109 protein-coding genes, 2 pseudogenes and 1 riboswitch (1 of these 112 running past the window's edge) are annotated in these 114,047 nt (G+C 56.1%); of the genes and pseudogenes, 45 read left to right on the top strand and 66 right to left on the bottom strand.

Features of this window, described 5'->3' with window-relative positions:
- Positions 1 to 88: 88 nt before the first annotated feature.
- On the bottom strand, positions 89 to 343 hold the full coding sequence (locus RVY89_RS05715; protein ID WP_008502662.1) for a GlsB/YeaQ/YmgE family stress response membrane protein: 255 nt from the start codon (positions 341 to 343) through the stop codon (positions 89 to 91).
- A gap of 208 nt (positions 344 to 551) precedes the next feature.
- On the opposite strand from RVY89_RS05715, the gene ycgR reads away from it, so the two are divergent.
- On the top strand, positions 552 to 1,283 hold the full coding sequence (gene ycgR / locus RVY89_RS05710) for a flagellar brake protein YcgR (protein WP_371898641.1): 732 nt from the start codon (positions 552 to 554) through the stop codon (positions 1,281 to 1,283).
- A 38-nt stretch (positions 1,284 to 1,321) separates the two neighbouring features.
- Here the strand turns inward: ycgR and emtA are convergent, their stop codons facing one another.
- On the bottom strand, positions 1,322 to 1,933 hold the full coding sequence (gene emtA, locus RVY89_RS05705; RefSeq protein WP_033145813.1) for a membrane-bound lytic murein transglycosylase EmtA: 612 nt from the start codon (positions 1,931 to 1,933) through the stop codon (positions 1,322 to 1,324).
- A 106-nt stretch (positions 1,934 to 2,039) separates the two neighbouring features.
- Between emtA and ldcA the strand changes: the two genes are divergently transcribed.
- Together ldcA and RVY89_RS05695 are read left to right on the top strand one after the other, a co-directional pair.
- Positions 2,040 to 2,954: a muramoyltetrapeptide carboxypeptidase gene (ldcA, locus tag RVY89_RS05700; RefSeq protein WP_484827153.1), complete on the top strand. Its 915-nt coding sequence runs from the start codon at positions 2,040 to 2,042 to the stop codon at positions 2,952 to 2,954.
- Between the two features lie 97 nt (positions 2,955 to 3,051).
- On the top strand, positions 3,052 to 4,785 hold the full coding sequence (locus RVY89_RS05695; RefSeq protein ID WP_484827152.1) for a potassium/proton antiporter: 1,734 nt from the start codon (positions 3,052 to 3,054) through the stop codon (positions 4,783 to 4,785).
- Here the strand turns inward: RVY89_RS05695 and RVY89_RS05690 are convergent.
- The 3 genes and pseudogenes from RVY89_RS05690 to RVY89_RS05680 all read right to left on the bottom strand — a co-directional run.
- A pseudogene (locus RVY89_RS05690) lies at positions 4,723 to 4,866 on the bottom strand (hypothetical protein); the annotation flags it as partial. The gene RVY89_RS05695 and the pseudogene RVY89_RS05690 overlap by 63 nt on opposite strands.
- 14 nt (positions 4,867 to 4,880) lie before the next feature.
- Positions 4,881 to 5,951 (bottom strand): catabolic alanine racemase DadX, encoded by a 1,071-nt coding sequence (gene dadX, locus RVY89_RS05685; protein ID WP_484827151.1) that lies wholly within the window; start codon positions 5,949 to 5,951, stop codon positions 4,881 to 4,883.
- Positions 5,952 to 5,960: 9 nt separating this feature from the next.
- Positions 5,961 to 7,259, bottom strand: coding sequence for a D-amino acid dehydrogenase (locus RVY89_RS05680; RefSeq protein ID WP_023312179.1), 1,299 nt, complete (start codon positions 7,257 to 7,259; stop codon positions 5,961 to 5,963).
- Between the two features lie 321 nt (positions 7,260 to 7,580).
- Between RVY89_RS05680 and RVY89_RS05675 the strand changes: the two genes are divergently transcribed.
- Positions 7,581 to 9,113, top strand: coding sequence for a SpoVR family protein (locus RVY89_RS05675; RefSeq protein ID WP_484827150.1), 1,533 nt, complete (start codon positions 7,581 to 7,583; stop codon positions 9,111 to 9,113).
- A gap of 110 nt (positions 9,114 to 9,223) precedes the next feature.
- Here the strand turns inward: RVY89_RS05675 and fadR are convergent, their stop codons facing one another.
- Positions 9,224 to 9,943: a fatty acid metabolism transcriptional regulator FadR gene (fadR, locus tag RVY89_RS05670; RefSeq protein ID WP_023312180.1), complete on the bottom strand. Its 720-nt coding sequence runs from the start codon at positions 9,941 to 9,943 to the stop codon at positions 9,224 to 9,226.
- 201 nt (positions 9,944 to 10,144) lie between these two features.
- Here fadR and nhaB point away from each other — a divergent pair, with 201 nt between their 5' ends.
- Both nhaB and dsbB read left to right on the top strand, forming a co-directional pair.
- On the top strand, positions 10,145 to 11,683 hold the full coding sequence (gene nhaB / locus RVY89_RS05665) for a Na(+)/H(+) antiporter NhaB (protein ID WP_484827149.1): 1,539 nt from the start codon (positions 10,145 to 10,147) through the stop codon (positions 11,681 to 11,683).
- 143 nt (positions 11,684 to 11,826) lie between these two features.
- Positions 11,827 to 12,357, top strand: a complete 531-nt coding sequence (gene dsbB / locus RVY89_RS05660) for a disulfide bond formation protein DsbB (RefSeq protein ID WP_045908244.1) — start codon at positions 11,827 to 11,829, stop codon at positions 12,355 to 12,357.
- 115 nt (positions 12,358 to 12,472) lie between these two features.
- Here the strand turns inward: dsbB and RVY89_RS05655 are convergent, their stop codons facing one another.
- The 3 genes from RVY89_RS05655 to RVY89_RS05645 all read right to left on the bottom strand — a co-directional run bounded on the left by RVY89_RS05655 (position 12,473) and on the right by RVY89_RS05645 (position 13,989).
- Entirely contained in the window at positions 12,473 to 12,913 is a 441-nt protein-coding gene (locus RVY89_RS05655; protein ID WP_484827148.1) for a YcgN family cysteine cluster protein, read from the bottom strand.
- 93 nt (positions 12,914 to 13,006) lie between these two features.
- Positions 13,007 to 13,666, bottom strand: coding sequence for a fumarylacetoacetate hydrolase family protein (locus tag RVY89_RS05650; RefSeq protein WP_021240407.1), 660 nt, complete (start codon positions 13,664 to 13,666; stop codon positions 13,007 to 13,009).
- 47 nt (positions 13,667 to 13,713) lie between these two features.
- Complete coding sequence (locus RVY89_RS05645) at positions 13,714 to 13,989, bottom strand: YcgL domain-containing protein (protein WP_484827147.1); 276 nt, start codon at positions 13,987 to 13,989, stop codon at positions 13,714 to 13,716.
- A 123-nt stretch (positions 13,990 to 14,112) separates the two neighbouring features.
- Between RVY89_RS05645 and minC the strand changes: the two genes are divergently transcribed.
- Genes minC through minE form a run of 3 tightly spaced genes read left to right on the top strand, consistent with a single transcriptional unit; the run spans position 14,113 to position 15,926 of the window.
- Positions 14,113 to 14,820 carry a septum site-determining protein MinC gene (gene minC, locus RVY89_RS05640; RefSeq protein ID WP_023312186.1) on the top strand — a complete coding sequence of 236 codons (708 nt, stop codon included), beginning with the start codon at positions 14,113 to 14,115 and terminating at the stop codon, positions 14,818 to 14,820.
- Positions 14,821 to 14,843: 23 nt separating this feature from the next.
- Positions 14,844 to 15,656, top strand: coding sequence for a septum site-determining protein MinD (gene minD / locus RVY89_RS05635; protein ID WP_029742160.1), 813 nt, complete (start codon positions 14,844 to 14,846; stop codon positions 15,654 to 15,656).
- A gap of 3 nt (positions 15,657 to 15,659) precedes the next feature.
- Positions 15,660 to 15,926 (top strand): cell division topological specificity factor MinE, encoded by a 267-nt coding sequence (gene minE, locus RVY89_RS05630; protein ID WP_024909868.1) that lies wholly within the window; start codon positions 15,660 to 15,662, stop codon positions 15,924 to 15,926.
- Between the two features lie 86 nt (positions 15,927 to 16,012).
- Here the strand turns inward: minE and rnd are convergent, their stop codons facing one another.
- From rnd to yoaA, 5 genes are all read right to left on the bottom strand, one after another.
- Positions 16,013 to 17,140, bottom strand: a complete 1,128-nt coding sequence (rnd, locus tag RVY89_RS05625) for a ribonuclease D (RefSeq protein ID WP_484827902.1) — start codon at positions 17,138 to 17,140, stop codon at positions 16,013 to 16,015.
- A gap of 71 nt (positions 17,141 to 17,211) precedes the next feature.
- Positions 17,212 to 18,897, bottom strand: a complete 1,686-nt coding sequence (fadD, locus tag RVY89_RS05620; protein WP_484827146.1) for a long-chain-fatty-acid--CoA ligase FadD — start codon at positions 18,895 to 18,897, stop codon at positions 17,212 to 17,214.
- 203 nt (positions 18,898 to 19,100) lie between these two features.
- On the bottom strand, positions 19,101 to 19,682 hold the full coding sequence (locus RVY89_RS05615; protein ID WP_484827145.1) for a Slp family lipoprotein: 582 nt from the start codon (positions 19,680 to 19,682) through the stop codon (positions 19,101 to 19,103).
- A 37-nt stretch (positions 19,683 to 19,719) separates the two neighbouring features.
- Complete coding sequence (gene tsaB, locus RVY89_RS05610; protein WP_371898653.1) at positions 19,720 to 20,415, bottom strand: tRNA (adenosine(37)-N6)-threonylcarbamoyltransferase complex dimerization subunit type 1 TsaB; 696 nt, start codon at positions 20,413 to 20,415, stop codon at positions 19,720 to 19,722.
- A 66-nt stretch (positions 20,416 to 20,481) separates the two neighbouring features.
- On the bottom strand, positions 20,482 to 22,392 hold the full coding sequence (gene yoaA / locus RVY89_RS05605) for a DNA repair helicase YoaA (RefSeq protein ID WP_484827144.1): 1,911 nt from the start codon (positions 22,390 to 22,392) through the stop codon (positions 20,482 to 20,484).
- Between the two features lie 133 nt (positions 22,393 to 22,525).
- On the opposite strand from yoaA, the gene RVY89_RS05600 reads away from it, so the two are divergent.
- Positions 22,526 to 22,870 carry a RidA family protein gene (locus tag RVY89_RS05600; protein WP_008500498.1) on the top strand — a complete coding sequence of 115 codons (345 nt, stop codon included), beginning with the start codon at positions 22,526 to 22,528 and terminating at the stop codon, positions 22,868 to 22,870.
- Positions 22,871 to 22,876: 6 nt separating this feature from the next.
- Here the strand turns inward: RVY89_RS05600 and RVY89_RS05595 are convergent, their stop codons facing one another.
- The gene (locus tag RVY89_RS05595; protein WP_087822771.1) at positions 22,877 to 23,074 is read right to left on the bottom strand and encodes a YoaH family protein; all 198 of its coding nucleotides are present in this window, start codon (positions 23,072 to 23,074) and stop codon (positions 22,877 to 22,879) included.
- A gap of 61 nt (positions 23,075 to 23,135) precedes the next feature.
- On the opposite strand from RVY89_RS05595, the gene pabB reads away from it, so the two are divergent.
- The 4 genes from pabB to RVY89_RS05575 all read left to right on the top strand — a co-directional run bounded on the left by pabB (position 23,136) and on the right by RVY89_RS05575 (position 28,325).
- The gene (pabB, locus tag RVY89_RS05590) at positions 23,136 to 24,461 is read left to right on the top strand and encodes an aminodeoxychorismate synthase component 1 (protein WP_484827143.1); all 1,326 of its coding nucleotides are present in this window, start codon (positions 23,136 to 23,138) and stop codon (positions 24,459 to 24,461) included.
- Between the two features lie 6 nt (positions 24,462 to 24,467).
- A complete protein-coding gene (locus tag RVY89_RS05585; protein WP_219323053.1) occupies positions 24,468 to 25,046 on the top strand; it encodes a CoA pyrophosphatase in 579 nt (192 codons plus the stop codon).
- A 185-nt stretch (positions 25,047 to 25,231) separates the two neighbouring features.
- Positions 25,232 to 26,596: an L-serine ammonia-lyase gene (gene sdaA, locus RVY89_RS05580; RefSeq protein WP_032647740.1), complete on the top strand. Its 1,365-nt coding sequence runs from the start codon at positions 25,232 to 25,234 to the stop codon at positions 26,594 to 26,596.
- 130 nt (positions 26,597 to 26,726) lie between these two features.
- Entirely contained in the window at positions 26,727 to 28,325 is a 1,599-nt protein-coding gene (locus tag RVY89_RS05575) for an EAL domain-containing protein (RefSeq protein WP_484827142.1), read from the top strand.
- A 6-nt stretch (positions 28,326 to 28,331) separates the two neighbouring features.
- Here RVY89_RS05575 and yoaE read toward each other — a convergent pair whose 3' ends face one another.
- A complete protein-coding gene (yoaE, locus tag RVY89_RS05570) occupies positions 28,332 to 29,891 on the bottom strand; it encodes a CNNM family cation transport protein YoaE (protein ID WP_484827141.1) in 1,560 nt (519 codons plus the stop codon).
- A 463-nt stretch (positions 29,892 to 30,354) separates the two neighbouring features.
- Here yoaE and manX point away from each other — a divergent pair, with 463 nt between their 5' ends.
- The 5 genes from manX (at position 30,355) to mntP (ending at position 34,510) form a co-directional block, all read left to right on the top strand.
- Complete coding sequence (gene manX, locus RVY89_RS05565) at positions 30,355 to 31,320, top strand: PTS mannose transporter subunit IIAB (protein ID WP_045908235.1); 966 nt, start codon at positions 30,355 to 30,357, stop codon at positions 31,318 to 31,320.
- A gap of 46 nt (positions 31,321 to 31,366) precedes the next feature.
- Complete coding sequence (gene manY / locus RVY89_RS05560) at positions 31,367 to 32,167, top strand: PTS mannose transporter subunit IIC (protein WP_024909729.1); 801 nt, start codon at positions 31,367 to 31,369, stop codon at positions 32,165 to 32,167.
- A gap of 12 nt (positions 32,168 to 32,179) precedes the next feature.
- Entirely contained in the window at positions 32,180 to 33,031 is an 852-nt protein-coding gene (locus tag RVY89_RS05555; protein ID WP_006810994.1) for a PTS mannose transporter subunit IID, read from the top strand.
- Between the two features lie 55 nt (positions 33,032 to 33,086).
- Positions 33,087 to 33,545: a DUF986 family protein gene (locus RVY89_RS05550; protein WP_447744247.1), complete on the top strand. Its 459-nt coding sequence runs from the start codon at positions 33,087 to 33,089 to the stop codon at positions 33,543 to 33,545.
- 198 nt (positions 33,546 to 33,743) lie between these two features.
- A riboswitch (yybP-ykoY riboswitch) is annotated at positions 33,744 to 33,934 on the top strand.
- Between the two features lie 9 nt (positions 33,935 to 33,943).
- Positions 33,944 to 34,510: a manganese efflux pump MntP gene (gene mntP, locus RVY89_RS05545; RefSeq protein ID WP_484827140.1), complete on the top strand. Its 567-nt coding sequence runs from the start codon at positions 33,944 to 33,946 to the stop codon at positions 34,508 to 34,510.
- Here the strand turns inward: mntP and rlmA are convergent.
- From rlmA to mgrB, 7 genes and pseudogenes are all read right to left on the bottom strand, one after another.
- The gene (rlmA, locus tag RVY89_RS05540) at positions 34,507 to 35,322 is read right to left on the bottom strand and encodes a 23S rRNA (guanine(745)-N(1))-methyltransferase (RefSeq protein ID WP_484827139.1); all 816 of its coding nucleotides are present in this window, start codon (positions 35,320 to 35,322) and stop codon (positions 34,507 to 34,509) included. The genes mntP and rlmA overlap by 4 nt on opposite strands.
- Positions 35,323 to 35,387: 65 nt before the next feature.
- Entirely contained in the window at positions 35,388 to 37,106 is a 1,719-nt protein-coding gene (gene ftsI / locus RVY89_RS05535; protein WP_484827138.1) for a peptidoglycan glycosyltransferase FtsI, read from the bottom strand.
- Between the two features lie 219 nt (positions 37,107 to 37,325).
- A complete protein-coding gene (cspE, locus tag RVY89_RS05530; protein WP_001062678.1) occupies positions 37,326 to 37,535 on the bottom strand; it encodes a transcription antiterminator/RNA stability regulator CspE in 210 nt (69 codons plus the stop codon).
- A 13-nt stretch (positions 37,536 to 37,548) separates the two neighbouring features.
- Positions 37,549 to 37,693, bottom strand: a pseudogene (locus RVY89_RS05525) (DUF2627 domain-containing protein).
- A gap of 525 nt (positions 37,694 to 38,218) precedes the next feature.
- Positions 38,219 to 39,208 carry an MBL fold metallo-hydrolase gene (locus tag RVY89_RS05520; protein ID WP_484827137.1) on the bottom strand — a complete coding sequence of 330 codons (990 nt, stop codon included), beginning with the start codon at positions 39,206 to 39,208 and terminating at the stop codon, positions 38,219 to 38,221.
- 23 nt (positions 39,209 to 39,231) lie between these two features.
- On the bottom strand, positions 39,232 to 39,522 hold the full coding sequence (locus RVY89_RS05515; protein ID WP_484827136.1) for a YebO family protein: 291 nt from the start codon (positions 39,520 to 39,522) through the stop codon (positions 39,232 to 39,234).
- Positions 39,523 to 39,596: 74 nt separating this feature from the next.
- Positions 39,597 to 39,740, bottom strand: coding sequence for a PhoP/PhoQ regulatory lipoprotein MgrB (mgrB, locus tag RVY89_RS05510; RefSeq protein WP_006175995.1), 144 nt, complete (start codon positions 39,738 to 39,740; stop codon positions 39,597 to 39,599).
- 161 nt (positions 39,741 to 39,901) lie between these two features.
- On the opposite strand from mgrB, the gene RVY89_RS05505 reads away from it, so the two are divergent.
- Positions 39,902 to 40,141, top strand: coding sequence for a YobH family protein (locus tag RVY89_RS05505; protein WP_371898721.1), 240 nt, complete (start codon positions 39,902 to 39,904; stop codon positions 40,139 to 40,141).
- A 65-nt stretch (positions 40,142 to 40,206) separates the two neighbouring features.
- Here RVY89_RS05505 and kdgR read toward each other — a convergent pair whose 3' ends face one another.
- The gene (gene kdgR / locus RVY89_RS05500) at positions 40,207 to 40,998 is read right to left on the bottom strand and encodes a DNA-binding transcriptional regulator KdgR (protein WP_048029440.1); all 792 of its coding nucleotides are present in this window, start codon (positions 40,996 to 40,998) and stop codon (positions 40,207 to 40,209) included.
- 179 nt (positions 40,999 to 41,177) lie between these two features.
- Here kdgR and RVY89_RS05495 point away from each other — a divergent pair, with 179 nt between their 5' ends.
- Positions 41,178 to 42,551 carry an MFS transporter gene (locus RVY89_RS05495; protein WP_484827135.1) on the top strand — a complete coding sequence of 458 codons (1,374 nt, stop codon included), beginning with the start codon at positions 41,178 to 41,180 and terminating at the stop codon, positions 42,549 to 42,551.
- A gap of 50 nt (positions 42,552 to 42,601) precedes the next feature.
- On the opposite strand, the gene htpX is transcribed toward RVY89_RS05495, so the two are convergent.
- The 4 genes from htpX to RVY89_RS05475 all read right to left on the bottom strand — a co-directional run bounded on the left by htpX (position 42,602) and on the right by RVY89_RS05475 (position 47,025).
- Positions 42,602 to 43,483 (bottom strand): protease HtpX, encoded by an 882-nt coding sequence (gene htpX / locus RVY89_RS05490; RefSeq protein ID WP_014884290.1) that lies wholly within the window; start codon positions 43,481 to 43,483, stop codon positions 42,602 to 42,604.
- A gap of 193 nt (positions 43,484 to 43,676) precedes the next feature.
- The gene (gene prc / locus RVY89_RS05485; RefSeq protein ID WP_484827134.1) at positions 43,677 to 45,725 is read right to left on the bottom strand and encodes a carboxy terminal-processing peptidase; all 2,049 of its coding nucleotides are present in this window, start codon (positions 45,723 to 45,725) and stop codon (positions 43,677 to 43,679) included.
- A gap of 19 nt (positions 45,726 to 45,744) precedes the next feature.
- Positions 45,745 to 46,431 carry an RNA chaperone ProQ gene (gene proQ / locus RVY89_RS05480; protein ID WP_371898667.1) on the bottom strand — a complete coding sequence of 229 codons (687 nt, stop codon included), beginning with the start codon at positions 46,429 to 46,431 and terminating at the stop codon, positions 45,745 to 45,747.
- Between the two features lie 96 nt (positions 46,432 to 46,527).
- Positions 46,528 to 47,025, bottom strand: coding sequence for a GAF domain-containing protein (locus tag RVY89_RS05475; protein ID WP_008500476.1), 498 nt, complete (start codon positions 47,023 to 47,025; stop codon positions 46,528 to 46,530).
- Positions 47,026 to 47,157: 132 nt separating this feature from the next.
- On the opposite strand from RVY89_RS05475, the gene yebS reads away from it, so the two are divergent.
- The 4 genes from yebS to RVY89_RS05455 all read left to right on the top strand — a co-directional run bounded on the left by yebS (position 47,158) and on the right by RVY89_RS05455 (position 52,909).
- Positions 47,158 to 48,441: a membrane integrity lipid transport subunit YebS gene (gene yebS, locus RVY89_RS05470; protein WP_484827133.1), complete on the top strand. Its 1,284-nt coding sequence runs from the start codon at positions 47,158 to 47,160 to the stop codon at positions 48,439 to 48,441.
- Positions 48,410 to 51,043 carry a PqiB family protein gene (locus RVY89_RS05465; RefSeq protein ID WP_484827132.1) on the top strand — a complete coding sequence of 878 codons (2,634 nt, stop codon included), beginning with the start codon at positions 48,410 to 48,412 and terminating at the stop codon, positions 51,041 to 51,043. Before yebS ends, RVY89_RS05465 begins: the two co-directional genes overlap by 32 nt.
- Before the next feature lie 122 nt (positions 51,044 to 51,165).
- Entirely contained in the window at positions 51,166 to 52,563 is a 1,398-nt protein-coding gene (gene rsmF, locus RVY89_RS05460) for a 16S rRNA (cytosine(1407)-C(5))-methyltransferase RsmF (RefSeq protein ID WP_484827901.1), read from the top strand.
- A gap of 106 nt (positions 52,564 to 52,669) precedes the next feature.
- Entirely contained in the window at positions 52,670 to 52,909 is a 240-nt protein-coding gene (locus RVY89_RS05455; protein ID WP_008500472.1) for a YebV family protein, read from the top strand.
- A gap of 34 nt (positions 52,910 to 52,943) precedes the next feature.
- On the opposite strand, the gene pphA is transcribed toward RVY89_RS05455, so the two are convergent.
- Positions 52,944 to 53,588, bottom strand: coding sequence for a protein-serine/threonine phosphatase (gene pphA, locus RVY89_RS05450; protein WP_484827131.1), 645 nt, complete (start codon positions 53,586 to 53,588; stop codon positions 52,944 to 52,946).
- A 166-nt stretch (positions 53,589 to 53,754) separates the two neighbouring features.
- Between pphA and RVY89_RS05445 the strand changes: the two genes are divergently transcribed.
- The gene (locus RVY89_RS05445; protein WP_484827130.1) at positions 53,755 to 54,696 is read left to right on the top strand and encodes a VirK/YbjX family protein; all 942 of its coding nucleotides are present in this window, start codon (positions 53,755 to 53,757) and stop codon (positions 54,694 to 54,696) included.
- 405 nt (positions 54,697 to 55,101) lie between these two features.
- Here the strand turns inward: RVY89_RS05445 and RVY89_RS05440 are convergent, their stop codons facing one another.
- From RVY89_RS05440 to yobA, 3 genes are read right to left on the bottom strand one after another with little or no spacing between them, the layout of a single operon-like run.
- Complete coding sequence (locus RVY89_RS05440; protein ID WP_148241952.1) at positions 55,102 to 55,440, bottom strand: YebY family protein; 339 nt, start codon at positions 55,438 to 55,440, stop codon at positions 55,102 to 55,104.
- Positions 55,441 to 55,456: 16 nt separating this feature from the next.
- Positions 55,457 to 56,326, bottom strand: coding sequence for a copper homeostasis membrane protein CopD (gene copD, locus RVY89_RS05435; protein WP_484827129.1), 870 nt, complete (start codon positions 56,324 to 56,326; stop codon positions 55,457 to 55,459).
- A 1-nt stretch (position 56,327) separates the two neighbouring features.
- On the bottom strand, positions 56,328 to 56,699 hold the full coding sequence (gene yobA / locus RVY89_RS05430) for a CopC domain-containing protein YobA (protein WP_484827128.1): 372 nt from the start codon (positions 56,697 to 56,699) through the stop codon (positions 56,328 to 56,330).
- Between the two features lie 137 nt (positions 56,700 to 56,836).
- On the opposite strand from yobA, the gene RVY89_RS05425 reads away from it, so the two are divergent.
- The 3 genes from RVY89_RS05425 to exoX all read left to right on the top strand — a co-directional run bounded on the left by RVY89_RS05425 (position 56,837) and on the right by exoX (position 58,515).
- The gene (locus tag RVY89_RS05425; protein ID WP_013096102.1) at positions 56,837 to 57,067 is read left to right on the top strand and encodes a DNA polymerase III subunit theta; all 231 of its coding nucleotides are present in this window, start codon (positions 56,837 to 56,839) and stop codon (positions 57,065 to 57,067) included.
- Positions 57,068 to 57,177: 110 nt separating this feature from the next.
- Positions 57,178 to 57,828, top strand: a complete 651-nt coding sequence (locus RVY89_RS05420; protein ID WP_484827127.1) for a nitrilase-related carbon-nitrogen hydrolase — start codon at positions 57,178 to 57,180, stop codon at positions 57,826 to 57,828.
- Between the two features lie 24 nt (positions 57,829 to 57,852).
- Positions 57,853 to 58,515 carry an exodeoxyribonuclease X gene (exoX, locus tag RVY89_RS05415; RefSeq protein ID WP_010432611.1) on the top strand — a complete coding sequence of 221 codons (663 nt, stop codon included), beginning with the start codon at positions 57,853 to 57,855 and terminating at the stop codon, positions 58,513 to 58,515.
- On the opposite strand, the gene ptrB is transcribed toward exoX, so the two are convergent.
- Both ptrB and RVY89_RS05405 read right to left on the bottom strand, forming a co-directional pair.
- The gene (ptrB, locus tag RVY89_RS05410) at positions 58,512 to 60,572 is read right to left on the bottom strand and encodes an oligopeptidase B (protein ID WP_484827126.1); all 2,061 of its coding nucleotides are present in this window, start codon (positions 60,570 to 60,572) and stop codon (positions 58,512 to 58,514) included. The two genes, exoX and ptrB, sit on opposite strands and share 4 nt — an antisense overlap.
- An 85-nt stretch (positions 60,573 to 60,657) precedes the next feature.
- Positions 60,658 to 61,305 carry a tellurite resistance TerB family protein gene (locus tag RVY89_RS05405; protein ID WP_484827125.1) on the bottom strand — a complete coding sequence of 216 codons (648 nt, stop codon included), beginning with the start codon at positions 61,303 to 61,305 and terminating at the stop codon, positions 60,658 to 60,660.
- Between the two features lie 170 nt (positions 61,306 to 61,475).
- On the opposite strand from RVY89_RS05405, the gene purT reads away from it, so the two are divergent.
- Positions 61,476 to 62,654, top strand: a complete 1,179-nt coding sequence (gene purT / locus RVY89_RS05400; protein WP_484827124.1) for a formate-dependent phosphoribosylglycinamide formyltransferase — start codon at positions 61,476 to 61,478, stop codon at positions 62,652 to 62,654.
- A gap of 42 nt (positions 62,655 to 62,696) precedes the next feature.
- Here purT and RVY89_RS05395 read toward each other — a convergent pair whose 3' ends face one another.
- The 3 genes from RVY89_RS05395 to zwf all read right to left on the bottom strand — a co-directional run bounded on the left by RVY89_RS05395 (position 62,697) and on the right by zwf (position 66,897).
- Positions 62,697 to 63,338 carry a bifunctional 4-hydroxy-2-oxoglutarate aldolase/2-dehydro-3-deoxy-phosphogluconate aldolase gene (locus RVY89_RS05395; protein ID WP_262808430.1) on the bottom strand — a complete coding sequence of 214 codons (642 nt, stop codon included), beginning with the start codon at positions 63,336 to 63,338 and terminating at the stop codon, positions 62,697 to 62,699.
- A 39-nt stretch (positions 63,339 to 63,377) separates the two neighbouring features.
- Positions 63,378 to 65,189 carry a phosphogluconate dehydratase gene (edd, locus tag RVY89_RS05390; protein WP_484827123.1) on the bottom strand — a complete coding sequence of 604 codons (1,812 nt, stop codon included), beginning with the start codon at positions 65,187 to 65,189 and terminating at the stop codon, positions 63,378 to 63,380.
- A 232-nt stretch (positions 65,190 to 65,421) separates the two neighbouring features.
- Entirely contained in the window at positions 65,422 to 66,897 is a 1,476-nt protein-coding gene (gene zwf, locus RVY89_RS05385) for a glucose-6-phosphate dehydrogenase (RefSeq protein WP_008500457.1), read from the bottom strand.
- 356 nt (positions 66,898 to 67,253) lie between these two features.
- Between zwf and RVY89_RS05380 the strand changes: the two genes are divergently transcribed.
- Positions 67,254 to 68,123, top strand: coding sequence for a MurR/RpiR family transcriptional regulator (locus RVY89_RS05380; protein ID WP_023312229.1), 870 nt, complete (start codon positions 67,254 to 67,256; stop codon positions 68,121 to 68,123).
- A 140-nt stretch (positions 68,124 to 68,263) separates the two neighbouring features.
- On the top strand, positions 68,264 to 69,706 hold the full coding sequence (gene pyk / locus RVY89_RS05375; protein ID WP_020883399.1) for a pyruvate kinase: 1,443 nt from the start codon (positions 68,264 to 68,266) through the stop codon (positions 69,704 to 69,706).
- 62 nt (positions 69,707 to 69,768) lie between these two features.
- On the opposite strand, the gene lpxM is transcribed toward pyk, so the two are convergent.
- From lpxM to znuA, 3 genes are all read right to left on the bottom strand, one after another.
- The gene (lpxM, locus tag RVY89_RS05370; protein ID WP_023312230.1) at positions 69,769 to 70,740 is read right to left on the bottom strand and encodes a lauroyl-Kdo(2)-lipid IV(A) myristoyltransferase; all 972 of its coding nucleotides are present in this window, start codon (positions 70,738 to 70,740) and stop codon (positions 69,769 to 69,771) included.
- A 121-nt stretch (positions 70,741 to 70,861) separates the two neighbouring features.
- Positions 70,862 to 72,181, bottom strand: coding sequence for a murein DD-endopeptidase MepM (mepM, locus tag RVY89_RS05365; RefSeq protein WP_484827122.1), 1,320 nt, complete (start codon positions 72,179 to 72,181; stop codon positions 70,862 to 70,864).
- Between the two features lie 15 nt (positions 72,182 to 72,196).
- Complete coding sequence (gene znuA, locus RVY89_RS05360) at positions 72,197 to 73,141, bottom strand: zinc ABC transporter substrate-binding protein ZnuA (RefSeq protein WP_045908280.1); 945 nt, start codon at positions 73,139 to 73,141, stop codon at positions 72,197 to 72,199.
- Positions 73,142 to 73,218: 77 nt separating this feature from the next.
- On the opposite strand from znuA, the gene znuC reads away from it, so the two are divergent.
- Positions 73,219 to 73,974, top strand: coding sequence for a zinc ABC transporter ATP-binding protein ZnuC (znuC, locus tag RVY89_RS05355; protein WP_023312233.1), 756 nt, complete (start codon positions 73,219 to 73,221; stop codon positions 73,972 to 73,974).
- Positions 73,971 to 74,756, top strand: a complete 786-nt coding sequence (znuB, locus tag RVY89_RS05350; RefSeq protein WP_024909692.1) for a zinc ABC transporter permease subunit ZnuB — start codon at positions 73,971 to 73,973, stop codon at positions 74,754 to 74,756. The genes znuC and znuB overlap by 4 nt, the downstream gene beginning before the upstream one ends.
- Positions 74,757 to 74,815: 59 nt before the next feature.
- On the opposite strand, the gene ruvB is transcribed toward znuB, so the two are convergent.
- The 6 genes from ruvB to aspS form a co-directional block, all read right to left on the bottom strand.
- Positions 74,816 to 75,826 (bottom strand): Holliday junction branch migration DNA helicase RuvB, encoded by a 1,011-nt coding sequence (ruvB, locus tag RVY89_RS05345; RefSeq protein ID WP_023312235.1) that lies wholly within the window; start codon positions 75,824 to 75,826, stop codon positions 74,816 to 74,818.
- Positions 75,827 to 75,834: 8 nt separating this feature from the next.
- Positions 75,835 to 76,449 carry a Holliday junction branch migration protein RuvA gene (ruvA, locus tag RVY89_RS05340; RefSeq protein WP_023312236.1) on the bottom strand — a complete coding sequence of 205 codons (615 nt, stop codon included), beginning with the start codon at positions 76,447 to 76,449 and terminating at the stop codon, positions 75,835 to 75,837.
- Between the two features lie 80 nt (positions 76,450 to 76,529).
- Entirely contained in the window at positions 76,530 to 77,051 is a 522-nt protein-coding gene (ruvC, locus tag RVY89_RS05335; RefSeq protein ID WP_484827121.1) for a crossover junction endodeoxyribonuclease RuvC, read from the bottom strand.
- A gap of 34 nt (positions 77,052 to 77,085) precedes the next feature.
- A complete protein-coding gene (locus RVY89_RS05330) occupies positions 77,086 to 77,826 on the bottom strand; it encodes a YebC/PmpR family DNA-binding transcriptional regulator (protein WP_008500447.1) in 741 nt (246 codons plus the stop codon).
- Positions 77,827 to 77,853: 27 nt separating this feature from the next.
- Positions 77,854 to 78,297 carry a dihydroneopterin triphosphate diphosphatase gene (gene nudB, locus RVY89_RS05325; RefSeq protein ID WP_484827120.1) on the bottom strand — a complete coding sequence of 148 codons (444 nt, stop codon included), beginning with the start codon at positions 78,295 to 78,297 and terminating at the stop codon, positions 77,854 to 77,856.
- Between the two features lies 1 nt (position 78,298).
- The gene (gene aspS, locus RVY89_RS05320) at positions 78,299 to 80,071 is read right to left on the bottom strand and encodes an aspartate--tRNA ligase (protein WP_484827119.1); all 1,773 of its coding nucleotides are present in this window, start codon (positions 80,069 to 80,071) and stop codon (positions 78,299 to 78,301) included.
- A gap of 263 nt (positions 80,072 to 80,334) precedes the next feature.
- Here aspS and RVY89_RS05315 point away from each other — a divergent pair, with 263 nt between their 5' ends.
- From RVY89_RS05315 to cmoB, 5 genes are read left to right on the top strand one after another with little or no spacing between them, the layout of a single operon-like run.
- Complete coding sequence (locus RVY89_RS05315; protein WP_484827118.1) at positions 80,335 to 80,901, top strand: hydrolase; 567 nt, start codon at positions 80,335 to 80,337, stop codon at positions 80,899 to 80,901.
- The gene (locus tag RVY89_RS05310; protein WP_484827117.1) at positions 80,898 to 81,716 is read left to right on the top strand and encodes a DUF72 domain-containing protein; all 819 of its coding nucleotides are present in this window, start codon (positions 80,898 to 80,900) and stop codon (positions 81,714 to 81,716) included. Before RVY89_RS05315 ends, RVY89_RS05310 begins: the two co-directional genes overlap by 4 nt.
- Positions 81,717 to 81,767: 51 nt before the next feature.
- Positions 81,768 to 82,163 carry an MAPEG family protein gene (locus RVY89_RS05305; protein ID WP_484827116.1) on the top strand — a complete coding sequence of 132 codons (396 nt, stop codon included), beginning with the start codon at positions 81,768 to 81,770 and terminating at the stop codon, positions 82,161 to 82,163.
- Positions 82,164 to 82,203: 40 nt separating this feature from the next.
- Entirely contained in the window at positions 82,204 to 82,947 is a 744-nt protein-coding gene (gene cmoA / locus RVY89_RS05300) for a carboxy-S-adenosyl-L-methionine synthase CmoA (RefSeq protein WP_029741772.1), read from the top strand.
- Positions 82,944 to 83,915, top strand: a complete 972-nt coding sequence (gene cmoB, locus RVY89_RS05295; RefSeq protein ID WP_484827115.1) for a tRNA 5-methoxyuridine(34)/uridine 5-oxyacetic acid(34) synthase CmoB — start codon at positions 82,944 to 82,946, stop codon at positions 83,913 to 83,915. Before cmoA ends, cmoB begins: the two co-directional genes overlap by 4 nt.
- 262 nt (positions 83,916 to 84,177) lie before the next feature.
- On the opposite strand, the gene cutC is transcribed toward cmoB, so the two are convergent.
- Positions 84,178 to 84,921 (bottom strand): copper homeostasis protein CutC, encoded by a 744-nt coding sequence (gene cutC / locus RVY89_RS05290; protein WP_045355966.1) that lies wholly within the window; start codon positions 84,919 to 84,921, stop codon positions 84,178 to 84,180.
- Between the two features lie 78 nt (positions 84,922 to 84,999).
- Positions 85,000 to 85,560 (bottom strand): VOC family protein, encoded by a 561-nt coding sequence (locus RVY89_RS05285; RefSeq protein WP_484827114.1) that lies wholly within the window; start codon positions 85,558 to 85,560, stop codon positions 85,000 to 85,002.
- A gap of 239 nt (positions 85,561 to 85,799) precedes the next feature.
- On the opposite strand from RVY89_RS05285, the gene argS reads away from it, so the two are divergent.
- Positions 85,800 to 87,533 (top strand): arginine--tRNA ligase, encoded by a 1,734-nt coding sequence (gene argS / locus RVY89_RS05280; RefSeq protein ID WP_484827113.1) that lies wholly within the window; start codon positions 85,800 to 85,802, stop codon positions 87,531 to 87,533.
- 35 nt (positions 87,534 to 87,568) lie between these two features.
- Here the strand turns inward: argS and bglB are convergent, their stop codons facing one another.
- The 5 genes from bglB to flhB all read right to left on the bottom strand — a co-directional run bounded on the left by bglB (position 87,569) and on the right by flhB (position 94,168).
- Positions 87,569 to 88,708, bottom strand: a complete 1,140-nt coding sequence (bglB, locus tag RVY89_RS05275; RefSeq protein ID WP_484827112.1) for a beta-galactosidase BglB — start codon at positions 88,706 to 88,708, stop codon at positions 87,569 to 87,571.
- A gap of 4 nt (positions 88,709 to 88,712) precedes the next feature.
- The gene (locus RVY89_RS05270; protein ID WP_484827111.1) at positions 88,713 to 90,296 is read right to left on the bottom strand and encodes an MFS transporter; all 1,584 of its coding nucleotides are present in this window, start codon (positions 90,294 to 90,296) and stop codon (positions 88,713 to 88,715) included.
- Positions 90,297 to 90,556: 260 nt separating this feature from the next.
- A complete protein-coding gene (gene flhE / locus RVY89_RS05265; RefSeq protein WP_429052027.1) occupies positions 90,557 to 90,949 on the bottom strand; it encodes a flagellar protein FlhE in 393 nt (130 codons plus the stop codon).
- Positions 90,949 to 93,027: a flagellar biosynthesis protein FlhA gene (gene flhA / locus RVY89_RS05260; protein ID WP_484827110.1), complete on the bottom strand. Its 2,079-nt coding sequence runs from the start codon at positions 93,025 to 93,027 to the stop codon at positions 90,949 to 90,951. Before flhA ends, flhE begins: the two co-directional genes overlap by 1 nt.
- Complete coding sequence (flhB, locus tag RVY89_RS05255) at positions 93,020 to 94,168, bottom strand: flagellar biosynthesis protein FlhB (RefSeq protein ID WP_033145863.1); 1,149 nt, start codon at positions 94,166 to 94,168, stop codon at positions 93,020 to 93,022. The genes flhA and flhB overlap by 8 nt, the downstream gene beginning before the upstream one ends.
- A 502-nt stretch (positions 94,169 to 94,670) precedes the next feature.
- Between flhB and RVY89_RS05250 the strand changes: the two genes are divergently transcribed.
- The 4 genes from RVY89_RS05250 (at position 94,671) to RVY89_RS05235 (ending at position 99,796) form a co-directional block, all read left to right on the top strand.
- Complete coding sequence (locus tag RVY89_RS05250; RefSeq protein WP_484827109.1) at positions 94,671 to 95,246, top strand: fimbrial protein; 576 nt, start codon at positions 94,671 to 94,673, stop codon at positions 95,244 to 95,246.
- Positions 95,247 to 95,382: 136 nt separating this feature from the next.
- Positions 95,383 to 96,075, top strand: a complete 693-nt coding sequence (locus RVY89_RS05245; protein ID WP_484827108.1) for a fimbrial biogenesis chaperone — start codon at positions 95,383 to 95,385, stop codon at positions 96,073 to 96,075.
- Between the two features lie 93 nt (positions 96,076 to 96,168).
- Positions 96,169 to 98,625 (top strand): fimbria/pilus outer membrane usher protein, encoded by a 2,457-nt coding sequence (locus RVY89_RS05240; RefSeq protein WP_484827107.1) that lies wholly within the window; start codon positions 96,169 to 96,171, stop codon positions 98,623 to 98,625.
- A 4-nt stretch (positions 98,626 to 98,629) separates the two neighbouring features.
- Positions 98,630 to 99,796: a fimbrial protein gene (locus tag RVY89_RS05235; protein ID WP_484827106.1), complete on the top strand. Its 1,167-nt coding sequence runs from the start codon at positions 98,630 to 98,632 to the stop codon at positions 99,794 to 99,796.
- A gap of 48 nt (positions 99,797 to 99,844) precedes the next feature.
- Here RVY89_RS05235 and cheZ read toward each other — a convergent pair whose 3' ends face one another.
- From cheZ to RVY89_RS05180, 11 genes are all read right to left on the bottom strand, one after another.
- Positions 99,845 to 100,489 (bottom strand): protein phosphatase CheZ, encoded by a 645-nt coding sequence (gene cheZ, locus RVY89_RS05230; protein ID WP_023312251.1) that lies wholly within the window; start codon positions 100,487 to 100,489, stop codon positions 99,845 to 99,847.
- 10 nt (positions 100,490 to 100,499) lie between these two features.
- On the bottom strand, positions 100,500 to 100,889 hold the full coding sequence (cheY, locus tag RVY89_RS05225) for a chemotaxis response regulator CheY (protein WP_008500431.1): 390 nt from the start codon (positions 100,887 to 100,889) through the stop codon (positions 100,500 to 100,502).
- Positions 100,890 to 100,906: 17 nt separating this feature from the next.
- Positions 100,907 to 101,956, bottom strand: a complete 1,050-nt coding sequence (locus tag RVY89_RS05220; RefSeq protein ID WP_008500430.1) for a protein-glutamate methylesterase/protein-glutamine glutaminase — start codon at positions 101,954 to 101,956, stop codon at positions 100,907 to 100,909.
- Complete coding sequence (gene cheR / locus RVY89_RS05215; RefSeq protein ID WP_023312253.1) at positions 101,953 to 102,819, bottom strand: protein-glutamate O-methyltransferase CheR; 867 nt, start codon at positions 102,817 to 102,819, stop codon at positions 101,953 to 101,955. The genes RVY89_RS05220 and cheR overlap by 4 nt, the downstream gene beginning before the upstream one ends.
- A 19-nt stretch (positions 102,820 to 102,838) precedes the next feature.
- A complete protein-coding gene (gene tap / locus RVY89_RS05210) occupies positions 102,839 to 104,440 on the bottom strand; it encodes a methyl-accepting chemotaxis protein IV (RefSeq protein ID WP_371898695.1) in 1,602 nt (533 codons plus the stop codon).
- 44 nt (positions 104,441 to 104,484) lie between these two features.
- The gene (gene tar / locus RVY89_RS05205) at positions 104,485 to 106,152 is read right to left on the bottom strand and encodes a methyl-accepting chemotaxis protein II (RefSeq protein ID WP_484827105.1); all 1,668 of its coding nucleotides are present in this window, start codon (positions 106,150 to 106,152) and stop codon (positions 104,485 to 104,487) included.
- 84 nt (positions 106,153 to 106,236) lie between these two features.
- Positions 106,237 to 107,199: a Csu type fimbrial protein gene (locus RVY89_RS05200; RefSeq protein ID WP_484827104.1), complete on the bottom strand. Its 963-nt coding sequence runs from the start codon at positions 107,197 to 107,199 to the stop codon at positions 106,237 to 106,239.
- Positions 107,196 to 109,580 carry a fimbria/pilus outer membrane usher protein gene (locus RVY89_RS05195; protein WP_484827103.1) on the bottom strand — a complete coding sequence of 795 codons (2,385 nt, stop codon included), beginning with the start codon at positions 109,578 to 109,580 and terminating at the stop codon, positions 107,196 to 107,198. The genes RVY89_RS05200 and RVY89_RS05195 overlap by 4 nt, the downstream gene beginning before the upstream one ends.
- The gene (locus tag RVY89_RS05190; RefSeq protein WP_484827102.1) at positions 109,556 to 110,314 is read right to left on the bottom strand and encodes a fimbrial biogenesis chaperone; all 759 of its coding nucleotides are present in this window, start codon (positions 110,312 to 110,314) and stop codon (positions 109,556 to 109,558) included. The genes RVY89_RS05195 and RVY89_RS05190 overlap by 25 nt, the downstream gene beginning before the upstream one ends.
- Positions 110,315 to 110,330: 16 nt before the next feature.
- Positions 110,331 to 110,879 (bottom strand): Csu type fimbrial protein, encoded by a 549-nt coding sequence (locus RVY89_RS05185; protein WP_484827101.1) that lies wholly within the window; start codon positions 110,877 to 110,879, stop codon positions 110,331 to 110,333.
- 12 nt (positions 110,880 to 110,891) lie between these two features.
- Positions 110,892 to 111,464 carry a Csu type fimbrial protein gene (locus RVY89_RS05180; RefSeq protein ID WP_484827100.1) on the bottom strand — a complete coding sequence of 191 codons (573 nt, stop codon included), beginning with the start codon at positions 111,462 to 111,464 and terminating at the stop codon, positions 110,892 to 110,894.
- Between the two features lie 429 nt (positions 111,465 to 111,893).
- Here RVY89_RS05180 and RVY89_RS05175 point away from each other — a divergent pair, with 429 nt between their 5' ends.
- The gene (locus RVY89_RS05175; RefSeq protein WP_033145875.1) at positions 111,894 to 113,159 is read left to right on the top strand and encodes a dicarboxylate/amino acid:cation symporter; all 1,266 of its coding nucleotides are present in this window, start codon (positions 111,894 to 111,896) and stop codon (positions 113,157 to 113,159) included.
- A 104-nt stretch (positions 113,160 to 113,263) separates the two neighbouring features.
- On the opposite strand, the gene cheW is transcribed toward RVY89_RS05175, so the two are convergent.
- Together cheW and cheA are read right to left on the bottom strand one after the other, a co-directional pair.
- Positions 113,264 to 113,767: a chemotaxis protein CheW gene (gene cheW, locus RVY89_RS05170; RefSeq protein ID WP_008500420.1), complete on the bottom strand. Its 504-nt coding sequence runs from the start codon at positions 113,765 to 113,767 to the stop codon at positions 113,264 to 113,266.
- Between the two features lie 19 nt (positions 113,768 to 113,786).
- Positions 113,787 to 114,047 carry the final stretch of a chemotaxis protein CheA gene (gene cheA / locus RVY89_RS05165; RefSeq protein WP_484827099.1) on the bottom strand. Its footprint extends 1,776 nt past the window's final position, so only the last 261 of its 2,037 coding nucleotides appear in the window; its start codon lies beyond the right edge, outside the window; it ends in the stop codon at positions 113,787 to 113,789.

The following is a 114,047-nucleotide window of genomic DNA, read 5'->3' as shown; positions in this document are numbered from 1 at the left end:
ATACGGAACGACAATTATTATCATTTAGATTAACAAATCAATACTCAGGCAAAAAAACGGCCCTCCGCAGAGAGCCGTTTACGTCAATTTATGCTCGTCGCAGTAACCTGAATATGCCCAGCACCACAATGGCACCGACGACAGCGACCAGAAAACTGTGCAGGTCGAAACCACTTATGTTGCCTCCAAAACCAAACATCGTCGCCAGCCAGCCGCCCACAACCGCACCAACGACCCCGAGTACACAGGTCAAAATAAAGCCGCCACCATCGTTTCCCGGCATGATCAGTTTAGCGATAGCGCCAGCAATAAGACCAAAGATAATCCAGGCGATGATACCCATAGCGATGCCCTCTTGCAGGTTTAACGCGTGCGCAGAAAACCTTCTGCACAGCTAACTTAAGTATAGGTCATCGCAGGAAAACCATTTTCATCTCACCGACTTATCTTTGCGTAAACAGGCAAAAAAAACTCACCGGTTTGTATTAAGTTTCATCGCAGATTGCCGATAACGCTAAGACAGTCTGTCATCAATCAAGGAGCCATCCGGCGTGAGTCATTACAGTGAGCAGTTCCTCAAGCAAAATCCGCTGGCTGTATTAGGGGTATTACGCGACCTGCAAAAAGGTGAAGTGCCGCTGCGCATCAGCTGGTCGAATAATCAGTTCATCAGCAAGATCCTTGACGCCTCGCAGGAGCGGCTGGTGATTGATTTAGGCAGTCAGGAGTATGAAAACCGCGCGGCGTTGAAAGCGGAAAATGTCGCGGTGATGGCCGAAACGCAGGGTGCCAAAGTGGAGTTTGTCCTGTCGCGGCTGGAAATGAGCGAATACCAGGGACTCCCTGCTTTTGCTACCCCTCTTCCCACCAACCTCTGGTTTGTCCAGCGTCGCGAATATTTCCGCATCAACGCCCCGCTTCATCCCGCTTACTTCTGCAAGGCCAAAATGCCGGACAAAAAAGAGATCCGCTTTCGCCTCTTCGACCTGTCGCTGGGCGGCATGGGCGCACTGATGGATACGCCTAAACCTGACGGACTGGTAGAGGGCATGAGGTTTACGCAAATTGAACTGGATATGGGGGGCTGGGGTCGCTTTTATTTCGATGCACAGCTGATTGCCATTAGCGATCGCACCGTCGTGGACAGCAAAAATGAAACCATCACCACGCCGCGTCTGAGCTTCCGTTTCCTGAATGTTGGGCCTGGCGCAGAGCGCGAGCTGCAGCGCATTATCTACTCTCTGGAGCGGGAAGCGCGGGAACGCGCAAATAAGGTTCTGTAAGGAAAATCGGGCAGCGTGACCGCCGCCCGTCTGCGGCATTACATGGCATCCATCGCTTTCTGTACTTTCCAGATATAACGAGGCGCCTGTGGTGCCGGGTGATTTTTCGCCACATGTTCAAAGAATTCGTCTTTGTCCATGCCGTTAATCTCTTCTATCGCCTCTTTGCGGTCAGAGGAGAAGGTTCTGAGCAACGCGCCGGCACCGTTGACGTAAGAGACCACCAGCGCGTACTGCATCACCTCCGGATCCTTAATGCCCTTCAGTACGCCATGCTCCATTATGCTCAGGTAGGCCGTGCCCATTGAAATGTTGCGTTCCGGGTTCTTCAGCTCGCTGGTCGACGGCTGGCCGCTCCAGCCCATATAGCGGTAAACCTCTCTCCCCGCCGTTGACGCTTTAAGCTGCATCAGCCCCACCGCGTTGGACTTGCTGACAAGCGTGGGGTTGCCGCCGGACTCCACCGCAATGATCGCCGTGATGAGACGCGGACTGACGCCCCAGGCTTTCCCGGCTTGTTCACTGATCGGCATCCACTGCATCGCCCGCTTCACCGGCACTTCCGGGTTCCAGGGCGGGTTTTGATAATCATGTTTTGAACTACAGCCAGCGAGCAACACAATCAAAAAAGCAAACCATCTCAATTTCACGTCATCTATCCTTATAGCCGATCATCGCGGTGCGCCGCTCTTGAAGCAGGCGGCGTATAAGCGGCATGATATAGACAATTAGTTTCTCATTCAGCAAGGAATTGCCATGTCTCAGTTTCATCTCATCGCGCCGTCGGGCTACTGCATTAACCAGGACGCGGCGCAGCGGGGCGTTCAGCGTTTGCTGGAGTCGGGCCACCAGGTAGAAAATCAGACAATTATCCCCCGCCGCCAGCAGCGTTTTGCCGGTACAGAAGCGCAGAGGTTGAATGATATCAATAGTCTGGTGAACCTGACGGGCGGAAACCGGATAGTGCTGGCGGTGCGTGGCGGATATGGCGCGAGCCGGCTGCTGGAGAGCATTGACTGGCAGGGTCTGGCGCAGCGTCAGCAGCAGGATCCGCTGCTGATATGCGGCCATAGCGATTTCACCGTCATCCAGCTTGGGCTGCTGGCGCTGCATAACGTTGTCACCTTCAGCGGCCCGATGCTGGCCGGTAACTTCGGCGCGCCGGAGCTGGATGCCTTTACCGTGGAACACTTCTGGCGCGCGCTGCGCAATCTCACCTACAGCGTGGAGTGGCGGGGCTTTGGACCGCACTGGGAATGTGAGGGCCAGCTCTGGGGCGGTAACCTGGCGATGCTGGTTTCGCTTATCGGCACGCCGTGGATGCCGGACATCGAGGACGGCATCCTGGTGCTGGAAGATATCAACGAACATCCGTTCCGCGTCGAGCGCATGCTGTTGCAGCTCTATCATGCCGGTATTCTTGAACGCCAGTCCGCAATTGTGCTGGGCAGCTTCAGCGGCTCTGCCCCGAATGACTATGACGCGGGTTACTCCCTGGAAACGATGATTGAGTTCATTCGCTCGCGGCTGGATATTCCGGTCATCACCGGTCTGGATTTCGGCCATGAGCAGCAAACCGTGACCCTGGCGCTGGGGGCGCATGCCTCCCTGATCCACAACGATTCCGGCAGTCGGCTGACCATCAGCGGCCATCCTGTCATAAAGGCATAAAAAAGCCGTTATACCCCCTTAATAAAACGCTGTTGCCGTCGTTAATATGTTAGGGTTTTAGTAACAGCGTTAACATTGAGGTGGGAGTAAGAGAACATTGGATGCCGCAGCGATAATCAGCCTTTTCATTTTGGGTTCGGTCCTTGTAACCAGCAGTATTTTATTAAGTTCATTTTCATCGCGTCTCGGCATACCTATTCTTGTCATTTTCCTCGCCATCGGCATGCTCGCCGGCATTGATGGCATTGGCGGTATCCCATTCGATAACTACCCTTTTGCCTACATGGTGAGTAACCTGGCGCTGGCGGTGATCCTGCTGGACGGCGGGATGCGTACCCAGGCGAGTTCCTTCCGCGTGGCCTTAGGGCCTGCGCTGTCGCTCGCCACCGTCGGCGTGTTGATTACCTCTGGCCTCACCGGAATGATGGCCGCGTGGCTTTTCCATCTCAATATCATGGAAGGTTTACTGATTGGCGCGATTGTTGGCTCAACCGATGCGGCAGCGGTGTTTTCCCTGCTCGGCGGAAAAGGGCTTAACGAGCGCGTTGGCTCCACGCTTGAGATTGAATCCGGCAGTAACGATCCTATGGCGGTGTTTCTCACCATCACGCTGATTGAGATGATCCAGCAGCACGAAACGGGCCTGAGCTGGATGTTCGTCTGGCATATCCTGCAGCAGTTCGGGCTGGGTATTGTAATCGGCCTGGCGGGGGGATACCTGTTACAGCAGACGATCAACCGCATCTCGCTGCCCGCGGGGCTTTACCCCCTGCTGGCGCTGAGCGGCGGTATTCTTATTTTTGCCGTTACCACCGCGCTGGACGGCAGCGGCATTCTCGCCGTCTACCTCTGCGGGTTCCTGATGGGCAACCGCCCTATTCGCAACCGGCACGCTATTTTGCAGAACTTCGACGGTCTGGCCTGGCTGGCGCAGATCGGCATGTTCCTTGTGCTGGGTCTTCTGGTCACGCCATCTGACCTGCTGCCGATCGCCGTTCCGGCGCTGCTGCTGTCCGCGTGGATGATCTTCTTCGCCCGTCCGCTGTCGGTATTTGCGGGCCTGCTGCCGTTTCGCGGCTTCAACCTGCGCGAGCGGGTGTTTATCAGCTGGGTAGGCCTGCGCGGCGCGGTGCCGATTATCCTTGCGGTGTTCCCGATGATGGCCGGTCTGGATAACGCGCGGCTGTTCTTTAACGTGGCGTTCTTCGTGGTGCTGATTTCGCTGCTGTTCCAGGGAACGTCCCTCGGGTGGGCGGCGAAAAAAGCCAAAGTGGTGGTGCCTCCCGTGGGCTGGCCGGTCTCCCGCGTGGGGCTCGACATTCACCCGGAGAATCCGTGGGAACAGTTTGTCTATCAGCTAAGCGCTGACAAATGGTGCGTGGGAGCCTCGCTGCGCGATTTGCACATGCCGGCCGAAACGCGTATTGCCGCCCTGTTCCGCGATAATGTCCTGCTGCACCCTACCGGCAGCACCCGCCTGCGCGAAGGGGATATTCTGTGCGTGATTGGCCGCGAGCGCGACCTGCCCGCGCTGGGCAAGCTGTTCAGCCAGTCGCCTCCGGTGGCGCTGGATCAGCGCTTCTTCGGCGATTTTATTCTGGAAGCCAGCGCCAGGTTTGCCGATGTCGCGCTGATTTACGGCCTGGATGAAGGTGCTGAAGACGGAGATAGCCAGCAAACGCTGGGCGAAATCATCCAGCAGCGGCTTGGCGCTGCTCCGGTCGTGGGCGATCAGGTAGAGTTTGCCGGGATGATCTGGACGGTAGCAGAGAAAGAAGATAACGCGGTGCGGAAAGTCGGTTTGAGGCCGATGGAAGAGGAAGCGGAGTAGCGGTTTTTTTGCCGGGTGGCGGCTTCGCCTTACCCGGCCTAAAAAACCCTCGAGCGTAGGCCGGGTAAGCGTTAGCGCCACCCGGCGAACAATCGTTACACCGTCACAACCGGCACTCGTGGTGCCAGGGCACACATCAGTTCATACCCCACCGTGCCCGCTGCGGCCGCCACGTCATCAATTTTGATTTCGTTACCCCACAGCTCGACCGGCGAACCGATGCCTGCCTGCGGGCATGGCGTAAGATCCACGGCCAGCATATCCATTGATACGGTGCCCACCGTTCCCGTGCGTACCCCGTCGACCCAGACCGGCGTGCCGGTCGGCGCGATGCGCGGGTAGCCGTCGGCATAACCGCCCGCCACGATGCCAATCCGCTGCTCGCCCTTTGCCCGGTAACGGCTGCCGTAGCCCACCGAGTCACCGGCCTTCAGGGTCTGCACGCCAATGATTTCGCTGCGCAGGGTCATGACCGGCTTCAGGCCGCTGTTGGCGATATCCTGCCACTGGCCCGAGGGCGACGCCCCGTACAGAACGATCCCCGGACGCACCCAGTTGAAGTGCGCCTCGGGATGCCACAGCGTGGCCGCCGAGTTGGACAGCGAGCGCGGGCAGTCCAGCCCTTCTGCCGCCTGCTCGATGCGGACCATGGCGTCTGCGATGCCGTCCGGTTTTTCCGCATCGGCAAAATGCGCCATCAGCGTCATTTCACCTACATTCTTCAGCGCGCGCAGCTGCTGCCAGACCGTATGCACCCGCTCAGGCTGGAAGCCCAGGCGGTTCATACCGCTGTTGACCTTGAGATAGATATCCAGCGGAGCATGGAGCTTCGCATCCTGAATCGCTTTGATCTGCCAGTTGCTGTGAACGCTGGTGGTCAGACGGTACTTGTCGAGCAGAGGCAGATCGTCGGCGTGGAAGAAGCCCTCCAGAAGCAGTATCGGCCCTTTCCAGCCGCGCTCGCGCAGCAGAATGGCCTCTTCCAGATTCAGCAGCGCAAAGCCGTCGGTGGCGCTCAGCGCGCTCCAGATACGGTCAATGCCGTGGCCGTAGGCATTCGCTTTCACCACCGACCACACGCGTGCGCCAGGCGCCGCCCGTCGAACAATTTGCAGATTATCCTTCAGGGCCTGCAGGTTCAGCTGGGCCAGAACAGGACGGGACATGACAACTCCTTAGCTATGCGCGCCGTGCAGGTGCTGTGGACGCGACGGCGTAAACCCCGATTGATAGCGCGCGGCGCTTAAATCGTCAAACGGAATGGCCGGCGTGCGCCCGGAAATCAGGTCGCTCAGCAGCTGGCCGGAGCCACAGGCCATCGTCCAGCCGAGGGTGCCGTGTCCGGTATTGGTCCACAGGTTTTTAAACGGCGTGCGCCCCACAATCGGTGTGCCGTCCGGGGTCATCGGACGCAGGCCGGTCCAGAACGTCGCCTGCTCGACAAAGCCACCGCGCGGGAAGAGATCCCCTACCACCATCTCCAGCGTTTCACGACGCGGTTTCAGCAGCTCGGTGTTGAAGCCGACGATCTCCGCCATGCCGCCTACGCGGATGCGGTTATCGAAGCGGGTAATGGCGATTTTGTAGGTTTCATCCAGAATGGTCGACACCGGCGCGCCGCTCTCTTCTTTCACCGGAATGGTCAGCGAGTAGCCCTTGAGCGGGTAGACCGGAATGTCGAGAATACCTTTCAGCATGGCGGTGGAGTACGAACCAAACGCCATCACGTAGGCATCGGCTTTGATCACCTCGTCGCCGCACTTCACGCCGTAAATCTTTTCCCCTTCCGACAGCAGCTTGTCGACAGAGGTGTTGAAGCGAAACTTCACCCCCGCCTGCTCGCACATTTGCGCCAGACGCTGCGTAAAGAGCTGGCAGTCGCCGGTTTCGTCATTCGGCAGGCGCAGGCCGCCCGTCAGCTTATGGGCCACTTCCGCCAGCGCGGGTTCAACCTGACCAAGCTGGCTGGCTTCCAGGAGCTGGTACGGTACGCCAGCATCCTCCAGCACGGCGATATCGCGGGTGGCGTTTTCGTACTGTTGCTCGGTGCGGAACAGCTGCAGCGTTCCGCCCTGACGGCCTTCATACTCAATTCCCGTCGACGCGCGCAGCGCTTTCAGGCAGTCGCGGCTATATTCCGCCAGGCGCACCATGCGCCCTTTATTCTCCATGTAGTGGCGGGTGTCGCAGTTGCGCAGCATCTGCCACATCCACTTCAGCTGGAACTGCGTGCCGTCAAGGCTGATGGCCAGCGGCGCATGGCGCTGGAACATCCATTTAATCGCTTTCAGCGGAACGCCCGGCGCAGCCCAAGGTGCCGCATACCCCGGAGAGATTTGCCCGGCGTTCGCCGCGCTGGTTTCAAGCGCGGGACCGGATTCACGATCGATAACGGTGACGTCATGTCCCGCCTGACTTAAATACCAGGCGCTGGTTACCCCAACGACACCACTTCCCAGTATGACAACACGCATAGCCACTCCATTATGTGCAAAAGAACAATCTTCTAATTACAGATTGATAACCTAGTTGAAAATATTATTCAACATACGACTTTTTTATGGTGACTTACCTCACACATCCCCCAGCATCAGGGGATAGCGCTAATTTGGGATCTCCTGCTGCGCGTTATTTTTAACCAGCATAATATGCTGAGGCATACCGTTTTTTTGCCGTATCAAAAACGCGAAATCGCAAAGAAAAAATTTCTGCCCAAGCACGCTTTTTAACACGTTGATCTATGCTTGAAAGGAGGCTCTCCAGACAGAGAGAGCACCCACAACGAGGGCGCGCTAATGGCTACTATTGATTCCCTGAACAAGGACAACACACGTCTGAGCGATGGACCCGACTGGACCTTCGAGCTGCTGGATGTTTACCTCGCCGAAATCGACCGGGTCGCAAAGCTTTATCGTCTGGATACCTATCCCCATCAGATTGAAGTCATTACGTCCGAACAGATGATGGACGCCTACTCCAGCGTCGGGATGCCGATTAACTATCCGCACTGGTCGTTTGGTAAGAAATTTATTGAAACGGAGCGGCTGTATAAGCACGGCCAGCAGGGCCTGGCGTATGAAATCGTCATCAACTCCAATCCGTGTATCGCCTATTTAATGGAAGAGAACACCATTACCATGCAGGCGCTGGTGATGGCGCACGCCTGCTACGGGCACAACTCCTTTTTCAAGAATAACTACCTGTTCCGCAGCTGGACGGATGCCAGCTCCATCGTCGATTACCTGATCTTCGCCCGTAAATACATTACCGACTGCGAAGAGCGCTACGGCGTGGACGATGTGGAAAAACTGCTCGACTCCTGCCACGCGCTGATGAACTACGGCGTGGACCGCTACAAACGCCCGCAGAAAATCTCTTTGCAGGAGGAGAAAGCGCGGCAGAAAAGCCGTGAAGAGTATCTCCAGAGCCAGGTGAACATGCTGTGGCGCACCCTGCCGAAGCGTGAAGAGGAAAAAACGATCGCCGAAGCGCGTCGCTATCCGTCCGAGCCGCAGGAAAACCTGCTCTATTTTATGGAGAAGAACGCCCCGCTGCTGGAGCCGTGGCAGCGTGAGATCCTGCGCATCGTGCGCAAGGTGAGCCAGTATTTTTACCCGCAAAAGCAGACGCAGGTGATGAACGAAGGCTGGGCGACATTCTGGCACTACACCATCCTCAATCATCTGTACGACGAGGGGAAAGTCACCGAGCGGTTCATGATGGAGTTCCTCCACAGCCATACCAACGTGGTGTTCCAGCCGCCCTACAACAGCCCGTGGTACAGCGGCATTAACCCGTACGCGCTTGGCTTTGCCATGTTCCAGGACATCAAGCGTATCTGCCAGTCGCCGACGGAAGAAGACAAGTACTGGTTCCCGGATATCGCCGGTTCTGACTGGCTGGAAACGCTGCACTTTGCGATGCGCGACTTTAAGGATGAGAGCTTCATCAGCCAGTTTATGTCGCCGAAGATCATGCGTGACTTCCGCTTCTTCACCGTGCTGGACGACGACCGCAACAACTATCTGGAGATCTCCGCGATCCATAACGAGGAGGGATACCGTGAGATCCGCTCTCGCCTCTCTTCCCAGTACAACCTGAGCAACCTTGAACCGAATATTCAGGTCTGGAACGTCGATTTGCGCGGTGACCGTTCCCTGACGCTGCGCTATATCCCGCACAATCGCGCGCCGCTGGATAAAGGGCGTAAAGAGGTACTGAAACATGTACATCGCCTGTGGGGCTTTGACGTGCAGCTGGAGCAGCAGAATGAAGACGGAAGCGTCGAGCTGCTGGAGCGCTGCCCGGCGCGGTTGAATACGCTGTAGTTTATTGCCGGGTGGCGGCTACGCCTTACCCGGCCTACGAGTTTTGTGGGCCCGGTAAGCAAAGCGCCACCCGACGAAAAAAAAACCTCTCGGACGAGAGGTTTTTTATTTTAGCGGGTCTGAATCGCTAAATCACCCGGCAGCGTTTTCTGCATGCGGTGCCAGATTTCACCGGAATCGTGACCGTAGCGGCGCACCGTCTCATAAACCTGATCGTGGAGGCCTTCGGTACAGAGCTTGCTCAGCTTATGGTAAAAGCCCAGCGCCAGGCTACGCGCTTCGGGATTGGCAAAGTAGTGGCGACCAATGCGGGTATAAAGCCCTTTCATGCCGTTGAGGATCAGACCGTACACCGGGTTGCCGGAGGCAAACGCCAGGCCGCGAAACACGTTGTAATCGAGGGTGGCAAACGCGTCGGCGTGGTCTTCCACCTCGTTCGCTGTGGCCAGCACCGCAAGGGCGTCTTCCGGATGCTGACGGAAAGCCGTACGGATAAAGATCGTCGCGATGTTGGTGCGAACGGAGAGCAGATTATCAATGAGCTGCGGCACGCTTTCATGGTCTAGACGCGCCAGCGTTTCAAGAATGTTCAGCCCGGAGGTTTCCCAGAAGTTGTTCACTTTTGTTGGCTTGCCGTGCTGGATCGTCAACCAGCCATCGCGCGCCAGTCGCTGAAGCACTTCACGCAGCGTGGTGCGAGTGACGCCAATCAGTTCAGAGAGTTCGCGTTCAGCCGGAAGGATGGACCCCGCAGGGAAACGATTATTCCAGATGCTTTCAATGATGTACTCTTCCGCGAAACCCGCCGGGCTCTGCGCCTTAATGACCATAGTGAGATTTCCATTACACAGCTTTAGCAAATTGGACTCATCATACCAGAGGCAGCCAGTGGCAGGTAGCACGGCAAAGAGAGAAAAGAGGGATCGCCGTTTCATTTTTGTGAAATTTACAATGCAGCCTTATCAGCCTCCAGGCCGCGATTTTTGCGTATACTGATGTTTTGTCTTACTTGACGGGGATGGATGTCTGTCGTGGAAATTTCTTTTGGGCGCGCACTGTGGCGCAACTTTTTAGGCCAGTCTCCGGACTGGTACAAACTTATCCTTGTGGTGTTTCTGGTCGTTAACCCCCTCCTCTTTAGCCTAAACCCGTTCATTGCCGGGTGGCTGCTGGTGGCGGAGTTTATCTTCACTCTGGCGATGGCGCTGAAGTGTTATCCCCTGCTGCCGGGCGGATTACTGGCGTTTGAGGCCGTCGTCATCGGCATGACCAGCGCTGAGCATGTCAAAGCCGAGCTGGCGTCAAATCTCGAAGTGCTACTGCTGCTGATGTTTATGGTGGCGGGCATCTACTTTATGAAACAGCTGCTGCTGTTTATCTTCACGCGTCTGCTGCTCAGCATTCCGTCGAAAATGCTCCTCTCGCTGGCGTTTTGCCTGGCGGCCGCCTTCCTGTCGGCCTTCCTGGACGCGCTGACGGTCGTCGCGGTGGTGATAAGCGTAGCGGTTGGGTTTTACGGTATTTATCACCGCGTGGCCTCTTCTCGCCCGGGTGACGATTTGCAGGATGACAGCCACGTCGAGGCACATAACCGTGAGGTACTGGAACAGTTTCGCGCCTTCCTGCGCAGCCTGATGATGCATGCTGGCGTCGGTACCGCGCTGGGCGGCGTGATGACCATGGTGGGCGAGCCGCAAAACCTGATCATTGCCAAAGCGGCGGGCTGGCACTTCGGTGATTTCTTCCTGAGAATGGCGCCGGTGAGCGTACCGGTGCTGATCTGCGGGCTGGCGACCTGTCTTCTGGTGGAGAAGTTTCGCCTTTTCGGCTATGGGGCGCAGCTTCCGGAGCCGGTGCGTCAGGAGCTGCATAAATTCGATCTGCAGAGCCGACGCCAGCGGACGCGCCAGGAGACGCTGCGTCTGATTGCTCAGGGGATCATCGGCGTCTGGCTGATTGCAGCGCTGGCGTTGCATCTTGCCGAAGTGGGGCTGATTGGCCTGTCGGTCATTATTCTCGCCACCACCTTTACCGGCGTGACGGACGAACATGCCATCGGCAAAGCCTTTACCGAAGCCCTGCCGTTTACCGCCCTGCTGGCGGTCTTCTTCGCGGTCGTGGCGGTGATTATCGACCAGCACCTGTTCGCGCCGATCATTGCCTTTGTATTACAGGCATCGCCGGATGCTCAGCTGTCGCTGTTTTACCTGTTTAACGGCCTGCTCTCGTCGATCTCAGATAACGTTTTTGTCGGGACGGTCTACATCAACGAGGCCAAAGCGGCCATGGAGCAAGGCGTTATCAGCGCCGGACAGTTTGAGCTGCTCGCCGTAGCAATCAACACCGGCACCAACCTGCCGTCGGTGGCGACGCCAAACGGCCAGGCCGCCTTCCTGTTCCTGCTGACCTCCGCTCTCGCGCCCCTCATACGTCTTTCCTATGGCCGGATGGTGTGGATGGCGCTGCCCTACACGCTGGTGCTCACGATCGTGGGATTGCTTTGCGTCAAAATTACCCTCATTCCCTGTACGCAATGGTTGATACAAGCGGGTATACTTGCGGCGCAGTAAATACTGCAACTCGGGCAGTTCGCTGCCCGTTTGCCTTTTCGCACGATAAACATCCAATTACGTTTTATTTCGCCAGGTACTGGTGGCGCGAAAAACGAATTCGTTTACACTGCGATTTCTAAGCATGTTCCAGGGAAATGATTATGTTGAGATTTTTAAACCAGTGCTCCCGCGGTCGCGGAGCGTGGTTGTTAATGGCCCTGACCGCCTTTGCGCTGGAAATGGTGGCGCTATGGTTCCAGCACGTAATGGGACTCAAACCTTGCGTGCTTTGTATTTACGAACGCTGCGCGCTGTTCGGCATTATGGGTGCGGGCCTGGTGGGCGCGATTGCGCCGAAATCCCCGCTTCGCTATGCCGCTATCGCCATCTGGCTGTACAGCGCCTGGAAAGGCATTGAACTCTCCTGGCAGCACACCATGATGCAGCTGCATCCGTCACCGTTTATGACCTGTGATTTTGCCGCCCGCTTCCCGAGCTGGCTGCCGCTGGATAAATGGTTGCCGCAGGTGTTTGTTGCATCCGGTGACTGCTCCGTTCGTCAGTGGGAGTTCCTGACCCTCGAGATGCCGCAGTGGCTGGTGGGCATTTTTGCCGCCTACTTCGTCGTGGCGCTGCTGGTGCTGATCGCTCAGCCGTTCAAACCGAAGAAACGCGATCTTTTTGGGCGCTAATTTGCCCGGCGGCGCTTCGCTTGCGCGGGCCTACGGTTTTGTAGGTCGGGTAAGCGCAGCGCCACCCGACACAACAGCGCACAATAAAAAACCCGCCTCGGCGGGTTTTTTAATCTCAACGGGTCGGGTGGTTTATGATGTGATCTTCCCAGTCACGCACCTCGGACTCTTTCACCGCAATGTGGCGCACAGAAATGCGTTCACCGTGCATCGCCGCTTTTGAACCGGTTAACAGGGGATGCCAGGCCGGCAGATCTTTTCCTTCCGCCAGCAGGCGATACGCGCAGGTATGCGGTAGCCATTCAAACGTCGGCAGATTATCCCGGGTTAACTTGATGCAGTCCGGCTCAAATTCAAACCGGCGTTCATAGTTACGGCACTGGCAGGTTTTAATGTTTAACTGCTTGCAGGCAACGTTGGTGAAGTAGATTTCGTCCGTGTCTTCATCCATCAGCTTATGCAGACAGCACTGGCCGCAGCCGTCGCACAAGGATTCCCATTCCGCGTCAGTCATGTCGTCGAGAGTTTTGCTTTGCCAGAAAGGGATGTTGTTCATCAGGATGTCCACACGTCAAAAGAAAGCGCACCTTATAACGAGTCTGGCACGTCGTTGCAAGTTTTGCCGCCCTTTTCAGGCGGCAAGAGGAGGTTACAGCACGCGGGTTTTCAGCGACAGGCCGTTAAAACCGACCTCCAGTTCATCACCGCTCGCGAGCGGACCAACGCCTTCCGGCGTGCCGGTCAGGATCACATCACCCGGCTTCAGGGTAAAGAAGCGGCTCATATAGGCGATCAGCGGCACAATTTTGTGGATCATGTCTGCGGTGGTGCCCTGCTGGCGGATTTCACCGTTAACCTTCAGGCTAAGCGGGGTGTCCTGCGGGTCGCCGGTAAATTCGCTCACCGGCACAAACGCCGAGATCGGGCAGGAATTATCAAACCCTTTGGCTTTTTCCCACGGCTGCCCTGCTTTCTTCATTTTGCCCTGCACGTCACGCAGCGTCAGATCCAGCGCCACGCCGTATCCGGCAATCGCTTTCTGAACATGCTCTTCGGAAGCCTGGCGCAGCGTCGCGCCGATCAGCACGGCGAGTTCAACTTCGTGATGCACAGAGCCCAGCCCCTGCGGCAGCGCCAGCGGCTGGCGGATATCGCAAAGCGCCGTTTCAGGCTTAATAAACAGGACCGGCTCTTCTGGCGTCGCGCTGCCCATCTCCTGGATATGTTTTGCATAGTTGCTGCCCACGCAAACCACTTTGCTGACGGGATAATCCAGTAATGCACCTTGCCAGTTATGATGTTGATACATGGTCGACCCCTAAACGGTTGATGTGTTGTGCCCAAAAACAGTTGAGACTATTTTTTACCGTTCGCCTCAAGATGCTGTTTTAATAAATTCTCGGGTGGCGGTGGAAGCTGTAAATAATAGCCTTGCTCGGCTAAGGCCGTTTTCACTTTATCCAGATCGGCATTAATCAGTTTCTTACGACCATCAAGCGGCAGCAGCATCGCCAGCTGTGGTCGGCCAAAGTTCTTCATTAATTCTTCAGGCACGCGTGAAAAATCGTCTTTCTTTTCGACATAAAGATAGGTCTGGTCACGGGTTGTACTTCTGTAGATCACACAAAACATGTTTTTACTCTGAATTAATGGGTGGTTGCTTGCCTCAATATACTCCTGACTATAACATGCCTGATACTCTTCGGAATATCGCAGCGAGTGGTTGCGGTTAATAGCAAATTGAGTAAGGCCAGGATGTCAAACACGCCCATCGAGCTTAAAGGCAGTAGCTTCACCTTATCAGTGGTACATTTGCATGATGCAAAACCCGAGGTTATTCGTCAGGCGTTAGAAGACAAAATCGCCCAGGCTCCCGCCTTTCTGAAGCACGCCCCTGTTGTTATCAACGTTAGCGGTCTTGAGGCTCCTGTTAACTGGAAACTTCTCCAGCAGGCCGTCTCCTCCACCGGGCTGCGTATCGTGGGTATCAGCGGCTGCAAAGATACTGAGCTGAAAGCGGAAATTGAGCGTGCGGGGCTGCCTCTTCTGAATGAGGGCAAAGAAAAAGCCTCGCGTGCGGCACCCGTTGCCGTGCAGACGCCCCCTCCTGCGGTGCAAAACGTTACTACCGTCACAAAAACGCGAATGATTGATGTGCCGGTTCGTTCCGGTCAGCGCATTTATGCACCAAACTGTGATCTGATTGTTACAAGCCACGTCAGTGCTGGCGCTGAGCTGATTGCAGATGGCAATATTCACGTATACGGTATGATGCGTGGACGCGCGCTCGCAGGTGCAAGTGGCGATCGAGATGCGCAAATATTTTGTACTCACCTGACGGCGGAACTGGTGTCCATCGCAGGTGAATATTGGCTGAGCGACAAGATCCCAGCCGAATTTTATGGCAAAGCGGCTCGCCTGCTTCTGGCAGACGACGCGTTGACCGTTCAACCGTTGAATTGATCCCTTTTTAACAAGGAATTTCTATGGCACGCATTATTGTTGTTACTTCGGGTAAAGGAGGCGTTGGCAAGACCACCTCCAGCGCGGCCATCGCTACTGGTTTGGCCCAGAAGGGAAAGAAAACCATCGTTATCGACTTCGATATCGGTCTGCGTAACCTCGACCTCATCATGGGATGTGAGCGTCGCGTCGTGTATGACTTCGTGAACGTCATTCAGGGCGATGCCACGCTGAACCAGGCGATGATTAAAGACAAGCGCACCGAGAACCTCTACATTCTCCCGGCCTCTCAGACGCGTGACAAAGACGCCCTGACCCGTGAAGGGGTGGAAAAGGTGCTCGACGATCTGAAAAAAATGGATTTCGACTTCATTGTCTGCGACTCTCCTGCCGGCATCGAAACCGGTGCCCTGATGGCACTGTACTTCGCTGATGAAGCGATCATCACCACTAACCCTGAAGTTTCATCCGTGCGTGACTCAGACCGCATTCTGGGGATCCTCGCCTCTAAATCCCGTCGTGCGGAAAATGGCGAAGACCCGATTAAAGAACACCTGCTGCTCACCCGCTACAATCCGGGCCGCGTGAACAAAGGTGACATGCTGAGCATGGAAGACGTGCTGGAGATCCTGCGCATTAAGCTGGTGGGCGTTATCCCGGAAGATCAGTCCGTGTTACGCGCTTCTAACCAGGGCGAGCCAGTGATCCTTGATACATTGGCAGATGCAGGTAAAGCTTACGCCGATACCGTTGACCGTCTGCTGGGAGAAGAACGTCCTTTCCGCTTCATTGAAGAAGAGAAGAAAGGTTTCCTCAAACGCCTGTTCGGAGGATAAGTTATGGCATTACTGGACTTTTTTCTCTCGCGGAAAAAGAACACCGCCAACATCGCAAAAGAACGTCTGCAAATTATCGTTGCGGAGCGTCGTCGTAGCGACGCCGAGCCTCACTACCTGCCGCAGCTGCGCAAGGACATCCTGGAAGTGATCTGTAAGTACGTGCAGATTGACCCGGAGATGGTGACGGTGCAGCTGGAACAAAAAGACGGGGATATTTCGATTCTGGAGCTGAACGTTACGCTTCCGGAAGCGGAAGAGTCGCGTTAATCCGTTTGTGATTTTGTAGGCCGGGCAAGCGTCGCGCCGCCCGGCAATTTCCCCGGTGGCGCTGCGCTTACCGGGGCTACACTTTTTTAGCGTGGGTATGCTTCCAGCAGCGTATTCAGGCGATCGGCCATCAATTCCCCGCGCCATCCCGCCATCATTTCCGGTACGCCATTCTGCGGCTTCAGCTTCCAGTGCCAGTTCAACAGCTGATTAATCTGACGGCGTGAGGCGAGCAGTTCCGCGCTCAGCTTTCTTTCCGTTGCCACTGCCTGCACCAGCGCTTTGATATCTTTAAACGCTTTGCGATAGCCCGGCATATCCATCAGGTTCAGCAGCGGTTCCGGCAGCGCATCTTCCGGCAGCTCCTGCGCTTTTGCGACCAGCGCCAGCAGGGTTTTGCCGTGGAAGCGGATCTCACTGCCCGAAAGGCCAATGCTGTCCAGTTCGCCCAGGCTGCCCGGCATATAGCGCGCCACCGCCCAGAGATGCTCTTCGCGAACGACAAAGTTAACGGCCAGATCGCGCTCGCGCGCTTTACGCAAACGCCAGTCTGCCAGCAATTGCAGGCATGCCAGCTGACGCGTGCGCAGCTGCCAGGCGTTGCTGATATCGCGCCAGGCCTCTTTCGGGTCGACCACTTCCTGGCGACGCTGCTGGGTCATACGACACTCGTCAAGCGCCGCAGACAGCCAGCCGGAGGCTTCCGCCTCTTTCATCAACTGTCCGGCAATCGGCAGCAGGTAAAACACGTCAGCCGCCGCATACTCCAGCTGACGCTCGGTAAGCGGACGCGCCAGCCAGTCGGTACGGGATTCGCTTTTATCCAGCGTCAGGCCCGTATACTCCTCTACCATGGCAGCAAAGCCCCATGAGAGCGGACGATTGCTGAATGCCGCGAGGATCTGCGTGTCAATCAGCGGCTGGGGCATGATGCCAAAGGTGTTCAGAAAGACTTCCAGATCTTCACTGCCTGCGTGCAGGTATTTCGTCACGGCGGTGTCGAGCAGCAGGTCACGCATCGGCGTCCAGTCGGTAATGCCGAGAGGGTCGATCAGCGACACGTGTTTACCGTCGTACATCTGAATCAAACCCAGCTGCGGATAATAGGTCCGGGTACGGACAAACTCGGTATCCAGGGCAATGGCAGGAAAGTCGCGCGTCACTTCGCACAGCGAAGCCAGCTCGTCGTTGGTCGTGATCATCTGGTAATTCAAATCGGATTCTCTTTTGTTTGCGCCCATAAAAAACGCCGGCTTAACCGGCGTCTGGGCGATTAACGTGTAGCTCAGGCCTTATTGTCTACTTTGGCACGGGCTTCGTCACGTAATTCTCGTCGTAATATCTTCCCGACGTTGGATTTCGGCAGCTCGTCGCGGAATTCCACCAGCTTCGGCACTTTATAGCCCGTTAGCTGACGACGACAATACGTTACCAGCGCTTCCTCGGTGAGAGAAGGATCTTTCTTGACCACAAATATCTTCACCGCTTCGCCGCTGCTGCCGGAAGGCACGCCGACGGCCGCCACTTCGAGCACGCCGCTGTGCTGCATGACCACGTCTTCGATCTCATTCGGATAGACGTTGAAGCCGGAGACCAGGATCATGTCTTTCTTGCGATCGACGATGCGCAGGAAGCCCTCGTCATCCATCACCGCGATATCACCGGTGTGCAGCCAGCCGTCTTTGATGATTTCGTCGGTCGCATCGGGACGCTGCCAGTAGCCCAGCATCACCTGCGGACCTTTGACGCACAGCTCTCCCGGCTCGCCCGGGGCGACTTCGTTATCGTTATCATCGACCAGTTTCGCTTCAGTGGAAGGAACCGGCAGACCAATGCTTCCGCTGTGGTAGTCGATATCATGCGGGTTAACGCTGACCAGCGGCGCGCATTCCGTCAGGCCATAGCCCTCCAGCAGATACTGACCGGTGAGCTTCACCCAGCGCTCGGCTACCGCCTGCTGAACCGGCATGCCGCCGCCCGCAGAGAGATGCAGCGTGGAGAAGTCCAGCTGCTGGAACTCTTTGTTATTAAGCAGCGCGTTAAACAGGGTATTCACCCCGGTCATGGCGGTGAACGGGTATTTCGCCAGCTCTTTCACCAGCCCCGGGATATCGCGCGGGTTGGTGATCAGCACGTTTTGCCCGCCCAGCTCAATAAACAGCAGGCAGTTCATGGTGAGAGCGAAAATGTGGTACAGCGGAAGGGCCGTAATGACCAGCTCTTTTCCAGGATGCAGCAGCGGTCCGTAGGTTGCGTTTACCTGCTCAAGGTTCGCCAGCATGTTGCGGTGGGTCAGCATTGCGCCTTTCGCCACGCCGGTGGTCCCACCGGTATACTGCAGAAACGCAAGATCTTCTGACACCACTTCGGGTTTCACATACTGCATCCGATAGCCCGCATGCAGCGCGCGGCGGAAGGAGATAGCGTCCGGCAGGTGGTATTTTGGCACCAGACGTTTGACGTATTTGACGACAAAGTTAACCAGCGTGCCTTTGGCGGTGGAGAGCTGGTCCCCCATGCGCGTCAGGATGACGTGTTTAACCTGGGTTTTGTCGACCACTTTTTCCAGCGTATGGGCAAAGTTGGACACAATGACAATCGCGACCGCGCCGCTGTCGTTCAGCTGATGCTCCAGCTCGCGCGGGGTGTAGAGCGGGTTAACGTTGACGACGATCATCCCGGCACGCAGGATACCGAACAGCGCCACCGGGTATTGCAGCAGGTTCGGCATCATCAGCGCGACGCGATCCCCTTTTTGCAGCCCCAGCCCTTCCTGAAGATACGCCGCAAACGCCCGGCTACGCTCCTCCAGCTTACGGAACGTCATCACCTCGCCCATATTCACAAATGCGGGCTGGTCCGCGTAGCGCCTTACCGAGTGTTCAAATAATTCCACCAGGGATTGATAACGGTCAGGATTGATCTCAGCAGGAACGTCTGCGGGATAACGGTTAAGCCAAACCTTCTTCAATGCATCACCTCTGAAATGAGTGTTCGTCGTCATCACAACCCCGATAATAAACAGTTTGTTAACATTATATTAACTCAGCGTACCAGTTAATTAATTGTTCAGATTTAAGGTTGCGAAGCGCGTCACTCTTTTTTTTCGTTTTATCCGTAAAAAAACAGAGACAGCGGCTGAACCGCTGTCTCTTTTCTAACAATAACAGTGAGTTACTCAGTAACGATCGTCTGAACCTGTGCTGGTCCCGGGTTATACCAGCCCCAGCCCGGGTAGCCGTAACGATAAGGATGTGGACCCCACATCCACGGATCGATCGGCTGCGGCGGCATGATCACCTGCTGGGCCAGCCGCCAGCGCTTGTACCCGTTGACCTGCATGGTCATAAATTTATACGGCGTGCTGCCGATTTTGCCCTGCACGGCGCCGGTAATCGGCCCGACGACGGTCACCAGCTGTCCGCGGAAATCGACCGGATCGAGGAACCCGCCGACGTCCGCATAGATACGTCCCCGGGAGGCCTCGCCCAGTACGGGCCGCGCGCCGCTGTCCAGCGGAACGGTGGCGATCTCCAGGCGGGTTTTCCCCTGCTGGTTTTGTACGTCGATGACCTTACCGCCAAAGCGCGCTTCCTGGCCGACGTACAGCTCAGGCGCATTCATCACCCGAACCAGATCCTGCTGTGGCGTGGGGCTGCTGCCCTTAATCGCATCAGGAACGGAAACGCATCCGCTCAATGCTATGGCAACAGCGCCTGCCATAATAAGGCGTACTACTTTAGTCTGAACCGCCATGATGCGACTCCTTTTTCTCAGTTCCTGTTACTGAGATTCACTCGCGGCCCGGAAGTTTCTTCCACGCGACGGTGTTTCGCAAATAAACCGGCTCCGCCTGTTCAACGGCCACGGTTTTTCCTGCTGCGAGCAGCTGGCAGGCAATCGGAAGCATATCTTCCGCAGCCGGCAGCAGCATGTTGCCGTCCACCAGCGTCAAACCGGTGTCGTTAGCCATCTCAGGCCACGCTGGCCAGCCGGTGCCGACGGTTGCCCACTCACCGGACAACTGCTTCAGTCGTTCAGTGACCGCTTCCGGCTTTAGTACGGCTTCCGTCTCTTCACCGTGCCACACGCCCTGCTCGTCGCGGGTGTATTCGGCCCAGTAAACTTCGCCCATGCGGGCATCAATCGCGGCCAGAACGCGCGTTGCCCCGGTCATGCGCCATGCACCCTGCGCCATGGTGGCGAGGGTAGAGACGCCGATCATCGGCAGTTCGGCGCCCAGCGCCAGGCCCTGCGCAATGCCAATCCCGATACGTACGCCCGTAAAGCTGCCGGGGCCGCGGCCAAAGGCCAGCGCGTCGAGGTCGGTTAAGGAGGTGTTGCCCTGGGTTAAAATGGCTTTTACCAGGGGCAGAATGCGTTGGGTGTGTTCCCGGGGGCACTCTTCGAAATGGGCAGAAACAGCACCGTCGTTCAACAGAGCAACAGAGCAAGCCTCTGTCGCGGTATCAATAGCCAGAATTCGCATCAGTCGTCGCGCTCTCGCAAGGGTCAGTCACAAAATGGCGCGCATCTTAGCACACTCCGGGGTAAATTACTCCGCCGTTGGGTTTGCCAGGAAACGCACCGCGCGTTTTATGTCCCGCGTCCGCGGCGCGGGCGGCAGGCTTGCGAGGAAAGTCGCACCGTAAGGACGCATCACCAGCCGGTTATCGCAGATGACCAGCACGCCGCGGTCGGTGACGTCGCGAATTAAGCGCCCTACCCCTTGCTTAAGCGTAATGACCGCATCCGGCAGTTGAACCTCGTCAAACGGATCGCCGCCGCGCAGACGGCAGTCTTCCATCCGCGCTTTCAGCAGCGGATCGTCCGGGGAGGTAAACGGCAGCTTATCAATGATGACCAGCGAGAGCGTGTCCCCACGAACATCGACCCCTTCCCAGAAGCTGCTGGTTGCGACCAGCAGGGCATTACCGGCGCTGACAAACTGCTGTAACAGCTGGCCTTTACTGGTTTCGCCCTGCAGCAGCACCGGTAAGGTCATTGTGGCGCGAAACTGCTCGGCGAGATCGCGCATCATGGCGTGAGAGGTGCAGAGCATAAAGCAGCGCCCGTTGTTGGCCTCGATCATTGGTTTTAACATCGCGGCCAGATGGCGCGCTGCCCCCGGCTGGTTCGGCAGCGGCAGATTACGGGGAACGCAGAGCAGCGCCTGTTTTTCGTAATCGAACGGGCTGGGCAGAAGCAGCGATTCTGCCTGCTCAATGCCGAGACGCTCGGTAAAGTGGTGCAGATCGTCATTCACCGACAAGGTTGCCGAGGTGAAGATCCAGCTGCCCGGCTTCTGCGCCATCACCTCTTTAAATTTATCCGCCACCGTCAGCGGCGTGAGTGCCAGCGTGAAATGCCGTGAGGTGCACTCATACCAGTAGCTGTACCCCGGCAGGTTAATCTCTTTCAGCCGTTTGAGCCGCCCGCGATAGAGCGTGGCGCGCTCGAAGGCCGCGTCCAGAAGCGCGGAGCGGCCGAGCGACAGCTTTGCCACGTCGTAGCAGAGCTCAAGCGCATCATCGAGCAGCAGCAGCGCGCGCTGGATGTTTTTGTCCGCCAGCAGCTCGCGCAGGTTGCCGCGATAGCCCGGCTCGCCGAGCTGTAAGCGGAAATCCTGCGCGCTTTGCGCCAGACGGTCCGCGCACTTCTGCAGCTGCTGGGTATCTTTGAGTTCGGTCCGGTAGGCAATAGTAAAATCTTTCGCCAGATCCTGCAGCTGGCGGCTGGAAAGCGACTGGCCGAAATACTGGCTGGCGATATCCGGCAGCTGGTGGGCTTCGTCGAAGATCATCACGTCCGCCTCCGGGATCAGCTCGCCGAAACCGCTGTCCTTAACCACCATATCCGCGAGGAACAGATGGTGGTTGACCACCACCACATCCGCGTCCATCGCCGTTTTGCGCGCTTTCACCACGAAGCAGTCCTTATACAGCGGGCAGTCGCTGCCGAGGCAGTTGTCGTTGGTGCTGGTCACCAGCGGCCAGGCAGGAGAGTCTTCCGGCACGCTCGCGCAGGTGCTGATATCGCCCTCTTCGGTCTGGTTCGCCCAGGCGCGAAGGATAATGACGTCGCTGAGGGTTTGTACCGGCAGGTCGCCGCCCGCCAGCGCCTGCTGCTCAAGACGTTCCAGGCAGAGATAGTTGGAGCGCCCCTTCAGCAGGGCCAGACGGCCTTTATATTTCAGCGCCTTTGCCACGGTGGGTAAATCGCGGCTGTAGAGCTGATCCTGCAGCGCCTTCGATCCGGTCGAGATAATCACCTTTTTTTTCGCCCGCAGCGCCGGAGCAAGGTAAGCATAGGTTTTACCCGTGCCGGTACCGGCTTCAACCACCAGCGGCTGAGCCTTATCGATGGCGCGTGCAACGGCGTGCGCCATCTGACGCTGAGGCTCACGGGGTTTGAAGCCGGGGATCGCCTGCGCTAATTGACCTTCAGGGGAAAAATCGTCTGCCACGGTGCTCTCTCACTGTATTTTTGAACAGGGATTATGTCAGCCCATCCTCTCCTGTGCCACCCCAAATAGTGACGACGGGAGAACAATATGGCAGTCTTGCCGCCTGACGACGAAAAATAACGAGGAAACGTTTATGACAATTGTGCGCATTGATGCCGAAGCCCGCTGGTCTGATGTGGTGATCCATAACCAGACGCTTTACTACACCGGCGTTCCGGCTAACCTGGACGCGGATGCGTTCGAGCAGACGGCTAACACTCTGGCGCAGATTGATGCGGTGCTGGAAAAACAGGGCAGCGACAAATCCCGCATTCTGGATGCGACGATTTTCCTGGCAAACAAAGATGACTTCGCGGCAATGAACAAAGCCTGGGATGCGTGGGTTGTGGCGGGTCACGCGCCTGTACGCTGCACCGTACAGGCCACGCTGATGAAACCGGAGTATAAGGTGGAGATCAAGATTATCGCGGCGGTGTAAGCCCGATTACTCTTCTGGATCTTCATCTTCATCTTCATCTTCGAAACGCGCCACGATCCGCTCGCCGGAATGACTGGCGCGAATCTCCTCGGCGACAACGGTAATCGCCTGTCCGCTGCTCATCCCCTGGGACATCAGTTCCTGAATTCGCTCAACTGCTTTCTGCTGCTGTTCATGGCTCAGAGAAGGTAAACCTGCAAACATCGTCAACTCCTGCTAAATTATTCGCGCTAATTATTTCACGCTGCCCGGTAGTATGCCACACATGAACATGCGCTTCCCCACTGTTATTACCCTGCCCTGGCGTGCAGACGCCGCTGAATACTGGTTTGCCCGCCTGAGCCATCTTCCGTTTGCGATGCTGCTGCACTCCGGCCATGCGGACCATCCCTATAGCCGCTTTGATATTCTGGTCGCCGATCCGCTGAAGACGCTGACAGCCGATGACCTGTCGCTGACGGACGATCCGCTGGTGCAGCTTCAGCACGACATTAACGCGCTGGGCTTATCTGCCACGCCAAACCCGGACCTCCCTTTTCAGGGGGGAGCGCTGGGCCTGTTTGGTTACGATCTGGGCCGCCGTTTTGAAACGCTGCCGGAGCATGCGCAGGCTGATATTCCCCTGCCCGACATGGCCGTCGGGCTGTATGACTGGGCGTTAATTGTTGATCACCAGAAAAAAACGGTTTCCCTGCTGAGCCATCAAGACGTGCAGGCGCGTCTGGCCTGGCTTGAGGCGCAACAGCCTGTACCGGCAGAGACGTTCACGCTGACCTCCGGCTGGCGCTCGAACATGAGCGCCGCGGAGTATGGCGAAAAATTCGCGTGCGTTCAGGCGTATCTGCAAAGCGGTGACTGCTACCAGGTTAACCTCGCCCAGCGCTTCCAGGCGACATACCGGGGAGATGAGTGGCAGGCGTTTACCCGTCTTAATGCCAGCAATAAGGCGCCGTTCAGCGCGTTTGTGCGTCTGGAACAGGGGGCGATTCTCAGCCTGTCGCCCGAGCGCTTTATTCATCTGGCCGAGGGCACGATTCAAACCCGTCCGATTAAAGGCACCCTGCCGCGTCTTGCCGATCCCGATGCCGATCGCCAGCAGGCGGAAAAACTGGCCGCCTCGCCGAAAGACCGCGCCGAAAACCTGATGATTGTCGATCTTATGCGTAACGACATTGGCCGGGTGGCCGTTCCGGGCAGCGTCCGCGTGCCGGAACTGTTTGTCGTTGAGCCTTTCCCGGCGGTGCATCATCTGGTCAGCACCATTACCGCGCGGCTGCCTGACTCGCGCACGGCCTGCGACCTGCTGCGCGCCGCTTTCCCGGGCGGCTCCATCACCGGCGCGCCTAAGGTGCGGGCAATGGAGATCATTGATGAGCTGGAGCCCCACCGCCGCAACGCCTGGTGCGGCAGCATCGGCTATATCAGCCTGTGCGGCACGCTGGATACCAGCATTACCATTCGTACGCTGACCGCCTGCAACGGAAACCTTTACTGTTCGGCCGGAGGCGGCATTGTTGCCGATAGCCAGGTCGATGCGGAATATCAGGAAACCTTTGATAAAGTTAACCGTATCCTGAAACAACTGGAGTAATAACGGGTGGAAAAAGAGAACCTGACGCTGGATGACTTTTTATCTCGCTTTCAGCTACTACGACCGCAGGTCAACCGCGAAGCGCTGAATCAGCGTCAGGCAGCCGTGCTGATCCCGGTCGTGCGTCGCGCGCAGCCGGGCCTGCTGCTCACCCAGCGTTCTCCTCATTTACGCAAGCACGCGGGTCAGGTTGCTTTTCCTGGGGGCGCAGTAGACAGCTCCGACGCCTCGCTGATTGCCGCCGCGCTGCGCGAAGCGCAGGAAGAGGTTGCCATTCCGCCGGAGGCCGTTGAGGTCATCGGCGTGCTGCCGCCCGTTGACAGCGTCACCGGTTTTCAGGTCACGCCGGTGGTCGGCATTATCCCGCCGGGCCTGCAGTATCACGCCAGCGTCGATGAAGTCTCTGCGGTGTTTGAAATGCCGCTGGAGGAAGCCCTCCGACTGAGTCGTTATCACCCGCTGGATATTCAGCGTCGCGGGCATGACCATCGGGTCTGGTTGTCCTGGTATCAGCATTATTTTGTCTGGGGCATGACGGCGGGCATTATTCGTGAGCTGGCGTTGCAAATCGGCCTGAAGCCTTGACTATACTTTACATTCCGCCCTCTTCTGCCAGGTTTGCGATCTGCGTCGCGCTATTAGCAAAACCCATCGTTAACCATTAGTTTAATTCATGTGAATAGTTAAGCCGAGGTCGGTGTTCCCTCTTACACTATGCGCAGTTATAACATCGTTACTGGAACCCCGGTAACCCTGTCAGGAGTGTGAAAGTGATTAGTATATTCGACATGTTCAAAGTGGGAATTGGCCCTTCGTCTTCCCATACTGTTGGCCCGATGAAGGCCGGTAAACAGTTCGTCGATGATCTGGTCGAAAAAGGATTACTGGAAAGCGTTACCCGTGTCGCCGTGGATGTTTACGGCTCGCTGTCATTAACGGGTAAAGGCCACCACACCGATATCGCCATTATTATGGGTCTGGCAGGCAACATGCCGGATACCGTTGATATTGATGCCATCCCGGCATTCATCCGCGACGTGGAAACACGCGGCCGCCTGCTGCTGGCAAACGGCCAGCAGGAAGTCGATTTCCCGCAGGATGACGGCATGCGTTTCCGTAGCGACAACCTGCCGCTGCATGAAAACGGCATGACCATTCACGCCTGGAGCGGTGAAAAAGAGATCTACAGCAAGACGTACTACTCCATCGGCGGTGGCTTCATCGTGGATGAAGAGCATTTTGGCAAAGACAGCGTCGGCGACGTCAGCGTACCGTACCCGTTCAAATCGGCTACCGAGATGCTGGGCTACTGCAAAGAGACCGGTCTTTCACTGTCCGGTATGGTGATGCAGAACGAACTGGCCCTGCACAGCAAAAAAGAGATTGAAGACTATTTTGCGAACGTCTGGCAAACCATGCGCGCCTGTATCGACCGTGGGATGAACACCGAAGGGGTTCTGCCGGGTCCACTGCGCGTACCGCGTCGTGCCTCTGCCCTGCGCCGTATGCTGGTGACCACGGACAAATTCTCCAACGACCCGATGAACGTGGTTGACTGGGTAAACATGTTTGCCCTGGCGGTTAACGAAGAGAACGCCGCCGGCGGCCGCGTCGTGACGGCGCCAACCAACGGTGCCTGCGGTATCGTTCCGGCAGTGCTGGCGTATTACGATCACTTTATTGAGCCCGTGACGCCGGACATCTACATCCGCTATTTCCTGGCGGCAGGTGCCATCGGCGCGCTGTACAAGATGAATGCCTCCATCTCCGGTGCGGAAGTGGGCTGTCAGGGTGAAGTCGGCGTGGCCTGCTCCATGGCGGCGGCGGGTCTGGCAGAGCTGCTGGGCGCAAGCCCTGAACAGGTCTGCGTGGCGGCCGAAATCGGTATGGAACATAACCTCGGTCTGACCTGTGACCCGGTCGCGGGCCAGGTGCAGGTGCCGTGCATCGAGCGTAACGCGATTGCCTCGGTGAAAGCCATCAACGCCTCACGTATGGCGATGCGCCGTACCAGCGAACCTCGCGTATCGCTGGATAAGGTGATTGAAACCATGTACGAAACCGGCAAAGACATGAACGCGAAATACCGCGAGACGTCCCGTGGTGGCCTGGCCATTAAGGTGCAGTGCGACTAATACTGCCTTTCGCCCATCTGCAACGGATGGGCGAATTTCCCTCTTCTTCCTCGTCTCCTTCTGCTTTCCCCACTACACTTTCACTGTTGCGTCCGGCTTTTGTGGCTGGTGGCTTATCAGGCGACCGTTCATGCAAACTGCACAAACGATCATTAAAAACTATCGCCGAAAACGCGTTATCGTCTGTGTGACGGTTGCGCTCCTCACGCTCATCCTGACGCTAGGCATTCGCTTTATTTCCCAGCGCAACGTTAACCAACAGCGGATCCTCGATTTTACCAGCCACACCGTCCGCGCCCTTGATAACATACTGCTTTCTTTAGAAAACCGCCGCAGCGTGCTGCAGCCCCTGGTGGGACAGCCCTGTCCGCAGGCGCATCTGGCGTTGCGAAAGCAGGCCGCCATTTTGCAGACGGTCCGCTCCATCGCCCTGATTAACGACGGTGTCCTGTATTGCTCAAGTATTTTCGGCAGCCGCGACGTGCCCGTTCGCGACTTTCTGAAAGAGTTACCCGCCAGCACGGCGAAGCTAATTTTATCCACCGACCAGTGGCTGCTTAAAGATAGTCCGATATTGATCCAGTGGTATCCCGTTTCTCCGGACGGTGAAGCAGGCGTCATCGAAATCATCAATATCGATCTGATCGCCAAAATGATCCTCGAGCCCCAGCGCCCGCTTATTAATGACGTGGCGCTGACCGTGGGCGATCGCTTTCTGCGCTATGGACAACGCGTCAGCGACAGCCTGACGTTTGATGAGGAGGGCTCTCTTTTCCAGCAGGCATCAACCCGAAATCCTTTCACCATTACGGTCAGCGGGCCAGGTCCCGGAGCATTAGCCTTAAAAAGCCTGCCAGCCCAGCTGCCGCTGGGACTCATGCTCAGCCTGCTGCTGGGCTATCTCGCCTGGCTGGCGACGGCAAACCGGATGAGCTTTACGTGGGAGATCGATATGGGGATTGCGGGGCGGGAATTTGAGCTTTTCTGCCAGCCGCTGGTGAATGCCCGTACCCAGGCCTGCATCGGCGTGGAGATCCTGCTGCGCTGGAACAACCCCCGTCAGGGCTGGATCACCCCGGAAGTGTTTATCCCTCTGGCAGAAGAACATAACCAGATTGTCCCACTGACCCGCTATGTCATCGCCGAAACGGTGCGCCAGATAGGCTACTTCCCTTCCAGCGCCGGTTTTCACATCGGCATTAACGTTGCCGCCAGCCATTTCCGTCACGCTGTGCTGATACAGGATCTGAACCGCCTCTGGTTCAGCGCCAGTCCGCGACAGCAGCTGGTAATTGAACTCACGGAACGGGATGCGCTGCTGGATGCGGATTATCGCATCGTGCGCGAACTGCATCGCAAAGGGGTGAAGCTGGCCATCGACGATTTTGGTACCGGGAACAGCTCCCTCTCCTGGCTTGAGAAGCTGCACCCGGACGTGCTGAAAATTGACCAGTCGTTTACCACCGCCATCGGCACTGACGCCGTGAATTCAACGGTGACGGATATGATTATTGCGCTGGGTCAGCGGCTGAATATTGAACTGGTTGCTGAGGGGGTCGAGACAGAGGAGCAGGCGCGCTATTTGCGCCGTCATGGTGTGCCTGTCCTGCAGGGCTTTTTCTATGCGCGGCCGATGCCGCTACGGGATTTTCCGAAGTGGCTGGCGGGAAGCGCGTCCCCGCCAGCGCGTCATAACGGGCACATCGTGCCCTTAATGCCGCTGCGCTAAGCCGGCTTACTCATCTTCGTCGTGGGGTGATTGTTCTTTAACAATACGAACCATATCAACGCGATAGTCGTTAGCTTCAACGATCGTAATGTGCAGCGGCGCCAGTTCGATTACATCTCCGACGCGCGGGATTTGCCCGTTAACCGCGATCACCAGACCAGCAACGGTCGCGATGTCTTCTTCATCATTGATCACGTTTTCCAGCCCCAGCGTGTGCGAGAGCGCGTGCAGGTCGGTGGTACCTTTAACCAGCCAGCCTTCGCCGTCGGCAACAATTTCTGGCGTTTCGTCGGCATCCGGGAATTCACCGGCAATCGCTTCCAGCACGTCCAGCGGCGTAACCAGCCCCTGCACCACGCCAAACTCGTTGGTGACGATAACAAAGCTACCGCGAGCGCGACGCAGCACCCCGAGCAGGTTGATCGGATCCAGCGTTTCCGGCACGACGATCGCAGGCGACGCGGCAGCAACGGCTTCCACGTTGACGCCCTCTTCCAGGGCTACCAGCATCTCTTTCGCCCGCACGACGCCGATGATCTCATCCAGCTCACCGCGACACACCGGGAACAGGCTGTGCGGTGAAGAGAGCAGCTGCTGGCGAATTTCATCCACGCTCAGGTTAGCATCAACCCAGCTGATCTCCCCGCGCGGCGTCATGATGCCGCGCAGCGAACGGGAGGCCAGGGAGAGCACGCCGTTGATCATGTAGCGCTCCTGTTCCACAAACGCCCCTTCCGGAACCGGAACCGGGTTGTGGTTTTCGGAATCAGACTGAACGTTCACCTGACGGCGACCGCCCATCAGGCGCAGAATGGCATCCGCGGTACGGGCGCGCAGAGGCTGATTTGACTGCTGCTTGATAAAGTTACGGCGCGCAATCTGGTTGAACAGCTCGATCAGGATCGAGAAGCCAATCGCGGCGTACAGGTAGCCTTTCGGAATATGGAAGCCAAAACCTTCCGCCACCAGGCTCAGGCCAATCATCAGCAGGAAGCTCAGACACAGCACGACCACCGTCGGATGCTGGTTCACGAAGCGCGTCAGAGGCTTCGAGGCCAGCAGCATGACCGCCATTGCAATAACGACCGCAGCCATCATGACCGGCAGATGGTTCACCATGCCGACCGCTGTGATCACCGCATCCAGCGAGAAGACCGCATCCAGCACCACGATCTGCAGCACCACCACCCAGAAACTGGCATAGCCTTTACCGTGACCATCATCGTGCTGACGGTTTTCCAGCCGCTCGTGAAGCTCTGTCGTCGCTTTGAAAAGCAGGAATATCCCCCCGATCAGCATGATTAAATCACGCCCTGAGAAGGTGTAGTCCATGACGGAGAACAGCGGTTTGGTCAATGTGACCATCCAGGAGATGACGGAGAGCAGCCCCAGTCGCATAACCAGCGCCAGCGAGAGGCCAATCAGACGCGCTTTATCACGCTGTTTTGGCGGCAGCTTATCCGCAAGGATGGCGATAAACACCAGGTTATCAATGCCGAGAACAATCTCGAGCACCACCAGCGTGAGCAATCCCACCCAGATTGACGGGTCCATTAAGAATTCCATGACAAGCTCCTGCTAAAGGAATGACGAAACGGTGCCCCACTCAACGTGGGCAAAACAGAGGTAGACAGAGTCGATACGTGGCGAGGATCGCCGGTGAATAAGGCGCGAAATGGCCTGGCAGATGACTGACGTCGGTGACGGTCCATATAGTGGGCTGTAGCCCTATACTCCTGAACAATTAAACGGAGGCTAAACATATCAGAGACAATGTGTTTTTAGCAAAGATTTACGTTCCTTTGCAAAGTTCTGTAACACTGCGGCTTTACTCTACGGATAAATCTGTAACGCGTGGCTAAATTACGGATCTTCATCACATAAATTATTTTTTCACTATCTAAAATAATTCGCGGAAGTCTTAGTTTTTTTGAACTCTAACCCTTATCTGAATCGATTCGGTTCGCCAATACGATTCTCAGTACGACTGCCTGGCAGGCGTATTAATGATAATAAAAGGAGGTAGCAAGTGACCATTGCTATTGTCATAGGCACACATGGTTGGGCTGCTGAGCAGCTACTCAAAACGGCAGAGATGCTGTTGGGCGAGCAGGAAAACGTCGGCTGGATCGATTTCGTTCCCGGTGAAAACGCCGAGACGCTGATAGAGAAGTACAACGCTCAGCTCGAGAAGCTGGATACCAGCAAAGGCGTGCTGTTTCTCGTTGATACATGGGGCGGCAGCCCGTTCAATGCTGCCAGCCGCATTGTCGTCGATAAAGAGCACTATGAAGTTGTCGCCGGGGTCAATATTCCCATGCTGGTGGAAACCCTCATGGCGCGAGACGACAATCCGTCCTTCGATGAGCTGGTTGCTCTGGCCGTTGAAACCGGTCGTGAAGGGGTTAAGGCGCTGAAGGCACAGCCGGTTGAAAAACCTGCCCCTGCGCCTGCAGCGGCACCGAAAGCGGCAGCACCGGCAAAACCGATGGGCCCGAACGATTACATGGTGATCGGCCTTGCGCGTATTGATGACCGCTTAATCCACGGTCAGGTTGCCACGCGCTGGACCAAAGAGACCAACGTTCGACGCATCATCGTGGTCAGCGACGAAGTGGCCGCTGATACCGTACGTAAAACCCTTCTGACTCAGGTTGCTCCTCCTGGCGTTACCGCGCACGTCGTGGATGTCGCCAAGATGATCCGCGTGTACAACAACCCGAAATATGCGGGCGAACGCGTGATGCTCCTGTTTACTAACCCGACAGACGTTGAGCGCATTGTTGAAGGCGGCGTGAAAATCACCTCCGTTAACATTGGTGGTATGGCATTCCGTCAGGGCAAAACGCAGGTCAACAACGCCATTTCAGTCGATGCGAAAGATATCGAAGCATTCAACAAGCTGAATGCACGCGGTATTGAGCTGGAAGCCCGTAAGGTTTCCACGGACCAGAAACTGAAAATGATGGATTTGATCGGCAAAGTTGGGAAATAAGCCCGCGCCGGTTCTCACATAAAGTAAATGCAATAGGAGAAGTGCAATGGAGATTACCACTCTTCAGATTGTGCTGGTGTTCGTCGTCGCATGTATTGCGGGTATGGAATCCGTACTTGATGAATTTCAGTTCCACCGCCCTCTGGTGGCCTGTACGCTTATTGGCGCCGTTCTGGGTGACATGAAAACCGGTATCATCATCGGTGGTACCCTGGAAATGATCGCCCTGGGCTGGATGAACATCGGCGCGGCGGTTGCGCCCGATGCCGCGCTGGCCTCTATCATTTCGACCGTTCTGGTTATTGCCGGTCACCAGAGTATTGGTGCAGGTATCGCGCTGGCGATCCCGCTGGCAGCAGCAGGTCAGGTTCTGACCATCATCGTTCGTACTATCACCGTTGCCTTCCAGCACGCGGCGGATAAGGCGGCCGACAACGGCAACCTCACGGCCCTGTCGTGGATCCACGTTTCATCCCTGTTCCTGCAGGCGATGCGTATCGCGATCCCGGCGGTTATCGTGGCGATCTCTGTCGGTACCAGTGAAGTCCAGAGCATGCTGAACGCCATTCCAGAAGTGGTCACCGGCGGTCTGAACATCGCGGGCGGTATGATCGTGGTTGTCGGTTATGCGATGGTCATCAACATGATGCGCGCAGGCTACCTGATGCCGTTCTTCTACCTCGGCTTCGTGACCGCTGCCTTCACCAACTTCAACCTGGTTGCACTGGGTGTGATCGGTGCGGTGATGGCGATTCTCTACATCCAGCTCAGCCCGAAATATAACCGCGTCGCGGGTGCCCCAGCGCAGGCTGCTGGTAACAACGATCTCGATAACGAACTGGACTAACAGGTGAGCGAAATGGTTGATATGACAAAAACTACCACCGAGAAAAAACTCACTCCGGGTGATATTCGTGGCGTGTTCATCCGTTCTAACCTGTTTCAGGGTTCATGGAACTTCGAACGTATGCAGGCGCTGGGTTTCTGCTTCTCCATGGTACCGGCGATCAAACGCCTCTACCCGGAAAACAACGAAGCGCGCCGTCAGGCGATCAAGCGTCACCTGGAATTCTTTAACACCCATCCTTACGTTGCGGCCCCCGTACTGGGCGTAACGCTGGCGATGGAAGAACAGCGTGCGAACGGCGCAGAGATCGACGATGGTGCTATCAACGGTATCAAAGTCGGTCTGATGGGTCCGCTGGCCGGCGTCGGTGACCCTATCTTCTGGGGTACCGTGCGTCCGGTCTTCGCGGCGCTGGGTGCCGGTATCGCAATGAGCGGCAGCCTGCTGGGCCCGCTGCTGTTCTTCATCCTGTTCAACGCCGTGCGTCTGCTGACCCGTTACTACGGTGTGGCCTACGGCTACCGTAAAGGGGTGGATATCGTTAAGGACATGGGCGGCGGCTTCCTGCAGAAGCTGACTGAGGGGGCGTCAATCCTCGGCCTGTTTGTCATGGGGGCGCTGGTTAACAAGTGGACGCACGTGAACATCCCGCTGGTGGTATCGACCATCACCGGGCAGGATGGTCAGACCCGCGTCACCACCGTGCAGACGATTCTGGACCAGCTGATGCCGGGCCTGGTCCCGCTGCTGTTGACCTTCGCCTGCATGTGGCTGCTGCGTAAGAAAGTGAACCCGCTGTGGATTATCGTTGGCTTCTTCGTCATCGGTATTGCGGGCTACGCCGTCGGCCTGCTGGGTCTGTAAGTTTAAATGCTATAGGCCGGGGGCTTGCCCCCGGTTTTTTTTATCTGGAGGATGAATGACTGTCACGGACATCGTACTGGTTTTATTTATTGCTGCCCTTCTGGCTTACGCTATCTATGACGAGTTCATCATGCCGCGCCGTCACGGCGAGACGCTGCTCTCCCTTCCCCTTCTGCGACGCGGGCGCGTGGATGCGTTTATCTTCGCGGGTCTCATCGTTATTCTTATTTACAATAACGTCACCGGCCATGGTGCAATATTAACCACATGGTTATTATGTGCGCTGGCATTAATGGCTGTTTATCTGTTCTGGATCCGCACGCCGAAAATCATTTTTAAATCACGCGGATTTTTCTTCGCCAATGTGTGGATAGAATATAACCGTATTAAAGAGATGAATTTATCCGAAGACGGCGTGCTGGTGATGCAATTAGAACAACGCCGCCTGCTTATTCGGGTAAAGAATATTGATGATCTGGAAAAGATATACAAGCTTCTCGTTAAAACTCAATAATTTACATATATAGCAACGGCTATATTCTGTGTTTATTTTGCGCAAGAAATATAGCCGAAGCTATATCCCCACCGCTAATTTGAACTCTATTTGTTAACGATATCTTCACGATTAAAGACAAATGAAAATCGTTATCAACAAGAGCTTTAAATAAAGCCTCTTGATTGTTGTTTTATATTCTCAAAATATGTTAAGGTTGCGCCCGTCGTTGGGGAGTAGCCGATTTCCTGTTCGCAGGAAATGTACGTGTCAACATACTCGTTGAAAAACGTGGCACGTACGGATCGCTTACCGCACATCTTATGTGCATTGCGATCAGGCGAGACCATAGATACATCAACTGCTGTTTACTGGGGGCAGTGATGTGTCATATGGATATCCCCGGTCTGGACGCTGTTATGAATATCTCCGCTACGATCCTTCTCGCTTTTGGCATGTCCATGGACGCATTCGCTGCTTCCATCGGAAAAGGCGCCACGCTCCACAAACCTAAATTCTCAGAAGCCCTGCGCACCGGCCTGATTTTTGGCGCTATCGAAACGCTGACCCCGCTTATCGGCTGGGGACTTGGCATGCTCGCCAGCCAGTTCGTGCTGGAGTGGAACCACTGGATTGCGTTCGTCCTGCTGGTCTTTCTCGGTGGCCGAATGGTGATTGAAGGTTTTCGCGGTGGTGAGGAAGAAGACGAGGAGCCACAGCATCGCCATGGATTCTGGCTGCTGGTCACCACTGCCATTGCCACCAGCCTTGATGCGATGGCCGTCGGTGTCGGTCTGGCATTCCTGCAGGTCAATATTATCGCCACCGCGCTGGCTATTGGCTGCGCAACGCTGATTATGTCCACGCTGGGCATGATGGTCGGACGGTTTATCGGCCCGCTGCTGGGTAAACGCGCCGAGATCCTGGGCGGCATTGTGCTAATTGGGATTGGTGCCCAGATCCTCTGGGCGCACTTCGCCGGTTAGTCTTCGCGCTGCCAGACGTGGATGCTGAAGTCCGTCTGGCAGCGAAATGTTAAATGTGCCGCTAGCGTTTCCCACACCTCCGGTTTTGCCCGCCACGCGAACGGCGTCATCTGCAATAACGCGACGGCCTCTTCCCCTTTCAGCGTCATTTCGTAAGCCACCGATTCCGCTTGCTTCATGCTAAAACCGGCCAGCCGTTCAGAATGCGGGGCATGCAGACGCACTTCGTCGTAGATCAGCCCTTTCAGCTCCATCAGATGACGCGGGCCTGGGGTCACGGTGACCACCCATCCGCCAGGCTTCACCACGCGCGCCAGCTCCTCTGCCTTACACGGCGCGTAAATGCGGATAACCGCGTCCATGCTGGCATCGTCAAACGGCAGCCGGTGGCTGGACGCCACGCAGAACGTCACGTCGGCGTAACGCTTTGCCGCCGCGCGAATGGCCGCTTTCGACACGTCCAGACCGAATGTCTGTGCGCCCTTCTCACGAGCAACCTCTGCAAACCGTGCGGTGTAGTACCCTTCACCGCAGCCGATATCGAGCACGGCGGTGGCTGACCCCGGCAGAATGTCATTCAGCATCTGCGCGACTGCCTCCCGCAGCGGCAGATAGTGCCCGGCATCCAGAAACGCGCGGCGCGCCTGCATCATCTCTGCACTATCGCCAGGATCGCGGGAGCGCTTATGCTGCACCGGCAGAAGATTCACGTAGCCTTCTTTTGCCATATCAAACTGATGCCCCTGCGGACAGGTATAACTTTTATCTGAGTGCGTCAGAGGGGCGTGGCAAAGGGGACAACTGAAGGACATGGTGACTCCGGAGCATAATCAAAGGGCGAAGTGTACCGCTATTCGCCCTGGTTATAAACGTCCGGTTAACGCATAACGATTAGGTGATCGGAACCCGCCGGTAACCCGTCAGGTTTTACATTCTCCAGACGCAGTACGTTACCCATAATCTCACTGAAGACAGGCGCAGAAACGGCCCCGCCGTAGTAGGCCCCGTTTTGCGGATCGTTAATCACAACCACCAGGGCAAAGCGCGGATTGCTGGCAGGTGCAACCCCCGCGGTGTAGGCGACGTATTTATCGACGTACTTCCCGCTGTCGTCAATTTTCTTCGCCGTACCGGTTTTCACCGCCACCCGGTAATCACGCACGGCAGCCTTAACGCCTCCGCCGCCCGGCAGCGCAACGCTCTCCATCATGTGCTCCACTTCATGCGCAATCTCTTCCGGCATGACGCGGTGCCCGATAACGGGGGGATCGATGCGGGTGATGGAGAGCGGACGCTCAAGCCCGAAACCGCCAATCGTGGCGTAGACGTGGGCCAGCTGGAGCGGCGTTACCATCAGCCCGTAGCCGAAGGCAAAGGTCGCGCGATCGAGCTGGCTCCAGTATTTACGCTGGGGCAACAGCCCTGAGCTTTCCCCCGTTAAGCCAAGCCCCGTACTGGTGCCAAAACCAAAGTTGCGATAGGTATCAATGAGATGTTGAACAGGCATCGCCAGCGAAAGACGTGACACGCCGGTATCGCTGGATTTTTGCAGGATCCCGGTCATCGTCAGCTCAGGGTAAAAGCCCACGTCGCGGATACGGTGCCCGTCAAGGGTATACGGGTGGGTGTCAATCACGCTGTCCGGCTGGACCAGCCCCTGCTGCAGGGCCGTCATCAGCACCAGCGGCTTGACGGTCGAACCGGGTTCGAACGTATCGCTGATCGCACGGTTGCGAAAATCATTTATCGTCGCGCCTTCCCGGTTATTGGGATTGAAATCCGGATAGCTCGCCATGGCGAGAATTTCCCCGGTTGGGATATTAATTAATACCGATGCCCCGGACTCGGCCTTGTTCCAGGCCACGGCATTATCGAGCGCATCTTCGGTGATGGTTTGCAGCCGCTCGTCGATACTTAGCTGGATGTTATGCGCCGGTGCGGGCGCCACTTCCGTCAGGTTCTCAACCACGCGGCCGTAGCGGTCTTCCCTTACCTGCCGCACTCCGGCCTTGCCGGTCAGCTGCGCGTTGAAGCTTTTTTCCACGCCTTCAATGCCCTGCCCGTCAATATTGGTGAAGCCAATCAGGTTCGCTGCCACATGGCCGGCAGGATAAAAACGGCGGGATTCATCGCGTAAATTGATGCCGGGCAGGTTGAGTTTGTCGATCCACTTTGCCTGTGCCGGATCGACCTGGCGGGCAAGATAAATAAAACGGCCCTGCGGGTTGGCGTTGATTCTCGCCGAGAGAGTGCCGAGGGAGAGATGCAACGCGCTGGCCAGCGCCTGCCAGCGTTCATCAACGCCAACGCCCCCTTTTGCCAGCACCGTTTTAGGATCGGCCCAGACGGCCCGGACGGGCACGCTCACCGCCAGGGGGCGACCTTCGCGATCCATTATCATGCCGCGCGGTGCATCAATCGCCAGCTGGCGAAGGGAGCGCATATCTTCCTGCTTCACCAGATTGTCAGGCTTGATGATTTGCAGCCAGGCAACGCGGCCCAGCAAAAATGCCAGACTACAAAAAATCGCTAAACAGAGCAGCACAAAACGCGCCGGCGTGAAATTTCCAGTTGCTGTTATCAATGTCTTCTTCACCTGCACCCCAGGGCTGTAAAACAACGCCCTGATTTAACGGGAAAAGATGGTGTTAGGGTGGCAAAACAGTGCTACTAACCTCGCAGCTTTGCAACAAGTTAATAACGAGACCGCGAATGGTAATATTTTGAAAGATTAGGGACATAAAAAAGCCCCGCGTTATGCGAGGCTTTATGTCTGAGAGTGAAGTGCTAAGCGCTTCAGTCAGCAGCGGTTCGATCAGATAGCAGTTACGTTAACTGCAGCTGGGCCTTTCTGGCCGTCCTGAATTTCGAACTCAACGTTCTGGCCTTCAGCCAGAGTTTTGAAGCCGTTACCCTGGATTGCAGAGAAGTGTACGAACACGTCTTTGCTGCCGTCAGCAGGAGTAATGAAACCAAAACCTTTAGACTCGTTGAACCACTTAACTTGACCTTTAATCTTTGCCATTTTGCAAAATTCCTTAGAGTGTTTTCTTAGCCCGCAGGCATTAACTGAGATAAAACTGAGACATTACTGCATGAGGCACTAATATAAGGTTCGGCAGAGAAGCGGTATTCAACGACAACGTGTTTACTCAGGACTTCTTTACTGAAAATGCCACACATAAACAGAACTGTACCTCGTTTGACCCAAAACGTGTTATCACACACTATGTTTAATATGGCAAGCCATTTTTAAACATGTCTCGATCCGCCGCACAAATTCGAACAGTGCCTGTCAGGTTTTGCACAATTATGCGCATCACATACAGACAGCTCTGCTGCGTAACAAAGACCCAGCGTTGCTTTCACGACCGCTGTAATCTAAGACTTTTTTAACATAGCTCAATCATAACGAAGCGTCCAGCAACCGGTAAAAGAAATCTTACGTCTTGATTGAGTTAGAACAATTTGTGAAAACTTATGCTTAAATCATTGTAACGCGACCAAATTGTTTCAGAGAAAAAACAGTGTTAATAACCGGCGCCCGGCTGTATTAAAATGCACCAGTTAATAAACAGCGTTATGCACCAAAATAATGAAATTTTTATGACTCTGCATCAAAAGAAGGCAAGCAAAACGTTTCGATAAAAATAAAACATTCCTGCGCGCGTTTACATCAACAATATATGCAACAATTTATCGCTTCGTTTATAAGGATAAATATTCACCAATTTTCAGTATCCTGAAAGAATGATTAACTGGTGCTAAATTATCGAGCGCATGAGTTAACTCCTGCACAGGTTCATCTAAGGCTTCATCTGCCAGTTCAAACACCCCCCAGTGAATGGGGAACGCCATAGGACAGCCCAGCTGCTGCCACAATGCCACCGCAGATTGCGGATCCATATGATGGACAGCCATGAACCATCGTGGGGCATAGGCACCAATCGGTAACGCGGCGGCATCTATCTGGCCCAGGCGTTCAGGTATCAGCAGCAGCTCGGGCGTATACCCCGTATCACCGCTGAACCAGAAGCGGTGATGCCGCCCTTCCATCACCCAACCGCACCATAAGGAACGATTGCGGTTCCAGGGCGTGCGCATGCTCCAGTGCTGAGCCGGTACGGCGGTCAGCGTCATCCCCTGCCAGGTGAAACTCTGCCACCAGTCGAGTTCGACCACGCGTTTTGCTCCCCGGCGGCGAAACCAGTCGGCCAGGCCCAAAGGCACAAAAACCCTGACGTCGGGAAAGCGCTTGAGGATTCGGCGAATGGTCGCGTCATCAAGATGATCGTAATGATTATGGGAAATGACGACCGCATCCAGCTGATGAAGTTGCTCGACAGACAGTACGGGGGGTGTCTTACGCTGTGGTCCCAGGAAAGGCAGCGGAGAAGCGCGCCGTGAAAACACCGGATCGGTAAGGATGATATTGCCGTCCAGCTGCAGCAACACGCTCGCGTGTCCGAGCCACCATACCCCATCTTCTTGAGGTTGCGTTAGCTCAACAGGCTGCCACCACTGACGGATAAAGTCTTCATAACCCAGCGCGGGCGGCTTCGGTAAACCGGCCTTTTTACGCTCTTTACGCCAACGGTCAAGGTCACCGGGTTGATGTTCGACAGGATAGGTATTACGAAAACCGTTCGGGGTGTGATGTTTCAGGGAGGGGTCATACCAGGGATTTTTCCAGACCACAGCCACCTCCCAGGACAAAAAAATTAACGCTCAGCCACCAGGCGGATAAAGTCGTCTTCGTCTTTGTTATCTTCAGCGATCGCGTCTTTCGGCGCGTCTTTCTCTTCCGGTTCGTTCGCCTCACACAGACGGCGTAGCAGCGCATTCTGACGTTTTTGCTGATCGAGCAGCGCTTCCAGCAGTTCGATCTGCTCGTTAGTACGGGAACTGGCGCGGTTCACGAAAAACCAGATGACCAGCCCCACAAGCAGAACAACCAAAGAAATCATCAGGGACGCTATATTCAGCAGCCCTGAATTCAGTAACTCACCCATTTCACCACCTCAATAAAAACGTCTATTTTACCACTGGCGCGAAGGAAGGAAATCACGTTGAGAAAAAATGTCTATTACCACGGAATAAACTTGTTTATTGCGCAAACGCCGCTAAAAAACTGTACATCCTGATCGCACATCACATTGATCGTCTGTGTCCATAACACCACGCACGCTATCAGCACGATAATCAGAATTACCCAGCGTATTTTTTTCACTCCACACTCCGTCTAAGGACCTGATGTAACGAGATTATCACGCTTATCTTAAACAAGGACTAACTGTGCCTCCATCGCGCTTTTTTTAAGAATCCTGCACTTGTTTCATCGCGTAAACACTTTACGCTAGCATTACGATAACAACGATAAAAGAGGTAATGATGCGATTCATTATTCGAACAATTATTGCGCTGGCCCTTGTCTGGATTGGCCTTCTGTTAACAGGCTATGGCGTGCTCGTGGGGAGCACCGAAAACGCAGCCGGGCTAGGCATTCAGTGTAAATATTTAACAGCACAAGGAATGAGCACTGCCCAGTATCTGCATACTGACAGCGGGATCGTTGGCTTAACCCAATGCCCTGTACTGCGTAAAACATCCGTCGTCATTGATAATGGCTAATCAGCCTGGTGAATGACAAACAAAAAACGCCGCATCAGATGCGGCGTTTTTTCTGCCAGCAGGGATTAAAACGGGTAGTCGTGATACCCCATCTGCTCGGAAATTTTACGTGCGGCAGTGTGCAGAATAGCCACATACTCATGCAGACGCTCTTCGGAGAAGCGTAAGGTCGGGAAGGAGATACTCAAGCCCGCGATCACCACGCCAAAGCGGTCAAATACCGGAACGCCGATGCAGCGCAGCCCTTCTTCCTGCTCCTCGTTATCTTCGCCATACCCCTGCTCGCGCACGCGGTCGAGCACTGTAAGCAGCGCGTCCGTGCTGGTAATGGTTCGTTCCGTGCTGCGTTTGTATTCCACGCCTTCGAGGATCTGCTTCACTTCCTCACGATCGCGCCACGCCAGCAGAACCTTACCAATGGCGGTACTGTAGAGCGGGTTGCGACGACCAATGCGCGAATACATGCGCAGATTGTACATGGAGTCGATTTTATGGATGTAAACAATGCTGTCTTCATCCAGTGCGCCGAGATGGATGGTCTCTTTGGTCAGGCGAGAGATTTCACGCATCTGAATATCAGCGCTGCGGATCAGGTCAACATTCTGTAGCGCACGGGCACCCAGCTCAAACAGCTTCAGCGTCAGAGAGTATTTTTCAGATTCGCCTTCCTGGGCAACGTAACCCAGCGACTTCATGGTTTGCAAAAAGCGATACACGGTGCTTTTTGACATCATCACGCGCTGCGACAACTCTGTAATACCTATTTCACGCTCTTCTCCCAGCGCCTGTAAGATGCCAAACACCTTCAGCACGGAAGAAACAGAATCTGGCTGTTTATCCAAATCCGCAATAGCCATTTACCACCTCATAGAGAGTGTTTTATAAAAATCAGAACCGGTTTTTATTATAAGTTCCCGTCATGTCACCTGCAATCAATCCGCGTTTACTTCGTTACAAATCTGCGACATATCGCGGCTGTAACAATGCTAAAATAGTTACCCTGAGAATAATTTCACGCTGAGCTTTTTTAATCCTAATGGAAAAAAACCTTTCCGATGGCCTGCCTTTACCCCAGCGGTATGGCGCTATAGCGACCATCATTATCGGTATATCAATGGCCGTCCTTGACGGCGCAATCGCGAACGTCGCCCTGCCAACCATTGCCAGCGACCTGCACGCCTCTCCCGCCAGTTCGATATGGATTGTTAACGCCTATCAGATTGCGATTGTGATTTCCCTGCTCTCGTTCTCTTTTCTGGGCGATATGTTCGGCTACCGCCGGGTGTATCAGTGCGGTCTGGTGGTTTTCACCTTCACGTCCTTGTTATGCGCCCTTTCAGATTCACTGCATACCCTGACGCTTGCGCGTATTGCGCAGGGTTTTGGCGGCGCGGCGCTGATGAGCGTAAACACGGCGTTGATCCGCTTGATTTATCCGCAGCGTCATCTGGGGCGCGGAATGGGGATAAACTCGTTTATTGTCGCCGTCTCTTCTGCCGCCGGGCCAACGATAGCGGCGGCGATCCTCTCCGTTGCGTCATGGCAATGGCTGTTCGCCATTAACGTGCCGCTGGGTATCGTCGCCATCTTCTTTGCCCTGCGCTTTCTTCCCGCTAACGGTCCCAAGAGCAGCATGCCGCGCTTCGACGTGGCGAGTGCGGTGATGAATGCCCTGACCTTTGGCCTGCTGATTACGGCGCTGAGCGGCTTTGCGCAGGGACAATCTCTGATGCTTACCGCCGCGGAGCTCATCGCCCTGCTGGCAATCGGCTTCTTCTTTGTACGCCGCCAGCTCACCCTGCCCGTTCCTTTGCTGCCGGTCGATCTGCTGCGTATTCCCCTCTTTTCCCTCTCCATTTGCACGTCCGTTTGCTCGTTTTGCGCCCAGATGCTGGCCCTGGTTTCTCTGCCCTTCTTCCTGCAGAGCGTAGTTGGCCGTTCAGAAGTGGAAACCGGGCTGCTGCTCACCCCCTGGCCGCTGGCGACGATGGTGATGGCACCGCTGGCAGGTTATTTAATTGAACGCGTTCATGCCGGTTTATTGGGAGCGTTGGGGCTGGCGGTGATGGCGACAGGCCTTTTCGCGCTGGCTCTGCTACCGTCATCGCCAACCGATTTGGACATCATCTGGCGCATGATCCTGTGCGGCGCGGGGTTTGGCCTGTTCCAGTCCCCTAACAATCACACCATTATCACCGTCGCGCCGCGCCATCGCAGCGGAGGTGCCAGCGGCATGCTGGGGACCGCGCGCCTTCTGGGACAAAGCAGCGGTGCGGCGCTGGTCGCCCTGATGTTTAACCTCGCCGGGCAAAACGGTAACCACATTGCGCTTCTCACCGCGGGTGCCCTTGCCTCCGTCGCGGCGGTCGTCAGCGGCCTGCGGGTTACCCAGCCCAGGGTTCAGGCATAAAAAAAGCCGGGCGGAGTGTACTCCTGCCCGGCTTATTAGCGTTCTTAGCGTTACTTCAGGTATTCCCCACTGCGCAGCGCTTCGATACGTTTATCCAGCGGCGGGTGAGACATAAACAGCTCGCTCAGCGATTTGGATTTACCGTTAATGCAGAAGGCCATCATGCTGTTCGCTTCCTGCGGCTCGTAGCTGGTTTTCAGACGCTGCAGCGCGGCAATCATCTTCTCACGACCAACCAGCTTCGCAGAGCCGGCATCCGCGTGGAATTCGCGGTGTCGGGAGAACCACATGGTGATGATGCTGGCCAGAATACCGAATACCAGTTCCAGAACCATCGACACGGCGAAGTAGATGAGAGGGTTGCCGTTGCTCTCTTCGCCTTCGTCGCGGTTGCCGCCCATAAAGCCTGCCGCAATCTGCGCCAGAATACGGGAGATGAAGATCACGAAGGTGTTCACCACGCCCTGAATCAGGGTCATGGTCACCATGTCACCGTTGGCGATATGGCTGATTTCGTGGGCAATAACCGCTTCGGCTTCGTCACGGCTCATGTTCTGCAGCAATCCGGTGCTGACGGCTACCAGCGACGCATCGCGACGGGCGCCCGTGGCAAAAGCGTTGATATCCGGGGCATGGTAAATCGCCACCTGCGGCATGGCGATCCCGGCCTGACGGGACTGCTGAGCCACCGTATTCATCAGCCACTGTTCCATATCGTTACGCGGCTGTTCAATAACCTCACCACCCACCGATTTCAGTGCCATCCACTTCGACATCAGCAGGGAGATGAACGAGCCACCAAAACCAAACAGCAGCGCCATAATCAACAGACCCTGAACGCTGCTCGACTGAATTCCCGTCAGGCTTAGCACGAGCCCGAAAACCACCATGACCGCAAGGTTGGTGAGCAGGAAGAGCGCGATTCGCATCATAATTTTCTTTTTACCTCAGTTTAACAAAGCGCACTATGCGATTACCCACATCGTATGGGTATTGCGGCTATTTTCAAGCATCCGGCGGGCGTAAGTCACCAGAAAGACACAACTTTACACAATTGGAAATCTGGCTGACGGAAGGATGAAGAACAAAAAGAAACAGGCACAATTTCTTGTGCCTGTTGGGAGGTTATTTTGCCGGAGCGGGCTGTACGGCAGGTTTCTCTTTTTCCTGATTCGCCAGGTCGAGAGCAATATGCACAGTCTCATCCAGATACGGATCCGGCTCCTGGTAATCTTTAGGCAGATCGTCCAGTTTCTTGAGCAGAGGCTTACCTTCACGCTTGAAGCGATCGTTGATACGCGCCAGGCGGGTTGCATCGTCTTCGTTGTTCTCTTTCTCACGCTGTGCGTAGTTAAGAGAAACAATATTCCGCTTATCTTTCAGGGCATTGAACCTTGCAATGTCCTTCATGATGTACTGGAACTCCGGATCTTTCGCGATGCGGTCGTTATGCGCTTTCAGCAGTTCAGGGCCAAATTGCGTCATATCACCCGCTTTCACGTAGGTCGCGGCATTGATGCTGTCCCACGGCAACGCGTTATCTTCAAACTTCTCGCCGGTTTCCGTCTCTTCCGTGCCTGTCGGCATCATGATGTCCGGCGTTACGCCCTTACGCTGCGTACTGCCGCCGTTCACGCGGTAGAATTTCTGAATGGTGTACTGAACTGAGCCCAGCGCAGGCCATTCCGGACGCAGCATCTGATCGTAAATCCGATTCAGAGAGCGATACTGCTGAACGGTGCCTTTCCCGAAGGTTGGCTCACCGACAATCAGCGCGCGGCCATAGTCCTGCATAGCAGCGGCAAAGATTTCAGATGCGGAGGCACTGAAGCGGTCAACCAGGACCACCAGCGGGCCTTTGTAGTAGACCACACCGTCGTTATCAGCATCTTCACGGACTTTACCATTGTTATCGCGCACCTGAACCACAGGACCCGATGGAATGAACAGACCAGAGAGTGAAACCGCTTCCGTCAGCGCCCCGCCGCCGTTACTGCGCAGGTCGATGATAATGCTGCTGACGTTCTGCTTTTCAAGCTTCTGCAGCTGAACTTTCACATCGTCCGTCAGCCCTACGTAGAAGCCAGGAATATCCAGAACACCAACCTTCTCTTTACCCACGGTTTTCACCGACATTTTCACCGCGCGGTCTTCCAGACGGATACGCTCGCGGGTCAGGGTAACGATACGGGTTTTGGTGCCCTTACCGGCAGGCAGAATTTCCAGACGAACCTTGCTGCCTTTCGGACCTTTGATCAGCGCGACCACGTCATCGAGGCGCCAGCCGATCACGTCGACCATGTTCTGGCCGGTTTGTCCTACACCCACAATGCGATCGCCTACGCTAATCGCTTTGCTTTTGGATGCCGGGCCACCCGCGACCATCGAATTGATCACCGTGTAGTCATCGTCCATCTGCAGCACCGCGCCGATACCTTCCAGAGACAGGCTCATCTCGGTATTGAACTGTTCAGTGTTGCGTGGTGAGAGATAGTTGGTGTGCGGATCGATTTCGTGCGCAAAGGCGGTCATCGCGAGTGAGAAGACATCCTCACTGTTGGTCTGGGCCAGACGACGAATGGCAAATTTGTAACGACGCGTCAGCGTGTCACGGATCTCTTTTTCGTCTTTGCCGGTCAGCTTAAGACTCAGTTCGTCGTATTTTACTTTGCCGTCCCACAGCGCATTCAGCTCGGCTTCATCTTTTGGCCAGGGCGCTTTGCTGCGGTCCAGATTGAAGGTGTCGTTGCCGGTGAAGTCCATTGGACGTTCCAGCACTTTCAGCGCGTACTGATAGCGTTCAAAGCGGCGCTTTTGCGACAGGTTGTACAGATCGTAGAACAGATCCAGCTTGCCTGAACGCAACTCGTCACCCACCTCGGATTTACGCTTAGCGAACTGCTCGACATCGCTGGCGAGCAAAACGTTATGACTGTAATCCAGCAAGTTCAGATAGCGGTCAAAGATTTTGGCCGAAAAGGCCTGATCGAGATCGAACTGACGATAGTGCGAGCGGGTAAAACGTGAGGTCACGCGCTCGCTCACCGTCGCGTGCTGCGTCTCTTCCTTGAGTACCGGAATTTGATCAACACGCGTGATATCGTCCACTGCAAAAGCGTGGCCTGTTATTGCAAACAGGCCCGCCAGCGCGGTGAGCTTAAAAAAAGTGTTCATGCCAGGCTTGGCCTCCGTTTCAGAACAACAAGTGTTCTGCGCGTACAATCATTGACATACCAGAAGTCAGCTGTACACGAACGCCATCTTTGGTGATTTCCATTACGGTGGCGTCCATAGCATTGTTACCCGCTTTTACCTTAAGTGCCTGACCCACGCTCAGGGCGTTAATGTCAGAAACCGGCGTATGGCGCGGCTCTTCACGAGGGGCACGCGGGGCTTTTGCTGCTGGTTTGTCGGCACGCGGTTTGCGATCGTTATTATCGTGACGGCGCGGCGCAGGGCGTGGTTTACGCTCGCGACGAGGCGCTTCTTCCTGGCCGTTTGCCGCTGCGGCTTCGCGTTTTTTCGCCTGCTGTTCTGCACGTTGTGCCTGAACGCGTGCTTTGGCTTCTTCAAGCTGCTTACGCGCGTGCTCAACGTGCTGCTCGTCCAGCTCGCCACACGGGTTGCCGTCGAGATCCACGCGGGTCGCGCCAGGTTTGATACCGTACAGGTAGCGCCAGCTCGAAGTATAAAGACGTAAGGCGGAACGCAGCTGAGTTTTGCTGAGGTTCATTTCCCCTTCAACACGCGCCACCAGATCCTGAAAAATACCGACTTTCAGGGGACGAGCTTCACCTTCCGCGCTGAAGCACTGCGGGAAACGCTCGGCCAGAAATGCGATAACTTCTTTACTGCTATTCAACTTAGGTTGATTTTCCATGAAATTTCCTGATTACAACGGACGTTGCCAACAAGCGCAGGCATGAACAGGCGTCATTATAATGACGCTATCAGTAAATGCTACGTTATCCGTTGATTATCCTGCGACGCTCGCAAAGAATTTTTGATAATCGGTTGCAGCGAGTACGTTTTCCAGATTCGCCACCAGCTCGCGCAGCCCCTGTTCGTCCTCGGTTGTAAAGCGACTGAAGACCGTACTGTCGATGTCCAGAACGCCAATAATCTGATTTTTGACCACCAGCGGCAGAACGATTTCAGAGTTACTGGCTGCATCACAGGCAATGTGCCCGTCAAACGCATGAACGTCTTCCACACGCTGCACCTGATTCTCGGCCACCGCCGTGCCGCATACGCCACGCCCAACCGGAATACGCACGCAGGCCAGTTTGCCCTGGAACGGGCCAAGCACCAGCGTTTCACCTTCCAGGAGATAAAAGCCAGCCCAGTTTACGTCAGAGAGACGTTCAAACAGCAATGCGCTAGTATTTGCCAGAGTGGCTAAGAAGCTGGTCTCACCCGCCATCAATGCCTTAAAATCGCGGTTCAGATCCGCGTAGAATTCTGTTTTGTTCATTATTCAATCACTTAGTTGTCTTACAAAATTACCGCATAGCCTATTAAAATAAGCATTAAATGCGCTCATGCTCAAGATGAATCCGTTCATGAGTTATTATAACTTTCAACAATACTTATTTGTGCGCAGCTGATGGCCTTAAAAACAACCAAAATTACGCCGACAAGAAAGATAACTGTCCATACGGTAAGCGAAGCTTTGCCACGTGCACATTATCAGCGTTGCCCCCAGTGCGATACGCTTTTTATGTTGCCGAAGATGAAATCGCACCAAAGTGCCTTTTGTCCGCGCTGCGACGCGAAAATTCGCGATGGCCGCGACTGGTCGCTAACCCGTCTCGCCGCCATGGCCGTCACCATGCTGCTGCTGATGCCCTTCGCCTGGAGCGAACCGCTGCTGAAACTCTACCTGCTTGGCGTGCGCATTGACGCCAACGTGCTGCAGGGTATCTGGCAAATGACCCGTCAGGGCGATCCCATCACCGCCGCCATGGTGCTGTTCTGCACCGTTGGCGCACCGCTGGTGCTGGTTGCCGCCATTGCCTATCTCTGGTTTGGCAATATTCTTGGCATGAATCTTCGCCCGGTGCTGCTGATGCTGGATAAGCTCAAAGAGTGGGTTATGCTGGATATTTATCTGGTCGGCGTGGGCGTTGCGTCAATAAAGGTACAGGACTACGCCTTTTTGCAGCCCGGCATCGGGCTCTTTGCTTTCATCTGCCTGGTATTGCTAAGCATCCTGACGCTGATCCACCTGAACGTTGAGCAGCTCTGGGAGCGTTTTTACCCTCAGCGCCCCGCCACGCGTCCCGATGATAATCTTCGCGTCTGTCTGGGATGTCACTATACCGGGTTGCCCGACCCGCGCGGACGCTGCCCGCGGTGCCACATTCCATTAAGGCTGCGGCGCAACAACAGCCTGCAAAAATGCTGGGCGGCGCTGATCGCCTCCCTGGTGTTTCTGATCCCCGCCAATATGCTGCCGATTTCCATCATTTACGTGAATGGCGGACGTCAGGAGGATACTATCCTCTCCGGGATTATCTCCCTTGCGCACAGCAACGTCGGGGTGGCGGCGATCGTTTTTATTGCCAGTATCCTGGTTCCCTTTACCAAAGTGGTGGTGATGTTTACCCTGCTCATCAGCATTCACTTAAAGTGTGAACAAGGTTTGCGAACCCGCATTCTGCTTCTGCGGTTCGTCACCTGGATTGGCCGCTGGTCAATGTTAGATCTGTTCGTGATTTCGCTGATGATGTCGCTCATCAATCGCGATCAGTTACTTGCTTTTACAATGGGACCCGCGGCTTTTTATTTCGGCTCTGCGGTGATATTGACTATTCTTGCTGTGGAATGGCTGGATAGCCGCTTACTTTGGGATGCACATGAGTCAGGAAACCCCCGCTTCGCCGACTGAAGCGAGAATTAAAACAAAACGCCGCATTTCGCCATTCTGGTTGCTGCCCGTCATCGCCCTGATGATTGCAGGCTGGCTTATCTGGACGAGCTATGAAGATCGCGGGAGTACGGTCACCATTGATTTCCAGACCGCCGACGGCATCGTTGCCGGGCGAACGCCCGTTCGCTTCCAGGGGGTTGAAGTGGGTACGGTTCAGGACATCTCCCTTGGAAAAGGGCTGAACAAAATTCAGGTGCGGGTCAGTATCAAATCTGACATGCAGGATGCCCTGCGCAGCGAAACGCAGTTCTGGCTGGTGACGCCAAAAGCCTCTCTGGCCGGCGTGTCCGGGCTGGATGCGCTCGTGGGCGGTAACTATATCGGCATGATGCCGGGCAAAGGCGAGCCGCAGGATCACTTTGTTGCTCTGGATACGCAGCCCAAATACCGCCTTAATAACGGCGATTTGATGATTCATCTCCAGGCACCAGACCTCGGTTCCCTGAACAGTGGCTCACTGGTCTATTTCCGGAAGATCCCGGTTGGCCGCGTATACGACTATGCGATCAACCCGAATAAACAGGGCGTCACCATCGACGTGCTGATCGAACGTCGCTTCACCAATCTGGTGAAAAAAGGCAGCCGCTTCTGGAACGTCTCAGGCGTGGATGCGGACCTCAGCCTGAGCGGTGCGAAAGTGAAGCTGGAGAGTCTGGCCGCGCTGGTGAATGGCGCCATTGCCTTTGACTCCCCGGAAAACTCAAGCCCTGCCACCGCTGATGATTCATTTGGCTTGTACGCTGACCTGGCGCACAGCCAGCGTGGCGTGATCGTTAAACTCGCCCTGCCCGATGCTAAAGGTCTAAAAGCGGGCTCAACGCCGCTGATGTATCAGGGTCTGCAGGTCGGCCAGCTCACCAAAATGACGCTCAACCCGGGCGGATCGGTCACCGGCGAAATGACGGTCGATCCGAGCGTGGTCGATCTCCTGCGTGAGAAAACGCGCATCGAAATGCGCAGTCCAAAGCTCTCTCTGAACGATGCCAGCCTCAGCACGCTGTTGACCGGCAATACGTTTGAGCTCATCCCCGGTGAAGGTGAACCCAGCAACAGCTTCGTAATTGCCCCGGCGGATAAAGCCCTGCTGCAAAAGCCGGGCGTGGTGACCGTCACGCTGAATGCGCCAGAAAGTTACGGTATCGAAGCCGGACAGCCGCTAATTTTACACGGCGTACAGGTCGGTCAGGTGCTGGAGCGTAAGCTCTCCGCGGATGGCGTGACGTTCTCGGTCGCCATCGATCCGCAATACAGCGACCTGGTGCACGGTGACAGTAAATTCGTGGTGAACAGTCGCGTCGACGTGAAGGTGGGTCTGGACGGCGTGGAGTTTCTCGGCGCCAGCGCCAGCGAATGGGTTAACGGCGGTATCCGCATTCTGCCTGGCGATAAAGGCCCCGTGCGCGACAGCTATCCGCTGTATGCCAACCTGGAGAAAGCGATTGAAAACAGCCTGAGCGATCTTCCTACCACCACGCTGACGCTTAGCGCCGAGACGCTGCCGGACGTACAGGCGGGATCCGTGGTGCTGTATCGCAAGTTTGAAGTCGGGGAAGTGATCGCCGTTCGCCCGCGTGCGGATGCGTTCGATATCGAACTGCACATCAAGCCGGAGTACCGCAAGCTGCTGACGCCAAACAGCGTCTTCTGGGCCGAAGGCGGCGCGAAAGTTCAGCTTAACGGTAACGGGCTGACCGTGCAGGCCTCCCCGCTGTCGCGCGCGCTGCGCGGGGCGATTAGCTTCGATAACCTCAGCGGCGCGGGCGCGAATCTGCGTAAAGGTGACAAGCGTATTCTCTTCCCGTCCGAAACCGCTGCGCGTGCCGTGGGTGGACAGATAACCCTGCACGCGTTTGATGCCGGTAAGCTGGCGGAAGGCATGCCAATCCGCTATCTGGGCATTGATATCGGGCAGATCCAGAAGCTGACGCTAATTACCTCGCGTAACGAGGTGCAGGCCACCGCCGTGCTCTACCCGGAATATGTGCAGACCTTTGCCCGCACCGGCTCGCGCTTCTCGGTGGTCACGCCGCAGATCTCGGCCGCGGGCGTTGAGCATCTCGATACCATTTTGCAGCCGTACATCAACGTGGAGCCGGGCCAGGGCAATGCCCGTCGTGATTTCGAGCTGCAGGAAGCCACGATCACCGACTCGCGCTACCTTGGCGGCCTGAGCATCGTGGTGGAAGTGCCGGAAGCGGGCTCGCTGAGCATCGGCACCCCGGTACTGTTCCGCGGCATTGAGGTGGGTACGGTCACGGGCCTGACGCTCGGTACGCTCTCCGACCGCGTGATGGTGGCATTACGCATCAGCGAACGCTACCAGCACCTGGTGCGTAATAACTCGGTATTCTGGCTGGCATCCGGCTATTCGCTGGACTTCGGCCTGACGGGTGGCGTGGTGAAAACCGGCACCTTCAACCAGTTCATTCGCGGCGGTATCGCGTTTGCCACGCCGCCGGGCACGCCGCTGGCGCCGAAAGCGCAGCCGGGCAAACACTTCCTGCTGCTTGAAAGCGAACCGAAAGAGTGGCGCGAATGGGGAACCGCCCTGCCGCGTTAATCTGACAGGCTCCGGTGTCAACGCACCGGAGCCTTTATGTTACACTGCGCACCTGAACTTTTCCCTGTGGTGTGCCCGTGGCTCAAAACTCCGTATTTCTTCCTGAACAATTCCTGGCGCAGATGCGCGAGGCGCTTCCTTCTCACCTGTCGTTAGACGATTTTATCGCCGCCTGCCAGCGTCCGTTACGCCGTAGTATTCGCGTCAACACGTTGAAAATCAGCGTCGATGATTTTCTGACGCTGGTCTCGCCATACGGCTGGCAGCTTACGCCGGTACCGTGGTGCGCTGAGGGGTTCTGGATCGAACGCGATGACGAAGCCTCACTGCCGCTGGGCAGTACCGCTGAACATCTGAGCGGTCTTTTCTATATTCAGGAAGCCAGCTCGATGCTGCCGGTGGCCGCCCTGTTCGCAGAGGGCAACGCGCCTGAGCGCGTGATGGATGTGGCCGCGGCACCCGGCTCAAAAACGACACAAATTGCAGCCCGCATGGGTAACCACGGGGCGATCCTCGCCAACGAGTTCTCTGCCAGCCGCGTGAAGGTATTGCATGCCAACATCAGCCGCTGCGGTATTCATAATGTTGCCCTGACACACTTCGACGGACGCGTGTTTGGCGCCGCCTTGCCGGAAGCCTTCGACGCCATTCTGCTGGACGCCCCCTGCTCCGGCGAAGGGGTGGTGCGTAAAGATCCCGATGCGTTAAAGAACTGGTCCGTGGAAAGCAACCTTGAGATCGCCGCCACGCAGCGAGAGCTGATCGAGAGCGCATTTCACGCGTTGCGCCCTGGCGGCACGCTGGTCTATTCCACGTGCACCCTAAACCGCGATGAAAACGAAGACGTCTGCCTGTGGCTGAAAGCGCAATACCCCGATGCGGTCGAGTTCCTGCCGCTTAACGATCTGTTCGCCTCGGCACAGGACGCGCTCACGCCGGAGGGTTTCCTCCACGTTTTCCCGCAGATTTACGACTGCGAAGGGTTCTTTGTAGCGCGTCTGCGTAAAACGCAGGCGGTTGCTCCCCTGCCCGCCCCTAAATTCAAGGTCGGTAACTTCCCGTTTGCCCCTCTTAAAGGCCGCGATGCAGCACAGCTTATCGCTGCCGCCAAAAAGGTTGGGCTGGTCTGGGATGAGAGCCTGCACCTCTGGATGCGTGATAAAGAGATTTGGCTGTTCCCGGCACAGATCGAGCCGCTCATCGGCAAGGTCCGTTTTTCCCGAATCGGGATCCGCCTGGCGGAAGTCCATAATAAAGGCTATCGCTGGCAGCATGAGGCCGTAATCGCCCTTGCCGGAAGCGAGAATACCTTTGCCCTGACGCATCAGGAAGCCGAAGAGTGGTATCGCGGTCGCGATGTCTATCCGGACAGCACGCCATCAGACGATGAAGTGATTGTGACGTATCAGGAATACCCGCTGGGGCTGGCAAAAAAGGTCGGCTCAAGGCTGAAAAACAGCTATCCGCGCGAGCTGGTGCGGGACGGCCGGCTGTTTACCGGTAACGATCGCACGGACTGAAAAAAAGCGCATTTTTTTACTGGCGATTTTGCTCTCCTTGTCTACGATCAAAAATGGGTGGCCGCACTGGTCATACCAGATTTTGACAACCGACCCGGAGAGCACTATGACGAAAACCAGCGTGCGTATTGGCGCTTTTGAGATCGACGACGCAGAGCTGCGCGGCGAAGCACAGGGCGATCGAACGTTAAGTATTCCCTGCAAATCCGATCCGGATTTGTGCATGCAGCTCGATGCATGGGATGCAGACACCAGCGTCCCGGCAATACTTGATGGCGAACATTCTGTCCTTTACCGTGAGCATTACGATAGTAAAACCGATGCCTGGGTCATGCGTCTTGCCTGACCTAAAGAGAACCCGCCCGAAGGCGGGTTATTTATTACTGCAGCTGCGCCAGCGTAAAGTAACCGTCAAAAACAGCCCCCGTATCAATGTAGTGGAGATTATTAAAATCATACCTTCTGTCGAGGGGCGTATGCCCAAACCAGAAATGATCCGCGCCGCTGATGCCCTCTCCTTTGCCCACCATAAATCCCATCAGCCTGTCGCGGTTCCATAAGACGCGCTGGGCGCTTACCGGCTTTTGCCATTGGTATTCCGCAGCCGGATAATCAGCATGGGCAATTACATTCAGACCGTTCGCACAGGTTATCTCGATGATATGCGGTAATTCACGACAGGCTTCGAGTAACGACAGCGCAAGCTGTTGCTGGCCCCGTTCAAGTTGCGAAAACCACATTCCGCCATTTATCGTCCAGAGCGAAAAATCGTTATTATCCAGACTATCGAGAGCCATTTGCTCATGGTTTCCCCGCACGGCACGAAACCATTTTTCATGAATTAACTGCAGGCATTTCACGCTATCAGGGCCACGATCGATCACATCCCCGACTGAAATAAGTAAATCCTCATACGGGTTAAAATGGCGGCGTTTAAGCTCATCCATAAGCCACTGGTAACAACCGTGTATATCGCTGACAACCCAGACGTGACGCCACTCCCCACCTTCAATTCGCTGATACATAGGACCTCCTTTTAACAGTATAGCCACCGCAGAAAATGCAACGGACAGGCGCGGTCCTCATGAAGTGAAACAAACGGTAAACCAAACAGAAATAAAGATCCTCGCGCTATTAATCCCTTTTTATTGGCTCTTTAGAATAAGGGTAGAAAAAAAAGAGGGTCTTCACGTGTCTAATACGCACCTGCATAACGATGTTTTTTATCCGCATCGCACAAATATTATTTCCGAGCTGGTGAACGGCAAACGCGTCCCGGGGCCGATCTGGCGCAAGCGCGAATATCGCCTGAAGTTCCTGTTACGTTCGCTGGTGTTCTGGTCCTCTACCCATCGCATGCTGGAGGCCCTTTCAGGCCGCGACGATTTCGACAAACTGCTGGCCTCTCAAATTACATTGCCGAGCAAGACCCACCGGCAGTACCTGATGCGCGGCCTGACGGCTAACGATCGCGCCGACGCGATCGTTAGCCATTATTACTGGATTGATAGCCTGAAAGAGAGCGGTCTTGCTCAGGCAATGACCAGCCCGCAGGAGCAAACCGTCGCACAGTTCCATGCCAAAGACGGTGTTATCTATACGGTCAATGCGTCCTCTGCGGGGAAAGCCGAGCGCGAAGGTGAAAGCACACTATGGCTTCGCGACAACGAGGATACGCTGCTGGCCAGCCTGACCTTTAGCGTCGCACGCAGCAACGGTCAGCAGGTCATGGTCATCGGCGGGCTTCAGGGACCCCGCCGCTGCGTATCGCGAGACGTTATTAAACAGTCCACCCGCGCCTGCCACGGCCTGTTCCCCAAACGGGTGTTGATGGAAGTCCTCTTCCAGCTGGCTGCGCAGTCCTCTGTCCGGGCGATTTTTGCCGTCAGCGATGAGGGGCACGTGTTCCGCGCGTTGCGATATCGTCTCAGCAAAGGCCGCCATTTCCACGCCAGCTACGATGAATTCTGGGCATCTCTGGACGGTAAAAAGCTCTCCACTTTCTGCTGGCAGCTGCCGCTGCGGATGGAGCGCAAATCCCTGGAAGAGATTGCCAGTAAAAAACGCGCTGAATACCGCCGTCGCTTTGAGCTGCTTGACGAAATTGAGGCGTCGGTTAAATCGCACTTTTAGACCCCGCACGCGCTTTCCTGAATTGCACACGAAAATTTAACAAAACAGGCAAAAAGGGCTGGACTACAGCATGCTGTAGTGTGTTATGTTTTAACCAGACGTACACGACGTGCGCTGCAGAAGTGAGACATCGAAAGGATTAGTCTTTGACTTTCATGCAGATAAAAAGAGACCGAATACGATTCCTGTATTCGGTCCAGGGAAATGGCTCTTGGGAGAGAGCCGTGCGCTAAAAGTTGGCATTAATGCAGGCTAAGTCGCCTTGCCTTTTAAGAATAGATGACGACGCCAGGTTTTCCAGTCCACAGCTAAAGCGGTCGGAAAAAAAGCGCCAGAGCATCATAAAATGTGAAAAACCGCAGTGCTTTCGCAAGCATCTGCGGTTTTTTATTGGAAACCTGAACGTTAGCAGAGCTTGTCGGCACGCTCGATGAACGGCGCCAGACTCATTTTTTGTCCCGGATGCGCCGGGTCATCGATCTGAATGATGCTAATCGGCTGGCCGCTGCTCTTTCCGCTGGCCACCTGCTGCTCGGCGGTTTCATTTAACGGGTATTGCACCAGCGTGCTCGGGTTGATGGCATACAGCGCATGGCCCGGACGGCAGGTCAGCATCACCTCTTCACGATTGAACGCCCATTTGTCCTTACCCACTTCAAAACGGCTGACGGTGATAACCTGCGGTGCGGCAAGCGCGCTCCCCGTGCAGGCCAGCAAGATGAGAGAAAGTACTGTTTTTTTCATATGATATTTAACCTTGTCAGAAGGGTTCCCAGGTGGCGAACAGACTGACCGTTGCCAGTACCAGCGCCCCCAGCACCACTTCTGCCTGTGTCATCCTGATAAAAATCTGTTGTGCCCGGCCGGTCTCCGGACGAAACCGTGGCACCAGAAAATACCGATTTGCCAGCGCAATTACCACCATCAACGCCACCAGCGCACATTTGAACAACAAAAACTGCACGTACTCAGTCTGCCAGGGAATATGGACGCCCAGTATCATGAGCGCATTGATCGCTCCGCTGAACAGCACGCCCGCGACCGCATAATGGCCCACGCGCGAGAAGCGCATCATGGTATAGATGGCGGCATTCTGCCAGCGCCCTTTCGCCAGACGCATGCAGAATAACAGGGGCAGTAATCCGCCAAGCCAGGTTGCGGCACAGATCAGGTGAAAAGCGTGATTAAGGCGCTGCAACGCCCCCATCGGACCGTCGTTCATCGCCGCGTGCCCTACCCCCGCCAGCAGAATAAGCTGGCCCATGGCGAGCAGCAGCAGCCGCGAACCTTTCAGCGGCGCGAGCCATGCTGCAGCGACCATCATCACAGCAATAATCATTTGCCACAGCCAGACGCCGCCAAACTGTGTCCTCATTACGCCGTACCAGACCTGCGGGATAAACACATCTCCCCAGCCGTTACCCATCAGTCCGCCCTGAAGCATAAACATCAGGAGTGCAGCCGCCAGGCTCACTAAGGCCGCCACTTTCTGCTGCAGCTGGAAACGCCGGGACATCAGTCGCTGGAGAGAGGAAGGCGCAAACCAGACGCTGTAAAGCGCATTGCCAAAAACCAGCATCAGCGCCCCGAAATGGATAAACCGCAACCCGATATAACACAGCGCCAGCATGCTATTTCACGCTAAAGTGATAGCTGCCTTTGGTTTTATGACCGTCTACGGAGACTACGTGCCAGTCTACCTGGTACGTCCCCGACGCCAGCGTTTGTTCCAGCGGAACGGTGAGCTGCGCTTTATTCTTTTCGTCTCGCGTAGCGGTTCCCGTTTTGATGACCTGCTTTTGCGCATCCGTCACCACCACACCGCTAAATCCCGGTTCGATGCCTTCTGAAAAATGCAGCGTAAGTACCTGCGGTGCGGCCACCACGCTGTCTGCTGCCGGGATCTGCTGTTTAAGATGTGCATGTGCCAGCACGGAGGGCGTCATCATCGTCGAGGCCACAAAAACCAGTGCGCATACCGCGCGGGAGGCGGAGAAACCCATCGCAATCATTCCTTTTTGTTATGTCTGTATGCTAAAGAATAACGCTGTATAATAAGCGAGTCGAGGATCATCCTGCCTCCGCTTGTCATCATCGTGCAATCGCGGTAACGTTGCCACCGCATAAAAAGGAGAAGGTAATGAAGATCAATCTGGCCGCCCTTCCGCAGGACGAGATGGATAAAGTGAATGTCGATCTTGCTGCCGCTGGCGTCGCGTTCAAAGAGCGTTACAACATGCCCATCGTGGCTGAAGTCGTGGAACGGGAACAGCCCGCCCATCTGCGCGACTGGTTTCGCGAAAGACTCATCGCCCACCGTCTCGCCTCGGTCAACCTCTCCCGTTTACCGTACGAACCTAAAGTTAAATAAGCTTAACGAGCCGTTACACTTCCTTACGCTGAATCTGGCAGGATAAGAAAACCCTGATAAATTTAGGTGTATTCTTAAATCCCTGCGACTCAGTGTATAAGGAAGTCACGATGTCACATTGGAATATAGCGGCAGCCCAGTATGGCGGTCAGCACCACAGCGTGGATGACCATGTTACGCACCACCTGCGCTTCATCGCCGAAGCAGCACGGCAGCGGTGTGATTTGCTGGTTTTCCCTGAACTCTCATTAACGGGCCCTGGCTCGCCGACGTTACCACTCCCACCCGATGACGCGCAGCTGGAGCCACTGCTCAACGCGGCACACCTACACCAGATTACCGTTATTGCCGGGCTCCCCCTGGAACAGAATGGCCAGCGCCAGAAAGGCCTTGTGCTGTTTTCGCCCGCCCGCCATCGCATTTTGCGCTATCCGCAAGGCCGCGGTGCCAGCCTGGTGCAGGGAGAGAAACAACTCAGCATTATTGATGCGCACGCCGATTCCCCCAATCTCGATCCCAGGGCAACTCTGGTTACCAGCTGCCAGTCAGTCAGGGATAACCGCTGGCGGCAGTCCATCAGTACCCTACAGCGCTTCGCGCATAAGTATGCCATTGCGGTGCTAATGGCAAATGCCTGCAGCGGTAGCGCGCTGTGGGATGAAAAAGGCCAGCTGATCGTGCGTGCGGATAAGGGCGAGCTTCTGGTGACCGGTACCCTAGGCGGAGAGGGTTGGCAAGGCGATGTCATTCCTTTAGGCTAGGTGTTTTAAGCTCAGGAGTTTTCAATGCTGCGCGTCATCGATACCGAAACTTGCGATCTTCAGGGCGGAATAGTGGAAGTGGCCTCTGTCGACGTGGTTGATGGTAAAATCGTCAACCCAATGAGCCATCTGGTGCGTCCCGACCGCCCTATCAGCCCTCAGGCAATGGCTATCCATCGCATTACCGAATCGATGGTGGCGGATAAGCCGTGGATCGAAGAGATCATTCCCCACTACTACGGTAGCCCGTGGTACGTCGCGCATAACGCCAGTTTTGACCGCCGGGTGCTACCTGAGATGCCGGGTGAATGGATTTGCACCATGAAGCTGGCGCGTCGTCTCTGGCCCGGGATTAAATACAGCAACATGGCGCTGTACAAGTCCCGCAAGCTCAGCGTCCGCACGCCTGAAGGGCTTCACCATCACCGCGCCCTGTATGACTGCTATATCACCGCCGCGTTGCTGATTGATATTATGAATATCTCTGGCTGGACACCGGATGATATGGCGACGATCACCGGACGCCCCGCGTTACTGACCACATTTACCTTTGGGAAATATCGCGGGAAGCCGGTGTCCGAGGTAGCGGATAAAGACCCGGGCTATTTGCGCTGGCTGTATAACAACCTCGACAGAATGAGCCCGGAACTGCGCTTAACGCTGAAACATTATCTGGGCGACGCTTAACCCTCCGCACGGCCTGGCAGCGTGTCCTGCGCCAGGCCAATCAGGAAGGCATATTCCAGGGCAACCCCTTCGTAGGATTTAAATCGTCCCGATTTCCCGCCGTGACCGGAGTCCATATCGGTACAGAGCAGCAGCAGGTTGTCGTCGGTTTTCAGCTCCCGCAGTTTCGCCACCCATTTTGCGGGCTCCCAGTACTGCACCTGAGAATCATGCAAACCGGTGGTCACCAGCATGTGGGGATAGGCTTTCGCTTCCACGTTATCGTACGGGCTGTACGCTTTCATATAGCGGTAGTACATCTCATCCTGCGGATTCCCCCACTCTTCAAACTCCCCGGTGGTAAGAGGAATGGATTCATCGAGCATGGTCGTCACCACATCGACAAACGGCACCTGCGCGACAATCCCCTTAAAGCGTTCGGGACGCTGGTTGATAACCGCCCCCATCAGCATTCCGCCCGCGCTGCCGCCCATGCCAAAGCAGAGTTGCGGATCGCCATAGCCCTGCTCAATCAGCGCATCGCAGACGTCGAGGTAGTCATTGAAGGTGTTTTTCTTTTTCAGGAATTTCCCGTCTTCATACCAGTGCTGGCCCAGCTCACCGCCGCCGCGAATATGGGCGATGGCGAATACAAAGCCGCGATCGAGCAGGCTTAACCGGCTGCTGCTGAAATCGGCGTCCATGCTGGATCCATACGACCCGTAGCCGTACGCCAGGATCGGGTTTTTGCCTTTCTGGAAATGGGCTTTGTGATAGACGAGCGAGACGGGGACCTCAACGCCATCCCGGGCGGTGACCCACAGGTGCTCGCTGCGGTAGTTTTCAGACTCAAACCCTTTGACCTCGGTCTGTTTAATCACCTGGCGCTGCCCGGTATCCATGTCCAGCTCAAACAGGGTGTCTGGCGTGGTCATGGAGGAGTAGCCGTAGCGCAGCCGCGACGATTCAGGCTCAGGGTTGAAACCAATCCACGTCACATAGGCCGGGTCGTCGAACGCGATCCCCACCACTTCCCGCGTTTTACGGTTGATTTGCCGGATACTGGTCAGCCCGCGCTGACGCTCCTCCACCACCAGCCAGTCGGTAAACAGGGTGAACCCTTCGAGCATCACCTGATCCCGCGCGGGGATAAGCACCTCCCACTTGCGCTCATCGCGCACTTTGGTTTTATAGAGACCAAAGTTTTTGCCCTCGCGATTCGAGCGCAGATAAAAGCTGTGCTGGAAGTGATCCAGACTGTACTCATGATCCTTGCGGCGCGGCAGGAAACAGAGCGGCTGGGCGTCTGGCAGTTCGGCATCCAGCAGCAGAACTTCAGACGTCGTCGCGCTGGCAAGGAAGATAATCACATAGTGGCGTGAGGAGGTTTTATGCAGGCTGACATAGAACGTTTCGTCTTTCTCTTCATAGACCAGCTCGTCGTCTGCGGAGTCCGTTCCCACTGTGTGCCGCCATACCTGATAAGGCAGTAGCGTCGAGGCGTGCTTTTTGACGTAGTAAACCGTCTCGGAATCATTCGCCCAGACAAAATCCGGGGAGACGTTTTCCAGCATTTCCGGATACCAGTTGCCGGTCTCCAGATTGCGAAACCGCAGGCCGTACTGGCGGCGGGAGAGATAATCCTCCGCCAGCGCCATCACCGCGTTGTCAGGCGAAATGGACATACCACCCAGGGTATAAAACTCGCTGTGGGCGGCGCGCTGGTTGGCATCCAGCAGAATATCCCACGCATCCCATTCGGCGCTTAATACCGACTGACGCTGGTAGATGGGATACTCATTGCCGGGCTCGTAAATATGGCGATAGCGATAGCCGTTTTTGGTCCAGGGCGCGGAGATATCGCGCTGAGGAATACGCTGCACCATCTCATTCAGCAGCTGGTCCTGAAGCGTCTGCTGGCTCGACATGACCTTACGGCCATAGTCGTTTTCAGCGTGCAGGTAGTCGAGTACCTCTGGCCGGGAGCGAGAATCGTCCCTTAGCCAGTAATAGTTGTCTATACGCGTATCGCCATGCGTGGTGATCGCATAAGGTATACGTCGGGCTTTCGGTGGCATGTCATCTATCTTTTAAGTTTTACACCCTATAAGGTTGGCAAAACCCACGCATGATGCAAGCGAAACAGGGCCGCAACGGCGAGAACTAACCCTGCAACGCCTGTTTTTGTTCCCGGATATCCCGCTCAATGCCTTCGCGCACGTCCTGTGGGATCTTCAGCGCATCCCCAAGCGCATTCAGGTAGCTGCGTTCCATAAAGTGATCGATATCGATGGCGGCACAGCTGAGGAAGTAGAGTTCAAGCGCCTCTTCCTCATTTTTCACGCTTTGCGCCAGACGCTGCGGCTCCAGAGGCTGTTCGATGGCCTGCGCCACCAGCGTTCTGCCCTTCTCTTCGACGCCGGCTTCGCGCATCTGCTGCTCGATCGCCAGTCGTTCCTTATCGTCGATATGTCCGTCACTTTTCGCGGCAAAAACCAACGCAAGGATAAGCCGCTCGGTACGCAGATCCAGCGGCGAGGTGTGCTCGCCATAATGCGGTTCATCACTGTGCGCGGTCCGGACCCTGTCCTTGTATTTGTTCCACAGGACGGTCCCCGCAATGGCTCCCCCACCGGCGAGCAGTGCGCCTGTGCCATACTTTGCCAGCAGCTTGCGCGAAGATTTATTCGCGACCAGCAGGCCCGCCAGCCCGCCGAGCGCCCCGGGTACCAGCAGTTTGCTCAGGTCCCGCTCGCCAGACGATGTTTTCTGCCCTAACAGGGATTGCAATTGATTTAGCCAGCCAGACATGGTTTCCCTCACTTAACGGTGAACATGTTCCACAGCGTAAGCGAGCGGGCGTCAGGAAATGTCTGGTCGGGCTAAAGAAGCGCAAATTTCTGCCCTCGCGTTTATCCCTGCGCAAGACAGACGCAAACGTTTTCGTTTATACTGCGCGCAACTTTTTTAGGGGGATTGTTATGATTCGTTTAGGAACCGCGCTGCGACCGGCGGCGACGCGAGTGATGCTGTTGGGATCGGGCGAGCTGGGAAAAGAGGTCGCCATTGAGTGCCAGCGTTTAGGTGTGGAAGTGATTGCCGTAGACCGTTACGCCGATGCACCCGCCATGCACGTCGCCCATCGTTCTTATGTGATTAACATGCTGGATGGCGATGCCCTTCGCGAGCTGATTACGCGCGAGAAGCCCGATTTCGTTGTACCGGAAATTGAAGCGATTGCCACCGATACGCTGATTGCGCTTGAGCAGGAAGGCCAGCGCGTGGTGCCCTGCGCGAAAGCCGCAAAGCTGACCATGAACCGCGAAGGCATTCGTCGCCTGGCGGCAGAAGAGCTGGGATTGCCCACCTCGAGCTATCGTTTTGCTGGCGATAAGGCCGCATTCCTGAAGGCCGTCGAGGAGATTGGCTACCCGTGCATCGTTAAGCCGGTGATGAGCTCCTCCGGAAAAGGGCAGAGCTTTATTCGCGACAGCAGCGCGCTCGATAACGCGTGGGCTTATGCCCAGCAGGGCGGCCGCGCCGGTGCCGGTCGCGTCATCGTCGAAGGCGTCGTGAAGTTTGATTTTGAGATCACCCTCCTGACCGTCAGCGCCGTTGACGGCGTCCATTTCTGCGACCCGATTGGCCACCGTCAGGAAGACGGTGATTACCGCGAATCCTGGCAGCCGCAGCAGATGAGCGCCCTGGCGCTGGAGCGTGCTCAGGCGATCGCCCGTAAAACCGTCCTGGCGCTGGGTGGCTATGGCCTGTTCGGCGTGGAGCTGTTTGTGTGCGGTGATGAGGTGATTTTCAGCGAAGTCTCCCCTCGCCCGCATGACACCGGCATGGTGACGCTGATTTCGCAGGATCTCTCCGAGTTCGCCCTGCACGTGCGCGCGTTCCTCGGCCTGCCCGTCGGCGGTATCCGTCAGTATGGCCCTGCCGCCTCGGCGGTGATCCTGCCGCGGTTAACCAGCCGGAACGTTACGTTTGATAACGTCGACGGGGCGGTGGGTGCCGGGTTGCAGGTACGTTTGTTCGGCAAGCCGGAGATCGACGAAACCCGCCGTCTCGGCGTGGCATTAGCCACCGGGGATAACGTTGACGACGCCGTGGCGAGAGCGAAAGCGGCCGCTGCGAGCGTCAAGGTTGCAGGATAAAAAAAACGGGCCGTAAGGCCCGTTTTTCATACGGCGAATGGCTTACTGCTTCGCGCCTTCAACCGCTTCACGAGCCAGTTTGGTGATGCGATCCCAGTCGCCCGCTTCCAGCGCATCCGCCGGAACCAGCCATGAGCCACCGATGCAAAGCACGCTTTTCAGCGCCAGGTAGTCACGGTAGTTGGCAGGAGAGATACCGCCTGTCGGGCAGAAGCGTACCTGAGAGAATGGACCCGCAATCGCCTGCAGCGCTTTGGTGCCGCCGTTCGCTTCAGCCGGGAAGAATTTGAACTCTTTCAGACCGTAGTCCATGCCCAGCATCAGTTCAGAAACGGTGCTAATGCCAGGGATCAGCGGAATTGTGCCTTCGGTCGCGGCTTTCAGCAGCGAATCGGTCAGGCCCGGGCTGATGGCAAACTGTGCGCCCGCTTCGGTCACTTCAGCCAGCTGTTTTGCGTTCGTCACGGTACCCGCACCGATGATGGCGTCCGGCACTTCTTTGGCAATCGCACGAATAGCATCCATTGCGCAGGCAGTGCGCAGGGTGACTTCCAGAACGCGAACGCCGCCCGCAACCAGCGCTTTCGCCATCGGTACGGCGTGCTCCAGCTTGTTTACCACGATAACCGGCACGACAGGGCCAGTGGTCAGGATTGCTTCTGCACTTGTTTTCCAGTTTTTCATCAGAGTTTTCTCTCGCCAGATCGTTAAAATCAAGTCGTCTTAAAACGTAATACAGGTTGCGCCCTGCTCCGCACCGGAGAGTTTCTCACGCAGCGCGCTGAACATTTCGCGTCCGGTCCCCACGCGCGATGCGCTCAGGTCAGGAATATGGGGCTGACGTGCCGCCAGCTCGGCGTCATCGACCAGCAGGGTTAACTCGCCTGTCTGACCGTTCACGCGGATCATGTCACCGTCGCGCACTTTCGCCAGCAGCCCGCCGTCGTAGGCTTCAGGCGTCACGTGGATGGCTGAAGGCACTTTACCGGATGCTCCAGAAAGGCGTCCATCGGTTACTAACGCAATTTTGAAACGGCGGTCCAATAATACACCAAGTGGTGGCATAAGTTTATGTAATTCTGGCATCCCGTTAGCTTTAGGCCCCTGATGACGCACCACCACCACGCAGTCTTTGTCGAGCAGACCGGCGTCAAAGGCGGGTAACACGTCGTGCTGGCTTTCAAACACCACCGCCGGCGCTTCGATAATCTGGTTCTCTTCCGGTACGGCAGAGGTCTTCATTACCGCACGACCGAGGTTGCCGCTCAGCACTTTGGTGCCGCCGTGAGGAGAGAACGGTTTGTCGATGGTGGCGATCACCTGCGCATCAAGGGACGCGCTCGCCCCGTCACGCCAGTCCAGCTCGCCGTTGTTCAGCCATGGCTCCTGGGTGTAGCGCTGCAGGCCAAAGCCCGCCACGGTATTTACGTCTTCATGCAGCAGACCGCCTTTCAGCAGCTCGCGCATCAGCAGCGGTACGCCGCCTGCGGCCTGGAAGTGGTTAATATCCGCCGGACCGTTCGGGTACAGGCGTGCCATCAGCGGCACCACGGAAGAGATCTCGGAGAAGTCATCCCAGTTAATCAGAATGCCAGCCGCACGCGCCATGGCCACCAGGTGCATGGTGTGGTTGGTTGAACCCCCGGTCGCCAGCAGCGCGACAATCCCGTTGACGATGACTTTTTCGTCGACCATTTTGCCCATCGGCATCCATTCGTTGCCGTTGCCGGTCAGGCGCGTAACCTGACGGGCTGCGGCCTCGGTCAGTGCCTTGCGCAGCGGCGCGTCCGGCTGGATAAAGGACGAGCCCGGAAGCTGCATCCCCATAAACTCCACCACCATCTGGTTCGTGTTCGCGGTACCGTAGAACGTACAGGTGCCCGGCGCATGGTAGGACGCGGCTTCCGCCTCCAGCAGCGCCTGACGGTCTGCTTTCCCTTCCGCGTACAGCTGGCGAATACGCACTTTTTCTTTGTTCGGCAGGCCGCTTGCCATAGGGCCCGACGGCACGAAGATCGCAGGGAGATGCCCAAACGACAGCGCCGCCATCACCAGGCCCGGGACAATCTTGTCGCACACGCCGAGATAGAGAGCACCATCAAACATGTTGTGCGACAGGCCCACCGCAGCAGACATCGCAATCACTTCGCGGCTCAGCAGGGAGAGCTCCATACCGTCCTGACCCTGCGTTACGCCATCGCACATGGCGGGTACGCCACCCGCAACCTGGCCGACCGCATTCACGCTGTGCAGCGCTTTACGGATGATATCCGGGTAGACCTCATAGGGCTGGTGGGCGGAGAGCATATCGTTATAGGCGGTAATAATGGCGATATTGTTACGCAACATGCTTTTCAGCGAGGCTTTATCGTCAGGCTGGCAGGCGGCGAAGCCATGCGCCAGGTTCCCGCAGGCCAGCTGAGAACGGTGGACTGTATTGCTCTTTGCCTGTTCAATCCGGGCGAGGTAGGCCGAGCGGGTCTCTTTCGAGCGCTCGATAATGCGCTGTGTTACGCGTAACAATGTCGGATTCATAAAAGCTCCTCTAAATTATCTGTCCGGCTCGGGAGTTTACAAAGTCGCTGGCAGTTGTTAACAACGCTGAAACGCTTGCTGTCCGGAGCTCAGGGGCAAAATCACTTCCGGCAGTGTAATAAAAAAAGCTCCGCGGGTGAATCCACGCGGAGCTTAAAAGTTGAAAATTATGCCACTAGCTGTGTTAGATCATGTTACCGGTAAAATAACACTTTCGAGCTAGAGGATTATCTTACTCAAACTCGTTCCAGGAGCGGCCATCGCGGGTGATCATCGCCACCGACGCGACAGGCCCCCAGGTACCCGCCTGATAAGGTTTTGGCGCATCCTGATCGGCGGCCCAGGCTTCGGTGATGGAGTCGACCCATTTCCACGCCTCTTCCACTTCATCGCGGCGCACGAACAGCGCCTGGATACCGCGCATGGTTTCCAGCAGCAGACGCTCGTAAGCATCGGCCAGGTGCGTCTGGTTGAAGGTTTCGGAGTAGCTCAGATCCAGCTTGGTGGTCTGCAGGTTGTGTTTATGATCCAGGCCCGGCACTTTGTTCAGGATCTGGATATCCACACCTTCGTCCGGCTGCAGACGAATGGTCAGTTTGTTCTGCGGCAGCTCCTGCCAGGACTCTTTGAACAGGTTCAGTTCAGGGTTTTTGAAGTAAACCACCACTTCGGAACATTTGGCCGGCAGACGTTTACCGGTGCGCAGGTAGAACGGAACACCCGCCCAGCGCCAGTCGTCGATATCCACGCGGATCGCCACGAACGTTTCTGTGTTGCTGGACTTGTTCGCACCCTCTTCTTCCAGGTAGCCAGGCACTTTTTTGCCTTGCGCAAACCCGGCGGTGTACTGACCGCGAACGGTCTTCTCGCGCACGTTGGAGCGGTCGATGCGGCGCAGTGACTTCAGCACTTTCACTTTTGCGTCACGGATGCTGTCCGCCGTCAGGTCAGACGGTGGAGACATGGCAATCATGCACAGAATCTGCAGCAGGTGGTTCTGGATCATGTCGCGCATCTGGCCGGCCTGGTCAAAGTAACCCCAGCGGCCTTCAATTCCCACCTCTTCCGCCACGGTGATTTCCACGTGGTCGATAGTGCGGTTGTCCCAGTTATTCACAAACAGGGAGTTGGCAAAACGCAGCGCCAGCAGGTTCAGTACCGTCTCTTTACCGAGATAGTGGTCGATACGGTAGACCTGGCACTCTTCGAAGAACTCGCCCACCTGGTCGTTGATTTCACGTGAGGTTGCCAGCGACGTACCCAGCGGCTTCTCCATCACGACGCGCGCCGGTTTGGCGTTCAGTTTGGCTTCGCCCAGGCCTTTGCAAATGGCGCCGAAGGTGCTTGGCGGCATGGCGAAATAGTTAATGGTGACACGATTTTTCTGATCCAGCATCGCGCCTAAGCGGGCGAACGCGCTGACGTCATTGACGTCCAGGTTGCAGAAATCGAGGCGTCCACTCAGGGTGTCCCACAAACTTTCATCAATCTTTTCTTTCATAAAAGTTTCGAGCGCCTCGCGGACGACTTTGGTATAAGCGTCCTTGTCCCAGTCGGCGCGCCCTACACCCAGGATACGGGTATCCGGGTGAATTTGGCCCGCTTTCTCCAGTTGATACAGGGAAGGCAGCAATTTTCGGCGTGCAAGATCGCCTTTCGCGCCGAAAATGACCAGGTCACATGCCTGGGCTGTTTGCGTTACCGCCATGTCATTCTCCTCAGTTGGATCACCTGGTACTTCTGCCAGGTATCGTTGTAATTTTATTACAATGCACTGTACTGCTTTTACGTCATTCCCGAAACCATTAGCGCTTATCGTCGCGTGCGATACCGCGATTTTTCACCCTTCGGATGGTTTCGACGGCTTAATGACGCAACAACCGTCGTTTCTTTGCGCAACAGGGTCATAGCAAAACCCGACACCGATCAAGTAATGAAAAAAAACAACAACATTATCTTGTCGATTGTTACCCTTAATGGAAGCCACAAGGGTAATATCGGCTAAATCGAATCACGATTTCATCAATTTATGAAATCGTTTACACCCATGAGCATCCTGTTAACATGAACATGCTGGAAAAAATCCAGTTTCAACTGGAACACCTTAGCAAATCCGAGCGAAAAGTGGCTGAGGTCATTCTCGCCTCTCCCGCTCAGGCGATTCATTCAAGCATCGCCGCTCTGGCACAGGAAGCGGGTGTTAGCGAACCCACGGTCAATCGCTTTTGCCGCAGCCTGGAAACGCGCGGCTTTCCTGATTTTAAACTGCATCTGGCGCAAAGTCTGGCTAACGGCACCCCTTATGTTAATCGTAATGTGGATGAAGACGACAGCGTTGATGCCTATACCGCGAAAATTTTTGAGTCGGCCATGGCTTCGCTTGACCACGTCCGCCAGTCACTGGACATGAGCTCCGTGAATCGCGCGGTGGATTTACTCACCCAGGCCAAGCGAATTGCGTTCTTTGGGCTCGGGTCGTCGGCGGCCGTCGCGCATGACGCCATGAACAAATTTTTCCGCTTTAACGTCCCGGTGATTTATTCCGATGACATTGTCCTGCAACGCATGAGCTGTATGAATTGCAGTGAAGATGACGTCGTGGTACTGATTTCGCATACCGGCCGCACCAAGAGTCAGGTAGAGCTGGCGCAGCTGGCCCGTGAAAACGATGCCATGGTGATTGCCCTCACAACGGCAGGCACGCCGCTGGCGCGTGAGGCAACGCTGGCGATCACCCTCGACGTGCCGGAAGACACCGACATTTATATGCCGATGGTCTCCCGCCTGGCCCAGCTCACCGTGATTGACGTGCTCGCGACCGGTTTTACCTTACGTCGGGGGGCAAAATTCCGGGATAACTTGAAGCGGGTCAAGGAAGCGCTGAAGGAATCGCGTTTTGATAAAGAATTGCTTATAAAGAGCGATGTTCCCTGATAGTTGATAACGAATACGTCACGAATAATGACGATGTAACGATTTACGGCATTCGGTCCCCTCGCCGCTGCCTTGCAGCAGATGAAGGCCGATTCAATGTTCACGCAACACCAAAGTTGTTTCAGTCAACGGAGTATTACATGTCCAGAAGGCTTCGCAGAACCAAGATCGTAACCACCTTAGGCCCGGCCACCGATCGCGATAATAATCTCGAAAAAATTATTGCCGCCGGTGCCAACGTGGTGCGTATGAACTTCTCTCACGGTACGCCAGAAGACCATAAATTACGTGCCGATAAAGTGCGTGAAATCGCAGCAAAACTGGGCCGCCATGTGGCTATCCTCGGCGATTTGCAGGGTCCAAAAATCCGCGTATCGACATTTAAAGAAGGTAAAGTTTTCCTCAATATCGGCGACAAATTCCTGCTGGATGCCAACCTGGGCAAAGGCGAAGGCGATAAAGAAAAAGTCGGTATCGACTATAAAGGCCTGCCGGCTGACGTGGTGCCTGGCGATATCCTGCTGCTCGACGACGGTCGCGTACAGCTGAAAGTGCTGGAAGTTCAGGGCATGAAGGTGTTCACCGAAGTTACCGTCGGCGGCCCGCTCTCCAACAATAAAGGCATCAACAAGCTGGGTGGCGGTCTCTCTGCAGAAGCGCTCACCGATAAAGACAAAGCGGACATCGTGACGGCTGCGCTGATCGGCGTTGATTATCTGGCTGTCTCCTTCCCGCGCTGCGGCGAAGATCTGAACTATGCGCGTCGCCTGGCACGCGATGCAGGCTGCGATGCTAAAATCGTCGCCAAAGTTGAGCGTGCGGAAGCCGTTTGCGATCAGGATGCCATGGACGACGTGATCCTCGCGTCTGACGTGGTGATGGTTGCGCGCGGTGACCTGGGCGTGGAAATCGGCGATCCTGAGCTGGTCGGTATCCAGAAAGCGCTGATTCGTCGCGCGCGTCAGCTGAACCGCGCGGTGATCACCGCCACTCAGATGATGGAATCGATGATCACCAACCCAATGCCAACCCGTGCCGAAGTCATGGACGTGGCTAACGCCGTGCTGGACGGTACCGATGCGGTGATGCTCTCCGCAGAAACCGCAGCGGGCCAGTATCCGGCCGAAACCGTGGCCGCCATGGCGCGCGTCTGCCTGGGCGCTGAAAAGATCCCAAGCATCAACGTCTCTAAACACCGTCTGGACGTGCAGTTCGACAACGTGGAAGAAGCGATTGCGATGTCTGCCATGTACGCGGCAAACCATCTGAAGGGCGTAACCGCAATCATCACCATGACCGAATCTGGCCGCACCGCGCTGATGACCTCTCGTATCAGCTCCGGTCTGCCGATCTTCGCCATGTCCCGTCACGAGCGTACTCTGAACCTGACGGCGCTGTACCGCGGCGTGACGCCGGTTCACTTCGACAGCACCAATGACGGCGTAGCGGCGGCACACGATGCCGTAAACCTGCTGCGCGACAAAGGCTATCTGGTGTCCGGTGATATCGTCATCGTGACCCAGGGCGATGTGATGAGCACCATCGGCTCAACCAATACCACGCGCGTACTCACAGTAGAATAATACCGGTACATCTGCGATCCCCTCTCCCCTATGGGGAGAGGGACAGGGTGAGGGGAGTTTTTTTATTTCCTCGGATAAAGCTCTTTGCGTTTATACGGCTCTGTTTCGCCCGGCTTGCGCGTTTTAAGCAGCTTCAGTATCCACGTGTACTGTTCGGCATGCGGCCCTACCAGGATTTCCACCTCTTCGTTCATTCGACGCGCGATCGTGTGGTCGTCTGCGGTCAGCAGATCGTCCATCGGCGGACGGACCTCAATACTCAGGCGATGCGTTTTGCCGTCATAGACCGGGAAAAGCGGGATCACGCGGGCACGACAGACTTTCATCAGGCGACCAATCGCCGGGAGCGTCGCTTTGTAGGTCGCAAAGAAATCGACAAACTCGCTGTGCTCAGGGCCGTGGTCCTGATCCGGCAGATAGTAACCCCAGTACCCCTGACGTACCGACTGAATGAAGGGCTTAATGCCATCGTTACGCGCATGCAAACGTCCGCCAAAACGACGACGCACCGTATTCCAGACAAAATCGTAGATTTTATTTCCCTGGTTATGGAACATCGCCGCCATTTTCTGGCCCTGAGACGCCATCAGCATCGCCGGAATATCGACGCCCCAGCCGTGGGGGACAAGGAAAATGACTTTCTCGTCATTGCGGCGCATCTCCTCGATGATGTCCAGCCCCTTCCAGTCAACGCGATCGACGATTTTATCCGGCCCTTTCAGAGCCAGTTCAGCCATCATCGCCATGGCCTGCGGCGCGGTGGTATACATCTCATCAATGATTGCCTCGCGCTCGGCGTCGCTTTTCTCAGGAAAACAGTAATAGAGGTTGATCTGCGCGCGGCGGCGGGCGCTCTTGCCTAAACGCCCGGCTAGCCGACCAATTTTCCCCAGAACAGGATCGCGAACAGAGGCAGGCAGCATCGCCATCCCCGCAAAAGCGTAAACACCAAGCCAGGCGCCCCAGTTGCGCGGATGGCGGAAGGATTTTTCAAACTCAGGAATGTATTCAATATTGTTTTTTTTGGTTTCCATGCTGGATCCAGGGTCTGATGACGCAAAATTTTATTCAGATAGTGTAGCGAGGCAGTCGTCCACGCACAAAAGAAAAAGCCGGCGTCAGTGTGCGCCGGCTTTTTTAACAAAAACAGAGGGCTTAGTCTAAGCTCAGCTGCGGCAATACCTCTTTCACCTGCGCCAGGTAATCCGTACGATCTTTACCCGTTAGCCCTTCGGTGCGCGGCAGTTTCGCCGTCAGCGGGTTCACTGCCTGCTGGTTGATCCACACTTCATAGTGCAGGTGCGGGCCGGTAGAACGTCCGGTATTACCGGAGATCGCAATACGGTCACCACGCTTCACCTTCTGGCCCGGTTTAACCAGCAGCTTACGCAGGTGCATGTAGCGGGTCGTATACGTACGGCCATGACGTACCGCGACGTAATACCCGGCTGCACCGCTACGCTTGGCCACCACCACTTCGCCATCCCCTACCGCCAGTACCGGTGTGCCCTGCGGCATAGCAAAGTCAACGCCACGGTGCGGCGCGACGCGCCCGGTTACCGGGTTCAGACGACGCGGGTTAAAGTTGGAGGAGACGCGGAACTGTTTAGCCGTCGGGAAACGCAGGAAGCCTTTCGCAAGGCCCGTACCGCTGCGGTCGTAGAACTTACCGTCTTCGGCACGGATCGCGTAGTAATCTTTGCCCTCAGAGCGCAGACGTACGCCCAGCAGCTGGCTTTGCTCGCGCTTGCCGTCCAGCATTTCGCGGGACATCAGAACGGAGAACCCATCGCCCTTCTTCAGCTTGCGGAAATCCATCTGCCACTGCATGGCTTTAATCACCGAGCTGATTTCAGCGCTGGTCAGGCCTGCATCTCGCGCGCTGGAGACAAAGCTCGCGCCCACGGTGCCTTTCAGAACGCTGTTGACCCAGTCGCCCTTCTGCATTTCGCTGGTCATCTTGAAACCGTTTGCAGTGCGATCGTAGGTGCGGGTTTCGCGGCGGGACATTTCCCAGGTCAGACGCTGGAGATCGCCATCCGCCGTTAATGTCCAGGAGAGCTGTTGCCCAATTTTCAGGTTGCGAAGATCTTTATCCGCAGCCGCCAGCTGGCTGATATTACCCATGTCGATGCCGTACTGGTTCAGCACGCTGCTCAGCGTGTCCCCGGTAGAAACAACATATTCGTGAATACCCGCTTCGTTCTCGGTTTTATCGTCCAGCTCATCCTGCGGGATGGCTTCATCTTCCTGAGCCGACTGGTCGATAGGCTCACTGGCTTCAGGCAGCAAAGAACGGATTTCGCTCTTTTCAAGCTCAATGGTTTTGATGATAGGGGCAGAACTCGGGTGGTAAACATAGGGCCGCCAGACGGCGACCGCTAAGGTGAGTACTGTAAGCGACCCCAGCATGACGCGGTGGGGTCGAGGCAGATTGTTAAATGCCAGGGCGACAGAGCGGGCTATCTGTTGCACGTATTCACTTCCTCGTTAATCTCCTTTCAGGCAGCTCGCATACTGGTTCGCCAGTTGGCTGAGGAACTGCGAATAGCTCGCTTTGCTCAACTGGATATTCGTACCTAGCGGGTCAAGGGTTCCCATGCGCACGGATGTTCCCCTGGCCACGGCTTCTACGACCGCTGGCCTGAACTGTGGCTCAGCAAAAACGCATGTCGCTTTTTGCTCAACCAGCTGTGTTCTGATTTCATGTAAACGCTGCGCACCAGGCTGAATTTCCGGGTTGACGGTAAAATGACCCAGCGGGGTCAAACCGTAGTGTTTTTCGTAATAGCCGTAGGCGTCATGAAAAACGAAATACCCTTTTCCTTTCAACGGTGCGAGCTCATTACCTACCTGCTTATCGGTTGCGGCTAATTGTGCCTCAAAATCCTTCAGGTTGGCGTCTAGTTTGGCTCGACTTTGCGGCATAAGTTCCACTAATTTGTCATGGATTGCAACCGCTGAAAGGCGCGCTATCTCTGGGGATAACCAAAGATGCATGTTGTACTCGCCGTGATGGTGATCTCCATCACCTTTTTCACCGTCGGCAGCATGATGGTCATGTTCGTCGCCGTCGTCATCCGCCCCTTTCATGAGCAACGGTTTCACGCCGGGAAGGTCGGCAATCGCGACCTGTTTTTCACCCGCCACCTGCTTTGCTGACTTCTGCATGAACGCTTCCATTTCCGGACCGATCCAGACAACTAAGTCCGCGTTTTGTAAGCGTTTTACATCTGAAGGGCGCAGGGAATAGTCATGCTCCGATGCACCATCCGGGAGCAGAACCTGGGTTTCCGTTACCCCGTCAGCAATGGCTGACGCGATGAACCCGAGCGGTTTAAGCGAAGCGACAACCGCAGCGTTAACATCTTGTGCGGTTGTCCCCCAAAGAGCAGCGGATAATGCTGCGAAAAGAAGCGTATTTTTATGTAACATAATGCGACTAATCATCGTAGTGAATGCGTGGAATGTGATATTATAACATTCGTTGACTTCTTCAAGCTTAAAATGACATGACGACATTGGTTTCCCTTGAAAATATTTCGGTCTCATTTGGCCAGCGCCGCGTCCTTTCTGACGTGTCGCTCGATCTGAAGCCCGGCAAAATTCTGACGCTGCTCGGCCCCAATGGCGCAGGTAAATCTACCCTGGTACGCGTGGTGCTGGGTCTGGTCGCACCCGATGAAGGCGTGATTAAGCGTGAGGAAAAATTGCGTATTGGCTATGTGCCGCAAAAACTTCATCTCGACGCCACGCTGCCGCTGACGGTCAGCCGTTTCCTGCGTCTGCGCCCCGGCACGCGTAAAGCCGATATTCTTCCGGCACTGAAACGCGTGCAGGCGGGCCATCTTGTCGATGCGCCGCTGCAAAAACTGTCCGGCGGTGAAACTCAGCGTGTTTTACTTGCCCGCGCGTTGCTGAGCAGCCCGCAGCTGCTGGTGCTGGATGAGCCGACTCAGGGTGTGGATGTGAACGGTCAGGTTGCGCTTTATGATTTGATCGACCAGCTACGTCGAGAGCTTGATTGCGCAGTGCTGATGGTGTCTCACGATCTCCATCTGGTGATGGCAAAAACCGACGAAGTGCTGTGTCTCAACCATCATATCTGCTGCTCCGGTACGCCTGAAGTGGTGTCAATGCACCCGGAATTTATCTCCATGTTCGGCCCTCGCGGCGCTGAACAGCTGGGCATTTATCGTCATCATCATAATCATCGCCATGATTTACAGGGACGAATCGTACTGCGTCGGGGAAATGGACACTCATGATTGAACTGTTACTGCCCGGCTGGCTGGCCGGGATTATGCTTGCCTGCGCCGCGGGCCCACTCGGCTCGTTTGTGGTGTGGCGCAGAATGTCTTACTTCGGTGATACCCTGGCGCACGCGTCCTTGCTGGGCGTAGCTTTTGGCCTGCTGCTGAACGTCAACCCGTTCTACGCGGTGATTGTGGTGACGCTGCTGCTGGCGGCCGGTCTGGTCTGGCTGGAAAAACGCCCTCATCTTGCCATCGATACGCTGCTTGGCATCATGGCGCACAGTGCCCTGTCGCTGGGCCTGGTAGTGGTCAGCCTGATGTCGAATATCCGCGTGGATCTGATGGCTTACCTGTTCGGTGACCTGCTGGCGGTTACGCCAGACGATCTCATCGCTATCGCCATTGGCGTGGTGGTGGTGCTCGCTATTCTGCTCTGGCAGTGGCGTAACCTGCTGGCCATGACCGTCAGCCCTGACCTGGCGTTTGTCGACGGCGTGAAGCTGCAGCGCGTAAAATTGCTGCTAATGCTGGTAACGGCGTTAACCATTGGCGTGGCGATGAAGTTTGTCGGCGCGCTGATTATTACCTCGCTGCTGATCATCCCTGCGGCTACGGCGCGTCGTTTTGCCCGTACGCCGGAGCAGATGGCCGGTGTGGCCGTGATTGTCGGGATGATTGCGGTAACGGGTGGGTTAACCTTCTCGGCGTTCTATGACACGCCTGCGGGGCCTTCCGTGGTGTTGAGTGCAGCGGTGTTGTTTATTTTCAGTATGATGAAGAAGACAGCAAATTAGCATTGAGCGCGCTGATGCCCTGACCGTGGCCCTCTCCCACAGGGAGAGGGAAAAATGCATTACGGCATTGCCGGTGGCGTAATGCCGAAATGATTCCACGCCCGCACCGTCGCCATACGTCCACGCGGGGTGCGCTGCAGGAAGCCCTGCTGGATCAGATACGGTTCAAGCACATCCTCAATGGTTTCACGCTCTTCCCCGATTGCCGCCGCCAGGTTATCCAGCCCAACCGGGCCGCCAAAGAACTTATCAAGCACCGCCAGCAGCAGTTTACGGTCCATATAGTCAAAGCCTTCGGCATCGACGTTAAGCATATCCAGCGCCTGAGCGGCGATCTCGGCGGAAATCGAGCCATCGTGCTTCACTTCGGCAAAGTCACGCACGCGGCGCAGCAGACGGTTGGCGATACGCGGCGTACCGCGGGAACGCTTCGCCACTTCAAACGCGCCCTCTTCGCTCATTTCCAGCCCCATATAGCGCGCGCTACGGCCAACAATGTGCTGGAGGTCCGCCACCTGATAAAACTCAAGACGCTGCACGATGCCAAAACGGTCGCGCAGCGGAGAGGTCAACGACCCGGCGCGGGTTGTGGCGCCAATCAGGGTAAACGGCGGCAGATCGATTTTGATGGAGCGCGCCGCCGGGCCTTCACCGATCATGATATCCAGCTGGTAATCTTCCATCGCCGGATAGAGCACTTCCTCCACCACCGGTGACAGGCGGTGGATCTCATCGATAAACAGCACGTCATGCGGTTCGAGGTTGGTCAGCATCGCCGCGAGATCGCCCGCCTTCTCCAGCACCGGGCCGGAGGTGGTGCGCAGGTTGACGCCCATCTCATTGGCGACGATATTGGCCAGCGTGGTTTTCCCCAAACCCGGAGGGCCAAAAATCAGCAGGTGATCGAGCGCATCGCCGCGCAGCTTTGCCGCCTGGATGAAAATCTCCATCTGGGAACGAACCTGCGGCTGGCCGATATACTCATCAAGCAGTTTTGGGCGGATCGCGCGATCCACCACGTCATCTGCCTGAATTGTGCCTGCCGATACCAGGCGGTCTGCTTCAATCATCCTTTACCTCACAATGCAGCGCGCAGCGCTTCACGAATCAGGGTTTCACTGCTGGCATCCGGTTTGGCGATTTTACTCACCATGCGGCTGGCCTCCTGAGGTTTATAGCCCAGCGCCACCAGCGCGGCAACCGCTTCCTGCTCGGCGTCATCATCCGTCGCAGGACCGCCTGGAGAGGTCAGTACCAAATCGGCAGCCGGCGTGAAGAGATCGCCATGCAGACCTTTAAAGCGGTCTTTCATCTCGACAATCAGGCGCTCGGCGGTTTTCTTGCCAATGCCCGGAAGCTTAATCAGCGCCGCAGGATCTTCACGCTCAACGGCATTCACAAACTGTGGCGCCGACATGCCGGATAAGATCGCCAGCGCCAGCTTCGGGCCGACGCCGTTGGTTTTAATCAGCTCGCGGAAGAGCGTGCGTTCCTGTTTGTTGTTGAAGCCGTACAGCAGCTGAGCATCTTCACGCACCACAAACTGGGTAAAGACAATCGCCTCTTTGCCCGCGTCCGGCAGCTCGTAGAAGCAGGTCATCGGCATATGGACTTCATAGCCCACGCCACCCACTTCCAGCAGCACTAACGGGGGTTGTTTTTCAATGATGATGCCTCTGAGTCTGCCTATCACGTGACGCTCCTGCGTTCTGGAAGAAATTAACTGCCGACATAATAAAAAAAGGCTGGATAAACATCCAGCCTGATTTGTCATTATCGTAACCTGCCCCGCGCCAGATTGAGCCGCGACTCGCTCATTTGCATCGCGTTCTGGCTGACGTGACAGTGGGTAATCGCAATCGCCAGCGCATCCGCGGCGTCAGCCTGCGGGTTCGCCGGAAGCTTCAGCAGGGTACGCACCATGTGCTGCACCTGACTTTTCTCCGCGCTGCCAATGCCCACCACCGTCTGCTTGACCTGACGTGCCGCGTATTCAAATACCGGCAAATCCTGGTTTACCGCAGCGACGATGGCGACACCACGCGCCTGACCGAGCTTTAGCGCCGAATCGGCGTTTTTGGCCATAAAGACCTGCTCGATGGCGAAATAATCCGGCTGAAACTGGGTGATGATCTCCGACACGCCCGCATAGATGAGCTTAAGGCGCGACGGCAGATCGTCCACCCTGGTGCGAATACAGCCACTGCCGAGGTAGGTTAACTGGCGTCCCACCTGACGGATAACGCCATACCCGGTGACGCGTGAGCCTGGGTCAATCCCGAGAATAATCGACATCACGCGTCTCCTGTAACGGATTTACACGCTCTCATTAGAGAGTCGCTGCAACCTCATCAGAGATTTCACCGTTGTGGTACACTTCCTGCACGTCGTCGCAGTCTTCGAGCATGTCGATCAAACGCAGCAGTTTAGGTGCGGTTTCCGCATCCATGTCCGCTTTGGTGGACGGGATCATGGAGACTTCAGCGTTGTCCGCTTTCAGGCCAGCTGCTTCCAGCGCGTCGCGTACGGCACCCATCTCTTCCCAGGCGGTGTAAACGTCGATAGCACCATCATCGAAGGTCACCACGTCTTCCGCACCGGCTTCCAGCGCCGCTTCCATGATCGCATCTTCGTCGCCTTTCTCGAAGGAGATGACGCCTTTTTTGCTGAACAGGTAAGCAACGGAACCGTCAGTGCCCAGGTTGCCACCGGTTTTGGTGAACGCGTGGCGCACTTCCGCAACGGTACGGTTACGGTTGTCGGACAGGCACTCAACCATCACCGCCGTACCGCCAGGACCGTAACCTTCATAAATGATGGTTTCCATGTTCGCGTCTTCGTCACCGCCCACGCCACGTGCAATAGCACGGTTCAGGGTGTCACGCGTCATGTTGTTTGACAGCGCTTTATCTACCGCCGCGCGCAGACGCGGGTTAGAAGCCGGGTCGCCGCCGCCCAGACGCGCTGCCGTCACCAGCTCGCGAATGATTTTGGTAAAGATCTTACCGCGCTTGGCATCCTGTGCCGCTTTGCGGTGTTTGGTGTTGGCCCACTTACTATGACCTGCCATAAAAATATCCTCAAAGAGCGCGCCTTTTCAGGCAGCGTTAATTACAAATTCTTCAATCGCCTGCCGGTTGCTCCACGACTTGGTCAGTGCGGCAGCATCCGCCGCATTCACCCAGCGGTAGGTCAGGTGTTCGGTAAACACGATCTCCCGTTCATGGGGGAGCGCGAGACAGAACCACGACTCCGTATTGCGCTCGGTACCCGGCGCGTAGCGATGACGTAAATGGCTAAAAATTTCAAACTCCACCGTGCGCTGACAGTCCTTCAGGGTCAGTTGCTCGCGGGCAACGTCAATGGCGACCTCTTCCTTTACTTCACGCGCGGCGGCCTGCGGCGCGGTTTCTCCCTCTTCCAGACTGCCGGTTACCGACTGCCAGAAATCAGGGTCATCGCGCCGCTGCAACATCAGCACCCGCTTCGTGTCTTCTGCATAAATGACCACCAGAACCGAAACGGGAAGCTTATATTCCATATCAGTTTTTCTCTTCCTTCTTCACCACTTCAATGCCCAGCTCGGCCAGAGAGGCCGGGTTAGCAAAGCTTGGCGCTTCGGTCATCAGACACGCTGCGGCAGTGGTTTTCGGGAAGGCAATAACATCACGAATGTTATCGGTGCCGGTCAGCAGCATGGTCAGTCGGTCAAGACCGAAGGCCAGACCCGCGTGCGGAGGCGTACCGTATTTCAGCGCGTCCAGCAGGAAGCCGAACTTCTCGCGCTGTTCCTGCTCGTTGATGCCCAGGATGCCGAACACGGTCTGCTGCATTTCACCGCTGTGAATACGCACGGAACCGCCGCCCACTTCGTAGCCGTTGATGACCATATCGTAGGCGTTTGCGACCGCGTCTTCCGGCGCCGCTTTCAGCTCTGCCGCCGTCATGTCTTTTGGCGAGGTGAACGGGTGGTGCATCGCGGTCAGACCGCCTTCACCGTCGTCTTCAAACATTGGGAAGTCGATAACCCACAGCGGCGCCCATTTGTTTTCGTCGGTCAGGCTCAGGTCTTTGCCGAGCTTCAGACGCAGCGCGCCCATCGCATCCGCCACGACTTTCTTATTGTCTGCGCCGAAGAAGATCATGTCGCCGTCCTGCGCGCCAGTGCGCTCAAGGATAGCTTCCACGATGTCTGCGTTCAGGAATTTCGCTACCGGGCTGGTGATACCTTCCAGACCTTTCGCACGCTCGGTCACCTTAATATAGGCCAGACCTTTCGCGCCGTAGATCTTGATGAAGTTGCCGTAGTCGTCGATCTGCTTGCGGCTCAATGCTGCACCACCCGGCACGCGCAGGGCCGCCACACGGCCTTTCGGATCGTTAGCCGGGGCAGCGAAGACGGCAAACTCAACGCCTTTCACCAGGTCCGCAACATCCACCAGCTCCATCGGGTTACGCAGGTCTGGTTTGTCGGAGCCGTAGCGACGCTCGGCTTCCGCGAAGGTCATGATCGGGAAATCGCCCAGCTCAACGCCTTTCACGTCGTTCCACAGGCTACGCACCAGGGCTTCCATCACTTCACGCACCTGCTCGGCGGTCATGAAGGAGGTTTCCACATCGATCTGGGTAAATTCAGGCTGGCGGTCAGCGCGCAGGTCTTCGTCGCGGAAGCATTTAACGATCTGATAGTAGCGATCGAAGCCGGACATCATCAGCAGCTGTTTGAACAGCTGTGGAGACTGCGGCAGCGCGTAGAATTTGCCTTTATGAACGCGGGATGGGACCAGGTAATCGCGCGCGCCTTCCGGCGTGGCTTTGGTCAGCATCGGGGTCTCGATGTCGAGGAAACCGTGGTCATCCATAAAGCGACGCACCAGGCTGGTGATTTTCGCACGGGTTTTCAGGCGCTGAGCCATTTCCGGGCGACGCAGATCCAGGTAGCGGTATTTCAGACGCGCTTCTTCAGTGTTGACGTGGTTGGAGTCCAGCGGCAGCGCTTCTGCACGGTTGATAATCACCAGATCGGACGCCAGCACTTCGATGGCACCCGTCGCCATGTCGGCGTTGACGTTTTTCTCGTCACGCGCACGCACGGTGCCGGTGACCTGAATGCAGAACTCATTACGCAGCTCAGAGGCCAGCTTCAACGCATCTGCGCGATCCGGGTCGAAGAACACCTGAACGATACCTTCGCGGTCGCGCATATCGATGAAGATAAGGCTACCAAGATCACGACGACGATTGACCCAACCACACAGGGTGACCTGCTGTCCGACGTGGGACTGACGCAGCTGCCCGCAATATTCTGTACGCATGAGATATCCCTTAATTAGCCGCAGGCTAAATGTCGCCTGGTATGCAGGCTACTATGTCGCAGCTTTCTGTATGTCACAACTGGATGAAAAAAGGCGGCTATTATACTGGAAATTCCGCCGGACGATAAGAGCGAACCACGGCCTGGCGGTCGTTTGCTGCACTCTTATTGCGCATTCTCACAAAAATTAACAAAATTATGCGACCAATAACAGGCCATCACGTCGTATGGTGTCTGGAAGTGATTAATTTAACGGGAGTAACGATGTTAACCCTTGATGCCAGAAAAACCGCGCTTGTAGTCATTGATTTACAGGAAGGCATTCTGCCCTTCGCCGGCGGCCCGCATACCGCGAACGATGTAGTCAGCCGAGCCGCCCGCATGGCGGAAAAATGCCGCGCCAGCGGTGCCCCGGTTATCATGGTGCGCGTCGGCTGGTCTGCGGATTATGCCGAAGCGTTAAAACAGCCCGTTGATGCGCAGGCTCCCGCGCGTGCCCTGCCGGAAAACTGGTGGACGTACCCGGCCTCGCTTGGTAAACGCGACAGCGATATTGAAGTGACGAAACGCCAGTGGGGCGCCTTCTACGGCACCGATCTGGAGCTGCAGCTCCGCCGTCGCGGCATCGACACCATCATCCTGTGCGGCATTTCCACCAACATCGGCGTGGAGTCGACCGCCCGTAACGCGTGGGAACTGGGCTTTAACCTGGTGATTGCCGAAGATGCCTGCAGCGCGGCCTCCGCGGAACAGCATCAGGGCAGCATGACCCATATCTTCCCGCGCATCGGCCGCGTGCGCAGCACGGATGAGATTATCAGCGCGCTATGATGTACGTGGGCCTGCCCCAGTGGTCGCACCCGAAATGGGTGCGCCTTGGCATCACCAGCCTTGAGGAGTATGCCCGACACTTCAACTGTGTCGAGGGCAACACCACCCTGTATGCGCTCCCCAAAGCCGAGATTGTTGCGCGCTGGCGGGAACAAACGACCGACGACTTCCGCTTCTGCTTCAAGTTTCCTGCAACGATTTCCCATCAGGCCGCGCTGCGAAACTGCGGTGAGTTGACCGACGAGTTCTTTGCCCGGATGGCGCCTCTGGCAAACCGCATCGGCCAGTACTGGCTACAGCTTCCGGCCGTCTTTGGCCCGCGCGACCTGCCCGCGCTATGGACGTTTCTGGACGCCTTGCCCCGTGAATTTACCTACGGCGTTGAAGTCAGGCATCCTGACTTTTTTGCAAAGGGCGAAGCGGAAAAAGCGCTCAATCGCGGCCTGCTTGAGCGTTCCGTAAACCGGGTGATCCTCGACAGCCGCCCGGTGCACAGCGCAATCCCCCATAGCGAAGCCATCGTTGAAGCGCAGCGTAAAAAACCGAAAGTGCCGGTCCACGCCATCGTGACCGCGCAGAACCCAATGGTCAGGTTTATCGGCAGCGATAACATGCAGCAAAACCAGGCGCTGTTCGCCGTCTGGCTGGAAAAACTGGCCTCGTGGGAACACACCACCACGCCGTATCTCTTTTTGCACACGCCGGATATTGCCCAGGCCCCCGAACTGGTCGATGCTCTGTGGCAGGCCTTGCAGGCTGCGGTACCGTCCGTGGGAAGCGCCCCTTCCATCCCACAACAATCTTCTCTTTTCTGATATCACCCCCTATCATAGTGAAGTGCCATCTGCCAAAAACAGGGAGTTTGTATGGTCAGCGCGCTGTATGCGGTGTTAGGTGCATTACTGCTGATTAAGTTTTCATTTGATGTTGTGCGCCTCAGAACGCTCTACCGCGTCTCCTACGGTGACGGCGGATTTTCCGAGCTACAAAGCGCTATCCGCATTCATGGCAACGCGGTCGAATACATCCCCGCAGCCTTAATCCTGCTGCTGTTTATGGAGATGAATGGCGCAGAAACCTGGATGGTGCACATCTGTGGCCTGCTTCTTATTGCTGGCCGCCTGATGCACTATTACGGTTTTCACCACCGCTTAGTCCGCTGGCGTCGTTCCGGCATGAGCGCGACCTGGTGTTCGCTTTTGCTGATGGTGCTGGCTAACCTGTGGTATATGCCGTGGGAGTTGGTTTTCTCCCTCCATTAGCGCACAATACGCCACTTTATTTTTCCCGGATTTTTACGTTATGTCAGATCGCGACACGCTTTTTTCCGCGCCTATCGCCAGCCTGGGCGACTGGACCTTCGATGAACGGGTAGCCGAAGTCTTCCCGGATATGATCCAGCGCTCTGTTCCCGGTTATTCCAATATTATCTCTATGATCGGCATGCTGGCTGAGCGCTTCGTTCAACCCGGCACGCAGGTCTATGACCTGGGCTGCTCGCTCGGCGCGGCAACGCTATCTGTTCGTCGTAATGTTCACCACGAAGGCTGCCGAATCATCGCCGTCGATAACTCCCCGGCCATGGTTGAACGCTGCCGTCGCCATATTGACGCCTACAAGGCCCCTGTGCCAGTGGACGTGGTGGAAGGTGATATCCGCGAGATTGAGATCAATAACGCCTCGATGGTAGTGCTGAATTTCACGCTGCAGTTCCTGGTGCCGGAAGACCGCCAGCTGCTGCTGGACAAAATTTATCAGGGGCTGAATCCCGGCGGCGCGCTGGTGCTCTCTGAGAAATTCAGCTTCGAAGATGCCGAGGTTGGCGAACTGCTGTTCAATATGCACCACGATTTCAAACGGGCGAACGGCTACAGCGAGCTGGAGATCAGCCAGAAGCGCAGCATGCTCGAAAACGTGATGCTGACGGATTCCGTAGAAACCCATAAAGCGCGTCTGAGCAAAGCCGGCTTTGAGCACAGCGAACTGTGGTTCCAGTGCTTTAACTTTGGCTCTCTGGTGGCGCTGAAAGCGGGAGAATCCGCATGATCGAATTCAGTAACTTCTATCAGCTGATTGCCAAAAACCAGCTCTCCCACTGGCTGGAAACCTTGCCCGCGCAGATTGCCGCCTGGCAGCGGGACCAGCAGCACGGCCTGTTAAAGCAGTGGTCAAATGCGGTGGAATTTTTGCCGGAACTGACCCCGCATCGCCTCGACCTGCTCCACAGCGTCACCGCTGAGAGTGAAGAACCGCTTCCGGCCGGGCAGATCAACCGCATCGAAACGCTGATGCGGAACCTGATGCCGTGGCGCAAAGGGCCGTTTTCACTTTACGGCGTGAACATCAATACCGAATGGCGCTCGGACTGGAAATGGGATCGCGTTCTGCCCCACCTTTCCGACCTGACCGGACGCACCATTCTGGACGTGGGCTGCGGCAGCGGTTACCACATGTGGCGCATGATTGGCGCGGGCGCGCATCTGGCGGTCGGTATTGACCCGATGCAGCTGTTCCTGTGCCAGTTTGAAGCGGTTCGCAAGCTGCTGGGTAACGACCAGCGCGCGCACCTGCTGCCGTTGGGCATCGAACAACTCCCTGCCCTGAAAGCGTTTGATACCGTGTTCTCCATGGGCGTGCTGTATCACCGTCGTTCTCCGCTTGAACACCTGTGGCAATTGAAGGATCAGCTGGTCAGCGGCGGCGAGCTGGTGCTGGAAACGCTGGTGATTGAAGGTGATGAACATGCCGTTCTGGTGCCGGGCGATCGTTACGCGCAGATGCGCAACGTTTACTTTATTCCTTCCGCGCTGGCGCTGAAGAACTGGCTGGAGAAGTGCGGGTTTGTGGATGTGCGGATTGCCGATGTCAGCGTGACCTCTGTCGAAGAACAGCGCCGCACCGACTGGATGATCACCGAATCGCTGGAGCAGTTCCTCGACCCGGCCGACCACAGCAAAACCATCGAAGGCTATCCGGCCCCGATGCGTGCGGTGTTGATTGCGACCAAGCCGTAGCCCTTTAGCCGGGTGGCGGCTACGCCTTACCCGGCCTACACGTCGCACGTTTTCTCCAAAATAGTTCAAGTTGCAGCAAGGCGGCAACGCAGCGAATCCCCGGGAGCTTACATCAGTAAGTGACCGGGGTGAGCGAGGCGGCCAACGCGGCTGCGGCTTGAAATATGAAGGAGAAAAAAAGGCCCCTGTTGAAATTGCAGGGGCCTGGTACAAGCAAGCATCATATTGGGCGACATGATGCGCGGTAAAAATCGGTACGTTGCTACACGTGATGGCGCTCAATCAGCGACTTCATTTCCGCAACCGACTCTCCCTCTACGCCGTAGCGTGAATACTCATCCGCTTCAGCATCCGTCGACATTGACAATCCTGTATTGCGATAACGCATGGGTGAAGGTATCCATTTACCCGCGGAGCTGTGCAGCTCTTCTACCCCGGCGTTTAAAAACCGTTCCAGATTGCTGGCGCGGACTCCCGCACCCGCCATTATTATTGGAACACCGGAATGTGCTTTTAGTTCCGTAATTAATTGCAGTCCTTTTTCAGCTGACGCCTGCTGACCCGATGTCAGAATGCGCGCCACGCCAAGTTCTCCAAGCGTTTCAAAGGCCTGAAGCGGATCTTTGCACATATCAAATGCGCGATGAAAAGTAACGGCCAGCCCCTGTGCGGCGCTCATTATCTGACGCATGCGCGGTATATCGATATTGCCGTCTTCATCCAGAAGGCCGGTTACCAGCCCTGGAAACCCCAGGTCCCGAACGAGCGCGATATCATCAAGCATGGCACTGAACTCGCCCGCCGTGTAACAAAAATCACCGCCGCGTGGACGGATAATCGGGTGAACGGGAATAGTTACGGCCTGACGGGCAGACTTCAATACGCCGTAGGACGGCGTCAGCCCGCCCTCTTTGGGTGCCGCGCACAGTTCAATGCGGTCAGCCCCGTGCTTTTGCGCGGTCACGGCACACTCCACGCTGTAACAACAAATCTCCAGCAGCGCCATTTAATCCTCCTGAAATCCCACTAAACGAACCATCATGCCACGCCGTCCATTTTCAGTCCCGGCGTGAACTCACATCTCTTACGCTTCACTGGCAACGATCTGCTCAATGGTCCACGGATGAAACTTCACCGTGACCTTTCCGTCAGTGACGGCCAGCGTCGGGTTAGGTAACCGCTCGCGCTCGCCTTTGGGAGAGCTGGTCTTCACAAAAATTCCCGGCTGGCTTAAGCCTTCGTCCGCTAACAGGGCAAGCGCGCGCGCGTTCAACGTTTCAGGCTCACCCGGCAGGACAATCTCGATATGTTCCCAGCCTTCATGCGGATAGCGTTTCTCACCCGGCCACGGCAGTTCAACCACGGTGAATTGCCAGTGCGCCACGTTCACAGGCTCATGCAATTTAAACAGGCAAATCGGGCGACCATTAATGATGTTCTCGGAGAGCAACTCGCCGCACCGTTCGAACCCGAGACGCCAGCGCTCGGCGGTGGCATTCTGGTGACAGCGCAAAGAGATGTGATCGGCCTCAAGCGGCGCGATATCCAGACCAAGACGGGTGGCAAGTTCTGTGAACGCCTGGGTGAAGCGCGGTAAATCTGCGGAAATATCATGCAGTTCGTCAATGGATTGCCAGTTCGCCATAAGTCACTCTCTTTTCATGTCGCAAAGCCGCTAATTTACTCTGTTGCCCCGTTTTGACCAACCGCAGAATCCGGCTTTTTGCGACTGCATGATTATGCATACCTTCACCGCCTGGATTCTGAGCAATCTTCAGGCCCCGCAATGCTGACGCCAGAAGGCATTTGCAGTATACTCCCGCCCTAAATTCTCTAACTGGCGCGGGTGGTTGTGAGCCCGCATCAAAAAAGTAAGGTATCCAGGTGAATATTCAGGCTCTTCTCTCCGAAAAAGTCAGTCAGGCACTGATTGCCGCAGGCGCGCCTGCGGATTGCGAACCGCAGGTTCGTCAGTCAGCAAAAGTACAGTTTGGCGACTATCAGGCTAATGGCGTGATGGCAGTGGCTAAAAAACTGGGCATGCCGCCGCGACAGCTCGCTGAGCAGGTACTGACGCATCTGGATCTTTCCGGCATTGCCAGCAAAACCGAAATTGCCGGCCCGGGCTTTATCAACATCTTCCTTGAGCCTGCTTTCCTGGCAAGCCACGTTGACGCGGCGCTGAAATCTGACCGTCTGGGTGTTTCCCAGCCGGAAGCGCAGACCGTCGTGATCGACTACTCCGCTCCGAACGTGGCGAAAGAGATGCACGTTGGCCACCTGCGCTCCACCATCATCGGTGATGCCGCGGTGCGCACGCTCGAGTTCCTCGGTCACAAGGTGATCCGCGCGAACCACGTGGGCGACTGGGGTACCCAGTTCGGCATGCTGATTGCCTACCTGGAAAAACAGCAGCAGGAAAACGCGGGTGAAATGGCGCTGGCGGACCTGGAAGGGTTCTACCGCGAAGCCAAAAAACACTACGACGAAGACGAAGCCTTTGCCGAGCGCGCGCGCAGCTACGTGGTAAAACTGCAGGGCGGCGATCAATACTTCCTCGAGATGTGGCGCAAGCTGGTTGACATCACCATGTCTCAGAACCAGCTCACCTATAACCGTCTGAACGTCACCCTGACCCGTGACGATGTGATGGGCGAAAGCCTGTACAACCCAATGCTGCCGGGCATTGTGGCCGACCTGAAAGCGAAAAACCTGGCGGTTGAGAGCGAAGGCGCGACGGTGGTATTCCTTGATGAGTACAAAAACAAGGAAGGCGAACCGATGGGCGTGATCATCCAGAAAAAGGATGGCGGCTACCTTTACACCACGACCGATATCGCCTGCGCGAAATACCGTTACGAAACGCTGCACGCCGACCGCGTGCTTTACTACATCGACTCCCGTCAGCACCAGCACCTGATGCAGGCGTGGACGATCGTGCGTAAAGCCGGCTACGTGCCAGACTGCGTTCCGCTGGAGCACCACATGTTCGGCATGATGCTGGGTAAAGACGGCAAGCCTTTCAAAACCCGTGCGGGCGGTACCGTGAAGCTGTCCGATCTGCTGGACGAAGCGCTGGAACGCGCCCGCCGTCTGGTGGCAGAGAAGAACCCGGACATGCCTGCAGATGAGCTGGAAAAACTGGCCAACGCCGTGGGTATCGGTGCAGTGAAATACGCGGATCTTTCCAAGAACCGTACCACTGACTATATCTTCGACTGGGATAACATGCTGGCGTTTGAAGGCAACACGGCGCCTTACATGCAGTACGCCTACACCCGCGTGTTGTCGGTCTTCCGTAAAGCCAATATCGACGAAAGCGCGCTGGCGAATGCCACCGTGACCATCACGGAAGACCGTGAAGCGCAGCTGGCGGCGCGCCTGCTGCAGTTCGAAGAGACGCTGACGGTTGTCGCCCGTGACGGCACTCCGCACGTGATGTGTGCTTATCTGTACGATCTTGCGGGTCTGTTCTCCGGCTTCTACGAGCACTGCCCTATTCTCTCTGCGGAGAATGAATCGGTCCGCAACAGCCGCCTGAAGCTGGCGCAGCTCACGGCGAAGACCCTGAAGCTGGGTCTGGATACCCTGGGTATCGAAACCGTAGAGCGTATGTAAAAAATGAAACCCGGCACTCGCCGGGTTTTTTATTATCAAAAATATTTCCGTAAATATTCCGTTAGGCACAGAATCGCCATTGCCTGTCCATACGGCATCGACGTCAGCGGGATCTGGCGATAAAACTCAAGATTGCTTCCCATCCCCGTACCGAACGACGTTTGCAGCAGCTCTCCATCCGGTGAGATATTTTTCACGATACCGCGAATCGCTTTCTCAGCAACGTCAGCATATTCTGCACCAACGTAACGCTTACGCACCGCTTTCAGGATCCCGTAGGCAAAACCTGCCGTGGCTGACGCCTCCAGATAGGAGTGAGGATCGTCGAGCAGCGTATGCCACAGGCCGCTATCGTCCTGGCATTTCGCCAGCGCGGCAATCTGAGCATTCAGCACCTGCACCAGGTAGCGACGTACGGCATTGTTTTCCGGCAGATCCACCATTTCGAGGAAGTCCGGGATCACGATGGTGAGCCAGCTGTTGCCGCGGGCCCAGCGGGCCTGCGCAAAATTATGTTTACCTTCATAATTCCAGCCGTGGAACCACAAGCCGGTTTCCCGATCCATCAGGTTTTGCACATGCAGCAGGAACTGATAAATAGCTTCTTCTACGTAGTCAGGTTTGTTGAGCAGCTTGCCGATTTTCGCCAGCGGCAGCACCGTCATCATCAGCGTGTCATCCCACATCTGCTGATGATTCTCTTCCGCCAGAGTGATATGCTGCATGCCGCCGTGGTCGGTACGCGGCATGTCGTTCATCGCCCACTCCGCCCAGCTTTCCAGCCATGGCAGCCAGGCCGGGTTTCTGGTTTCGTCGTAGCGATACGCGAGGGTCAGGAACGGTGACATGGTATTCACGTTTTTGGTGGTTGCCCCTTCCGCAAAACGGTCAGCAAACCAGCGGTCGATAATGTCGCGCATCCCCTCGTCGCCGGTCTGGCTGTAATACTGCCAAATACCGTACAAACCGACGCCGTGCGTCCATTCCCACCCGGCCCAGCCTTTGGTATCGATCGCGCGTCCGTCGTCCAGCCGCAGTAAAAACTCCCCCGTCTTGTCGTGGATATTGACCAGACTGTGCGTCACTTTTTGAATCAGCGATTTCAGCTCATCCCTGGCAATAAAGCGCTCAGGCTGGCGCAGTAGCGGGCTATGTTTGACAGGCCAAACTTTCATGATCTTAACCTCCATGATATGACGAATTAAGTACAGCGCGATCCTTCAGCGAAAGGGCTGCTGACTTATTGCGGTTCAGGTAACCGATGTTGTTGTTGCCCCAAAGGGATTCGAACGGCATACCGGCCAGCATTTCCACGGTGGCACGGGCTTGCGGGGTTGCCGCTTCAGGCATCGCATAGCCGGACTCGCGCATTTTCGCGGTCTCTTCGCGCAGCGTGCTGTGGGTTTGCAGATTGAGCCTGAAGCGCAGGGAGACAAGGAAGCCGCAGAACAGCACCAGAAGGGTTCCGATGCTCAGGATCATCAGAATGGTGTGGCTCACTCCCGCAGGCTGCACTTTCTGACCGCTGACAAAGCCGGACATCTGCATCACGATGCCCACCAGCATCACCGCACCGGCCTGAGACGCTTTACGGGTGAGGGTCATGATGCCGGCGAAGATGCCCTCGCGACGCTGCCCGGTGATCGCTTCGTCCACATCAGCAATGTAGGTATAGGTGTTCCACGGCACATAGTTGATACCGCCTCGACCCAGGCCCGCCACCGCTGAGACAAGCAGCAGCAGAGCGTAGACGTCACTCAGTCCCGCGTAATAGAGCATGGCGTAAGAGAGAGAAGCCAGGCCGAACAGCACCACCACCATGCGGTAAGACGGCGCAGGTCCAAAGCGAATGCACAGCGGGATCATGCCGATCACGGCGAGGAACTGGAAGATGGCCATCGTGCCCAGCAGGTTTGAAGCCATTGACGCTTCCTGCATCAGTACAAAGACCACGTAGTAGGTAAACACGGCATTAAAGACGTCCTGGGCGATATAGCCGCCCAGGTACATGCCCAGATGCTGACGGAAAATCCTTACTCGCAGCGTCGAGCTTAGCTCCACGAACAGACGGTTCAGGCTCTGCCCGAGCGTGAGGGTTTTCTTCTCTGCTTCCGCGCGCAGGGCCGCTTCGGACCACTCTTCACGCGGGCGCTCCCAGGTGAAGAACCAGACAAAAGTCAGCATCAGCGCGCACAGGACGGAAAAGACCAGACTGGCGTAAAAGAAGGAAATCGCGTTGTCTTTACCGAACTGCGTGAGGAGGATCCCCGGCAGGAATGAGGCCAGAATGGCGGACATCTGCGCCATTGAGATACGCGCGCCCGAAAATTTGGTTTTCTGTTTGAAATCGTCCGTCATCTCCGGCACCAGCGTTTCATAGGGAACCAGGATCATGGTGTAGACGATATCGAATACCAGATACGTAAGCAGGTAATACCAAAAACTCATGTCCCCGACCCACATCAAGGAATAGCTGAATACGCAGGGAATGCCGAGCAGAATGAAAAACTTACGGCGGCCAAAGCGCTTACCGAGCCACGTCGTACCGAAATTATCCGTCAGAAAGCCCATAAGCGGGCTGACAACAGCATCCAGCACCCTGGCGGCGGCGAAGATGAACGTTGCTTCTATCGGTGTGAGCCCGCAGAACGTCGTATAAAAATATAAAAGCCAGGCCGCCGTAAGGGCGGTGGTTCCCGCCCCAAGAAAATCGCCTGCCCCATAAGCAAGGTAGTTTGCCAATCCAATTTTGCGTGTTTTCATTGCCGTCACCCCTGGTCACGTTTGGGAGACTCCCTGTCAGCAAACCTGTTCCGGGAGTTTTTACACGGCTACAGTAGAAGTATCGTCCTGGTGATACCTTTCTATTTCTGCCACCAATAGGGTCTGGCTGGCAAAAATGCAAAGAGTATCATTACGCGTGTCACCGTTTTATAAAACGGCGTTTCTTTTAGTTCAAAATGAGAGGTCGAATTTTGCGAGACAGCCATCAGAAATGCTGATGGCTGCAGGTCAGGCGGGATTTAGCGATAGTTCACGATGACGGAATTACTCTGCACTTTCAGCGCCGGGATCAAACGTCCCCCGCCCGGCACTTCCCAGATAAAACGCAAAGGTTCGATTGCCGGCACGCCGTTGAATGCCTGCGTCGTACCGCTTTCTCCATCGATTTCCGTGCAGCGCGTCTGAGAACAGAGGCGCACCCGCAGCCCGGCAGGCGTTGGGCCAATCAGCCGGTAGTTCCAGACCACAAGGCCCATCAGGCCGGATACCGCGTCAGAAGGCGCCAGCGGGTTAGAGGACATCGCCACGCCCCGGTTGCTGAGCGTTACGCCCATGCTGCTTGCCTGCCAGGTGCCTTCGCCGGCTGCCTGCGCCACCAGCGGGAAGAGCAAAATCCATAGCCATTTACGCATTATTTTCCTCCAATCGTCGCCGTCATGCGGATATGGCGGTTATCCGACAGCTCCAGATTCGACAGCACGACCAGCTGGTTCAGGCTGCGGCGCAGGAAGCGCGACAGCAGTGGACGCAGCGCGTGGTTCACCAGCAGCACCGGCGGTGCGCCCAGCATCTCCTGACGCGCCAGCGCCTCCTGCGTTTGCGCCAGCAGACGGTCCGCCAGCCCCGGCTCCAGGCCGCCCCCGCCCTGCAGGGCCTGCAGCAGCAGACGCTCAAGCGGCGTATCGAGGCCAATGACCTGCACTTCTCCGGTTCCCGGGAACCACTGCTGGGTGATCGCACGACCCAGCGCCACGCGCACCACCGCCGTCAGCTCGTGCGGATCGCTCTGGATTGGCGCATGCTCTGCCAGCGTTTCCAGAATGGTGCGCATATCGCGAATCGGCACCTTCTCTTCGAGCAGGTTTTGCAGCACCTTGTGCAGCGTGGTCAGCGTCACCACGCCCGGGACCAGATCTTCCGTCAGCTTCGGCATCTCCTGCGTGACGCGGTCCAGCAGCTGCTGCGCTTCCTGACGGCCAAACAGCTCGGCCGAGAATTGCCCAATCAGGTGATTAAGATGGGTCGCCACCACGGTACTGGCTTCAACAACCGTATAGCCCTGGATCTGCGCCTGCTCTTTCAGCGCGCTTTCAATCCAGATAGCGGCCAGGCCAAAGGCCGGATCGATGGTTTGCTCGCCCGGCAGCGTGCCTGCGGCGGTGCCCGGGTTAATCGCCAGCCAGCGGCCCGGATAGGCATCGCCGCTGCCAATTTCAACGCCTTTCATCAGAATGCGATAGCGCGCGGGCGGCAGGTCCATATTGTCGCGGATGTGAACGACCGGCGGCAGGAAGCCCATATCCTGCGCGAATTTTTTACGGATACTGCGGATACGCCCAAGCAGCTCGCCATCCTGCTGGAAATCGACCATCGGGATCAGGCGGTATCCAACTTCCATACCCAGAGAATCTTCGAGCTGAACGTCGTTCCAGGTCGCTTCGACGGCCTGGGTATTCTCCGGCATTTTGACCTGAACAGGTTCCGCTGCCGGTTTGGTTTCACGGCCACGCATCCACCAGGCAAGCCCCAGCAGACCTGCCGTAAACAGCAGGAAAACGAGGTTTGGCATACCCGGCACCAGACCGAGCAACCCGAGAACCGCCGCGGCCAGCAGCATCACGCGCGGGTTACTGAACAGCTGGCCCACCATCTGCTCGCCAACGTCCTGATCGGTGCTCACGCGGGTCACGATGACACCCGCCGCAGTAGAGATAACCAGCGCCGGGATCTGCGCGACCAGACCGTCACCAATGGTCAGCAGCGTATAGCTTTCCGCCGCGTGGCCCATGTCCATCCCGTGCTGCAACACGCCCACCAGCAGGCCGCCGACCACGTTAATCACCATGATCAGAATGCCCGCGATGGCGTCACCGCGGACAAACTTACTCGCACCATCCATAGAGCCGTAGAAGTCTGCCTCCTGCGTCACTTCCGAACGGCGCTTTTTGGCTTCATCTTCGGCGATAAGACCGGCGTTCAGGTCGGCGTCGATCGCCATCTGCTTGCCCGGCATCCCGTCCAGCACAAAACGCGCGCCCACTTCCGCGATACGCCCTGCACCTTTGGTGATAACCATAAAGTTGATGATAACGAGGATAACAAACACCACGATGCCGATAGCGAAATTGCCGCCCACCAGGAAGTGGCCGAACGCCTCCACCACTTTACCCGCCGCTGCCGCCCCGGTGTGACCTTCCATCAGGATGATACGCGTGGACGCTACGTTCAGCGCCAGTCGGAGCAAGGTGGTAAACAGCAGGATGGTCGGGAACGCGGCGAACTCCAGGGTACGCTGGGTGAACATCGCCACCAGCAGCACCATGATGGACAGCGCAATATTGAAAGTGAAAAGCAGATCGAGGATGAACGCCGGGAGCGGCAGTACCATCATCGACAGAATTAGCAGGATCAGAATCGGCCCGGCAAGGATCTGCCATTGGGTCGATTTCAGGTTGCCGGGCAGGCGCAACATTGCCACCAGATTAGCCATCAGTGTCCTTCTCGTTCATAAAATCCAGCGCGGCAGGCACCGGAAGGTTCTCAGGTTTAACAGGCCGTTGACCGCCGGCCAGACGCCAGCGCTTCAACTGCCATACCCAGGCCAGCACTTCCGCCACGGCGGCGTAGAGTTGTCCCGGGATCTGTTGTCCAATATCCGCATGGCGATACAGGGCACGCGCCAGCGGAGGCGCTTCCAGGATCGGCACGCGGTTTTCAGTGCCAATTTCCCTGATTCGCAGTGCGATCAGCCCTGCCCCTTTCGCAACGACTTTCGGCGCGCTCATTTTGTTTTCGTCATAGCGCAGCGCAACGGAATAGTGCGTCGGGTTGGTAACAATGACGTCGGCCTTCGGCACATCGTCCATCATCCGTCGACGGGCGGCGGCACGCTGCATCTGGCGGATACGCCCTTTTACGTGCGGGTCACCTTCCATCTGCTTATATTCGTCACGGATATCCTGACGTGACATGCGCAGCTTTTTGAAGTGGGTATAAAGCTGGAAAATCACGTCAAACCCCACCATCGGAATAATGCTAAGCACCACCAGCAGCGCGCAGAGCCCGACCAGATTCAGCGCGTTGCTCATCGCGGTGAGCGGCGATTCGCTGATAAGACGCATCATTTCCGGCCAGTGGTACCAGAGGTAAAACCCTGCGGAACTGCCCATCAGCACCGATTTGAGAACGGCTTTGAGCAGCTCGGCCCCGGTCTGCGCAGAGAACATTTTCGCAATACCCGGCAGCGGGTTCAGTTTGGAAAATTTCGGTTGCAGCGATTTGGCACTAAAAACCAGACCGCCGAGCATCACCGGGGAGACCAGCGCGACCAGCACGACCCCGGTAATCAGGGGCAACAGCGCGACCATGGCCCCTTTGATAAGCTGAATAATCTGGCTGAGGATCAGATTCGGATCGTTGACCATGCTGTGGTCAAAACGTAAGCCGGTGGACAACATTCCCGCCAGCTTGCGGGCGAGCGACTCCCCGCCCCACCAGATAATGCACACCCCTACGATAAGGATCAGCAGGGAGGTTAATTCTCGGGATCGGGGGATCTGCCCTTCCTCACGCGCCTTTTCTAGTCGGTGGGGTGTGGGGGCTTCCGTTTTGTCGTCGTTCTCTTCTGCCACAGTGCATGCTCAGCCCATTACGTCACGGGTATCATGCCAGCACCGCCTATGATCAATGGGCTGATAAACCCCTATAACCGGGTCTTTTTATCCAGTTTAATCCCACACTACGCACGTTGGGTGAGCGAAGAGAGAACACGTAATAGCCGAAAAAATATATTCCAGCTTTTGTGATGCGCTTCAAATTACAAAATGAATTAAGCGCAGTTTAAAAGGACGTTTACGCTAAATACATTCCGAATGAAAATTAACATAGACGTCGCTTTTAACCACTTAATATTGCAGGGATGATATAAGTATGTGAATTCAATAATTCAGAGTAATTGAATTATATTTATCCATTGCCGCAGGCAATCTAATAATAAATTAATCCATATAGCATTAATCCTAAAACTCACTTACCAGAAGAAATTTAAATGTTATAATTCCACGCGACATAATTTACTTTCCGCAAGAAAGCAAAACGTATGCCAGATATTTTTTACTTAAAGGAACATTTAAGATGGATTTGAAGAAGAAAATTTTTGCGAGCTTAGCCCTCGCAACGCTATCGATAAATGGTTTCGCCGCAGAAATGAATGCCGGTACTATTCACTTCACGGGTGAAATTATCGAATCAAGCTGTACGATTCAGGGTGACAATGGCGCGGACAGTACTATCCCACTGGGTACCTATCCTATTTCATTGTTTACTGCCGTTGGGACAGAAACCGCACTTATGCCGTTCTCTATTACGCTGGCGAACTGCCCGTTGAAAAGCGATGGGCTTCCGGCTGTACAGCTGACCTTTAACGGCCCAACAACCCTGACCGGTAGCAATACGATGCTGGACGTCAGTAAAATTACCACCACGGGTGAAACTGCGGCCACCGGTATCGGCGTTGCCGTCAGCCCGTCGGGTAAAGACGATCAATTCATCACTATGGATGGCGTTGAGGGGCAGGTCTATATAGAGCTGGCAACAAAATCCTCAGATACGATTAAAGCTGATTTTAATGCCCGCTATAAATCATTTGCAACTGCGGTTACCGCCGGTCCTGCAGATGCTGATATGACGGTAAATATTCTTTATCGTTAATAGACGCATCACTGACATTCAGAATATATATATATTAGGCGTCATGACGTTTAAGGAGTCATGCTCTGATAATAGTCCGAATCCGGATTCGGACTATTATCATTCCCCCTCAACGTCCTTTATTGAAGGTTTCACCATGCGCATTTCACTCCTGGTCTTATTATGTATTCCTGTCATTGCGAGCACCTTTTGTCACGCAGCAGGCGTTCAAATAGGTCGCACACGCATAATCTACGATGCCGCGAAAAAGGAAGTTGCCCTGCCCTTACAAAACAATGATAAAGAACTTCCCTGGTTAATACAGTCATGGACGGATACGGGTGATGGTAAAACGCACGGACCATTTATCGTGACACCACCGCTATTTCGACTCGATCCGCAAAAAGAGCAAAGCCTGCGCATTACCTGGAATGGGACAGCCTTAGCAGGGGATAAAGAGTCACTGTTCTATATGAACGTTCGAACCGTTCCTGCCACGGCTACGGATGGGGATGACAAAAACGTCCTACGGTTAATCTATAAAACGCGTCTGAAGCTGTTCTGGCGTCCTGTCGGACTGAGTGGTACCCCATCTGAATCCTGCAAAAACCTGCGCTTCGCTCGTCATGGTCAGCAGCTCACGGTCATCAACGCGGAGGCATTCTACAGCGTCTTTGATTCACTTGCGCTGGGCTCGCACAAAGTGGAGAAAGCCGACATAGCTGCACCTCAATCCCGCGTTGACATTCCTCTCCCTGACAATGCTCAGGGGACGAGCGTCACCTGGCGTTGCATCACCGATTACGGCAATGCTTCAGAAAAATACACTTCCACACTTGCGCAGGATTAAAAGACCGCGATGATGACAGGACGTAATTATTTGTCATACGGGCGGCTCTTTAGACCGAATCCGCTTCTTCGCTGCCTTGGCGGTGTCTTACTCATGGCGAGCTTCTCGACGCTGGCCCGTGAGTATCGTTTCTCTCCCTCATCGCTTGAAGGGGACATGCTGGCACAGCAGGATATCGACCTTTCACTCTTTTCAAAGTCGAATTCTCAGCTACCCGGCACCTATTCTTCCCGAGTGCAGGTGAACGATCGCCGCCTGAGCACCACCAATATCGCTTACGTCAGCTCGCCGGAAGGGTCACTGATACCGCAGCTCACACCGGATATGCTGCGGGCATGGGGGATTGCTATCGACCGGTATCCCGCCTTGCTTACGTTACCCGCCAATAAGGTTTTGCCTAAAGATATCAGCAACTATATCCCCAAGGCCTCCGCGCGGCTTGATTTTTCAACCATGACGTTAGCGTTGAGTATTCCTCAGGCCGCATTAAGCGGTACCGGTTACGATTATATCGATCCCTCACGCTGGGACGACGGTGTTCCCGTGTTGTTCAGTGACTACGCTTTTTCAGGATCAAACAATAAGAACAGCGGCGACAACAGCGCCACCAATCAGTATCTGAATTTGCGCACCGGCGCTAACCTGGGTGGCTGGCGAGTGCGCAACTATTCTACGTGGAGCAATTCAGAGAGTGAAAATCATTGGGAAAACATCAATACCTTCCTGCAGCATGACGTTGACGCCCTCAAGTCGCAGTTCACGTTCGGGGAAAGCAACACGCGGGGCGAGGTATTTGATAGCTTACAGTACCGGGGCGTCAACCTTGCGTCAGATGAAGAAATGCTTCCCTATAGCCAACGCGGCTATGCCCCTGTCATACGCGGCACAGCAGGTTCAAATGCTGAAGTCTCGGTGCGCCAGAACGGCTATCTCATCTATCAGCAAAATGTCGCGCCGGGCGCGTTCGTAATCAGCGATCTCTACTCCACGACCAACAGCGGCGATCTGGACGTTACGGTGAAAGAGGCTGACGGCACCGAGCATCACTTTACCCAGCCCTACTCCAGTATCGCGGTTATGCTGCGGCCCGGGCGTATGAAGTACGAAATTACAGCGGGCCGTTATCGTGCTGAAAGCGGGAGCGACCAAAAGGAACCCGACTTCCTCCAGGCAAGCATGATTTACGGTCTAAACAACCTTCTCACCGGGTTTGGAGGGCTGACGCTCTCGAAAGACTATAACGCAGCCAATACTGGTGCCGGTCTGGCGCTCGGGCCACTGGGCTCACTCTCGGCTGACATTACCGTGGCCGACACCCGGCTGGACGATAACAGCCAGCATACCGGCCAGTCATGGCGTTTGCTTTATACCGGTAAGCTGGATTCGACCGATACCAACTTCAGCCTCGGCAGCTGCCGATACACCAGCCGCGGATATTACAGCTTTGACGACGCCAACCAAAAGCGTGACGGCCACGAAGACGATCTGCTGTTTCGTTACAATAAACGCAACCGCATTCAGGCCAGCATTAGCCAAACCGTTGCTGGGGCGAGTCTGTATCTTAACGGTTATCAGCAGGACTATTGGGGCACCACTAAAAAAGAGCGCAGCCTGTCGTTTGGATTCAATACCGTTGTTGCCGGAACGAGTTATCACGTGGCCTATACGTACAGCGAAACCAACGACGAAGAGTCTGACAGGATGGTCTCTTTGGGGTTAAGCATTCCTCTCGCCAGATGGCTGCCTCACGCCTGGAGTAGCTACAACATCAGCAACACTAAAAATGGCTATACGCGGCAAAACGTCGGCCTCAACGGCACGCTGCTGGACGACGAGCGTCTGAGCTACTCGTTGCAGCAGGGCCATTCCAACCACGACGGGGAAAATATCAGCAGCGTTTATGGCAGCTACCGCTCGCAATACGCCAACCTGACCGCAGGCTATTACGCCTCCACTGATGACTCTCAGCAGCTTAATTACGGCATTAGCGGCGGTATTGTTGCCCATCCTCAGGGCGTCACGCTGGCGCAACCTTTAGGCAGCCAGTTTGCTATCGTGAACGCCAACGACGCTTCCGGCGTTCGTTTCCTGAACCAGCGGGGTATTCAGACCGACTGGCAGGGTAACGCAGTCATTCCATCGCTCACTCCGTACCAGGAGAACAACATTCGTATTGATACCTCGAGCCTGCCGGAAAATGTGGACAGCAGCGATACCGCCATCACCGTCATTCCCTCGCGCAACGCGGCGGTGCTGGCCAGATTTGACGCCCACACTGGCTATAGGATGCTGGTAACCCTGAAGCGTCCAAACGGCCTCCCCGTTCCGTTCGGCGCCATCGCGACCAGTAGCGACCCGGTGATGAGCGGCATTGCCGATGAAACCGGAACCGTCTATCTGGCAGGCATTGGAGAGACCGCGCAGATTACCGTGAAATGGGGCAACGGCACGGACCAACAGTGCCGCGCCAGCATTACGCAACAGTCAGCCAACCAAAACGAAAGCCCTAACGGTATTCGCTCGGTTAGCGAGCTTTGTCAGCAGGAATAAGCACATGAGAACTATACTCACGAAACAGGCCGTCTGGGGTTTATTGGCCACGGCATTGAGCCTGGCCGCAACCAGCCCGTGCAGGGGAGCGGTGACTTTACTTCATAACTGCTTCGGTGCGCCGCAAGCTTACACCATAACGTTCGATCATGAGTTTTTGTCCAGCGAAAATATCGCCAATCATGACTATGATGTGCCAAATCATCTTGTCGGCAATGGTCCGGTGATAGTGGCCAACTGCAGCTGTCCCGGAAATATATTTTCTTCGAGCATGGTCTATGAAAAAACGTTTGCCGGGAGCCCGCTGAGTCCGGGAACAAACGGATACGGCTATTTGACCGAAAAGATCGATGCCGATATCACCGCCTACGCTGATGCAATCAACTCTCCGGACGGCAATTCTTTGACCCCGATAGCCGTCAATGAATACCCGACGCCCAGAGGGAATATGCGTAACACGACCGAGAATGCACTCGCCAAAACGGAGGGCGATGCCAACGTTTGCAGTAGTGGCACCCAGCCGAGCAATGCCGCTACGGTAAAGCGTAATTTCCGCTGGAACGTCATTGCGGTCACGCTTCACGTTAAAAAACCCATCCTGGGTCAAGAGGTGATACCTTCGACGATCGTCGCGCAAAACTATGCCTGCCTCTATTTCGGCACAGGGGGAAGCTGCGATCCCGGGCAGGCAGATCAGGTATCTGATATCTGGTTTAGCGGCACGCTTTCTGCGCCGCTCAGCTGCACCATCAACGCAGGCAGTACCATCGAGGTTGAGTTCGGCAGCATCGTCAGCAAGCAATTTGTCATCAAGGGGCAACCGCCAAAACGTTATGCCATCAAAAACGTTGATATTGCCTACCACTGTGATGATAACGCAGTGGGAAACACGGACCGGATAAAGCTCACGCTGACAGCAGATCAGGGGGTCGCGGATAGCAGCACGCCTTACATTGCAAAACTTCTGGACAGGGACGATCTCGGCGTACGTATATATGATGAAAACAGTCAGAACGTTGCGCTGGATGGTACCTATGAGTTTCCGGTAACGATGGACAATCAGGGAAACGGTGTGGTCAAAATTCAGGCTGTACCTGTCAGCACGACTAATGCTCCCCCGGCCCCGGGTCGCTTTGAAGGTAACGTAACGGTGAAGATGGATCTTCGCTAACCGAAATACCCTCAGGTTGAGGCCGCAACCTGAGGGTAATCAGAATAATCAGAAGCCGAGGCTGTCCAGCAGATCGTCGACCTGATCCTGGCTTGCCACTACGCCCGCCTTGCTGGCGTCGAGCTGTGGACCATTGAGCAGGCTTTCGTTCTCGCGTTTTGGACGGGCTGCCGGTTCCGGAATGTTCTCGAGCAGAACCATCAGCAGCTGACGCTCAATCTCCTGGATAACATCCATCATGCGCTTGATCACCTGACCGGTCAGGTCCTGGAAATCCTGCGCCATCATGATGTCCAGCAGCTGTGCGTTGGTGAAGCTGGTGTGGCCAGGCACATCACCCAGATACTGACGGGTATCCGTCACCAGCTCGCGGGCATCCGCCAGCTCGATAGGATTCTCAAACCACTCGTCCCAGCGTTTGCTCAGCGCTTTCGCCCCCTTTTCCATCGCATCCTGGTGCGGCTGTGACGCTTCAACGCTGTTCAGCGCACGTTCCGCAGCCTGAGCGGTCATCTGCACAACATAGTCCAGACGATCGCGGGCATCAGGAATGGCTTCCGCCGCTTCGGCAATCGCCTGATCCAGACCCAACTCACGCAGGCTGTCACGCAGCATGCGCGTCAGGCTGCCGATGCGGACGATGATATCGCTCGGCGAGTGTTCTTCTACGGGTTTCATAGCAGGTTGCAACATTTCCATCACCTCACATGCCGAGTTTCTCGAAGATCTTACCGAGCTTCTCTTCCAGGGTTGCCGCGGTGAATGGCTTCACCACATAGCCGCTTGCGCCCGCCTGTGCAGCGGCAATGATGTTCTCTTTTTTCGCTTCTGCAGTAACCATCAGAACCGGCATAGACGCCATGCCCGCATCGGCACGAATGGTTTTCAGCAGTTCCAGACCGTCCATGTTCGGCATGTTCCAGTCGGAGATAACAAAACCAAACCCGCCAGCCTGCAGCTTGTTCAGCGCATCAACGCCGTCTTCTGCTTCTTCAACGTTGTTGAAGCCCAGCTCTTTCAGCAGGTTGCGCACGATGCGACGCATGGTGGAAAAGTCATCCACAACCAAAAACTTAAGCTCTTTATCCGCCATAAAATAATACTCCTGAGTCAAATACGTATTGCCTGTCCGGCACTGATTTTCGCCAGCATCTGCTGGCTTACCTGGCTAAGATCGACCACTTCGCTCACGCCACCCATATTGATGGCCTCGCGCGGCATGCCGAACACCACACAACTTGCTTCATTCTGCGCAATCGTCCAGGCGCCAGCCTGGTGCATTGCAAGCATTCCGGCGGCACCGTCGTTGCCCATCCCCGTCAGGATCACCCCAACGGCGTTGCGCCCCGCATGTTTCGCCACCGAATGAAACAGCACATCCACAGACGGACGGTGCCGGTTGACCGGCGGTCCGTCATGAATTTTGATTTGATAGTTAGCGCCGCTGCGCGCCAGTTCCATATGCTTGTCGCCCGGCGCGATATAGGCATGCCCCGGGAGCACGCGCTCGCCGTCCTCCGCCTCTTTCACGCTGATCTGGCACAGCTTGTTCAGGCGTTCGGCGAACGAACGGGTAAAACCTGGCGGCATATGCTGCGTGATCAGAATACCCGGACTTGAAAGCGGCAATGGCTGGAGTACATGACGAATTGCCTCTGTTCCTCCGGTTGACGCCCCAATGACCAGCAGTTTTTCAGAGCTGAGTAACGGACCTGCCTTCAGGGTCGCAGGCGCAGCCATCGGCGTGTGGGCGGCAAGCTTCGCACGCGACGCGGTGCGGATCTTCTCGGCGATCATTTCGCTGTACGCCAGCATCCCTTCGCGAATGCCGAGCTGCGGCTTGGTGACAAAATCCACCGCCCCCAGCTCCAGCGCGCGCAGGGTAATTTCCGATCCTTTTCCGGTCAGGGAGGAGACCATCACCACCGGCATGGGCCGCAGCCGCATTAATTTTTCAAGGAAATCTATGCCATCCATGCGCGGCATCTCGACATCCAGCGTTAGCACGTCGGGGTTATATTTTTTAATTAAATCCCGCGCTACCAGCGGATCGGGCGCGGTTGCCACCATCTCCATGTCGCTGTGGCTATTGATAATTTCAGTCATGATCTGACGCATCAGCGCTGAATCATCGACAGACAACACCCTGATTTTACTCATGCTTTTTCCTTACTCAGCGCATATACCGTTTGCCCACGCAGGCTAAACTCACGCGCGAGGTTGCTGAAGTTTTCCGAGTGCCCGGCAAACAGTAAACCGTCAGGCTTGAGCAACGGAACAAACCGACGCAGAATGTCCTGTTGCGTCGTTTTATCAAAATAGATCATGACGTTACGACAAAAAATGGCGTCGAACGGCCCCGGCACGTTGTACTGCTTATCCAGCAGGTTAACGGGCGCGAATTCGACGCAGTTCGCCAGCTCCTGGCGTACGCGTACCAGGCCTTCATGCGGGCCCGTCCCGCGCATGAAATAACGCTGCAGCTGCTGCGGCGACAGCGTTTTCAGTTCATCCTGGCGATAAACGCCGTTACGCGCCTTCTCCAGCACCTCGGTATCGATATCGCTGGCGTAGACTTTCCAGCGTCCGGGCGTCATGCCCAGGGTGTCGGCCAGGGTGATCGCCAGCGAGTACGGCTCTTCACCCGTCGAGGCGGCCGCACTCCAGACGCGATACTCCCCGGTGCGACGGCGCGCATGCTCGGCCAGTACCGGGAAGTGGTGAGCCTCCCGGAAAAACGCCGTCAGGTTGGTGGTTAACGAGTTAATGAAAGCCTGCCACTCTGCGCTGTTCTGGTTCGCCTCGAGCATGCTCAGATAGCGGCCAAAATCATCCAGCCCCAGCGTACGCAAGCGCCGCACCAGACGGTTGTAGACCATGTCCCGCTTATGATCCGCAAGCACGATCCCCGCACGCTGGTAGATTAACTGACATATCCGACGAAAATGCGCGTCGGACAGCGCGAGGCGCTGTGTCATCTGCAACAGTAATGACGTTTGCCCAGGGGGCATTGGTGATGTCATAGCGCCTTCTTAATTACATTCAGGATACAACTGGCACGGCCTGCGACCGCCCGACTTCTGTTACTGCTTCAACGTGCTCTTTCACATTAAACACCGCGACCAGTCCGGTCAGACGATCGGCCTGGCTGGCCAGCTGATCGGTTGCCGCTGCCGCTTCCTCAACTAACGAGGCGTTCTGCTGCGTCACCTGATCCATCTGGCTGACGGCCTGAGCAACCTGCTCAATGCCGCGACGCTGTTCGTCCGACGCCGAGGCAATCTCGCCCATGATGTCGTTAACCCGCGTCACGGAGGTGACGATCTCGTGCATGGTTTTCGCCGCCGTATCCACCAGCGTTGAGCCCTGCTGAACGCGCGAGACCGACTCTTCGATCAGCACCTTAATTTCTTTCGCCGCGTTAGCGCTGCGGCTCGCCAGGTTACGCACTTCCCCTGCCACCACCGCAAATCCGCGTCCCTGCTCACCGGCACGCGCCGCTTCAACGGCGGCATTCAGCGCCAGAATGTTGGTCTGGAACGCGATACCGTCAATCACGCTGATGATGTCGCCAATTTTCTGCGAACTGGTGGCGATCTCCTGCATGGTGCTGGCGACGTGGGACGCCTGGTCGCCGCCCTTCTTCGCCGTCATCGCCGCCTGTTTTGACAGATCAGACGCCTGACGCGCGTTATCGGCGTTCTGGCCTACCGTCGCGGTCAACTGCTCCATGCTGGCCGCCGTCTGCGCCAGCGAGGCCGCCTGCTGCTCGGTGCGGGAAGAGAGATCGTTGTTACCCGCCGCAATCTCAGAGATCCCGGTGTGCATGGCATAACTGCCCTGCCGCACGTCGCTCACCGTTTCCCGCAGCGATCCCTGCATCGCCTTCAGGCTGGCAAAGATCGCCGAAATTTCGTTCCTGCCGAACACCGCCACCGGACGCGCCAGGTCCCCTTTCGCAATACTGTCGAAGTGGCTGCTGATAATCGCCAGCGGCTGCACGATCATTCTGCGGGACCAGAGCAGTGCCCCGCCGGTCAGCAGCCCTGCCAGAATCACAACCACGGCAAAGATGACGCCAGACATGTGATAGCTTTGACGGCTCTGTTCACCCGCACGCTGAACAGACTGATTGATATTCTGCTGCCACGCGTTAAAGCTGCCGTCAAACGCCGCCTGAGACGCCTGAACCGGTGCGGTCATAAAGTCCGACAGCTGGTTGTTCTCAAGCCACGTCGCCTGATGGTCCAGATCGCTGTACCACTGTTCAAAGTTCGTCTTCATGGCGGCCTTCAGCGCTTTCTCTTTCTCGCTGTCGGCGGCCTGCGCCGTAAAGGCCTTAAACTGTGCGTCAGCCTGCTTCAGGCTGTCGCGCGCGGTCGCCATCAGCGCTTTAATGTCATCCGGCGGATAACTCAGCGCGGTTAAGGTTCCCGCCTTGTTCAGCGCAGTGCTTGCCTGCAACAGCACGGCACGCGTTTGTGCCAGTGCGGAGCGCTGCTGATTACTCGCCTCAACGTCCTGCAAATTCTGATAGCCATCGCGAAACGCCCAAAAAGACAACCCGTTACTGCCAACCTGCAACACACCGCAAAGGATCAGAATCAAAAACAGTGTGGTCGAGATACGAATACGATTTAACATCCACGCTCCCATCAAGCGGCAAGCAGCCGCGGTTTAATTGTCAGTCAAAATGTTTCCCAGTTTTCATCTTGTCCGGTCGTCGCGGTGCGCGTACGGTTTGCAGCCGGTTCAGCGGCTGGCGCGCGATACGTCGCCTGCGGGGTGACCGTGTTTCCAGCGAGTGAAGCGAGACGAAACGCCGAGACGGCCATCTTCAGACGGCTCGCCTGGTCTTCCAGCGCAGCGGCCGCCGCAGCGGACTCCTGCACCAGCGCGGCGTTTTGCTGTGTCACGCGATCCATTTCCGATACCGCCAGGGCAACCTGGTCGATACCACGACTCTGCTCATCGGACGCAGAGGCGATTTCACCCATGATGTCCGTCACGCGGGTGACGGCATTCACGATGTCATTCATGGTCTCCCCGGCGCTTTCCACCAGCACGGAGCCGGTATCGACGCGGGAAACGGAATCTTCAATCAGCGACTTGATCTCTTTTGCCGCGTTGGCGCTGCGGCTGGCCAGGTTGCGCACTTCCCCGGCCACCACGGCAAACCCGCGTCCCTGCTCGCCCGCACGCGCCGCTTCCACGGCGGCGTTCAGCGCCAGAATGTTGGTCTGGAAGGCAATACCGTCGATGACGCTGATGATGTCGGCAATTTTCTTCGAGCTGTCGGCGATTTCGTGCATGGTTTTCACCACGCCATCCACCACGCGACCGCCGCGCTGCGCGGTCTCGGAGGCGCTTTCCGCCAGCTGAGACGCCTGGCGGGCGTTATCGGCGTTCTGCTTCACGGTCGCGGTGAGCTGCTCCATGCTGGCCGCCGTCTCTTCCAGAGCGGACGCCTGCTGTTCGGTGCGCGAAGAGAGGTCGTTATTGCCCATCGCAATTTCGCTGGTGCCGGTATAGATCGCCTCCGACCCGTTACGCACGTTGGCGACGGTCTCGATGAGCGAACGCTGCATATGGTCAACGCTGTTTGCCAGCTCGGTGATCTCATTGCGCCCGGACACGGTCAGCGTTTTGGTCAGGTCACCGCCGGCAATTTCACGAATGTGGGCAATGACGCGGCCGAGAGGGTTCAGCAGGATATGGCGAATGCCGTACCAGACCGCAACCAGCACAATAACCAGCGCCAGCGCCAGCACCGCCATCTGCCATTTCGCAAAGCGGTAGTCATTCTGGCTTTCAGCAAACGCGGAGTGATAGAGATCGCCACTGACCTTCGCGTACTCCCCCAGCGCCGCGCCGAGGGCGTTTTGCATCCCCTGCGTCGGCTGTGCGAAATAGGCGTCCATGTTGCCGCTCTCAAGGAACTGAATCAGCTCTGCCAGACCGGCATGGTAGGCGTTGTATTTTTCGTCAATATTCTGGCTCACCTGCTCCATCGCAGGCTGCGGGGTAATCTTTTTGAAGGCGTCGTAATGTTTTGCGGCGTCAGCGAGAGTGGCGCGGGCATTTTTCAACAGATCGGTTTTCGCGCTGCTCTGCTGATTGTTGGGATCCATCATCATGCGCGCGGACGAGCGGCTCAGGTTGATACGCGTTTGCAGCATCAGATCCCACGTTGAAGTGAGCTCACTCTGCTGCAGGCGGAGATCGTTCGAGGCCGCGAAGCTGTCCTGGTTCTGTTTTAACGACGAGAAAAAAAGCCCGCCGGAGATAAGCTGAAGAAGTGCGAAAATGACCAGCACCATCATAAGCATTGTGACAACGCGGATACGGTTCAACATACAACACCTTCTCATAGATTTATTAACGGTGTTATCGGCACTGCCAACAGGAACTTTACATTTGAGAAAGGGAAAAGCGCGGGGTTAGAAAGCCACGTCGACAATCAGCGTATCTGTGTAGGTTCCGGCGGGGGGCGTGGCCTGATTGGTCAGAACTTTCGCGGTGTAGTTGTAGGTGCGCAGTAAACCGTCGGTACTGACCTGCGATGACGTCGCGCTGGTCCAGCGTTCGCTGCCGCTGCCGCCCCAGCGGTTGCCCGTTGCTTCTTTATAGATGTCATAACTCAGGTAGTTACTGCCGCTTACCATCCGGCGCACGTTATTCAGCGCGTTAGCACCGTTGTTAATGCCGATGGTATACGTACTGCCTTTGGTACAGGTGACGGCAATCGCCTGCGAGACGGTAGGGAAACTTTGCACCAGCGGCGCGCTGTTGAAGTTGACGTCCGGCGTGGTCATGGCGCTGCAGTCGTTGGTCACGGTCAGGTTAAGGAGGATGGTGGTCGTCGCCGTGCCCGTCTGATTGATTGTGCAAATGCCGAGCGCGCCCACGGAGCAGACGCTGTAGTTAACGCTGAAGGTTAACTGCACCTGATACGGCCCGGCAGAAACGTTCTGTCCGGCGACGGTGCGGAAATAGAGCGGGATGTTGTACTGTTTTGAGCCCAGCAACCCCAGCAGGGTATTTCCGCTCCAGGTATATGATTTACTTATCTGTACCTCGCTGCTGCTCGCACAGCCCGCGAGTCCGCATAGCCGGGTGGGGATCACGTCCGTGATGGCCGCGTTATCCGTGCGTTTCATGGTGGCCCGGCTGCTGCCCGAGACCGATGCCGCGGTATAGGTCAGGGTCACCGAGTCGCTGGTCAACAGATTCAGTATGGCATCGCACGCCACCACCAGCGTGCCGGTGGTTTCCACCTCCCCGGTTCCGCTGAGCGCAAACGACGTGACGCTGCCAAACGAGGCATTGACCGTACTGACGGTACACGCCGCCCAGCCTCCGCTGGAAAATAGCAGCAGTATCAACAGCAGCAGGCGTTTCATGGCGCCTCCCGACAGACCAGCGGACCGTAGGTTTGCAGCTTGTGCTCCGGATTGGCTCCCACGGTGAGGGTAGCCCGGCAGCGTTTTCCATCAGGCGCGATCACCTCCAGCGGGTTCACATCGCTAAGATTTTCCAGCCAGGCGATGCCGTCATACCCCACCACCGCATTGCTGCGCGAGGCGCGTCGGACCTGGCTTCCCACCGGCAGCGCCTGGCCGCGCGCATCGTGCAGAATGACGCTTGCCACCCGCTCCTGCTCCATCGGGAAATCAACCAGATAGCCGCTGTGACGCCGGATAGCGATCCGCCGCTCGGTCTCTTTCAGACGGGTATCCGCCGGCAGGTTCAGGGTATCAATCCGGTAGCTTGCCGGATAATATGCCGATACCCCGCTGACCAGCAGGTAACCGTTGTTATTCGTTTTGCCGACGGGCTGATTCTCATAGCTGACGGGCACATCCGGATGACCGTCGGTACTGATGACGACAAACGCATCGTTGATCTTATTCGCCGCAAACAGCTCGCCGTCCATCAACACAATTGCGCCCATCGCTTCGCCCCACCAGGTCATCATGTCCCTTTCGCCGTAGCCGCCGCCCTGCAGCTCTATGTTGTTATTGCGCCAGCCCAGCGTGCCCTGCTGATAATCGCTGGATCTTGACTGGTTGGCCCAGGCCATGTTCCAGCTGAACCCACCGTCAGAAGGCATGGAGTGGTTATAGTTGATGCGCTGGGTACTGCCGGCATCCGGGGTGTTTTCAACGGTAATGGCAGCGCTGTCGCGTGCCCCCAGCGGCACCTGCAGCGACAGCGCGACCGTCCAGTCTCCCCGCTGCTGGTCCCGGCTGCCGGCCAGATAAATACTGCTCGCGCCCCACAAATTGCGGCTCCATGAGAGGTTAAGCAGCTCTGTTTTTTGGCTGTCAAAACTCTCTACCCCGATCCAGGCCGCGCCGATATTGCCGTACTGCCCCAGGTTGAAGGTCAGAGAATACTGGTCCGTATTGCGGCTGAAGCTGGCGATGGGTTTATCGTTCTCGTCATACACCGTCGGCTGGTCGTAAAGGGCCAGATTGCCAAAGCCGCGGTCGCGACGCGTGTGCTGGGTGGCCACGCTGAACTCGCTGGTGCTGTACTGGTAACCCCAGCTGATTTGCCCGCCCGCATCCCCGCGCATGCGGCTCTGCGAGTAAGCGGTATTAACCACGCCAAGCTGACCGAGTTTAATCACCGTTCCTGCCCCGCCCAGCGCCAGTTCCTGCGCACCTTCCGCGTGCCCTTCCAGGGTCAGCCAGTCCGTCACCCCGTAGCGATACGAACCGCTGCCCGCCGCCGAGCCGTAGTCAAAATTCTTGATACCGTAATTGCGCCGCAGGCTGCCCAGCGTCACGGCGCCGTCGCTTAGCCCTTTTTTGAGCAAGTCGCTGGTGACGTAAAACGGTAGCGTGGTGCTTACCTGTCGCCCCAGCGCATCCGTCGTGACCAGCACCGCGTCCCCTGCGCCGTTGATGTAGGGCAGATTGGTCAGGGTGAAGGGGCCCGGCTGAAGCTGGGTTGAGCCGGAGCGATACCCGTTGATAAAGAGATCGACCGACGTGGGTACCGCCGCTTCTCCTGCGAATTCGGGCAGCGGCCACGTCACCAGGTCAGGGCGCAGGGAGAAATCCCGCCCGACGCTTATCCCCCCCATCCGCACGCTGGAGCTCCAGCTCAGGGCATCGCTGATCACGTCCCCGACGCTCCAGCTCATCGCGTCATCCTCGTTGGTGAACAGCAGGGACGTGTCATAGCGAACGTATCCCTCCTGCTGACCCTCGTTACCGGTGAAATTTTCCCGGGCATAGCCGGTGGAGGAAAACGAGCCGTTCTCGTTGAAGTAGCGGAACTCATGCCACAGCGACGCCTGACCGCCGATATGTTCCGTATGGTTGGTGTAGAAATCGTAATTCAGCAGCGCCCCGCGCCCAAAGTGCGGTTTGGCCTGCGCCGCTTGCGTGCTGAAAGGCGTCACGCGGGCCGTCACCCAGTCGCGAGGAACCGTCAACAGCAGGCGCTGCGCGGCGCTGTCGTACTCCACCCGCACCTGTGTAAGCGAAGAGAGATTCACCTCTCCGGGGGGAACATGCGCCGGTGGCAGCCCCGCGCGCAGCAGGTCGGCGCTGGAGATAAAGAAAGCGCCTTTACGCTGCGTCACGGGCACGACCAGACCGGTATCGTAGTGGTTGAGCACCAGGGCAAGCTGGAACACCGCTTCATCATTTATCGCCTGTGCCTGGGGTGGCGGCGGTAAACTGTCGTCGCCGGGCTCGGCCAGGGTCGCGGAACTGACACAGAGCAGTATCATTATTGCCGGCTTCAGTTGACGGGCGTCGACTGCCATTGTGCGTCCCTGGCATTAATCTGCGCGCTCATCCGCTCTGGCTGGCGAACGCCAGCGGGTATGGGCCAGCTGCGGGTGCTGCCGGGAAGTACGTAACCCAGCAATCCCTCCGCAACCGTGCGTTTCTGCCCTCCCTGCTCCAGCGCCACCTGGCTGAGCCTGACGTGGACATCCCCCCGATTTCTTACCTCCAGCGCAGGCTGCCCGTCCGAACGCGTCACCCGCCAGCTCAGGTTTTGGGTTTCCGCCAGCGCGTGATGCGCGCCCTCTTTGATGGTCGGGATCCCCTGTCCATACACGAACAAAGGAATGGAGTAACGCATCTGCAATTTGAGGCCGATGGCGGGTTCGGCTTTGGCATCAGGCTGGGGGATTTCATCTACGATGATGCGGTAAGCCTGTTCGACACCCGCGGGAACCGAAGCCTGTTTGATAAGGCGAATAAGCTGCTTGCTGCCGGTGCCAATCGTGACGATGGGCGGGCTGGCGACCACGTCCTGCTGCGCCGTGTAGCGCTCGAGCCCGTTCTCCTGCTTCCAGCGCACGATGCGCACCTGCATCGTCGTTGCGCTGCTCCCCTGGTTCTGGATCCACAGCTCCGTGGCGTTGGCATCCGCAGCAAGCCATGGATCGATAGGCCAGAGCAGAATGGTGGCTGCCGCCTGCGCCTGGCCGGTTGCCGCAACCATGCCCAACGCGCCCGCCAGACAAACAGGTCTAAAAAATGGCTTCATCAACACTCTCCCTTTTTTACCATGACAAAGTCACAGTGAGCTGATCGGTATACGTTCCCGCCGGGCTAAACCCGGTCAGTAGCGCCACGCCAAAAAGCGGCAGCGCGATGTTATTGCTGTTGGTATAGGTAACCGGTATCGCCTGGTTGACGCCGATTTCACTGTTCGCGGCCAGCGAGCTGCTGCTGTAGAGCCGGTATGGCACCAGGTCTGTTCCACCGGACCGCTTCATGCGGCGAACGGATGAATAATTTTGGCCGCCATTAATGCTCATGCTTAGCGCCACGCCTGGCGTACAGGCGATGGATAACGCCCCGTTTGGCACAAAGCTGGTGCTCACCGGCGCGCTCTCGACGCCGTTATGGCTGCCAAAATCCAGCGTACCGAGAAGCCCTCCGCTACCGGTGGCCACCACGCACCCTGGAACAATGGTCGCGCTGACCTTAAAGGACTGTGATGTCACCGCCCCCGCCGCGGGCATCATGAGCACTCCTGCCATCAGCGCGAAAAAAGGCTGCACGCGTCCCTCCGCGCGTTTGCGCAGACCTGTGAGAGTTGCCTTCATGGCGGTTCGGGACTAGTAGGTGACGCTGACGTTAATCGTGTCGGTGTAGGTTCCCGGGACGACCGTCACGCTGTTACCGCCGCCGGTAATACGCCCGTAGAGGGTGTAACTGTCCACTCCTCCGGCCGTAGAGGCGATCGGCAGCGCGGTATTATTGGCAATCACGCTGTTAAACCCGCTGTCGCTGTAAAGGCTGTAAGCCACGCCCTGCGCCGTATTGCTCGTGTTGACCAGATAGCGCGCAGGCGTTCCCGGCGTGCCTACAACGGTGCCGGGTGCAGAGGAGTTGGTGTTGCCGGTGATCGCCACCGTATAGCTGGCGGTCGTACATTGAATGGTGAAGGTGTTTCCGCCGCTGGCACCGGTTAGCTGCGTGGTCAGAGTGGAAAACGTTGCCGGATGGGTGCCAAAATCCAGCGTCCCGAAGTTAATGCCGTTTTGCGTGGGCGAGCCGTTTATCAGACAACCATTCGTGAGCGTCAGCGTCGCGCCGATGGTGCCGCTGCTGGTGACGGCCAGTGCCTGATGGGCCGTTGTCGCAGTCAGTAAGGTGCCTGCGCAGATCAAAAGGAGTTTTCTTTTCATTTACCACCCTCCAGAAGACGTCTTCGTTCCCTTGCCACGTTTTATTTTTGTCGTTCAAGATGTTAGCCCCGCTTAACGTTCCTCTGAGGGGGTTATTGAGAATTTAGTTTACGGATATCGCTTCGACCACCTGCCCCTTAACGACTAAGCACTTTGTCCTATTGACTTCTTATTACCTTATATAACAAAGAGTTAAATTTAATTTTTCCGCTTTTTAATTTTATCTGGAGAGAATATATCCATTAAAGTGTGATGGAGATCACAATATATCGTCAGGGTAATAACAACAAAATTAATAAAACTTAAAAAGGAGTTGTATCCCCCTACGCTTTGCGTCAATTTATGTGCCGAATAATTTCCCGCGTCGTAATAAAAAATTTATATGTATCGCCGCGGGCTACATCTGAAGCGCATAGAGGGTCTTTTTTCGTGGCAAGTGCAAACAAACTCACACTCTTCATCGTGATATTCATGCTGGCGGGTATTCTTTCAGGGGCAGCAATTCATGAATATGCATCTGCGGATGCCATCAAAGCCTGGTCGGATAATATTACCCTTCTGACCGATATTTTCCTCCGACTGATCAAAATGGTCATTGCACCGTTGGTCTTTAGTACGCTCACCGTTGGCATTATGAAGCTGGGCGAAACCTCTACCATTGGACGCGTTGGCGGCAAAGCGATGGTGTGGTTTATCAGCTCATCCGTGCTCTCTATTCTGGTCGGCCTGTTTATCGTCACGCTGGAGCATCCGGGAAGCGGTCTGAACCTGACGGTCCCTACCGAGGCGGTAGATACCGGTCTGGCCGTTGGCGGCATGACGCTGAAAGCGTTCCTGTCACACACCATTCCAACCAGCATCGCGGGGGCAATGTCGAACAATGAGATCCTGCAGATTGTGGTGTTCTCAATGTTCTTCGGCATTGGCGGCGCGTCGCTGGGGCAGAAATTCAACGCCCCGCTGGTGGCCGCGCTGGACGTGGTTTCCCATATTATGCTGAAGGTCACGGGTTATGTGATGTACGTGGCTCCGCTGGCCATTTTCGCGGCAATCTCATCCGTCATCGCCACGCAGGGTCTGGGCATTCTGTTGAACTACGCCTCCTTTATTGGCGGCTACTATGTTGCCATTCTTCTCACCTGCATGGTGCTGCTGGCCGTGGGTTACATGGTGTTGAAAAAAGAGGTATTCCGCCTGGTCAGCATGCTCAAGGATCCGGTCCTGGTGGCGTTTACCACCAGCAGTTCTGAAGCGGCCTACCCTAAAACGCTGGAGCAGCTGGAGCGTTTTGGCTGCTCGCGCAACATCGCCTCTTTCGTTCTGCCGATTGGCTACTCATTCAACCTGGTGGGGTCGATGGTGTACTGCTCTTTCGCCTCGATGTTTATCGCACAGGCGTACAACATTCACCTGAGCTTCTCTGAAGTGACGGTGCTGATGCTGACCCTGATGCTGGCCTCCAAGGGGATTGCGGGCGTGCCGCGCTCCTCGCTGGTGGTGCTGGCCGCGACGATCCCAAGCTTTAACATTCCGGTGGCGGGTATTCTGCTGCTGATGGGTATCGACCACTTCCTGGATATGGGCCGTTCCGCGATTAACGTTCTGGGGAATGGTATTGCGACCGCGATGCTGTCGCAGAATGAAGGCGCGCGGGAAGCGGAAGCTGAAGCGGAGCTGGTAAAGCAGGAAGCGTAAGGTGAAAAAAAGGGTGAGGCCTGATGCCCTCACCCCAGCCCTCTCCCTGTGGGAGAGGGAGCAAACACAAAAAACGGCAACCTGGGTTGCCGTTTTGCATTTACCTACGCTACGTGACTCGCGGCGATATCCAGCAGCGCCATCTCATCGCTGTTCAGCAGCTTCTCAATGTTCACCAGAATCAGCATACGCTCGCCGAGCGCGCCCAGGCCGGTCAGGTATTCGGTCGACAGCGTGACCGCAAACTCCGGCGCAGGGCGAATCTGGTCAGAGGTCAGGGAAAGCACATCAGATACGCCATCCACCACGATACCGACCACGCGCTGCCCCAGGTTGAGAACGATCACCACGGTGTTGTCGTTATAGTCAACGTCGCCCTGGCTGAACTTCACGCGCAGGTCCACGATGGGCACAATAACGCCACGCAGGTTGGTGACACCTTTAATAAAAGCAGGCGTGTTAGCGATGCGGGTAACCTGGTCGTAACCACGGATTTCCTGCACTTTCAGGATATCGATGCCGTACTCCTCATCGCCTAAAGTGAATACCAGGAATTCCTGCCCTGATGGCTCGCCCGCCAGTTTCGTTACATTACTCATACCGGTCATGTTATTACCTTCTACTTAATCAGGCGGCTGTGTACGCCACACGTTGTTCACGATTTAATCCCTGAAGCGCCGACACGTCGACGATCAGCGCCACGCTACCATCACCCAGAATGGTGGCGGCAGAAATACCCGGCACTTTGCGGTAGTTGCTTTCGAGGTTCTTCACCACCACCTGGTGCTGGCCAATCAGCTGATCGACCAGCAGCGCGTAGCGGCGGCCCGCGCTTTGCAGGATCACAACGATGCCCTGCGTGGCCTCGGTCTTTGCCCCGTCCACTTC

The organism is Enterobacter sp. 3U4 (assembly GCF_057224565.1).
The sequence above is the reverse complement of the archived record's forward strand: the minus strand, read 5'-3'. Positions and strand labels throughout refer to the sequence as shown.

Bases quoted from the DNA above. Each gene is read 5' to 3' on its own strand.
- RVY89_RS05715 (WP_008502662.1), bottom strand. From the start codon at position 343: ATGGGTATCATCGCCTGGATTATCTTTGGTCTTATTGCTGGCGCTATC.
- ldcA (WP_484827153.1), top strand. From the start codon at position 2,040: ATGTCTCAGTTTCATCTCATCGCGCCGTCGGGCTACTGCATTAACCAG.
- dadX (WP_484827151.1), bottom strand. From the start codon at position 5,951: ATGTCCCGTCCTGTTCTGGCCCAGCTGAACCTGCAGGCCCTGAAGGAT.
- RVY89_RS05680 (WP_023312179.1), bottom strand. From the start codon at position 7,259: ATGCGTGTTGTCATACTGGGAAGTGGTGTCGTTGGGGTAACCAGCGCC.
- RVY89_RS05675 (WP_484827150.1), top strand. From the start codon at position 7,581: ATGGCTACTATTGATTCCCTGAACAAGGACAACACACGTCTGAGCGAT.
- fadR (WP_023312180.1), bottom strand. From the start codon at position 9,943: ATGGTCATTAAGGCGCAGAGCCCGGCGGGTTTCGCGGAAGAGTACATC.
- dsbB (WP_045908244.1), top strand. From the start codon at position 11,827: ATGTTGAGATTTTTAAACCAGTGCTCCCGCGGTCGCGGAGCGTGGTTG.
- RVY89_RS05655 (WP_484827148.1), bottom strand. From the start codon at position 12,913: ATGAACAACATCCCTTTCTGGCAAAGCAAAACTCTCGACGACATGACT.
- RVY89_RS05650 (WP_021240407.1), bottom strand. From the start codon at position 13,666: ATGTATCAACATCATAACTGGCAAGGTGCATTACTGGATTATCCCGTC.
- RVY89_RS05645 (WP_484827147.1), bottom strand. From the start codon at position 13,989: ATGTTTTGTGTGATCTACAGAAGTACAACCCGTGACCAGACCTATCTT.
- minC (WP_023312186.1), top strand. From the start codon at position 14,113: ATGTCAAACACGCCCATCGAGCTTAAAGGCAGTAGCTTCACCTTATCA.
- minD (WP_029742160.1), top strand. From the start codon at position 14,844: ATGGCACGCATTATTGTTGTTACTTCGGGTAAAGGAGGCGTTGGCAAG.
- minE (WP_024909868.1), top strand. From the start codon at position 15,660: ATGGCATTACTGGACTTTTTTCTCTCGCGGAAAAAGAACACCGCCAAC.
- RVY89_RS05615 (WP_484827145.1), bottom strand. From the start codon at position 19,682: ATGGCGGTTCAGACTAAAGTAGTACGCCTTATTATGGCAGGCGCTGTT.
- tsaB (WP_371898653.1), bottom strand. From the start codon at position 20,415: ATGCGAATTCTGGCTATTGATACCGCGACAGAGGCTTGCTCTGTTGCT.
- RVY89_RS05600 (WP_008500498.1), top strand. From the start codon at position 22,526: ATGACAATTGTGCGCATTGATGCCGAAGCCCGCTGGTCTGATGTGGTG.
- RVY89_RS05595 (WP_087822771.1), bottom strand. From the start codon at position 23,074: ATGTTTGCAGGTTTACCTTCTCTGAGCCATGAACAGCAGCAGAAAGCA.
- pabB (WP_484827143.1), top strand. From the start codon at position 23,136: ATGAACATGCGCTTCCCCACTGTTATTACCCTGCCCTGGCGTGCAGAC.
- RVY89_RS05575 (WP_484827142.1), top strand. From the start codon at position 26,727: ATGCAAACTGCACAAACGATCATTAAAAACTATCGCCGAAAACGCGTT.
- yoaE (WP_484827141.1), bottom strand. From the start codon at position 29,891: ATGGAATTCTTAATGGACCCGTCAATCTGGGTGGGATTGCTCACGCTG.
- manY (WP_024909729.1), top strand. From the start codon at position 31,367: ATGGAGATTACCACTCTTCAGATTGTGCTGGTGTTCGTCGTCGCATGT.
- RVY89_RS05555 (WP_006810994.1), top strand. From the start codon at position 32,180: ATGGTTGATATGACAAAAACTACCACCGAGAAAAAACTCACTCCGGGT.
- RVY89_RS05550 (WP_447744247.1), top strand. From the start codon at position 33,087: ATGACTGTCACGGACATCGTACTGGTTTTATTTATTGCTGCCCTTCTG.
- mntP (WP_484827140.1), top strand. From the start codon at position 33,944: ATGAATATCTCCGCTACGATCCTTCTCGCTTTTGGCATGTCCATGGAC.
- rlmA (WP_484827139.1), bottom strand. From the start codon at position 35,322: ATGTCCTTCAGTTGTCCCCTTTGCCACGCCCCTCTGACGCACTCAGAT.
- cspE (WP_001062678.1), bottom strand. From the start codon at position 37,535: ATGGCAAAGATTAAAGGTCAAGTTAAGTGGTTCAACGAGTCTAAAGGT.
- RVY89_RS05515 (WP_484827136.1), bottom strand. From the start codon at position 39,522: ATGGGTGAGTTACTGAATTCAGGGCTGCTGAATATAGCGTCCCTGATG.
- RVY89_RS05505 (WP_371898721.1), top strand. From the start codon at position 39,902: ATGCGATTCATTATTCGAACAATTATTGCGCTGGCCCTTGTCTGGATT.
- kdgR (WP_048029440.1), bottom strand. From the start codon at position 40,998: ATGGCTATTGCGGATTTGGATAAACAGCCAGATTCTGTTTCTTCCGTG.
- RVY89_RS05495 (WP_484827135.1), top strand. From the start codon at position 41,178: ATGGAAAAAAACCTTTCCGATGGCCTGCCTTTACCCCAGCGGTATGGC.
- htpX (WP_014884290.1), bottom strand. From the start codon at position 43,483: ATGATGCGAATCGCGCTCTTCCTGCTCACCAACCTTGCGGTCATGGTG.
- prc (WP_484827134.1), bottom strand. From the start codon at position 45,725: ATGAACACTTTTTTTAAGCTCACCGCGCTGGCGGGCCTGTTTGCAATA.
- proQ (WP_371898667.1), bottom strand. From the start codon at position 46,431: ATGGAAAATCAACCTAAGTTGAATAGCAGTAAAGAAGTTATCGCATTT.
- RVY89_RS05475 (WP_008500476.1), bottom strand. From the start codon at position 47,025: ATGAACAAAACAGAATTCTACGCGGATCTGAACCGCGATTTTAAGGCA.
- yebS (WP_484827133.1), top strand. From the start codon at position 47,158: ATGGCCTTAAAAACAACCAAAATTACGCCGACAAGAAAGATAACTGTC.
- RVY89_RS05465 (WP_484827132.1), top strand. From the start codon at position 48,410: ATGAGTCAGGAAACCCCCGCTTCGCCGACTGAAGCGAGAATTAAAACA.
- rsmF (WP_484827901.1), top strand. From the start codon at position 51,166: ATGCGCGAGGCGCTTCCTTCTCACCTGTCGTTAGACGATTTTATCGCC.
- RVY89_RS05455 (WP_008500472.1), top strand. From the start codon at position 52,670: ATGACGAAAACCAGCGTGCGTATTGGCGCTTTTGAGATCGACGACGCA.
- pphA (WP_484827131.1), bottom strand. From the start codon at position 53,588: ATGTATCAGCGAATTGAAGGTGGGGAGTGGCGTCACGTCTGGGTTGTC.
- RVY89_RS05440 (WP_148241952.1), bottom strand. From the start codon at position 55,440: ATGAAAAAAACAGTACTTTCTCTCATCTTGCTGGCCTGCACGGGGAGC.
- copD (WP_484827129.1), bottom strand. From the start codon at position 56,326: ATGCTGGCGCTGTGTTATATCGGGTTGCGGTTTATCCATTTCGGGGCG.
- yobA (WP_484827128.1), bottom strand. From the start codon at position 56,699: ATGGGTTTCTCCGCCTCCCGCGCGGTATGCGCACTGGTTTTTGTGGCC.
- RVY89_RS05425 (WP_013096102.1), top strand. From the start codon at position 56,837: ATGAAGATCAATCTGGCCGCCCTTCCGCAGGACGAGATGGATAAAGTG.
- RVY89_RS05420 (WP_484827127.1), top strand. From the start codon at position 57,178: ATGTCACATTGGAATATAGCGGCAGCCCAGTATGGCGGTCAGCACCAC.
- exoX (WP_010432611.1), top strand. From the start codon at position 57,853: ATGCTGCGCGTCATCGATACCGAAACTTGCGATCTTCAGGGCGGAATA.
- ptrB (WP_484827126.1), bottom strand. From the start codon at position 60,572: ATGCCACCGAAAGCCCGACGTATACCTTATGCGATCACCACGCATGGC.
- RVY89_RS05405 (WP_484827125.1), bottom strand. From the start codon at position 61,305: ATGTCTGGCTGGCTAAATCAATTGCAATCCCTGTTAGGGCAGAAAACA.
- purT (WP_484827124.1), top strand. From the start codon at position 61,476: ATGATTCGTTTAGGAACCGCGCTGCGACCGGCGGCGACGCGAGTGATG.
- RVY89_RS05395 (WP_262808430.1), bottom strand. From the start codon at position 63,338: ATGAAAAACTGGAAAACAAGTGCAGAAGCAATCCTGACCACTGGCCCT.
- edd (WP_484827123.1), bottom strand. From the start codon at position 65,189: ATGAATCCGACATTGTTACGCGTAACACAGCGCATTATCGAGCGCTCG.
- zwf (WP_008500457.1), bottom strand. From the start codon at position 66,897: ATGGCGGTAACGCAAACAGCCCAGGCATGTGACCTGGTCATTTTCGGC.
- RVY89_RS05380 (WP_023312229.1), top strand. From the start codon at position 67,254: ATGAACATGCTGGAAAAAATCCAGTTTCAACTGGAACACCTTAGCAAA.
- pyk (WP_020883399.1), top strand. From the start codon at position 68,264: ATGTCCAGAAGGCTTCGCAGAACCAAGATCGTAACCACCTTAGGCCCG.
- lpxM (WP_023312230.1), bottom strand. From the start codon at position 70,740: ATGGAAACCAAAAAAAACAATATTGAATACATTCCTGAGTTTGAAAAA.
- znuA (WP_045908280.1), bottom strand. From the start codon at position 73,141: ATGTTACATAAAAATACGCTTCTTTTCGCAGCATTATCCGCTGCTCTT.
- znuC (WP_023312233.1), top strand. From the start codon at position 73,219: ATGACGACATTGGTTTCCCTTGAAAATATTTCGGTCTCATTTGGCCAG.
- znuB (WP_024909692.1), top strand. From the start codon at position 73,971: ATGATTGAACTGTTACTGCCCGGCTGGCTGGCCGGGATTATGCTTGCC.
- ruvB (WP_023312235.1), bottom strand. From the start codon at position 75,826: ATGATTGAAGCAGACCGCCTGGTATCGGCAGGCACAATTCAGGCAGAT.
- ruvC (WP_484827121.1), bottom strand. From the start codon at position 77,051: ATGTCGATTATTCTCGGGATTGACCCAGGCTCACGCGTCACCGGGTAT.
- RVY89_RS05330 (WP_008500447.1), bottom strand. From the start codon at position 77,826: ATGGCAGGTCATAGTAAGTGGGCCAACACCAAACACCGCAAAGCGGCA.
- nudB (WP_484827120.1), bottom strand. From the start codon at position 78,297: ATGGAATATAAGCTTCCCGTTTCGGTTCTGGTGGTCATTTATGCAGAA.
- aspS (WP_484827119.1), bottom strand. From the start codon at position 80,071: ATGCGTACAGAATATTGCGGGCAGCTGCGTCAGTCCCACGTCGGACAG.
- RVY89_RS05315 (WP_484827118.1), top strand. From the start codon at position 80,335: ATGTTAACCCTTGATGCCAGAAAAACCGCGCTTGTAGTCATTGATTTA.
- RVY89_RS05310 (WP_484827117.1), top strand. From the start codon at position 80,898: ATGATGTACGTGGGCCTGCCCCAGTGGTCGCACCCGAAATGGGTGCGC.
- RVY89_RS05305 (WP_484827116.1), top strand. From the start codon at position 81,768: ATGGTCAGCGCGCTGTATGCGGTGTTAGGTGCATTACTGCTGATTAAG.
- cmoA (WP_029741772.1), top strand. From the start codon at position 82,204: ATGTCAGATCGCGACACGCTTTTTTCCGCGCCTATCGCCAGCCTGGGC.
- cmoB (WP_484827115.1), top strand. From the start codon at position 82,944: ATGATCGAATTCAGTAACTTCTATCAGCTGATTGCCAAAAACCAGCTC.
- cutC (WP_045355966.1), bottom strand. From the start codon at position 84,921: ATGGCGCTGCTGGAGATTTGTTGTTACAGCGTGGAGTGTGCCGTGACC.
- RVY89_RS05285 (WP_484827114.1), bottom strand. From the start codon at position 85,560: ATGGCGAACTGGCAATCCATTGACGAACTGCATGATATTTCCGCAGAT.
- bglB (WP_484827112.1), bottom strand. From the start codon at position 88,708: ATGAAAGTTTGGCCTGTCAAACATAGCCCGCTACTGCGCCAGCCTGAG.
- RVY89_RS05270 (WP_484827111.1), bottom strand. From the start codon at position 90,296: ATGAAAACACGCAAAATTGGATTGGCAAACTACCTTGCTTATGGGGCA.
- flhE (WP_429052027.1), bottom strand. From the start codon at position 90,949: ATGCGTAAATGGCTATGGATTTTGCTCTTCCCGCTGGTGGCGCAGGCA.
- flhA (WP_484827110.1), bottom strand. From the start codon at position 93,027: ATGGCTAATCTGGTGGCAATGTTGCGCCTGCCCGGCAACCTGAAATCG.
- RVY89_RS05250 (WP_484827109.1), top strand. From the start codon at position 94,671: ATGGATTTGAAGAAGAAAATTTTTGCGAGCTTAGCCCTCGCAACGCTA.
- RVY89_RS05245 (WP_484827108.1), top strand. From the start codon at position 95,383: ATGCGCATTTCACTCCTGGTCTTATTATGTATTCCTGTCATTGCGAGC.
- RVY89_RS05240 (WP_484827107.1), top strand. From the start codon at position 96,169: ATGGCGAGCTTCTCGACGCTGGCCCGTGAGTATCGTTTCTCTCCCTCA.
- RVY89_RS05235 (WP_484827106.1), top strand. From the start codon at position 98,630: ATGAGAACTATACTCACGAAACAGGCCGTCTGGGGTTTATTGGCCACG.
- cheZ (WP_023312251.1), bottom strand. From the start codon at position 100,489: ATGTTGCAACCTGCTATGAAACCCGTAGAAGAACACTCGCCGAGCGAT.
- cheY (WP_008500431.1), bottom strand. From the start codon at position 100,889: ATGGCGGATAAAGAGCTTAAGTTTTTGGTTGTGGATGACTTTTCCACC.
- RVY89_RS05220 (WP_008500430.1), bottom strand. From the start codon at position 101,956: ATGAGTAAAATCAGGGTGTTGTCTGTCGATGATTCAGCGCTGATGCGT.
- cheR (WP_023312253.1), bottom strand. From the start codon at position 102,819: ATGACATCACCAATGCCCCCTGGGCAAACGTCATTACTGTTGCAGATG.
- tap (WP_371898695.1), bottom strand. From the start codon at position 104,440: ATGTTAAATCGTATTCGTATCTCGACCACACTGTTTTTGATTCTGATC.
- tar (WP_484827105.1), bottom strand. From the start codon at position 106,152: ATGTTGAACCGTATCCGCGTTGTCACAATGCTTATGATGGTGCTGGTC.
- RVY89_RS05200 (WP_484827104.1), bottom strand. From the start codon at position 107,199: ATGAAACGCCTGCTGCTGTTGATACTGCTGCTATTTTCCAGCGGAGGC.
- RVY89_RS05195 (WP_484827103.1), bottom strand. From the start codon at position 109,580: ATGGCAGTCGACGCCCGTCAACTGAAGCCGGCAATAATGATACTGCTC.
- RVY89_RS05190 (WP_484827102.1), bottom strand. From the start codon at position 110,314: ATGAAGCCATTTTTTAGACCTGTTTGTCTGGCGGGCGCGTTGGGCATG.
- RVY89_RS05185 (WP_484827101.1), bottom strand. From the start codon at position 110,879: ATGAAGGCAACTCTCACAGGTCTGCGCAAACGCGCGGAGGGACGCGTG.
- RVY89_RS05180 (WP_484827100.1), bottom strand. From the start codon at position 111,464: ATGAAAAGAAAACTCCTTTTGATCTGCGCAGGCACCTTACTGACTGCG.
- cheW (WP_008500420.1), bottom strand. From the start codon at position 113,767: ATGACCGGTATGAGTAATGTAACGAAACTGGCGGGCGAGCCATCAGGG.